We start from the raw sequence: 96,828 nt of genomic DNA on the forward strand, positions 1-96,828 counted from the left end.
TTTCGCAGCAGCAATGGAATCGCAGGTGGTAAATAACGCCTACGGACACACCAGCACCGGTGAGTTTGTCGATCAGTCCGATCGTACTGGTTACGGTTTAACCATGACGTGGAACGGTTTGAAAACCGACCCGGAAAATGGCGTGGTGTTCAACCTGAATACCGCTTATCTCGATGCGGATAATGAAAAAGACTTCACTGCTGCGGCCAACGCCCTGTGGAAAAACTTCGAACTTGGTTACATTTACGCGCATAACAAAATCGATGACTTTGAGGATGGTTTTGTATGCGATAACGACTGCGTCATCACTGATGAAGGGACTTACGATATCCATACCGTCCATGCTTCCTACCTGATCCCGAATGTGATGGATATGCAGAACTTTAATATCTACCTCGGTACTTATTATTCCAAAATCCAGAGCGATGAGAAAATTTCCAGTGACGACGACCGTTACGGCGCGCGTCTCCGTTTCAAATACTTCTTCTGATTTTCCGTTCTCAGGCGCCTGGATTCAGGCGCTTTTTTCTTAGAGTCTGGTCATCAGGCTTTTATTTCCCCACCCAGTTATTTTTGATTTTGAACTTGTCGGCGCGGTTGTAGCTACACGAGTAGTTAAATACCGTCCCATCTTCCAGTTTGGTGACGCCGGAGACTTTCAGCATTGGCAAGCCTGAGCAGGTGCCGGGTCGTGGGGAAATGGCGTGGATGACAAAACGAACGCAATGCTGCTGACGGGAGAAAAAAGTTTCCTCCCCCGTCAGGGGAGGAAACAGAGAGGTTAAGGCAGATAAAACACTTCTTTTAGCTCAGCGCTGACCGGGCTGTTGTCCGGATTTGCCGGCATTACATCACGCATATGCTTCCACCAACGCTGGCAAACATCGGTGCTGGCAACGGCGTTCCAGCGCTCTTCTGACTCAATCTCGACGGTGGCGAACAGCAGGTTGCGTTCCTGGTCGAGATAAATCGCGTAGTGATGGGCACCGTGCTCTTTCAGCACCGCTTCCAGTTCTGGCCAGATGGGATTGTGCCGACGTTGATACTCAACGTGCGCGTCGGCATTCACCTGCATCACAAAGGCCTTGCGGATCATAACGCCTCCAGATACAGCTCGCGGACCTCATCGCGGCTGGCGGTGCGTGGGTTACACGGCGCACATGGATCGGCGAGGGCTTTATCCAGCCAGCCTTCAATATCCTCTTTCGTCACGCCAAGGGAACTAAAACCAGCCGGAATACCTACACGCTTGCTCAGGGCACGAATCGCGGTGATGGCCTCCATGCTTGCCGCTTCGTCGCTCATCCCGCGGGTGTCCACTCCCATCGCCTGCGCCACTCGGGCAAAACGCGCCACGGCGTTCGGGCGGTTAAAGTTTTCGATGATCGGCAGCAGGATGGCATTGCAGACGCCGTGCGGCAGATTGTGGGTCGCGCCTGGCTGGTGAGCCAGCGCATGCACCAGACCCAGACCTGCGCTGTTGAATGCCATACCCGCCAGATACTGACCAAACGCCATTTGCTCACGGGCCTCGAGGTTATGACCATCGTCGACCGCTTTCGGTAGCCACAGGTTGATCAGGCGAATTGCTTCCAGGGCGTTGGCGTCGGTGAGCGGATGTGCGCCAACGGAAACATAGGCTTCCACCGCGTGAGTCAGGGCGTCCATGCCGGTTGCGGCGGTAACGGAGGCTGGGATTTCCAGCATCACGCTGGCGTCATCCACGGCGATATCCGGGATGATGTTCGGGTCGATGATCACCTCTTTGACCTTGCGGGCAGAGTCGATAATGACCGCGTTGCTGGTCATCTCTGCTGCTGTACCAGCAGTGGTATTGATGGCAACCAGCGGCACGCCCGCATTTTTCACTTTGCCCACGCCGGAGTATGCGGTAGAAGGGCCAGGGTTGGCGGTCAGGATCTTCACCGCTTTGGCGGTATCGATCGGGCTGCCGCCGCCGAAGGCGATAATGTAGTCACATTCTGCCCCCTGATATGCCGTAAAACCTTTCTGTACCAGCTCTTCTGTCGGATTCGGGAACACCTCATCAAACAGGTGGTAAGACATTTGATGTTCATCCAGTGCGGCAAACAGGCTATCCAGCAGGCCCAGCTTCACCAGTTGACCATCGGTGACGATCAGCGCTTTGCCCCATTGTTTATTCGCCACGAGATTCACCATATCGGCAATCGCGCCGGCGCCATGCAGGCTAATTTTTGGCAGTGCCAACATAAAGCTCATCACTATTCTCCTTAAAAAAAATCCCTGGTGCCCGATGGCATTACGCTTATCGGGCCGACGGTGAAACGTGCATCGTCATGTAGGCCGGATAAAGCGAAGCCGCATCCGGCGTTGAGTTGGCAGGTATCAGTACAGCTCTACGGCGCTTGCCAGCGGAGTCACGCCAAAGCGTTTAGCCAGTGCTACCAGCTCTTCACGCGTGATGGTCTGCTTCATACCGCCCATCGAATAGATTTTGACTAAAACTTCGGCGGATTTTTCTGCGGTATCTATCAAGCCAAATGCTTCGTCGAGGGAGGGGCCGCTGCCGAACACGCCGTGGAACGGCCACAGTACCAGCGAGTGTTTCTGCATTTCCTCGGCGGTTGCCTGGCCGATTTCATCCGTACCCGGCACCATCCACGGCAGAATGCCGACGCCATCCGGGAACACCACCAGACACTCGGTGCTGCCTTCCCACAGTTTGCGGGTAATCAGCGGGGTGTTGTTTTCCAGCACGTAGGTCAGGGCGATCAGGTTGGTAGCATGGCAGTGCATGATCACGCGGTCTTTGCCGTTCGTCGCTTTAATACGCTCGCAATGGGAGAGGAAGTGAGCCGGCAACTCAGAGGTTGGCACCGCTTCGTGGGTCAGGCCCCAGAGGATGTGGTAGCCCGCGCCGTCGCTGTCTACTTTCACCACGCCCAAATTTGCCGCGGGATCGAGCTGAACGTTACGGAAAAATTTACCGGAACCGGTGACGATAAACGGCGTGTTCGCCAGCAAAGGCATTGGCTGACTTAGCGCGATATAGCGCGGTTTTTCGTGGAAATCGGCGCTAAATGGCGCAATGTCAGCCTCATCCAGACGCAGCGTCAGATTGCCGCCGTTACGTTCGTCCCAGCCTTTCAGCCACGCGTCGGAAGTGGCTTTGATCATCCCCTGGACGAACCAGGAATTAGTCATGTTTTGCATATTCGGTGATCCTGTTGATTGCCCGATCGTTATCGGGTCTTACGTAGGCCGGATAAGTGAAGATCCATCCGGCAATCGTCTTTCATTCATTGCCGGATAGCGACGTGGGGCGTCTTATCCGGCCTGTAAGCCTTAGCTACGTTTGCTCAAAATCTCTTTCTCATAGGCGCGCACGCTGTCCAGCCACTGGCTTCCCGCTGGCGTGTCGTGACGCTGGCAGTACATCTCCCACACGGCCTGCCACGGCAGCGATTTTTGCTCTTCCAGCAGGGCCAGACGAGCGGTGTAGTCGCCGCTGGCTTCCAGCTGACGCAGTTGTTCGGTCGGTTCTAACAGCGCGCGCAGCAGGGCTTTTTTCATATTGCGAGTGCCGATAACCCACGCGGCGATGCGGTTAATAGAGGCGTCGAAGAAGTCGAGGCCGATGTGTACGCGGTCGAACAGGTTGTGGCGGACGATCTCGCTGGCAATCGCCTGCGTTTCGTCATCCAGCAGCACCACGTGATCGCTGTCCCAGCGCACCGGACGGCTGACGTGCAGCAGCAGACGCGGTACGTACAGCATGGCGGCGGAGATTTTGTCGGAAATCACTTCAGTCGGATGGAAGTGACCCGCATCCAGGCACAGCGCAGTCTGACGGCTGGTGGCGTAACCCATATAGAACTCGTTGGAGCCCACGGTGTAGCTTTCGGCGCCGATGCCAAACAGTTTGCTCTCGACGGCGTCGATATGGTGCGCCGGGTCGAGTTTTTCGCTGATCACTTCATCCAGTGCTTCAAGCAGACGTTGGCGCGGCGCTAACCGGTCAACGGTAATGTCTTTCATGCCATCCGGGATCCAGATATTCATCACCGACGGCGTACCCAACTGCTCGCCAAAATACGCTGAGACGCGACGGCTGGCTTTGCAGTGGTCAATCCAAAACTGGCGAATGGTGTCATCGGCGTGGGCCAGCGTGAAGCCGTCGGCGCTCAGCGGGTGAGAGAAGCAGGAGGGGTTGAAATCCAGCCCTAACTGGTTCGCTTTCGCCCACTCAACCCAGTTTTTAAAATGTTCAGGTTTGATTTGGTCGCGGGCAACCGGCGTATCGGACTCCAGATAGATCGCGTGCAAATTCAGACGTTTTGGACCCGGGATCAGGCTCAGCGCCTGCTCCAGATCGGCGCGCAGTTCGGTGGCGTTACGCGCTTTGCCCGGATAGTTGCCGGTAGCCTGAATACCGCCTGTGAGCGAGCCTTCCGGATTCTCGAAACCGGCGACATCATCGCCTTGCCAGCAGTGCATGGAGACCGGCAGACGATCGAGCTGGCGTAAGGCCGCCTCGACATCAATGCCTACCGCGGCGAAACGCAGTTTTGCCAGTTCCCAGGCTTGTTCAAGTTGAGTGGTCATGCGCAAAGCTCCTTTGTCTGTCGTAGTGATGGAAACTGCGCCTGGTAGCGGGCAATTTCACTTTCAGGATTTGGAATGAAGGTGGTCAGGTCGTAGTTGGCACGCACCACCTGACGGAAATCATCGACGTTGTTAAGCTCGTCCAGCGTCATCAACTGGATGCCAATATTGCCGAGCGTGGAGGCCTCAATCGGCCCGGACATCACGCGAATACCGCAGGCATCCGCGCACAGCTGGTTCAGTAGGGCGTTCTGGCAGCCGCCGCCAACGATGTGCAGTTGGCTAAATGCTGCACCACGCAGTTGTGCCAGCTCTTGCAGAATGTCAGCGTATAGCAATGCCAGGCTGTCGAAGATACAGCGCGCCAGTTCGGCGTTTTGCTGGGGAACGGGTTGACCCGATTCACGGCAGGCCGCCTGAATTTCCGCGCTCATATCGTCGGGGTTGATAAAGCGATCGTCGTTCGGGTTTATCAGGAATTGGCAGGCCGGCAGCGCTTGCGTTTGGGCAATAAGCGTTGGCAGGTCGGTAATCTGGCGCTCTTTTAAAACGCGCTGGAGCAGCCACAGTCCCATGATGTTTTTCAGTACGCGGTAGCGCCCTTCCGCGCCCCCTTCGTTGGTGATGTTCGCCGCCAGCGCCGCATCGTTGGTATACGGCGTTCTGCTCTCAAAGCCCATCAGCGACCAGGTACCGGAAGAGAGATACGCACTATTTTTATCGGCCAGTGGTGAAGCGATGACCGCGCTGGCGGTGTCGTGACTGGCGACGGCCACAACCGGAATTTGGTTTTTCTGCGGGCAAATCCAGTGACCAATGACGTTCCCCGGATGCGTCGGGCGACCAAACCAGGCTTTGTCTGCCCCGGTCCACGCCAGCAGCGTGTCATCCCAGTCGTCGGTGTTGATATTGACTAACTGGGTGGTGGTGGCGTTGGTGTATTCCCAGTTCAATTTGCCGGTCAGGCGAAAGCTGAAGTAGTCGGGGATCAGCAGAGCATGTGCCACCTGCGCAAGCAGTTCTGGCTGCTGTTCAACCAGCGCACGCAGCTGATACAGGGTGTTAAACGGCAGAAACTGAATGCCGCTACGGCGGTAGATTTCACCTTTACCTGGCTGCGCCATCGCCTGTGACATAATGCCGGTCGTGCGGCTGTCACGGTAAGAGACCGGCAGACCAACACGTTGGCCGGCGTTATCGATCAATACGTAATCCACGCCCCAGGTATCAATGCCAATGCTGTCTATCCGAATGCCTTCATCACAGACTTTTTTCAGGCCAAGGCGAATGTCGTTTTCCAGGCTGTCGATGTCCCAGGTGTCAAAACCGTCCGTTTTTTGCAGACAGTTAACGAAGCGGTGGATTTCACGCAGCGTCAGGGTGCGGTGTTTACTGTCGTAACGTGCGAGCATTACGCGCCCACTGGATGCGCCGAGATCGACAGCGACACAATGGCGAAAAGTCATGGCGAGGTCCTTCTGAGTTTTATTGCACTCAGTCTAAGAACCCCGAATAAAGCGTACCTTCTTGACAGTGACAGCCCCAATTAGCGGCTGGCAACATGGCAAAGGTGAACGTGATGTTGTTCACAGTTTCCACTAATAGCGCGGATTTTGGCGGATGTGACGCCTTCCGCATTTCCCGATCTTTCCCGCCATTTCTTGAAGAATTAACCGTGTTTACGCACTTTGGCGTCAAAAAATTAAGGTGAGGGTAGGAACCCTTAATTACTATTCAGCCATATTCGTTAATCAGGGGGAGCCGTCATGACCGTACTGCATTGCGTGGATTTTTTTCCGACAGGTAAAGCACCTGTGGCTATTGAACCGCGGCTTCCTCAGCCCGCGTTTCCTGAACATCATCATGATTTTCATGAAATTGTGGTGGTCGAACATGGAACGGGGATCCATGTGTTCAACGGACAGCCTTACACCATCAGCGGTGGTACGGTGTGTTTCGTTCGCGATCATGACAGGCATTTATATGAACATACTGACAATCTGTGTCTGACCAATGTGTTGTATCGCTCTCCGGATGCGTTTCAATTTCTGGCCGGGCTGAATCAGCTTTTGCCTCAGGAACAAAATGGGCAGTATCCCTCCCACTGGCGCGTAAACCAGGGCGTACTGCAGCAGGTTCGTCACCTGGTGGGGCAGATGGAGACGCTCGGCGAGGAGATGGATACGCCCACGGCGGCAAATCGCGAGATCTTATTTATGCAGTTGCTGGTACTGCTACGTAAAAGCAGCCTGATGGAAGCGGCGACCGATAACGATGCGCGGCTTAACCTTTTGATGGCATGGCTGGAGGATAACTTTGCCGAAGAGGTGTGTTGGGAGGCGCTGGCCGAGAAGTTTTCGCTCTCTTTACGCACTCTGCATCGCCAGCTTAAACAGCAAACAGGATTGACGCCGCAGCGCTACCTTAACCGTCTGCGACTGATTAAAGCCCGACATCTGCTCCGCCACAGTGATGACAGCGTGACTGATATCGCTTATCTCTGCGGTTTCGGTGACAGTAACCACTTTTCGACGCTTTTTCGCCGTGAGTTCGAGTGGTCGCCACGCGATATTCGTCAGGGGCGTGACCTTATAGCGGGAAGCAGCCTTCAGTAACGCGAAAGCTATCAACGTTTTTTACCGTCCGTTTGCTGATAATCATACCCTTTCATGCCGGATGCGCTGCGCTTATCCGGCAAGCGTACAGGTTGAGGTGATGTGATGGCGAATCATCTGGTTCTTTTGAAATCAGACTTTTTTGCGCATGAGCAGCAGGCTGTCGCCGTGGCCGATCGTTATCCGCAGGATGTCTTTGCTGAGCATACCCACGAGTTTTGCGAGCTGGTTTTGGTCTGGCGCGGCAATGGTCTGCATGTCCTTAACGATCGTCCGTACCGGATAACCCGTGGCGATCTGTTTTACATTCGCGCCGAAGATAAACACTCCTACACCTCCGTTAACGACCTTGTGTTGCAAAATATCATCTACTGCCCGGAGCGGTTAACGCTGAATGTTGATTGGCAAGGGGCGATCCCCGGATTTGACGGTACGCCAAGGCAGCCGCACTGGCGACTTGGCAGCGTTGGCATGACCCAGGCCAGACAGGTGATAAGCCAGCTTGAGCATGAAAGTAATCAGCGCGATGCGCAGGCCTTTACCATGGCTGAGCTGCTGTTTGGTCAACTGGTAACTCACCTTAAACGTCATCGTTATGCCACGGATACGCTCCCGGCGACGTCAAGTGAAACGCTGCTGGATAAACTGATCACCGCGTTAGCCGGTAGCCATGAGCATGCGTTCGAACTGGATACGTTTTGCGAGCGTGAACGGTGCAGCGAACGCGTTTTGCGCCAGCAGTTCCGCAGCCAGACCGGGATGACTATCAACCATTACCTGCGGCAACTGCGCATTTGCCATGCTCAGTATCTGTTATCGCATACTGAAAAGCTGATTGGTGAAGTTGCTATGCAGTGCGGTTTTGAAGACAGTAACTATTTTTCGGTGGTATTTAACCGCGAAGTCGGGATGACGCCAGGGCAATGGCGCCATCGTAGTCGGGTGACACCATAATATATAAATCTGGTTTATATATTGCAGTGGCGTTTTGATACATATTCAGACTAAATTAGACATAATGAGTGAATGCTCTGTGCAATAAATCACAGTTGCTCTTTTATTTTTGTTTTATTCTCAGCAAACTTATTTATCGGAGTAACGTTTGTGTTGACCAACTCTATAATCATCAAAAGTCTGCTTTTAATTTTGCTATCTTGCGATCGCAAAATTAAACGTATGCTTGATTATTTTTGCTGGTTTAATTCCGTTAACGATCTGGCTGAAAATGATATCGCCGAGCAGGAGTGTATGGATACGCAAATGGCGCGCGAATGGTCCAGCCTGTGGGACTGCGCCAGCGAAGCTATCGGCGCGAGCGTACGTCAACGCTGTCATCGTCCTGCCCGTTTTGGCCTGCATTTCCCGCAGGCGCTGCTGTGCCGTCGCAAACGTGACGAGCTGGCCTTCAGTTTCCGTAACTCCAGCCTGCACCAACTGTTAGTTTGCCGCCATGCCAGCGGCGCTGACGGTGAAAGCCAGGTTTATCAATTTGTTAGTCCTACACAAAGCACAATGCGCACTTTCGCCATTGTGCTTTTTTTATTGCCTGAATCTATGAGGAATCATTATGTACATTGTTTGTGTTGCAGCTTGTCCGACCGGCGTTGCTCATACCTACATGGCTGCGGAATCGCTTGAAATCACGGGGAAAAACCGTGGGCATGAAGTCAAAGTGGAAACGCAGGGGAGCATTGGCGCTGAGAATGAAATTACGCCAGAGGATCTGGCGCGCGCTGACGCGGTCATCATTGCTGCCGACGTTGCGATTAGCGGGAAAGAGCGTTTCGATGGCATGGTGAAGCTCGAATGCAGCGTCTCTGATCCCATCAAATTTGGCGATGCGGTGTTTGAAGCAGTAGAGCAGGAGGTTGCAAATGGCTAAGTTTCAGGGGGGAGACAAACCGTCTACCGGGATAGAGGTCAAGAACGCCATTATGACCGGCGTTTCATGGATGCTGCCGTTTGTCATTGCTGGAGCTGTGCTAATGGGGATCGCCCGTATCGGCGCTTCTCTCTACGGTATTGATAACATCTGGGATGCCAGCTACGAGCAGGCCGGCATGGTGGTGCAGTTGCTGCACAAATTTGATGGTTTCGGCGGGCTGGCGCTGTCCCTGATGTTGCCGGTGGTGGCCGGCTATATCAGCTTTGCGCTGGCGAACAAACCGGGTCTTGCGCCGGGGATGATTGGCGGACTGCTGGCGAGTAACCTGGGAACGGGTTTTCTCGGCGCGCTGGCGGCCGGTTTTGTCGCGGGCTATATCGTTCGCGCCCTGAACCGCTACATCAAATTGCCGAAGGCGCTCTCCTCTGCTGTGCCTATTTTCATTCTGCCAGTCGGCGGTACGCTGCTGACCTGCGTGGTGATGGCATTTATTATCGGTACGCCGCTGGCGGCGTTGAATCACGGCATGGAAAGCTGGCTGTTATCCATGTCCGGCACGAACAAAGTGCTGCTGGCGGCGGTCATTGGCGGCATGGTTGGGTTTGATCTCGGCGGCCCGATTAACAAGGCGGCGGTGACGACGGCAATGGCGTTACTGGCCTCCGGTATTTATGACCCAAACACCGCCGCGCAGGTGGCGATTATCGTGCCGCCAATTGGTCTGGGTGTCGCTACGCTGCTGTGGTCGTCACGCTTCCCGGAATCCCTGCGTGAGGCGGGTAAAGCCTCTACGTTGATGGGGCTGATTGGTGTTTCTGAAGGCGCCATTCCGTTTGCGCTGTCAAATCCAAGAATTATTGTCGTCAACGTGATTGGCTCGGCGGTGGGGGCGGCGATGGCGGTAGGATTAGGGGCGGTAAACCATGCGCCGATCTCCGGTTTTTACGGCTGGCTGGCGGTAGAAAAATGGCCGATTTATGTGCTCTCGATTGTCTGCGGCTCGGCGATTATCGCCTGCGGCTCACTGTTGATATTCCGTGGCCCGACAGCCACGCCTGAGGTGAGAAAAGAGACGGTGGCGCCGAAATTTAAAGCCAGCCGTTAGACGTACTACTGAATTAATATTTCCCTATGTTTAGCGCGGGTAAATATCCGTGCGGGTTACCTACGCCTTAAAACAGGAATAAACGAAATGAAAACGGTTCATTTAATTCAGCATACGCACTGGGATCGTGAATGGTATTTTACGGAGAATGATTCCCAGGCTCTGCTTTATTATTTTATGGCAGATCTTATCCAACATCTTGAAGCGGATGAATCATTAGGTCCATTTATGCTTGATGGCCAAACGGTGGTGCTGGAAGATTATTTCCAACTGGCACCAGAAAGCCGCGAACGCGTGCAGGCGCTGGTGAAAGCCGGACGTTTGTTAATCGGTCCCTGGTATACACAGACCGATTTTTTGGTGGTTGGCGCTGAGTCCATCACCCGCAATCTGCTGCTGGGGCAGGCAGACTGTGACGAGATAGGGCCGAGAATGGCGGTCGGTTATGTACCGGACTCCTTTGGCCAAAGCGCACAGTTGCCCATGTTCCTTAATCAGTTTGCCATCGACCACGCGGTTATCTGGCGCGGCTGGAGCGAGTACGACACGCCGTTTACCGAGTTCCGCTGGCGAAGCCAGGGGGGCAGCGTGGTGACGACGGCGGTATTACCGCAGGGTTATGGGTGCGCTAAGTGGTTGCCGACGGATGCCAGCCAGGCCTGGCCGCGCCTCTCTGCGGTTATGGAAAAGCAGGCGGCATTTAGCCGCAGTACGCAGCTACTACTGCCGAACGGTAACGATCAGTCACCGTTTGAGTACGGCGTTCCGGCAATGCTCGACACGCTGAATCAGGAACAAACGGCGTACCGCTTTATTCGCAGCGACTTTAGCCGTTACTTTGCCGCACTGGCGGATACGCCGCTGGCGATCTTTGAGGGCGAACTGCTAAGCCCGAAATATATGCGTATCCATCGCGGTATTTTTTCTACCCGCATGGATATTAAACAGGCCAACGTCCGGCTGGAGAACTTCGTCAGCCGTCAGCTAGAACCGTTGCTGAGTGTGGCCTGGACGCTGGGGTTGCCCTATCCGCAGCGAGCCGTTGAGACAATATGGCGCGAGGCGATGAAATCCCACGCTCACGATAGTATCGGTGGGTGTAACGCCGATCGCGTGAATGCAATGGTTAAGGCGCGTTTGCTCTCGGGTCAGGAAAAAGCCGAGCGCCTGTACGAGCTGAATATGCAGATGTTGGCAAACGGCATTACGGCGCAGCAACAGGGTAAAAAAATCATCGTCTTTAACGCGCTGCCGTCGGTGCGCGATGGCCTGGTGGCGCTGACGCTCTACCTACCCGGTGAGGCGTTCCGCATTGTTGACGATCAGGGACAACCCTGCCGCTGGCAGATTATGCGTGAGACATCGCAAGATATGTCCGTCATTGTTCAGGAACTGTCCAATAGCCCCGATCCGGTCTTCTATCGGCGGTGCGATATTTTACTGGAGGTCGCATCGCTCCCCGCCTGCGGCTATACCACCCTGTATCTGCAAGATGAGTGCGCCCCCGGATTTGCTGTGCCGTCCTCGACAGAAGAGGCGCTGGAGAACCCGTGGTTACGCCTGACGCTGGAAGGTGAACAGGTCGTTCTGGTCGATAAGCGCAGCGGTAAGCGCTGGGATAACCTTATTCAACTGGTGGACGGCGGCGATGCCGGTGACACCTATAACTATTCTCCACCAGAGGATGACTGGCGCGTTACCGGCGCAGGGGCGCTGCTTCACGCCGACTGGCAGCGCGGCGCGCTGGTGGACACGTTGTCGCTAAGCTGGTCTATCGCAGCACCGCACACGCTGGCCGACAGGCAGGAGCACCGTTGTAATGCACGACTGGATGTCAGCATGGTGGTCATGCTGGATCACCAGCGCCCGACGCTGGACCTCCAGGTTAGCGTCAACAACACCTTGCACGATCATCGTTTACAGGTGGAAATTCCTGCTGATGTCTTTACCGATGTCCATTTTGCCGATCAACCGTTTGGTCTCATTCGTCGCGCCAACCGACCGGCCACGCTGGATGTCTGGCAGCAGGAAAATTGGGGTGAAGCCCCGGCATCGCTGTGGCCAATGCAAAGTCTGGTAATGATGCATGATGGCAAGCAGGGCATCAGTGTGGTGACGGATGGGCTGCGAGAATATGAAATTCCCGCAGAACGCCCATCGGTTATCGCCATTACGCTACTGCGTAGCGTGGGTTGGCTGGGACGTGCCGGTATGCCGTGGCGTCCGGGACGCGCATCCGGTATGGCGTTGCCTTCCCCAGACTCACAGATCCCAGGCGAATTTAGCGCCCGCTTCGCGCTCATCCCGTTGTGCGATGGTGAAAGCCCGAACTTCTGGCGTGAAGTCGAAGCCTGGCGCACACCGCCAGTTGGCTGGCTGGATTCCGGCTGGGCGCGTTTTAAAACTAATCCACACGCGCTGACATTCCCGACAGCCTACAGCCTGCTGCACTGGGAGACACCACTCCATTTCAGCACCTTGAAAAAAGCGCAACGTGAAGATGCGCTGATTTTACGCGGCTGGAACCCCGGCTCGCAGCCGCAGATCAGCTCAACGCCGGTTGCTGATGCGACAGTGCGCGAAGTTACGCTGGCGGAAAAATCGCTGAACTCATCGCATGAAACGATACCGGCCTGCACGCCGATCTCATGGCGTATTACGCCTGCAGCCAGAGGATAATATTGTGTTAAACATTCGTTTTACCTGCCCGTTGCCAAATGGTCTACATGCCCGCCCCGCCAGTGCGTTAGAGCAGCGCGTCAGCGCATTTCAGGCTCGCGTTCAAATAGGCAATCTGCGTAACCAGCGTCAGGCCGATGCCCGTAGCGTGTTGGCGATGATTGGGACCGATATTTTGTATCAGGACCCGTGTGAACTGGTGATTGAGGGCGAGGATGAATCTGCCGCGCATCAGGCGCTGACTCAGTTTGTGAGGCAAGAGTTTGCCGCGTGTGACGAACCCGTTGCCCAGACGCCGGAACGGGTGGAGCAACCTCTGCCGGTTTTTCTGGCGCAGACCCGCGCGGAGTGGGTACGCGGTAACGGGGTGAGCGCTGGGCTGGCGCAAGGGGTGGCAATGCATCTGGGCGTGCCGGATCTGTATCAATTGGCAGAACAAGAGGCGGTGGCGGCGCCGGCTGTACAGCGAGTCGCGCTGACGGCGGCACTTGAGCATGTACGCCGCGAGCTGCACGACGCATTACCGCATACACAGGGAGAAGCCGCAGCGGTGCTACAGGCTCATGTCAAACTGCTGGACGATGCGCTCTTCGAAACCTCGCTACTTACCGACCGTACAGCGCGCAATGCGCTGGCAGCATTGGCGCTGGCGCTGGATGAACTGAGCGCGCCGCTGCGCGAAAGTCGCAGCGTCTACCTACAACAGCGGGTGCTGGATTTACAGGATTTGGGCCTGCGTCTGGCGGCGCATCTCACCGCGCAGCCGCTGATGCCGCAAACGGCATTGTCGCAAGACACCATCGTTATCAGTCCGGTTCCCATAACGCCAGGCCAGTTTCTGGCGCTGCGCGGCCCGCATCTGAAAGGTGTGGTGATGGGCGCGGGCGGGGAAACATCACATACCGTCATTCTGGCGCGATCGTTTGGGGTTCCGCTACTGAGCGTAGAGGCGGCGGAAGCGGGGCATATTCGCGGTGGTGAAGCGCTGCTGCTCGACGCTCGCCACGGGGTGGTGGTGGTGTCACCGGATGAGCAGGCTCTGCGGTGGTATCAACTGGAAGAGGACAAACGTCAGCGCCTTGAGGCGCGTTTACAGCCGCTTATTCAACGCCCTGGGGCGACGCAAGAGGGTGAACGGGTGACGGTGCTGGCGAATATCGCGCTGGCGGCGGAAGCGGAAGCGGCATTTGCCGCCGGGGCGGAGGGGATTGGTCTGTTCCGCACTGAAATGCTGTTCTGCGAACGAGCCGCGCCGCCTGACGAGGAGGAGCAATACCAGGCCTATCGTCATGTGCTGGAACAGGCGCGGGGGCGTAAAGTGGTGATCCGTACGCTGGATATTGGTGGTGATAAACCCTGTGACTATCTGGCGATGCCGCCGGAGGAAAACCCCTTTCTTGGCTGGCGCGGCATCCGCCTGTATCCCGAATTTATGTCGATTTTCCGTCCTCAGATACGTGCGCTACTGCGTGCCAGCGCCGCCGGACCGTTGCACATTATGGCGCCGATGGTGACTACGCTTGCTGAGGTGAAGTGGCTGCGTGAACAGTTCCAGCAAACGGCGGCGCAACTGCTGGCCGAGGGGGCGGCGGTTGGGCAGTGGTCGCTGGGTATTATGGCGGAAGTGCCATCAGTGCTTTATCTGCTGGAGAAAGCCGCTGCGTATATCGACTTTGTTTCGATTGGCAGCAACGACCTGACGCAATACTTCCTGGCCTGTGACCGGGGCAACGCGCAGGTTCGACATCTCTACAACTATTTTGATCCCACGTTTTTACAGCTACTGAAGGAGATGACGGCGCGCGCGCAGCGGGCCGGTATTGAGATCAGCCTGTGCGGCGAGATGGGCGGCGACCCGTCGGCGCTGGCGCTACTGTTGGGCGTTGGTTTACGACAGATCAGCATGTCCTCAAGCCGTATTGCGCCAGCCAAGGCGCGCTTAATGACCTTAACCCTCGCGCACAGCGAGCAGACGCTGGAACGGGCATTAGCTTGTGAAAGTGGTCAGGACGTGGCGGTACTACTTTCACAACAGGTGGCGGCGCAAGCAAAACCCGTGTTTGATCCCGCCCTGATCCTGCTCGATCGGGCGATTACCCGTAAAGCGGAGGCGATTAAGGTGCTCACCGATAATCTTGAGGTCGAACAGCGGGTCTTTTCCGGCTCAGCCGTTGAAGAGGCTATTTGGCAGCGTGAGGCGATTTTCTCTACCGCATTAGGATTTGCAATTGCGCTTCCTCACTGCAAATCGGCGGCGGTCGCGCACAGTAGCGTGTCGGTGATGCGTTTGAGTGAGCCGCTGGCGTGGAGCGACGAGGTGGATGTCTCGCTGGTTATCATGCTGACGGTGAGCGAGCAGGAGAAGGGCGATCATATGAAAATCTTCTCCCGTCTGGCGCGTAAGTTGATGCATGTGGATTTCCGTGAGCAGTTGCTTGGCAGCATGTCGCCGCAGGATGTCGCCGTGCATCTGGCACAGGAAATGGCGGGATAAATCATGGTTCAGAATCCTCGCCGGGCGTTCATTCTGCTGTCGGCTGTCTTTTTTTACTGGGGCGTCCTGACGGCAATTAATAGCGCCACGATTCCCTTTTTCCGGCAAGTTTTTTCGCTTTCATGGCGAGACTCGATGTTGGTAAATGTAGCGTTTTATCTCGCACCGTTTGTGATTTGTTTACCGTGTTCAGGCTGGATGGCGCGTTTAGGGTATCGCAGCGCACTCTTACTGGCGTTGATACTTGCCGCAAGTGGTTCGGTGGTGATTGCCGTATCGCTCTGGCTGGCGTCATTTGCCGGTTGCCTGGTGGGGATTTTCATTGTGGCGATGGGGGTTGCGGCGATGCAGGTGGTCGCAAACCCTTATGTTAATCGGCTCGGCGAGGCGCAAAGTGCGGCTGGACGCCTCAGTCTGGCGTCGTCCATCAACTCCCTCGGGGCGGCGCTGGCGCCTGTCGTCCTGGCGGTTGTTCTGGCTGGCTCTGTCATTTCAGTTCCGGGGATGTATCTCGGTTTGATGCTGGTGGGAGGCATACTGCTGGTTGCGTTTTACCGTTTTTCAATTGCTGATTTTCGTGACGCGCACGAGAATATTTTTTCTGCGATTCGTGCGCTCAGGCGCTATGCGCAGTTTCGTACTGGGGTGAGTGGCATTCTTGTTTATGTTGGCGTTGAAGTCAGCATTGGTACTACGGCTCTCAGCTATCTTCACGACCCGTCTTTGGGCGGGTTTTCGCTTGCACAAGCGACCTCCTTTATCGCGTTGTACTGGGGCGGTGCATTGGCGGGGCGGTTTTTGTATGGCTTGCTGGCTCACTGTTGCCGACCTCAGTTGTTGTTTTGCCTGTGTTCTTCGGGAGCGGTACTACTAACCGTTGCCGCGATAGTTTTCGCTAACCGTTTTGGCGGCTATTGTCTGCTGGCGACGGGACTCATGAACTCGGTGATGTATCCCATTATTTTCTCTCGCACGCTCTCCGGACTTGATCGCTATGCGGCATCTATTTCTGCTTGCTTGATTATGGCGGGCATTGGCGGCGGGGTGCTGCCCTTTATCCAGGGGATGGTTATTGATGCTATTGGCCTGCGTTTGAGCTTTTGGGTGCCGGTTATCGGGTATCTGTTTTTATTGCTGAACGGATTTAAGCTATACGCTCGAACGGAGGTATTTTGTGAGTAACGTCATCATTATTTGGTTAATTTAAGATAGTTCAACGGAAACTGATTCTCGGTGGTATTTAACCGTAAAATTGGGATGACGCCAGCGCAGTGGCGTCATCGTCGTCGGGGGTTGTGTCGTTAGCTGGCCATTCCCAGACCAACAATGTTTGCCGCGACAATGATCACTACGCAGCCAAGACTTAGCACGCTGACCGGACGTCTCCCTGCATTGCTCCACTCTTTCATGATCAGGCCCACGATACCGCCGCACAGGACGTAGAAGCTCATGTGCAGCATCCAGCTCATGTAGTCATACTGTGCTGGAATTTTGGCATGGCCCCAGGCGTAAAAGAAGAACTGGAGATACCACATCAGGCCAGCAAGCGCCGAAAACAGGATATTGCTGATAATCAGCGGTTTTGCTAAAGAGAAGTCGGCCTTTACTGACAGGTTTTTCATTTTTGCCAGACGAATGAAGCAGTATCCCAGATTGATCACCGCACCACCGCCCATGATGACTACGTAGCTTGGCAGGGCGACATACAGCGGATCGATACCGAGTGTTGCAGCGGCTTCGTGCATTGGTTTAGCCGCATCCATGGCAAAGGACATCCCCGCGGAGAAAAAGCCGCACATCACCGCCAGTATCAGACCTTTTTTCAGATTGAACTCTTCGGCTTTGATGCCCATCTTGCGCTCTTTTAACTGTCCGGCGCGGGTGACAATCGCCACTCCGATCAGGGCGACCAGCACGCCGAGCAGGGTCATACGTCCGCCTGGTGTGCCAATGAGCACGTCAAATTTACCGGCAATGATTGGCGTCATTAAGGTACCAACAATTAGCGTAATGCCGATAGCGATCCCGATCCCCATCGACATACCGAGATAGCGCATAGTCAGGCCATAGTTGATATTACCAATCCCCCACATGGCACCGAATAAAAATACCGGCAGCAGGGTGGACGCACTGAATGAACTGTAATAGGCCCAGAAGTCCGGCAGAAGGATCGCGCTGACGAGCCAGGGAAGGATCAGCCATGAAACAAAACCACCTATAGACCACATGGTTTCCCAGGACCAGTGTTGTACCTTTTTAAAAGGGGCATAGAAACAAGCGGCACTAGCGGCACCGATTAGATGCCATATTATCCCCATCGTAATTGCGTTACCCATTCTGTTTCCTTTTGAATTATCGATTTGGCAGGATGAAAATCACCCGTTTTGATGTTCAAAAGTCTAAAGAGTGAGCAATAGATTAACCTTCAGCATGCTGCCGTGGGATGAGTAATGCTGGCAAAATTCAGGGGATGGAAGGGATATTGATCACAAATGCGGCTCCGCCCCTCTTTTTTGAGAAGGGCGGAAATATAGAGGATTAGCAAATTCTTACTGCCTGAATACCCAGTAGCCAGGCGAGTTTTTCCAGTGCCTCGCCATGGTGCCCCAGGCCAATGCTGCAATGATGAGCTGGGCCGCCCATGCACCATTGTGTGGTGAACTCGCGAGCTGATAACGGGAAGCGATAGCGGCTATTGGTGTTGCCAATATCCAGGACTTCACCTGGCACAGCTTCACCTTCGGCATACTGTAAACGCACCCCGTTTTCGGCATCTTCAATTACCGAAAGAAAGGTCACCGGACCTGATTTCACGGTCATCTGGATAGATACACCTTTACCGGGTTTACCATGATAAACCGGCAGCGGCACCAGACTCACCGGACCATCCGCCATCAGCGGGTGTGCCGGACCGTCATGTCCCCACAAAACAGCATCATCATTAAATTCAATGCCATATGGTTCTGAGAATGAACCGCCAGCCCCCAGAAGTTGCTGAATTTTCATCGCCAGCACATTTTTGATTTCATATTCTCCCGCTACGGGAATACCACGGTGGGTAAGCAGCGTGTTGCCAAGAATGATTGAGGTGATGATGTTCTCGTAAGCGTTGCCGTTACGGCCTTCATAGTAATAGGCTAGTGCACCGAGTTTATTCTGGGCAATTAGTTTATCCATGGCGCAGGCAGTGGTGAGTGCGCGGTTGAGTTCTGCAGGTTCGCATGCCGCATCCAACTGAAGTACACGGTGCATTTCCTGTCGTTTGGCGTTGAGGTCTGCCTCGCTGACCTGCTCGCGATATTCAGCCAACTCACACATTTCCAGTGGCTTAAAGCGCACGCCCATTTTGGCGGACAAATTCGTCATATTGCTGTAAACGTCTACCATGCCGTCATAATAGTGCCCGAGGACGCCGACCTGACAATTTGCCAGCATTTGACGAGCGTTAAGTGCCTGTAGCCACTGCGCCGTTTGTTGCCAGACATACTCATCGCCCTGTAATGCGCCAACAATCAACTGAAAGCGGATATTCGCACGGTTAAACACGTTTGCCAGTTCGGGGGCGCTGCAGGCCTGACAGTGCGCCAGCCACTCTCCAGTACGACCTCCCCGATCGGGAATTTGACGGATTGTTGAATAAGGCAGCCCTGGCTCTGGCTGTAGGGCCAGAATAATGACCGGTTTATTGATACTCTGCACAAGCGGTAGCACCGTTGAGCTGAGCGCATAGGTGCTGATGTAAAGACAGACAGCATCGACCGGCTGTTGCTGCAACCGTCTGATAAGGGCATCGGCTTTATCGACGTTATCAATCAGGCCGCCATTAATCACGCTGGCTTGTTGCGCCGTCAGGCGCTCATCAATTGATTGCAGATAGCCCTGAAGACGTGACTCCAGGCCTGTAAACTGGGGCCAGTATGTGTCGAGGCCGATACCAAAAAGGGCGATGTTGACAGACATAGCAATATTTCCTTGTGAGATAATTTTCAGACTATGTCGTGCTTTATCTCCCATGTCCTTCATGTCGCTGCCTATTTTCTACTCAGATTGGCAAGATCAGCCTGATTTTCCCAGTGATGCTCACACTTTTACCTCATAATAGCCATGTAAAAAGTACGGCATTGATAATCATTTTCAATATCATTTAATTAACTATAATAACCCAACTGCTTACGCGGCGTTAACACTGGCCGCCCGACAATACTGGAGATGATTATGAGTTATACACTGCCATCCCTGCCGTACGCTTATGATGCCCTTGAACCGCACTTCGATAAGCAGACGATGGAAATCCACCATACCAAACACCACCAGGCTTACGTAAACAACGCTAACGCTGCGCTGGAAAGCTTGCCTGAATTCGCGAGCCTGCCTGTTGAAGAGCTGATCACCAAACTGGATCAACTGCCAGCAGACAAGAAAACCGTACTGCGTAACAACGCGGGCGGCCACGCTAACCACAGCCTGTTCTGGAAAGGTCTGAAAACCGGTACTACGCTGCAGGGCGACCTGAAAGCGGCTATCGAACGTGACTTCGGCTCCGTGGACAACTTCAAAGCTGAATTTGAAAAAGCTGCGGCAACCCGTTTTGGTTCCGGCTGGGCATGGCTGGTTCTGAAAGGTGACAAACTGGCTGTTGTTTCCACTGCTAACCAGGATTCCCCGCTGATGGGTGAAGCTATCTCTGGCGCTTCCGGCTTCCCGATCGTGGGCCTGGACGTTTGGGAACACGCTTACTACCTGAAATTCCAGAACCGTCGCCCGGACTACATCAAAGAGTTCTGGAACGTGGTGAACTGGGACGAAGCTGCCGCGCGTTTCGCAGCGAAAAAATAAGTTCTACGCTTTAACAAGCCCCTGCAAGCGATGCTTGTGGGGGTTTTTTTGTGATCAAAATCAATATAAAAACAATGATCCATTTAAATTGAAACAAGGTTTTATTATGCGAGTGAGATCACTTTTATAGTCTCTATGAATGTCTATCTTCGTTTCATCAAGACGGGCGCATCTCATAAGCAAGATGCAATCGCCCATAAAAATTGCCCCATTTTTATGTCTACAGGTGATGGAAATGCAGATCAAACGAACGATAGAGAAAATCCCAGGCGGCATGATGCTGGTGCCGCTTTTTTTGGGCGCGTTGTGTCACACCTTTTCCCCCGGCGCTGGGAAATACTTCGGCTCCTTTACCAACGGTATGATCACCGGTACGGTGCCTATTCTGGCGGTCTGGTTCTTTTGTATGGGGGCGTCGATCAAGCTAAGCGCCACCGGTACCGTGCTACGTAAATCAGGCACGCTGGTCATAACCAAGATTCTGGTAGCGTGGGTGGTCGCGGCGATTGCTTCACGTATTCTGCCGGAACATGGTGTAGAAGTTGGTTTCTTCGCCGGGTTGTCTACGCTGGCGCTGGTGGCCGCCATGGATATGACCAACGGCGGGCTGTATGCCTCGATTATGCAGCAGTACGGCACCAAAGAAGAGGCCGGGGCGTTTGTCCTGATGTCGCTGGAGTCTGGCCCGCTGATGACTATGGTGATTCTGGGAACCGCCGGGATCGCTTCGTTTGAACCACACGTGTTTGTGGGGGCCGTATTACCGTTCCTGATTGGCTTTGCGCTGGGGAATCTGGACCCTGAGCTGCGGGAGTTCTTCAGCAAAGCGGTGCAGACATTGATTCCTTTCTTTGCCTTCGCGCTTGGTAACACCATTGATTTGAGCGTGATTGCGCAGACCGGTGTACTGGGTATTTTGCTGGGCGTGGCGGTAATTATCATTACCGGTATTCCATTGATTATCGCCGATAAACTGATTGGTGGCGGCGATGGCACAGCGGGGATTGCGGCCTCCAGCTCAGCTGGTGCGGCGGTCGCTACGCCAGTGCTGATTGCTGAAATGGTTCCGGCATTTAAACCGATGGCGCCGGCAGCAACTTCCCTTGTCGCCACGTCGGTGATTGTGACCTCCATTCTGGTGCCGATTATCACTTCCATCTGGTCGAAAAGAGTTAAAGCCAGGGCGGCGGAAATTGATATTCGTAGCGCCGTGAAGTAAGCCTCTTTTGCCGGATGGTCTGTTCCATCCGGCTTAACGATTTACGCTTTGACGACAAATACCTCATCGATGGTCCGACACTCACCCTCGTTCAACTCTCCGCCGGCATTTCGTGACACGCCGGTGCAATAGCCAAACTTACGCGATACCACGGTTTTGATGGTGGTGACGAAATCTTCGCCGATGGCGTAGATGGACATGTAGGTGCCAATCTGGTCCTGAATGTCGCGAAGTGCTGTCAGGTCGCCCTGTTTAAATGCTTCCCGTGCGCTGACAAACAGTTCAGGCATGACGTTGTTTAATCCTGAAATCACCCCCGCGCCGCCTGCCAGCAGGTTAGGAATGTAGTATTCGTCATAGCCGGACAACACGGCAAAATCCTCCCGTACGGCGCGGGTGGTCTGGATCATACTGCGAGTATGGGACTGGCAGTCGACGGTATCTTTAATGCCTGCGAAGTTGGGGAACTCGGCGGCGAGGGTGGCAACCAGTTCGGGCGTTAAATCGCAACCAGTGCGCGCCGGAAAGTTATAGGCAAACCATTTACCGCTGAGCTTCTGCCCCAACTGACGGAAGTAGCTCAGCAGCTGTTTTGCCGTTTGCCCATAGTAGTAAGGCGGCAGGATCATCACGGCGTCGTAATCGGCGCGATACGCTTCCTGCGCCATCAACAGCACATCATTCTGGCAGGTGGATGAGACGTTGGCGACCATCTTCAGCGAGCTCATAGCGCGGGCCTCGCGGATCAGTAACAGCTTTTCTTCGAGCGTAAAGGAGGCAAATTCCCCGATGCTACCCATCAGCAAAATCACGTCGATTTTGGCCTCGGTAAGGCGTTTGAGATGCTGGCTCAGACCGTTAAGATCGATCTTGCCGTCATTATCCATTGGCGTAATGGAAGGACACCAGACGCCAGCAAATTGCGATTGACCAGTCACGTTGTTGACTCCTTATTTGAAATGACGTTTCAAAACCAGATTACATTGATAGCATGTGTCCCTAAGTTTCATGTGAACCGTGCTCTCATTTTGAGCGACTGGGGTAAAATAAATGTGGTGTAATGGGGGAAATTTATCGGGAGAGGGAACAGATGCGATATCCGGTCGATGTTTTTACAGGCAAGGTTCGGGACTACATGGGAAGCCGTCCCAGCGCGATTGCTAAGGTCCAGGTTGACGGCGAGCTGATGCTGACCGAACTGGGGCTGACGGGTGATGAACAGGCGGAAACGAAAATCCACGGTGGGCCAGATCGCGCGCTGTGCCACTATCCGCGTGAACACTACCAGCACTGGAGACAAGAGTTTCCGGAGCAGGCAGAGCGCTTTGTCGCGCCCGCGTTTGGCGAGAATCTCTCTACTGAGGGGCTAACGGAAGAGAATGTATTTATTGGCGACATTTTCCAGTGGGGAGATGCGCTGATTCAGGTCACGCAGCCGCGCTCGCCGTGCTTTAAGCTGAATTTCCATTTTGGCATCAGCGATATGGCCAGCCAGATGCAGGAGGCAGGCAAGACGGGCTGGTTGTGTAGCGTCATCGCTCCAGGCCAGGTGTCGGCGGACGCGCCTTTGATCCTGGCTTCACGCGTCAGCGACGTCAGCGTGCGGGAGGCGATTGCCATTGCCTGGCATATGCCGTTTGATGACTCACAATATCACCGTTTACTCTCGGCTGCCGGGTTATCGAAAAGCTGGACCCGAACGATGCAAAAGCGTCGTTTAAGCTGCAAGATCGAAGACAATTCCCGCCGTTTGTGGGGAAAATAAAGCCATTCTGGCCATGCAATTAAATCAGGTGGTAACACCTGATTTGCCTCTCTCGTGGTTCTTATCTCTGCATACTAAGGTGGGTTAAAAAACCTGCCTGTCACGCCATGTTTTCAGTCCATTCTTGATACCTGGCCCACAAAAAGAAACTCTGTGTTGAAAAAAAACTTGAGTATTTCCTGCACTCAAATATCTTAGCTTTAAATTGGTTTAAACCAGATGAGCAAGATGAAAAAGAAAAACAATGTTGATGTGCTTAGAGAGCGCTTTGAAAGCTGGTTAAACGAGAATAATTTGCCAGCGGGCTCTAAATTGCCTTCGGAGAGAGAGTTATGTGAGTTGCTGGATGCGAAGCGCATGACTTTACGTCAGGTTCTGATTGAGCTTGAGATCGATGCGCGTATCTTCCGAAAGAACCGCAGTGGTTGGTTTATTTCATCGAAGCGATTTATTTATAATCCCAAATCACTTTCCAGCTTTAATGCTGAAGCCTGTGCTCAGGGGCGCAAGCCTTTTTGGGGTTATTTAACCAAAGAAACGATTGCGACGGTTCCGCACCATGTTGATGATGTTTTTCTCTCCTCCGGTGATCGCTATTTAGTTACCGGTTGGTGTGGTCTTGATTCGCATAAAGTGTTTTACCATGAGTCCTATATTGATGCTGATGTTGCGCCAGGATTCATTAACAAATTGGGCAATCAGTCTTTTGCCAGCGTCTGGGAAGATGCGTTTGGTCATGCTTTAAATATCAAAGAAATGATTTTTAAACCGGTCAATATGCCAGAAGTGGCCTGCAAAGAGTTGGGCGTTGCGCCTAATACTTATGGAATTTTAGTAGAAAAACATCGGGCTACCCGAGATAAAAAAGTGGTTCAGGTTGATTTTGAATACTGGCGACTTGAATCTGTGGAACTTGTTATTCGTGATGAATGAGAAAAATAATGGGAAAATGCAACCAAGAACTTCTCGCTGAACGTGCGAGAAATATACCACTGTACCTACATGCTTATGCCTTTCATCTGAATATGCGCTATGAGAGAGTCCTTCCGGGCGATCTTCTGGATATTGCGCATCAGCAACAATTAAAGGGAGTGAAAATACATGTTGAGGATGGTGAGTCCCAATCACTGCAGAAACTAAACGATCGACAGTTGCACGATTTTAAAGAAAAGGCAAAAAAATATAACCTCGATGTACATATTGAAACGAGCGCATCGGACAAGGCGACATTGACGGATGCGATCCGTATTGCTGTGGCAACTGGCGCAACTTCAGTACGTTTCTACCCGCGCTATGAAGGACATCTCAACGATGTCATGGCAAAGATTGCCAATGATATTGCGTGGTTGTCTCAGTATGACGATTGCGGACTAAGCTTTACTATCGAACAGCATGAAGATCTGCAAGGCCATGAACTGGTGACGCTGGTTAATAATAGTGGAATGAAGAATCTCTCTATTCTGTTTGATTTTGGCAACATGATTAACGCCAATGAGCAGCCGCTTTCTGCGTTAGAGGTCATGTCCCCTCTAATCACTCAGGTGCATATCAAAGACGCAAAAATTATTAAAGAAGGTAAAGGCTGGGGGCATGAGGCTTGTCGTTCAGGATACGGTGACTTACCAATGGAAGAGATGCTTAAGGCATTATTACTTTTAGGTGAAGATAAACCGCAAGTAAATGCTTTTGGTCTGGAAGAGGAAGTTGAATATTATGCTCCGGCATTTCGTTTTGATGATGAAGGTGATAATCCCTGGATCCCATGGCGCGATGCAAGCTATACGCCGCTGCCCGACAGTAACATGATTGATGCGCGACTGGCGCAGGAAAAAGAACATGCTCTTGCTCAAATAAAGTATATCCGTGATTTATGCGACAAGTTTACAAGTAATAAATAAACTTCTTTAAATATTATTAAATGCGAAAAGGGTTATGAAAATAACTCTCTTAATTTATTAACTGCATGATTTAATTTAAATATTTCTCTCAACAAGCAATGAGGGTTTAATTATGTTCATGAATAAATGGGCAAGGCTCTGTTTTTTAATTTTAGGCGGCGGCACAATATTCAAACTTTCAAGTATGAAAGACGTTTTCTATGTGCCAATGCAAAGTGACTGGGGTTTAACCAATACGCAAATTGGTTTAAGTTTTACTGTTTATACGATTGTTCAGACAACCGGGCTTTTTCTGTCGCTCTATATCGCAGACCGTTATTCCAAGAAAATATTATTACCATTTGGTCTGATCGGCGTTGGGCTATGCGGTTTATATTTGGCGACGCTACCGTCATTTACCGGTTATCTTATTTGCTTTGCCGCAATGGCGTTCTTTGCCGATGTGGTTTATTGGCCGGTGTTACTGAAAGCTGTGCGTCTGCTAGGTACGCAAGAAGAACAAGGGCGCATGTTTGGCTTTTTAGAAGCCGGACGTGGCGTGGTGGATGTTATCGTCGCTTCTGGCGCTCTGTTTGTTTTCGTCCAGTTTGGTGAAGGTAAAGCGGGGATGCAGGCTGGACTGCTATTTTATACGCTAATTACGCTGGCTGCGGGCGTTCTCACTTACTTTATTGTCGATGATGACAAAGTGAAAGGCGGCGAGAAAACCAGTGCCAACATGGAAGTCTTAAAGGGTATCAAACATGTGTTGTCCTGCCCTAACGTCTGGCTGGCTTCTTTAGGGATTTTCTTTGTTTACGCCGCGTACTGTGGCCTGACTTACTTCATCCCATTCTTAAAAGATATCTACATGCTGCCGGTAGCGCTCGTCGGCGCGTACGGCATCATCAACCAGTATGCATTGAAAATGGTGGGAGGGCCGATTGGTGGGCTGCTGGCGGATAAGGTTGCTAAATCACCTACGGTTTACCTGAAGTGGACGTTTCTGATCTCTGCTGCTGCTATGGTTGTTTTTATGCTGTTGCCACATCAAACGATGAATGTGTATATCGGTATGGCGGCGACGCTAGGATTTGGGGCGATTATTTTCTCACAGCGCGCCATTTTCTTTGCACCAATGGATGAGATTGGTACCCCGCGTGAATATGCCGGTTCGGCGATGGCATTTGGCTGTATCATCGGTTATATGCCCGCCATGTTTGCGTATACGTTATACGGCTATTTACTGGATACCAATAGCGGCATTACGGGCTATAACTATGTCTTTAGCGTGATGATTGCATTCAGCTTAATGGGCTTTATCTGTTCGACCATTCTGGTGAAGCGGATTAAAAAGCAAAAGCTAACGGCTGCGACTGTGGCAGCATAATGTGAGAACTTCCCCGGTACGACGTTACCGGGGAAGCCTGTTAAGCGCGTTTATACAGCGGCAACCAAATTACCAGCCGTAAACCACCCAGCGGGCTGTCTTCGGCTTTCACCCAGCCACGATGCTGTTGGATTGCGGTTTCAACAATCGCCAGACCCAGACCTGTTCCGCCAGACTCGCGATCGCGCGCCTCATCGGTACGATAGAACGGACGGAAAATCTGTTCTCGGTCTTCAGGGCTAACGCCCGGGCCATCGTCGTCGACGGTGATGGTAATCCCATCGATATCCACCGCGAAGCCAACTTCAATCTGCGTGTGTGAATAACGCAGGGCATTGCGCACAATGTTTTCCAGCGCGCTTTCCAGCGCATTTGGGTTGCCATACAGCGGCCACGGGCCCGGCGGGAAATTCACCGTGAGTGATTTACCCATCTGCTCGGCTTCAAAGGCGGCGTTATCCAGCACTTCGCCCCACAGCTGATTGGCTTTCACCGTTTCACTGACCAGCGCGTTTTTCTGCTGATTGCGTGACATCACCAGCAGGTCGTTGATCATGCTGTCCAGTCGATGCGCTTCTGTTTCAATACGCTCCAGCTCTTTGCTTTCACCGCTACGACGGCGCAGCAGCGCGGTGCCCAACTGCAGACGCGTCAACGGCGTTCTCAACTCGTGGGAGATGTCCGACAGCAGGCGTTGCTGCGAGGTCATCATTCGCTCCAGCGCCGTCACCATCTGGTTAAAGCTGGCGCCTGCCGCCAGAAATTCCTGCGGACCGGCTTCCAGTTCCGGATGCTGACGCAGGTTGCCCTGGGCCACTTCATCTGCCGCGTTTTTCAACTTACGCGCCGGTTTCGCCAGGCTCCAGGCAAGCCAGAGCAGTAGTGGAGAGCTGACTAACATGGTGACAATCAGCAACAACAGCGGTCGGTCGAACAACAGATTGATAAAGTCAGATTGTGAGCTGCTGGCAGGTCGAATGAGATACAGCTGGTAGTTATCTTCGCCGTCTCTGACGGAGAAAGGCCCGACCATCTCAACGCGACCGTATTTTTTCTTTTGCGGATGGTCGGCGTTATCGGCCTGACCAATAAAGTTACGAATGATCTGCATTTCGTTGCGTTCTGCGCCGATCACACGTCCTTCCGTCGTAACAAGCAATAACCGCTGTCCTGGCGGCGCCCACTTGTCTATCGCCCGAAACAAGCGACGCCACCACATCAAATCGTTGGGTGGATCGTTCGCCAGTTCAGCTTCAACGTGTTGCTCAATCATCAACCCCTGGCGCTGCTCGCTATCCAGTAGCTCGGTCATCTGGCGTGAATCAAGCTTGGGTAACATCAGTACCAACATCAACACCAGTGCCAGCGTCAACCAGAAGATGGCAAAGATGCGTGCGGTTAAGCTCCCTATCATGAAGCGGAGACCATCAGGTAGCCGCGACCGCGCAGGGTTTTAAACCACGGGTGTCCGTCTTTACGTTCTGGCAGCTTACGACGCAGGTTCGAGATATGCATGTCGATCGCGCGATCAAAAGGCGTCAGGCGTTTGCCCAGCACTTCCTGGCTCAGGTGTTCACGCGAAACCACCTGACCGAGATGCTGTGCCAGCAAATAGAGCAGGGTGAATTCGGTGCCGGTTAATTCCAGGGTTTGCCCGTCAAAGCTGGCTTCCTGGCGACCCGGATTAAGGCTTAACGCATCCACTTCCAGAGTCGGCGAACCGTTGTCGCTGTTCTGCTGCTGTTCGCTCCAGTGTGAGCGACGCAAAATAGCGCGGATGCGCGCGACCAGTTCACGGTCGTTAAACGGTTTGGGTAAATAGTCGTCCGCGCCCAGCTCAAGGCCAAGTACGCGATCCAATTCGCTGCCGCGAGCGGTCAGCATGATTACGGGTGTCTGGTGTGTCTGACGAAGTGCTTTCAGCGTATCAATGCCATTTTTCTTCGGCATCATGACGTCGAGCAAAAGTAAATCGATGCTGTCATCCAGAAGCTCAAGCGCCTGTTCCCCATCATAGGCAACCAGCACATCGAAACCTTCCATTTCGAGCAACTCCTTTAACAGGGAAGTCAGCTCTCGGTCATCATCAACTAACAGGATTTTATTCATTGTTTACGTACCTCCGAGGCAGAAATTACGTCATCAGGCGTCGCTAATCTATGACTTTACGTTGTTTTACACCCCCTGACGCATGTTTGCAGCCCGAATCGTAAACTGTCTCTCGTTGAATCGCGACAGAAAAGATTTTGGGAGCAAGTGATGGGCAAAGTTACCGCTGCCGTCATGGCCTCAACGCTGGCACTGAGTACTTTAAGCCATGCAGCTGAAGTCGTCACAGGCGATCACTGGCACCTGGGTGAAGGCTCCGCGCAACGCAGCGTTCAGAGCCACATGTTCGACGGTATCAGTTTAACCGAACATCAACGTCAACAGATGCGAGATTTAATGCAGCAGGCAAGACACGAACAGCCTCCTGTTAATGTTAGCGAAATGGAGACAATGCATCGCCTTGTCACCGCAGAGAAATTTGATGAACGCGCTGTGCGCGCTCAGGCAGAAAGAATGGCGCAAGAACAGGTTGCCCGCCAGGTTGAAATAGCCAAGGTTCGCAACCAGATGTATCGCCTGTTAACGCCCGAGCAGCAAGCGGTTTTAAATGAGAGACATGAACAACGAATGGAGCAACTGCGCGACGTAGCGCACTGGAAAAAAAGCTCATCGTTGAATTTATTGAGTAGTAGCAACTCACGTTCCCAGTAGTAACCCTGTTTTCCTTGCCATAGACACCATCCCTGTCTTCCCCCACATGATGTGGGGGTTTTTTTTGCCCAAAATTTGTCACTCGGTTATTGCCTGACTGTTTTACTTCATCCGTTATACTAGCGGCATATCATGGCAGGAGTGTTTATGAATCAAACCTATGGGCGGCTGGTTAGCCGGGCGGCTATCGCGGCGACCGTGATGGCATCGCTGTTACTTTTGATCAAGATTTTTGCGTGGTGGTACACCGGATCGGTCAGTATTCTGGCAGCGCTGGTGGATTCTTTGGTGGACATCGCCGCGTCGTTAACCAACCTGTTGGTGGTGCGCTATTCTTTGCAACCGGCCGATGATGAACATACGTTCGGACACGGAAAAGCGGAATCGCTGGCGGCGCTGGCGCAAAGCATGTTTATTTCCGGTTCGGCGCTGTTTTTATTCCTGACCGGGATTCAGCATCTCATCCAACCCACGCCAATGAAAGATCCTGGCGTCGGGGTGGTTGTCACCATCATTGCGTTAGTGTGTACAATCATTCTGGTCTCGTTTCAGCGCTGGGTGGTGAAGCGCACGCAAAGTCAGGCCGTTAGGGCGGATATGCTTCATTATCAGTCTGATGTTATGATGAACGGTGCGATTCTCGTAGCGCTTGGGCTGGCATGGTACGGCTGGCATCGCGCAGATGCCTTGTTTGCGCTCGGGATTGGCATCTATATTTTATATAGTGCATTACGCATGGGTTATGAGGCGGTACAGTCTTTGCTGGATCGCGCTTTACCCGATGAAGAACGTCAGGAAATTATTGATATTGTGACGTCATGGCCTGGAGTCAGCGGCGCTCACGATCTTCGCACGCGGCAGTCAGGGCCGACCCGCTTTATTCAGATTCATTTGGAAATGGAAGATAATCTGCCGCTCGTTCAGGCGCATTTAGTGGCTGAACAGGTAGAGCAGGCAATTTTACGGCGTTTCCCGGGATCGGATGTCATCATTCATCAGGATCCCTGTTCGGTCGTACCCAAGGAAGGCAAGATGTTTGAGCTTTTATAATTCGTTGTAAAAAAAGTGAACCGGGCCAGCATTTTGTGTATAAATTACCACCATTTGGCCTGACCTGAATCAATTCAGCAGGAAGTGATTGTTATACTATCTGCATATTCGTTGGATCGTTTCGATATGCGGAATCGACTTCCGGCAGCAGATTTCATTTTGCATTCCAAAGTTCAGAGGTAGTCATGATTAAGAAAATCGGTGTGTTGACAAGCGGCGGTGATGCGCCGGGCATGAACGCAGCAATCCGTGGTGTTGTACGTGCAGCGTTGACGGAAGGGCTGGAAGTCATGGGGATCCATGATGGCTACCTGGGTTTGTATGAAGACCGTATGGTTCAACTTGACCGCTACAGCGTGTCCGACATGATCAACCGTGGCGGTACATTCCTCGGTTCTGCCCGCTTCCCGGAATTCCGCGACGAAAACGTGCGTGCCGTGGCTATCGAAAACCTGAAAAAGCGTGGCATTGACGCACTGGTTGTTATCGGTGGTGACGGTTCATACATGGGGGCAAAACGCCTGACTGAAATGGGCTTCCCATGCATCGGTCTGCCAGGCACTATCGACAACGATATCAAAGGCACCGACTACACCATCGGTTATTTCACCGCTCTGGGTACCGTAGTCGAAGCGATTGACCGTCTGCGTGATACCTCTTCTTCTCACCAGCGTATTTCCATCGTTGAAGTGATGGGCCGCTACTGTGGCGATCTGACTCTGGCGGCTGCCATTGCTGGCGGCTGTGAGTTCGTGGTGGTTCCGGAAGTGGAATTCAGCCGTGACGATCTGGTTGCTGAAATCAAAGCAGGCATCGCGAAAGGTAAAAAACACGCGATTGTGGCGATCACTGAGCACATGTGTGACGTTGACGAACTGGCGCATTACATCGAGAAAGAAACGGGTCGTGAAACGCGCTCAACCGTACTGGGTCACATCCAGCGTGGTGGTTCTCCGGTGCCTTACGACCGTATCCTGGCGTCCCGTATGGGCGCATATGCCATTGAACTGCTGTTGGCAGGTCACGGCGGTCGCTGTGTAGGTATTCAGAACGAGCAACTGGTTCACCACGACATCATCGACGCGATTGAAAACATGAAGCGTCCGTTCAAAGGTGACTGGCTGGACTGCGCGAAAAAACTGTACTGATTGTTTTTTCCGCGCCTGATGGCGCTAAGCGCATCAGGCCTACAGGTTGTAAAGACTTGTAGGCCTGATCAGCCGCTAACCACCATTCGGCACAATTCCCCGCATTTATTCCCCCAAGTTATAGCAAATCTTTTTTTATTCTTTAATGTTTGGATACCTTTCTGGCACGCTTTGCTCATCACAACACCACATAAGAGAGCTGGGCGATGAACAAATGGGGCGTAGGGTTAACATTATTGCTGGCATCGACCAGCGTTCTGGCAAAGGATATTCAGTTACTTAACGTATCGTACGATCCAACGCGTGAACTGTACGAGCAGTACAATAAGGCCTTCAGCGCGCACTGGAAGCAGGAAACGGGCGACAACGTCGTGATCCGCCAGTCGCACGGCGGTTCGGGTAAACAAGCGACCTCCGTCATTAACGGCATTGAAGCCGATGTCGTGACGCTGGCGCTGGCTTACGATGTGGATGCCATTGCTGAACGTGGTCGTATCGATAAAAACTGGATTAAGCGTCTGCCGGATAACTCCGCGCCATACACCTCCACCATCGTTTTCCTGGTCCGCAAAGGCAACCCCAAACAAATTCATGACTGGAACGATCTGATCAAACCAGGCGTGTCGGTCATTACGCCAAACCCGAAAAGCTCAGGCGGCGCACGCTGGAACTATCTGGCGGCATGGGGCTACGCCTTGCACCACAACAACAACGATCAGGCCAAGGCACAAGACTTCGTGAAGGCCCTGTATAAGAATGTTGAAGTGCTGGACTCCGGTGCGCGTGGCTCAACCAATACCTTCGTTGAGCGCGGTATCGGTGATGTGCTGATCGCCTGGGAAAACGAAGCCCTGCTGGCGACAAACGAGCTGGGCAAAGACAAATTCGAGATAGTGACGCCGAGTGAATCTATCCTCGCGGAACCGACCGTTTCCGTGGTCGACAAAGTAGTGGAAAAGAAAGACACCAAAACGGTGGCGGAAGCCTACCTGAAATATCTCTATTCTCCGGAAGGTCAGGAAATTGCAGCGAAAAACTACTATCGTCCGCGTGATGCAGACGTTGCGAAGAAATACGAAAATGCATTTCCGAAGCTGAAACTGTTCACCATCGACGAAGAGTTTGGCGGCTGGACGAAAGCGCAGAAAGAGCACTTCTCTAACGGTGGTACGTTTGACCAGATCAGCAAGCGCTAAATAAGTCTGTGATTTACCGACCCGGTGGCATAACGCGACCGGGTTTTTTATTTGTCATGGTTTTGCGTTACTCTTGCCCTTCAATGAGATACAGGGAACGCGTAATGAAAAAAGCAGGCTATCTTTTACTGGCGGTGATTGTAGTCGCCGCTGCTGCAGGTATCGGGTACTGGAAATTCACCGGTAACCCGGACGCATTACGCCAGATTGTTCTTCAGCAATGCCTGCCGCACCAGTTGCAGCAGCAGGATCCCACGCCGTGCGCCGAAGTGAAGCCGGATGCCGGATATGTGGTGTTCAAAGATCGTAACGGCCCACTGCAATACCTGTTGATGCCGACCTGGCGCATCAACGGAACGGAAAGCCCGCTGCTGCTGAAATCAGGGACGCCGAACTTTTTCTGGCTGGCCTGGCAGGCGCGCAGCTTTATGAGCCAAAAATACGGTCAGGAAATCCCTGACAAAGCGGTATCGCTGACCATTAACTCGCGTAGTGGGCGTACGCAAAATCATCTGCATATTCATATCTCCTGCCTGCGAACCGATGTCAGAAAACAGCTGGATGACAATCTGGCGAAAATCAGCACCCGTTGGCTGCCATTACCGGGTGGGCTGCGCGGTCATGAATATCTGGCGCGTCGCGTCACGGAAAATGAACTGGCGCAACGCAGCCCGTTTATGATGCTGGCAGAAGAGGTGCCGGATGCGCGTGAGCACATGGGCAGCTATGCGCTGGCGATGGTGCGTCAGAGCGATGAGTCCTTTGTCCTGCTGGCGACCCAGCGCAATCTGTTGTCGCTCAATCTCGCCTCCGCTGAGGAAATTCAGGATCATCAATGTGATATTCTGCGTTAACCCCACCTAATCTGGCATTTACTCCGCATGTCTGTCCCCGTATTCTTGTTGAAAAAAACAACAGGAGACAGGCATGTCGCTCTGGCTTACACACCCTTTGTTTATCCCCTCTCTGGTGGTTGGCATTACTATCCTGCTCTGGGCGACGTCGCTACTGCCGGAGTTTATAACGGCGCTGCTGTTCTTTGCCGTAGCAATGGTCGCCAAAATCGCACCTGCGGATGTGATCTTTGGCGGATTTGCGTCTTCGGCATTCTGGCTGGTCTTTAGTGGTTTTGTGCTGGGTATCGCGATTCGCAAAACGGGGCTGGCGGACAGGGCGGCGAGAGCGCTGTCATCGCGATTGACCGATTCCTGGCCGTTAATGGTGGCGAGCGTGGTGCTGCTCAGTTACGCGCTGGCGTTTGTGATGCCGTCCAATATGGGGCGTATTGCGCTGCTGATGCCGATTGTTGCCGCAATGGCGAAGCGTGCCGGAATTAACGAGGGTACGCGCGCCTGGTATGGTCTGGCGCTGGCCGTCGGGTTTGGGACGTTCCAGCTTTCCGCGACGATTTTACCCGCTAACGTGCCAAATCTGGTAATGAGCGGCGCGGCGGAAGGCTCTTACGGCATCCACCTCAATTATCTTCCCTATTTGCTGCTGCATACGCCGGTTCTGGGCTGGCTTAAAGGCGCGGTGCTCATCATGCTTATCTGCTGGCTGTTCCCTGGCAAGCCCCACGCACCGCGCGATCTCACGCCAGCGGAACCCATGAGCCGGGATGAAAAACGCTTGGCCTGGATGTTAGCAGTGGTGCTGCTGCTGTGGGTAAGTGAAAGCTGGCACGGTATAGGGCCTGCGTGGACCGGGCTGGCGGCGGCGGTTATCACGCTGCTACCACGGATTGGTTTTATCAATGGCGACGAGTTTTCCTCCGGGGTAAATATCAGGACCTGCATTTACGTGGCGGGGATTCTGGGGTTGGCAATCACCGTTACCCAGACCGGCATTGGCAGTGCAGTGGGCGAGGCGCTGTTACAGGTGATGCCGCTGGATGCGGAAAAACCATTTACCAGCTTTCTCGCGCTGACCGGCATTACCACCGCACTCAATTTTATTATGACGGCGAACGGCGTTCCGGCGCTGTATACCACTCTGGCGCAAAGTTTTGCCGATGCGACTGGGTTCCCGCTGCTGTCGGTAATTATGATTCAGGTATTGGGGTATTCCACACCGCTACTGCCGTATCAGGCTTCGCCGATTGTGGTGGCGATGGCGCTTGGGAAAGTGCCTGCGAGGGCGGGGATGCTGCTGTGTATCGCGCTGGCGACGGCAACATATCTGCTTCTTCTGCCGCTGGATTATCTGTGGTTTAGCGTGTTGGGTAAGTTGTAAAAAAAAGCCCGGTAGCGCTAACGCTTACCGGGCCTACAGTCTTGGAGGACGGGTCAGCGAAGCGCTACCCGCCTCAACAGCATTACGCCTGTTTAGCCGCTTCTGCTGCTTTAACGATGACCGCGAAGGCATCTGCTTTCAGAGAAGCACCGCCAACCAGCGCGCCATCGATGTCCGGCTGAGCGAACAGTTCTGCTGCGTTCGCTGCGTTTACGGAACCGCCGTACTGGATGATAACTTGTTCAGCGATTTTCGCGTCAGCTTTAGCAATGTGGTCACGAATGAATTTGTGAACAGCCTGAGCCTGAGCAGGAGTTGCAGATTTACCGGTACCGATTGCCCATACTGGTTCGTAAGCGATAACGACGCCTTCGAATGCTGCCGCGCCCTGAGTTTTCAGAACGGCGTCGATCTGACGTGCACAGACTTCTTCAGTTTTGCCCGCTTCGTTTTCTGCTTCGGTTTCACCGATGCACAGAACCGGAGTCAGACCTTGTTCTTTCAGCACGGCGAATTTTTTAGCGATCAGCTCGTCAGACTCTTTGTGGTAAGTACGACGCTCAGAGTGACCGATAATGATGTACTGCGCGCCGATATCTTTCAACATTTCAGCACTTGTTTCACCGGTAAATGCGCCAGACAGGTTCAGGTCAACGTTCTGCGCGCCCAGGATAATGTGGCTACCGGCAGCGGCGTGTTTCGCCAGGTCGATATACATTTCCGGCGGAGCGATTGCTACTGCACAGCCAGCAACGCCAGCCAGTTCTTTACGCAGATTAGCAACCAGTTCGTTTACCATGTGGCGGCTGCCGTTCAGTTTCCAGTTACCCATCACTAAAGGATGTCGCATTTCATTTCTCCACGCTTGTCAGCGAATTAAGGAATATGGCCGCCCGTCAGGGCAGCATGGTCTGTGAAACAGTATAGAGATTCGTCTGCGGAAAGGCTTTGCTTTTTGTCATCAATTCGCCTTCTCAAGACTATCTGATAGTGCCAGCTTAATCGGTTCAACAGCGAAGGTCAGCCCTTTTTCACCGTTATCTGCCACAACATAGCGAATTGCGCCTTCTGTTTCGGCGTAATAGTGTTTACCTTTCCCGGCAGCGAGCAGTTTTTGCAGCTTTTTCTGGCTCTGCTCTTTCGTCAGTAGCGGCGCGACGGTACGAATGACGGCGGTCATGTATTCCAGCGCTTTCGCTTTGGCCGCCTTTTGTTCTGGTCCCTGAATCGGCAACCAGGTTATCTGCATACTTTTGATTTTTAGCGTGCCGCGCTCAAGGGCGGAGGACGCATACAGGTTTTCATTGATTTTACTGGCCGCGCGGGTGAGGTTTGCCCGATCGCGGCTGCTGTCGATGGCGCGGAACTCATTCAGGATAAGCTTCGGATTCTGCGTATTAAAGTTTTCGCGAAACTGGCTAATCGACAGGTCAAAGGTCGGCGCACCCGCCAGTAAATAGGGGGCCGTGGTTGCCGTCGATGGCTCTTCCGCCCGTGCCGCAACGCTCGCGGTGAAGGCTGAAAACAATAATAAAAACAGTGTAAATCCTTGCTTCATCAATCGTACCTTTCGTTATGACTGCTCACGATTAAAACGGTAACTGTCGGGCTTGTCAAAAGGGTAAACTGTTCTGGAAGGTAATAATAAAGGAACTTACATGACCATACAGCAGTGGTTATTCTCATTTAAAGGGCGCATCGGGCGCCGTGATTTCTGGATTTGGATAGGTCTGTGGATCGTCGGAATGCTGGTTCTGTTCTCGCTGGCGAGCAAGCAATTACTCGATATTCAGACTGCGGCATTTTGTCTGGTTTGTCTGCTATGGCCGACGGCGGCAGTGACGGTAAAACGCCTGCACGATCGGGGACGTTCTGGAGCGTGGGCGCTGCTGATGATTTTGGCGTGGATGCTGCTGGCCGGAAATTGGACGATGTTACCCGGCGTCTGGCAATGGGCGGTTGGTCGCTTTGTTCCGACGCTCATTCTGGTCGGCATGCTCATCGATCTGGGCGCGTTCATTGGCACCCAGGACGAAAATAAATATGGTAAGGATACGCAGGACGTAAAGTACAAAGCCGAGCGCCAGTAGTTGTCGACCGGAGAAGCGCAAGCGCCGCCCGGCAACCCTCACCAGTAGTGCTCAGCAGTCATATGGCCCGGTCGACGGCGCAGGTGTTTGGTCATCTGCCGGGTCTCTTTCAGCAGTTGCTGCGTGTCGCGTACCATTTGTGGATTTCCGCACAACATCACATGGCTGGTTTCTTTATCCATTGGCAGCCCTACCGCCTTTTCCAGTTCACCGCTTTCAATCAGCGCCGGTACACGCCCGGTCAGCGAATCTACGGCTGTCTCACGGCTAACAACCGTCTGGATGCGTAATTTACCTTCGTAGCGCTTTTCCAGCGCCTGCATCAATGGCAGGTAGCTCAAATCGGCGGCATAGCGTGCGGCGTGGACCAGCACCAGATTTTTAAAGCGCCCCAGATCTTTGCCTAGTTGCAGAATCGACAAATACGGGCCGATAGCCGTGCCGGTTGCCAGCATCCATAGCGTTTCGCAATCAGGGACTTCATCCAGCACGAAGAATCCAGCGGCCTCACTCACCACCTGAACTTCATCGCCAGGCTTTAGCGCCGCCAGTTGAGGGCTGAGTTTGCCGTCGGGAACCGTCACCAGATAAAATTCTAAGTCGGGGTTATCGGGCGCATTCACGTAGGAATAGGCGCGCTGGACGCGCTCACCGTCGATCTCAAGGCCAAGCTTGGTGAACTGACCTGCAGTGAAAGGAAGAACCGGAGCTCGCACGGTCAAACTAAACAGGGCATCGGTCCAGTTCTGCACCTTTGTGACTTTGCCTGTTACCCAATCTGCCATGGTTTTCTCCTGTCTGCTTTGATTGCCTTATCTTCGTTCGTTGGACGAAAGATTTCCAGCCCGGATGGGCTGGAAGGCTCTATTGATCAAATCAATTACAGGATGTGCGCCTGCACATCGGGATCTTTGCGATCGAGGTAGTGAATCGACTGAATGCGGCGGATCGTGCGTGATTTGCCGCGGATCAACAGCGTTTCGGTGGTTGCGATATTGCCTTTACGGCTAATCCCTTCCAGCAGATCGCCTTTGGTGATGCCGGTAGCGGAGAAAATGACGTTGTCGCTGCGCGCCATTTCATCCAGACGCAGCGCTTTGCCCGCTTCAATGCCCATCGCGGTGCAGCGGGCCAGTTCCTGTTCGCCAATACGACGGTTCTCTTCGCTGTCGCCTTTGACGTCATGGCGCGCCAGCAGGCGGCCCTGCATGTCGCCGTCCAGCGCGCGGATGACGGCCGCGGAAACCACGCCTTCCGGTGCGCCACCAATACCGTACAGCACGTCCACTTCGCTGTCTGGCATACAGGTCAGAATCGAGGCCGCAACGTCGCCGTCAGGAATGGCGAAGACGCGCACGCCCAGTTTCGCCATCTCTGCAATAACCTCGTCATGGCGTGGTTTTGCCAGGATGGTGACGGTCAGGTCACTCAGTGGTTTGTTCAGCGCGGCTGCAATGTTTCGCAGGTTGGTTTCCAGCGACAGATTCAGGTCGATGGACCCTTTTGCGCCAGGACCGACAATCAGCTTTTCCATGTACATGTCTGGCGCGTTCAGGAAACAGCCTTTATCGCCTACAGCCAACACCGCCAGCGCGTTCGCCTGGCCCATTGCCGTCATACGCGTGCCTTCGATAGGATCGACGGCGATGTCGACCGCATCACCGTGGCCGGTTCCGACTTTCTCGCCGATAAACAGCATCGGCGCTTCATCAATCTCACCCTCGCCAATCACGATGGTGCCGTCGATGTTGACCTGGTTGAGCATAATACGCATGGCGTTCACCGCCGCGCCATCAGCGGTATTTTTATCGCCGCGGCCCAGCCATTTATAGCCAGCCAGCGCGGCCGCTTCGGTCACGCGTGAAAATTCAATGGCAAGTTCTCGTCTCATTGCAAACTCGTAGCTGAAAGGAATGGCGCGAAGTGTAGCACAGGGGAGGGGACTAGATTATTGATGTGTGTGCGGGGTTGCCCCCGCACGAAGATATTGCCGGACAAGGTAAAGTCGCCATCCGGCAATGACGAATTACTCGTCGTGATCTTCCCACGCCATGGCGCGTTTGACCGCTTTTTTCCAGCCGCTGTAACGGAAATTACGCTCGGTGGTTTCGATGCCCGGGCGGAATTCACGCTCGATGACCGCTTTCTCCTGCAGTTCATCCAGATTCTGCCAGAAACCTACTGCCAGACCGGCAAGGTAAGCCGCACCCAATGCGGTGACTTCGCGGACTTCCGGGCGCTCAACGCGCGTGCCGAGAATATCGGACTGGAACTGCATCAGGAAGTTGTTGGCGACCGCACCGCCATCGACGCGCAGGGCGTGCAGGCGAATACCGGAATCAGCCTGCATCGCTTCCAGTACGTCACGGGTCTGGTAAGCGATAGACTCAAGCGTTGCGCGGATGATGTGGTTGGAGTTTACGCCACGGGTCAGGCCGAAGATGGCTCCGCGTGCATACGGGTCCCAGTACGGTGCGCCAAGGCCTGTAAATGCCGGAACGACGTACACGCCGTTGGTATCTTTCACTTTGGTGGCGAAATATTCAGAGTCGAATGCATCGCTGATGAGTTTCATTTCATCGCGCAGCCACTGGATGGATGCGCCAGCCATAAATACCGCACCTTCCAGCGCGTAGTTCACTTCCCCGGTCGGTCCACAGGCGATGGTGGTCAGTAGTCCATTTTCGGACTTAACGGCTTTCTCGCCAGTGTTCATCAGCATGAAGCAGCCGGTACCGTAAGTGTTTTTCGCCATCCCTTCCTTCACGCACAGCTGGCCAAACAGAGCGGCCTGCTGGTCACCGGCAATACCGGAGATAGGAATACGAATGCCGCCTTTACCACCGATGTTGGTCTGGCCGTACACTTCAGAAGAACGACGCACTTCTGGCAGCATTGCACGCGGAATATCCAGCGCATCCAGCATCGTGTCATCCCAGTCCAGGGAGTGGATGTTGAACAGCATGGTACGAGAGGCGTTGGTGTAATCCGTTACGTGTACACGTCCCTGCGTCATTTTCCAGATAAGCCAGGTGTCTACCGTACCGAACAGCAGTTCGCCGCGACGAGCGCGCTCACGTGAGCCTTCCACGTGGTCGAGGATCCACTTCACTTTAGTGCCGGAAAAGTACGGGTCAATTACCAGACCCGTGTTATTACGGATGTACTCTTCCATACCGTCGCGCTTGAGCTTTTCGCAGATATCCGCGGTACGACGACACTGCCACACAATTGCGTTATAGATAGGTTTACCGGTCTCACGCTCCCAGACGATGGTGGTTTCACGCTGGTTGGTAATACCGATCGCTGCAATTTCATCGGAACTGATATCGGCTTTCGCCAGAACTTCTACCAGCGTGGAGCTTTGGGTCGCCCAAATTTCCATTGGGTCATGTTCTACCCAACCTGCTTTCGGGTAGATTTGCTCGAATTCGCGCTGTGAAACGCTAACGATATTCGCATCGTGGTCCATTACGACCGCGCGGGAGCTGGTGGTGCCCTGGTCGAGCGCAACGATATATTTTTTTTCAGTCATGATTATTTGTCCCGTAGTCACATTACTGCGAAGCTTTTTGTTGAGTGTTGGTCGCAACGTCTTTCTCTTCAATCGCGCAGACATCGCACGGTAAATGGCGACCAATCAGTTTGCGATATGCCCATGCGCCTAAAATCGCGCCGGTAATCGGGCCAAACACCGGGACCAGGAAGTAAGGGATATCACGACCACCCGTGAAGGCAATCTCACCCCATCCGGCCATCCAGGCGAAGAGTTTCGGTCCGAAGTCACGTGCCGGGTTCATCGCAAAACCTGTTAGCGGACCCATGGAAGCACCAATAACGGCGATCAACAAGCCGATCAGCAGTGGTGCCAGCGGACCACGAGGTACACCGTTACCATCGTCGGTCAGAGCCAGAATCAGCCCCATTAGAATAGCGGTAATGACCATTTCAACCGCGAAGGCCTGCACAAAATTGATATGCGGGTTCGGATAGGTCGAGAAAGTACCTGCCAGACCCAGGCTCTCGGTACTGCCGCGCACGATATGGTTAGTTTGTTCGAAATCGATGAAAAGATTGTAATAAAGCCCGTAAACCAGTGCCGCTGCGCAAAAGGCGCCGGCAATTTGCGAAATAATAAAAGGAGCAACTTTGCGTTTATCAAAACAGGCGAACAGCCAGAGTGCGATGGTTACCGCTGGATTCAGGTGTGCACCAGAAACGCCTGCGGTCAGATAAATAGCCATCGCTACCCCCAGACCCCAGATGATACTGATTTCCCACTGACCAAAAGTAGCCCCAGCAACTTTGAGTGCAGCGACACATCCCACACCGAAGAAAATCAACAACCCGGTACCGAGGAATTCAGCAATGCACTGGCCTTTTAAGGTTGATGTTTGACTCATAATCGGATCCTGAAGAGAGTTTAATGTTTATTGTATGCGAGAAGGTCACTGACATCCCCGGAGCCGGTAGGCACACTGTTAATTTATCGTTAACGCGCAAAAACGAGAAATATCGAAATTAAAATGTGTGTACTCCATCAACAAAATGAGCGTTATCGCGCCATTTCGCGGTATTTGTTATACAAAAATAGTGTGAGCTGAATCATTTCAATGATCAATTCGTTAACACTTAAGAGTTATGATAGTAATGTCACCAGGAGAAAGACGAAAAGTGTTGCAAACCGCAATCTGCGCGGGATGCCGCTGGACAGGGATGACGCGGCTTCATACAATCGGTGTTAAGTAGAGTGCGCTCGTTTTTATTAAGGCGTCGCCGGTTATCGGGACGAGGATTTTTATCCATCAACGCCTTGCAATTCAGGAGAGGTATGACGATGTCATTAGAAGTGTTTGAGAAACTGGAAGCAAAAGTACAGCAGGCGATTGATACCATCACGCTGTTGCAGATGGAAATCGAAGAGCTGAAAGAAAAGAACAACTCACTGTCGCAGGAAGTTCAGTCTGCACAGCAGCAGCGTGAAGAGCTGGAGCGTGAGAACAACAACCTGAAAGAACAGCAGAATGGCTGGCAGGATCGTCTGCATGCCCTGTTGGGGCGTATGGAAGAAGTCTAATTCTGATTTCTTTAAAAAGGCATCCATAATGGATGCCTTTTTACTATGTAGACTTTAGGATATCGTAATTCTCAAATTTCAAAGAATACGATATGACAAAAAGAAACGATATTATTGATAATTCGGATCGATTTATCACCAGAGATATTAGATATGGTCTTATCTATACAGATAATCTAGGGTGGATTGATTTAGGCCACGCTAATCCGGCAGGCGCTGAAAAATTATGGTTTGAAATGACAAGACCTCGTGGTGGTGATAGTGAATTTTATGAAGTAAATTACCATCAAAGTATGTCTAAAAGCATTCACGGTCTAAATATTAATACTGGTATATATCGTAGATTCATGGTGCGACGAGGATTGCAGGAGCGAATTCTGCAAGGTATTGCTTTGTCTATATTCTTGAGTACGTCACATCGTTTCGAATCCTTACAGGATTTTTGGCCTTACACTTATTTATGGATGTAATAAAACCTGTTGCGAATCCAAATTATGTTCGGGAACTCCGTATATGACGTTTCGACGATTAGGTGTTATTATTGCATTTATGCTTTTCTTTGCGCTGCTTTATTGTTATTTCATGGTGAGTGTCTTTACAAAAAAATGCTATACGCAGCATGATTTATTAATTTATCAGCTATTAACGCCGAAATTGATTAAACAGGTTCCAAGGGTATCCAACGACTGGTTTTTTGTAAGCCATACAGATGAGGGTAGCCATCTTCAACGCAGTGAAATAGTTTTTACGGGGATACCTAAGAATGATATTCACAGAGCAGAAGAAAAATTAAACGCATACGTTGAATCTTATCCTGCAAGTCGTGAGATGATGAGTGTCGTTGTTGAAGCAAGAGCTGGGAATTATGATGTTAAGGTCATTCACTACAAATCGGATGAATGAAGAAAATAAAAGGCCATCAAACTTGCTGATGGCCTTTTTCACTTACTCGATATCGAGCGGGTCTTCGGAGAGGATTATCCCGGTGTTGTCGGCGTACAGGTGGTCGCCGGAGAAGAATGTCACGCCGCCAAAGTTGACGCGCACATCGCTTTCCCCAATACCTTCTCCTGAAGCACCTACCGGAATTGCGGCAATCGCCTGAATGCCGATATCCAGTTCTTCCAGATCGTCTACCTGGCGGACTGAGCCGTAGATGACCAGACCTTCCCATTCATTCTGTACGGCCAGTCGCGCCAGTTCGGCATCGACTAGCGCACGACGGACAGAACCGCCGCCATCGACCAGCAGAATGCGACCACGGCCATTTTGTTCGAGCAGATCGTACAGCAACCCGTTGTCCTCGAAACATTTTACCGTGATGATTTGTCCGCCAAACGACGACCGTCCTCCAAAGTTAGAGAACAGCGGTTCCACGACGTTGACATCTTCCTGATAGATGTCACAAAGCTCGGATGTATCGTATTTCATAGGCTTAACGTTCAGTTGCTGCGAGAATTTTTAGTATATCGCGCTATGTGTACTGTTGGCAAAATCATCAATTGTTAATTAGTGTCCAGATCAATAACTATTCGTATTTTTCATTGAAAAACAGGTGATTACTGATTTTGAAAACAGCCGATAATGACCTGAAATTACCCGTATTTCCCTCTGAAAAGTATCCCCGAGGTATCTCCGGAAGATTGCTGGAGCATAAAAGAAAGCCCTATGAGAACGATCAGATTCACCAAAGCCGTGCATCAGGAACTCCCCGTTCCTGATGCCGGCAAACGCCTTGAATATGCTGATAGTGTCGTTAATGAGTTGCGGCTGCGCGTTACGTCTAGTGGCAGCAAAAGTTTTTGTGTGTCCCGAAAGCGCGACGTAAAATTTTACCGTGTGACGTTGGGCAAGTTCCCGGATATGACTATTGAGCAGGCCAGAGAGCGGGCATATAGCGCCTTAAGTGAAGTAGCTACCACACGGCGTAACCCGAACGAACGGCGGCGTGAAGAGAAAAAATGGGCGGTAACGCTGTCTGATGCTTTGGATGAGTACATCAAATCCCGGTTGGCTACCGGGCGTATAAAAAAACGACCAGCGAAAAATATGAAGACACCATCAATAATTATTCTGGTGACTGGATGGCTCTTCAACTTTCATCTATCACGTGTGAAATGGTGGAAACGAGACACTAGATCATTACCGGGCATGGCATATGGTTTGGTGGCCCGTTCAGGCGTGAAGAAAAAGGCAGTAAAGCCCAGGCTGATTTATGGGCACGTGTTCTGCGTGCTGTCTATCGCTATGCATATGATAGCTACCGTGATAAAGATGGCGGGAGATTGTTACCGGATCCGCCCACAACCATTTTAAGTACAAAAATGCTTTGGAATGGAAATACACGGAGAACAACTAAAATCAGAAATAATGATTTAGGCCGCTGGCTCAAGGCCCTTGATACCGTAAGACAATGGGCTATAGCAGGCTATAAAGTTGTTGCATTATTGGTTTGATTTACGTTGATTTGATGACCAAGTACGCTCGTATTGCAAGTAAGCGTGTTCGGGAATAGCGACGAGTATTGCAGGCAGTCTGCTAAGTGGTCTTTATTTTCAGCAGATCTGCCTGCCAATTCGATTTACCTTTGCTGCTGGTTGTAACCAACCGGGCGGCTCCAGTCATCGTCGTATTTGATATTCCCTTCGATATAAAACCACTCAATGCCTGAGTAGGTGATGGCTATATTTTCCATCATGCCCGGAGTGTGGGAACCCGGCATATAAGCATGAGCAGCATTGACGGACATGATTACGATGTTGTTAAGCGTAATTCGGTAAATCTCGTATTCGACACCCGCCTCGTTGATGTCGTAATAGTGGATTACTGCCTTTTGCAACCGCTTACTTTGGCAGACTGCAACCGCAAAATATGGCGAGGTCTTATCAATCTCTTTGTGCAGGGTAAAAGCGTTGTGTTCGCGCGAACCCATCAGCTTACCAGTGTTGCGGCATGTGTTTTGGTACACACCGTAACTGCTGTTCATGATTTCAATTGCACCCTCACGGCCCTGCGCCATGCAACTGCCTTTGATCAGCTGTCCATTTTCATCATAAATATACATATAAGCTGGTAATGACATTTATAGATTTCCTTATTTTGTGCTTAATATTTGCCCGTTTCTGTCGATGAAAAAGTTGTAACGGTAATTCTTTCCGTTCAACGTGTATGAAGCTGCATAGATATAGCCCGGCGTTATCGGTATTTTTAAGCACGTTTCAGGATAGGAGAGAGCTACATGCGAATTTTCCGCCAATGTCTTGTATTCATTCCCCTGCTCAGAATAAACGCCGTATCGGCTCAGAACGTCCGATTTATTAACAGAGAAGCAAAGCGAATTATTTATAATGGGGAAACTACGCCATGGGGGAACGCTATCGCCAGCGCCACACCCAGCCAGCGCAAAAAAGGCAGGAATGAGAAAGTAGTGTTTCAATGCGGGAACCTCCCTAACACTTTTTCATAGCGGGATATGAGGCTAAGGACAGGCTCAGATGGATCGTAATCCTTGAGGAGATACAAATCAGAGCGGTTGCCGAATCCATACGTTTTAAGCAGCCAATAATCAGCCACCATTGCAGCCTGCTGCTCTAAGCCGTAATCCAAGAGTATGGCCTTATCCAACGTGTAATAGTAATCAACTGCCCAAGAGAACAGGCCCCGCATCCTTACCATCATCCCGCGCTGATGCTGCCAGACGTGCATCATTTCATGTAAAAAAAGATGCTGCCCACTAACGCGATCGTTATTAACATGCGGCTGTGAAAAGTCAGGCTCATAAGTACCTTCCTGAAAGTACAACTCGCCGTTGGGCGTCATGGCGTAGTTGTTCTTTTGGAGGTTGAAAGGTAGATAGCTGCTGCGGTGGATCCAGACTTCGTTATAGCGGATGGTGAAAGCGTAGAGGGTACGGGCCAGGTTAATCTCACCAAGCGTTAACAGCCGTAACCCGCCCCGGTCTATATCGTTCATTTCCCTTATCATTGAAGACATCATCCATTGGTAAAAACACCTTAATACGCCTTAAAGTAAATTTTTTCCTGTTAAAAAATGCGGGGAATATCCGAAATTGTCAAAAACTGCGGCTACGCCGCTTCTAGCGTTAAGCCCCCTGGTTTGGGGGGCAACCGTACGAGATCGGACGCTAAAAACGTAACCTTATGAATTTAAATCTACAAATTCGTGGCGTTGTCGGTCAGGTTTACGTTGATTTGATTACTGGGTTTATTAAGACCGTTAATGCCGGAAACCGCACGGATACTGGCATTAATGGAAAAAGTAAATAAAACCCTCATTTTCTTTACTCGCCCAACCTGCATTAAAAAATGCACTTAGCGTACGCTCTCGTACGGTTGGGCTTCAGACCCCGAGATCGGTTAAGTAAGCTGGGAAACGCTGATTTTAGTACTTATAGATCACGGTGTTTACCGTTCGTTGGTATCCCCGAGGTATCCCCGGAAAATATAAAAAACATGGAAAAACCTCGCGACCCTCTATTTGTAAGGGTTGCGAGGCGTTATGCGATTCTAAAAATTGAAATTGTTAATTGATATTTGTCAGTTAAAGAGACCACTGACTTAAGAAAATTCCAACGACAAACAGCAAGTTAGTTAATAGCGCCGCTTTTACGGTGCGTTCCAGCATCGGACGCATTGCCGCAGGATCCATTTCGCGCATCACGTAACGCGCCTGTTTGAAAAGCAGCGGAGCGGCAAGGATAAACAGCCATCCCCACAGACTTTGTAGCGAAAACAGGTTAAACAGCGCCAGGCAGACCAGCGTACCCATCAGCAGGCAGGCATGGTAGCGGCGGGCATTGACGGCACCTAAACGTACTACCAGCGTGTTCTTGCCGTTCTCTCTGTCGCTGTTGATATCGCGCAGGTTGTTGACGTTGAGCACGGCAGTTGCCAGCAGGCCACAGGCGGTGGCAGGCAGAATCAGCGCCGGAATCAGCGTATGCGCCTGCAGATACCAGCTTCCCATCACGCTAAGCCAGCCAAAGAATACCAGCACGGAAATATCGCCCAGACCGATATATCCGTAAGGGCGATTACCCACGGTGTAGGTGATCGCCGCGATAATCGACAGGCCCCCAAGTACCAGGAAACCGACAAAATCCGCCAGCGTGTGACAGGCCACAGCAACCAGGGCCAGACCCGACAGACAGATCAACACCACGGTGACGATCAGCGCACGCTTCATCTGCTGTTGGGTGATAACCCCTTTTTGCATACCACGCAGCGGTCCAATGCGATCGGGCTTGTCGCTGCCTTTGACGGCATCGCCATAGTCGTTAGCGAGGTTGGACAGAATTTGCAGCAGTCCTGCTGTAATCAATGCCAACAGAGCAACCAGCGGATCGAAGTATCCTTGCCACCATGCTAATGCCGTACCGACGATGATCGCCGCGAAGGCGAGCGGTAAGGTCTTAGGTCGTAAACTTTCCAGCCAGGCTTGTGAGCGGCTAATTTTTTGTTGTTCAGTCATATTTAGCGCCAATAAAAATGGGGCTTTATCAGCCCCATCAACAGTGATGAAAATGCATTGAACGCGATTATAGGATAAAACGGCTCAGATCTTCATCTGCGACCAGCGCATCCAGATGTTTGCTCACATATTCGGCATCAATTGTGATGCTTTGGCCGTTTAAATCGCTCGCATCATAGGAAATATCTTCCATCAGACGCTCGAGAACGGTATGCAGACGACGTGCACCGATGTTTTCGGTGGTTTCATTGACCTGCCAGGCCGCTTCGGCAATGCGTTTAATGCCCGATTCGGTGAAGTTGATGTCCACACCTTCGGTCGCCATCAGCGCTTTGTACTGGACGGTGATGGAGGCATTCGGTTCGGTAAGGATACGCTCAAAATCGCTGGTGGTCAGCGCCTGCAGCTCGACACGAATCGGCAGACGACCCTGCAGTTCCGGGATCAGGTCAGACGGTTTCGCTACCTGGAATGCGCCAGAGGCGATAAACAGAATGTGGTCTGTTTTCACCATACCGTGTTTAGTGGAGACCGTGCAGCCTTCAACCAGCGGCAGCAGGTCGCGCTGTACGCCTTCACGGGACACGTCCGGGCCGGAGGATTCGCCGCGCTTACAGATTTTGTCGATTTCGTCGATAAACACGATTCCGTGTTGCTCAACGGCGTCGATAGCTTCCTGTTTCAGCTCTTCCGGATTCACCAGTTTGGCCGCTTCTTCTTCAATCAGCAGCTTCATCGCGTCTTTGATTTTCAGCTTACGCGGTTTTTGCTTCTGACCGCCCAGGTTCTGGAACATGGACTGTAGCTGGCTGGTCATCTCTTCCATTCCCGGAGGCGCCATGATTTCAACGCCCATCGGTGCGGCCGCGAGATCGATTTCGATCTCTTTATCATCCAGCTGGCCTTCACGCAGTTTTTTACGGAACGCCTGACGCGCTGCAGAAGGTTCCTGCGGCTGCTCTGACTGTCCCCAGTTATTTTTAGCCGGTGGGATCAGCACGTCGAGAATGCGCTCTTCCGCCATCTCTTCGGCACGGAAGCGGTTTTTCTCGATGGCCTGAACGCGGACCATTTTGATGGCAGCATCGGTCAGATCGCGGATGATAGAGTCAACTTCTTTACCAACATAGCCGACTTCGGTGAATTTTGTTGCTTCAACTTTGATGAACGGCGCGTTGGCCAGTTTTGCCAGACGACGGGCGATTTCGGTTTTACCAACGCCGGTTGGGCCAATCATCAGAATGTTTTTCGGCGTAACTTCATGGCGCAGCTCTTCGTTGAGCTGCATGCGGCGCCAGCGGTTACGCAGGGCAATCGCCACGGAACGCTTAGCGTTATCCTGGCCGATGATGTGTTTGTTCAGTTCGCTGACAATTTCGCGTGGGGTCATTTCAGACATGGGGGATCCTTACGCTTTGGAGTTCAATTCTTCGATGGTATGGAAGTGGTTGGTATAAATGCAGATATCCCCTGCAATATCCAACGCTTTCTCAGCAATCTCGCGTGCGCCAAGCTCAGTGTTTTCCAGCAGAGCGCGTGCAGCAGCCTGGGCGTAGGGACCGCCGGAGCCGATGGCAATCAGATCGTTTTCTGGCTGGATGACGTCGCCGTTACCGGTGATGATGAGTGATGCAGTTTCATCCGCAACGGCCAGCAGCGCTTCGAGTTTGCGCAGCATACGGTCAGTACGCCAGTCTTTTGCCAGTTCAACGGCAGCTTTCACCAGGTGACCCTGGTGCATTTCCAGCTTGCGTTCAAACAGTTCAAACAGCGTGAATGCATCCGCAGTACCGCCCGCAAAGCCCGCGATGACTTTGTCGTTGTACAGACGGCGGACTTTCTTCACGTTGCCTTTCATTACGGTGTTACCCAGTGTGGCCTGACCATCACCGGCGATTACCACATGGCCGTTACGGCGTACGCTTACTATTGTTGTCACGAGCAGACCCCTTGGTTACAAATGCAAAACACAGGCCCCGCGCAGTATGCGGGGCGTAATGCAAGTATAGATGGGGGGGATTTTGGGGGTTTCAACCCCCAGTGGCGAGTCGAATGCAGTTTGTGTGACCAGCAACTTTCAGGCGGCTGATGGTGTTGTCGGCATTCTCTTTGCCTTTGACCGGACCAATGACCACGCGATTCCAGCCGTTATTGGTGGTAATACGTGAGTTGAAGCCTTCAAAAGCCAACTGCGCGCGCACGGTTTCTGCCTGCTCAGCGCCTTTAAATGAGCCGCACTGTACCATCCAGCGGCGTTCATCTTTTTTCTCCGCCGTCTGTTTTGGCGGCTGCGTTTCATTCGTTATCGGCGCGGCCGGCTGCGTTTTCGGCTGAGCGGCGGTGGTATGCGCAGGTGTTTGCAGTAGATCCTGATACGGCTGTTGGGCCGCCGGTTTTGGCTGCGCCTTCGGCTGCTGTACCGGTGCGGCTTGCGCAGTACGCGTTTGCTGCTGCTGGTTCGGCTGTTCCGTTACCCGTTGGCGCGGCTGTTGAGCCTGCTGTTGGGTGTTATTCCACTGCTGCTGTTGCACCTGACGCTGACGCTGCAGCGTTTGCTGGCGTTGTTCAGCAGTTTGTTCGTTCCACGGTACTTCGTTGAGCTGCGTTGGCTGTTGGCGCATATCGGCCTGCATTTGCGCCAACAACTGGCGCTGCTCATTGGTAAGCTGATCGGCGTTCAGTACCTCGCCGCCTGCAGACGGTTCGGTAGGCGCACGTACGCCAGGCTGACGGCTTTCCAGCTCTTTGATGTATCGCCAGCGCTCTTCCGGTTTTGGCGGGATGCCATTACCGGTGACTTTCTGGTTTTGCAGCGTTTCGGACTCTTCTTTCTTGTGATGCGTAATGAAGTACAGACCACCGATAAAGGTCACGAGTACGGCTGCAGCAATAGCAACCATAGCGGGCGATACCGCAGGCGTATTGCGTTGTTTTTTCCGTGATGTGCTCTTCTTGCGCCGCGAAGGTGCCGGTTGGCCGCGACGTACATAATCTCGTTGTGCCACTATCGTTTCGCTGTATTTATTCGTTCGTCAGCCCGCCATGTTACTTAAGCGGCGGGCCTTTGACCAGACAGGGGAGTCCGAAAGCACTTTACTTTACGTCAGTGCCCGGGTAGTGCCCCGAATAATAAGCTCGCAGTCCAGTAAACGTGAGCCACTGCTGACGTTCTGACCTTGTAGTTGATCGAGCAGTAACAGCATAGCTTCACGTCCGATATCGAAACGCGGCTGTGCGACGGTTGTCAGGGGTGGATCACAAAATTCCGTGAGCGAAATATTATCAAAGCCAATGATGGATAAATCGTCAGGTACCTTCAGACCCTGACGTTTGGCGTAAGAGAGTGCCCCCAGCGCCATGACATCGCTGTGGCAAAAGACCGCAGTAGGTGGCTGTGGAAGCTCAAGGAGTTGCTTAAGCGCATTGGCTCCCGCTTCATAGGTAAAGTCACCACGCGCGATGAAATGCGGATCGACCGTAATTCCACTGCGACGCAATGCCTGAACGTAACCTTGCAGACGGTAATGGCACAGCGGCATATCCTCTGGTCCGGCGATACAGCCAATGCGTTTATGCCCCAGTTCCAGCAGATAGTTCATCGCGTTGAAGGCGGCGGTGAGGTTATCAATGTGCACGGTGGGGAGTTCCAGCTCTGGCGCGAACTCGTTGGACATGACCATCGGCGGCAAGTTGCGCTGCTCTTCCACGCTGGCATCAAACGGCAGGCGCGAACTGAGCAGCACCATGCCATCGATCTGCTTGGTGATAATGAGGTTGAGGAAGGTCTTTTCCTGCTGATTCTGGTGGGCGCAGTCGCCGATAAGCACCAGATATCCCTGCTCAGCGGCGGTCACTTCTATGCCGCGAATCACTTCGCTAAAAAACGGATCGCAGATATCCGGCACAATCACCAGAATGGTACGTGATTCATTACGCTTAACGTTGCGTCCCATTGATTGGGGTAAATATCCCACTTCCAGCGCAGCCTGTTCAACCTTGTTACGGGTTGACTGCGAGACTTTGTCCGGGTTCATTAACGCGCGGGATACGGTTGCCGTTGAGACTTTCGCCTTCAGAGCAACATCTTTCATCGTAGCGGCGGCAACCTGCTTATTCGGTTTCACTCTTTCTCCTCGCCAGAGAGCTGCTGGCACAGACTCGTCCTTGAATAGCCTTCATCTGAAACATTTTTATCAGATAGTTAATGGAAGCGGTTACAGAATTTTCATAAAAAGTGTGATGGTTCTTTAATTTTACGATCCGCCTCGCATCGTGAAGGATTATCCCTCGATGGGATCGACATCCAGCACCCATTTTACTTTACGTGCATCGGGTAGCGTATTGATCAGCGCCAGCGTACCGCTGACGATATGCTGCAAGCGAATTCGCGACGGATGTTGCAACAAAATTTGCCAGCGATAGCGACCGCCGCGCTTGGGGGCCAGGGCGGGAACCGGGCCGAGCACCCACAGTTTGTCATCGGCAAGCGGACTGGCCTGGATCAGATTTCGCAACTGTTGTAAGAACATTGGCGCATGCTGGTTGTTATGATCTTCTGCCCGCACAATCACATGGCTGGTCCACGGTGGAAGCTGGAGCGTTTGTCGCTCGGCTAGCGCCTGCTCGGCAAACGCGTCATAACCTTTGTACAGCAAAGTTTGCAGCAGCGGATGTTCAGGATGGTGCGTTTGTAGCACCACTTCGCCCTGTTTCCCGGCGCGTCCTGCTCGCCCGGAGACCTGCGTGTAAAGCTGGGCGAAGCGTTCTGCTGACCGGAAATCTGCAGAGAACAGCGCGCCGTCAACGTCCAGAAGCGCCACCAGGGTGACGTCCGGGAAGTGGTGGCCTTTGGCCAGCATTTGCGTGCCGATCAGAATTCGTGCGCCGCCGCGATGTACTTCCGCCAGATGCTGCTCCAGCGACCCTTTACGGCTGGTGGTGTCGCGATCGATGCGTGAGATTGGCACGCCGGGGAAAAAAGGGGCCAGAGCCTGCTCAAGCTGTTCGGTGCCGAGTCCAACCGGAACCATATGCGTTGAGCCGCAGGATGGGCACTGACGTGGTATTGGGCGCTGGCTGTCGCAGTGGTGGCAGCGTAAATGGTGCTGTGCCTGATGCAGCGTGTAGTAGTGATCGCAGCGCGGACATTCGGCAATCCAGCCGCAGTCATGGCACAGCAGCGCAGGAGCAAAGCCCCGGCGGTTCAAAAACAGGATCACCTGGTTATCCGCCTGCAGGTGCTGACGCATACGGGTGATAAGCGCAGGGGCAAGTCCGGCCTGCACCTGCTGACCTTTGAGATCCAGCACGTGCTGAGTGGCTGGACGCGCATTTCCGGCGCGTCGCGTCAGGCGCAGCATGCGATATTTTTTCTGTCGCACGTTGCACAGCGTTTCCAGAGCCGGAGTGGCTGAGCCGAGAATAATCGGGATCTGCTCGCTGTGGGCGCGATAAACCGCGAGATCGCGTGCATGATAGCGCCAGCCTTCCTGCTGTTTATAAGAGCTGTCGTGCTCTTCGTCGATGACAATCACGCCGAGATTTTTAAACGGTGTAAACAGCGACGAGCGCGTGCCGATAACAATCGCCGCTTCGCCATTTTTTGCTTTCAGCCAGGCCGAAAGACGTTCGCTGTCGTTCAAACCGGAGTGCAGGACTTCGACCGGCGCATTGAAGCGTTCGCGAAAACGGGCAATAGTTTGCGGCGTCAGGCCAATCTCCGGCACCATCACCAGCGCCTGCTTGCCCTGGGCCAGGACATTTTCCAGTACGCTTAGATAGACCTCTGTTTTGCCTGAGCCCGTCACGCCCGCTAATAGCCAGGCGCTAAAACTGTCCGCGGCGCTGTGAATCGCCCCGACGGCGGTGGCTTGCTCGGTGTTCAGTCGAAGACGCTCACCGGAAACCGCGTAGTGGGTACGCCAGTCGCTAAAGCCTGGCGTTTCACTCGCCAGATCGCACAGCCCTTTTTTCCGCAGCGCCTGTAATGCGGCGTCATTAAATTCGAGTTCAGCCACCTGATCGCGCCAGATTTTTCCCTGGCGTAGCGCAGCCAGCGCCTGCTGTTGCTTGGGAGAGCGCTTCAGGCTGTTGAGATCAATAACCTGACCTTCTTCAGTGGCAAACCAGTACCATATGGGCGCGTTTGTCGCCGGGCGTCCCTGGCGCAGCAGAATCGGCAGGGCATGAAACAGTACGTCGCCGATAGGATGGTGATAATAGTCAGCCGCCCACAACAGCAGACGCCAGACGGAGGTCGAATAAACCGGCTCGCTGTCCAGCACTTCGAGAACGGCTTTCAATTCGCTCAGCGGCAGTTCGCTGTGCTCGCTAACGGATAGAACGATGCCCACGCGCTCCTGTTGCTTGCCAAAGGGCACGCGTACACGACACCCGGCTTTGGCGCTCATGCCTTCCGGCAGCAGGTAGTCAAAGGTGCGAGGTAGCGGAACGGGTAAGGCAACGTGCGCAACGGGCATTGAATCATCCTGACTTGAAATCTGGCGGGTTAGTATACACATTAGTGAAGGGTAGAATGCGGATCAGTTTGCATGAGCAGGTTAATTTCTGTATGATTCGCCGCCTTTGATGCAAATTGATTGCGTCAAACAATGACCATTACCCGAGAGTTTCAGGCTGTTGATGCAGCGTGAAAGGTGACGGGGAATAATTAACATCGCGTGGTGTCTGGCGTTAGGGCTGGAAGAGCGACGCGGCCTTAAACCGAGGTTTTCCCATGAAAAAAGATATTCACCCGAAATACGAAGAAATTACTGCAAACTGCTCTTGCGGTAACGTCATGAAAATCCGCTCTACCGTCGGTCACGATCTGAACCTGGACGTGTGCGGTCAGTGCCACCCGTTCTATACTGGCAAGCAGCGTGATGTTGCTACCGGTGGCCGTGTTGATCGCTTCAACAAGCGTTTCAGCATCCCAGGCAGCAAGTAAGTTTCAGCTGTCAGAAAAAAGCGCCTTATGGCGCTTTTTTTGTATCTGTGCCTGCAGACTGAAATTCGTATTGATGTATTGAATGATGTCTTTTATTTAATAAATAAAACAGTGTTTTTATTTTTACGATAAAATGTTTCAACTGGTGATCTGCGTCCTTTTTATCTTCTTGTTTTTGCCACTTATGCCAATCTTTGGCAAAATACCAAAGGTTTCTTCCTTCTTTCTAAAATACACTTTCGTGGAAATATAAAATTATTCTTATTCCTTCATCGTTTCCTCATTTATGGACGGAGCGAGATGGGCAATTTCCTAGATTTAGTGTGAAGAGGGATGGTCATGAAATTTAAATCCGCGTTATTACTGATTTCATTATTCTCTGCGGCCGCGCAAGCGGGTTATGTTGATTATCGACATGAATATTATGATGATGGTCGTAATTACGACCGTGTTTATATGTCGCATCGTTTTGCTACGGGTTTTGGTGTCGCAGTCGAGGCCATTTCACGTTCCGAAAATACGCAATCTAATGATGCGTGGAATAATATGGAAAGTAATGGCAACGAGTATACGGCGAGCTACCAGTTCACCTGGAAGGACCTTGTCTGGCAGCCGGGTATTGCGATCGAAACGGGCGATAACATCGCGATTTATAAGCCTTATATTCGCGTGCAGTATAACATCAATGACCATTGGTGGACTGCGTTCCGCTATCGTCAGGAGTACATGCGCAGAAACACTGACGGCAAGGATGACCGCATGGTCTATCGTCCGGAAGCATGGCTCGGTTACAACATCAATGACTGGATGTTTGAGCTGAACGGTATTTATAAAATTGCCGATAGCGAAGATTTATATAACAACCGAAAAGACGATTACGAATATAACTTCCGTGTGGCGTATAAAATAGGCTCATGGGTTCCATTTGTTGAGGTAGGTAACGTTTCCTCGGGGTATAACACCACAACCACAGACGATCGTCAGACCCGCTATCGCGTTGGTCTCGGTTATAACTTCTGACCGTTAATACACTTCGTATCGATTTATTACGCTGAGCATCGGTATACGCATAGTTTGCGTGAATAATGTGTCTAAGGAGTTAACATCATGTCTAATGATGGAACAATGATCGGAAGCAATCAAAATATTGCCGTCAGGCCTTTCGGATTAAGAGATAAATTCGGTTATTTATGTGGTGACCTCGGAACCTGTTTTATTCTTGGACTGGTAAATAGTTTTTTAATGATTTATTACACCAACGTACTCGGTATTTCCGGTGTTATTGTTGGTTCACTCTATTTTGTGACCAAACTCTTTGATGCGTTTGTCGACGTTGGCGTAGGGCGCTTATGTGATACCTCTAAACTGACGGTACATGGGCGATTTAACCCCTGGGTGCGCCGCATGAAGTACCCGTTTTGCATCATTGCGGTCGTTCTGTTCCTGCCGTTTGTGCATGATTTTTCTTATACGGCGAAAATTATCTACATCTGCTGTTCCTATTTTATTTACGGTTCGCTGTTATCGACAGTGAGTATTCCGTATGGCGCCATGTCTGCGGCGATTAGCTCGAACCCGGAAGATCGCGTATCGCTGTCAACCTGGCGCAGCGTTGGGTCCGCCATCGGCGGCGGGACAACTGGCTTTTTTATTCCGATCCTGATGTACACCACTCTGGTGGACGGAAGCCAGGTGATCTCTGGGCAGCATTTCTTCTGGATTGCCATTGGTTGTTCTGTGCTGGGGTTTATCTTTTTAACGTTGACCTGTCAGTTAACGACAGAACGCGTGCGGGTTGAAAGAAAAGAGAGCATGCCGGTTTCTGTGCTGCTGAAGGGGTTGCTACGCAATAAAGCGCTGATTGTTTTAGTGGTTGTGGATCTGCTGATTGTGATTAATCAGGGGTTGTCTGGTACCAACATGACTTACCTGTTTAATGACTATTTCCATAACAAAGAGGCCATGTCCGTTGCATTGCTCTTCACCTTTGGCTCTCTGGTTTTGCTGGCACCCTCGGCATCCTGGCTCACGAAGCGCTTCGGTAAGAAAGAAGCCAGCGTAGGCGCGCTGCTCTTTGCGGTAGCCATGTATGTGATTATGTACTTCACCCACATTACCGACGCGAAGGTTTATTTGGTTTTCCTGTTCCTGGCGACGCTGGGGGCTGGGTTATTCAACCTGATGATTTGGGCGTTTATGACCGATGTGTGTGATTATCACCAGTATGTCACCGGCGATCGTGAAGATGGGACCGTCTATGGCGTGAACTTCTTCGCCCGCAAGGTTGGCCAGGCGTGCGCAGGGGCTATTGGCGGCTTTATGCTGGCCATCATTGGTTATCAATCTTCGTCAACGGGCGGCGCTGTGCAAACCAGCATTGTGCAGGAAAACATCTATACGATGGCAAATCTGTTACCGGCTTTATGCCTGTTTTTGGCCGCGGTCATTCTGATTTATTTCTATCCATTGAACCGTAAAGAGACGCTCAAAATGGAAGAAACATTGAATAAGCTTAATGGTATCAGTAAGTAACGTAGTGAGAAGCGGCGGGAGTAATCCCGCCTTTTCTCATCTGTCTTGAAAAATCAGTATTCCCACGTTTCCGGGTTGATACCCAGTTCACGCATGATTACCTTAGCTTCTTCCGGGATTTCATCGCTGCGCTCTTTACGCAGGTCGTCATCGTTGGGTAATGGTTGCCCGGTAAAAGCATGCAGAAACGCTTCACACAGCAGTTCGCTGTTGGTGGCGTGACGCAGGTTGTTAACCTGACGACGCGTGCGTTCATCGGTAAGGATTTTTAACACCTTCAGAGGAATGGAAACCGTAATTTTTTTGACTTGCTCACTCTTCTTACCGTGCTCAGCGTATGGGCTGATATATTCGCCGCTCCATTCAGCCATGAGATACCTAATCCTCTTTGTCATTAATATTGAGGCCAGAACCTGAGCCCGGACCATAATTGCGCGTAGTTTATCGTAGTGGCGTGGCCCTGACACGAAGTAAGCCGACGCAGATGTACGCTAATGCATATAATTTTAACGGCTATTTCCGGTTTGCTCAATCTATACGCAAAGAAGTTTAGATGTCCAGATGTATTGACGGCTATCGTAACTATGATTACTCTGGTGTCTGACTTTTCACCGACTCAGCCAGGATCTCCTCAATATGACGCGTAAACAGGCCACCATCGCAGTGCGTAGCGGGTTAAATGACGACGAACAGTACGGTTGCGTTGTCCCGCCGATCCACCTCTCCAGCACCTATAACTTTACCGGTTTTAATGAGCCTCGCGCCCATGACTATTCGCGCCGCGGTAACCCAACGCGTGATGTCGTTCAGCGTGCGCTGGCGGAACTGGAAGGTGGGGCGGGGGCAGTACTGACCAATACCGGCATGTCGGCGATTCATCTGGTGACTACGGTATTCCTCAAGCCTGGCGATCTGCTGGTCGCACCGCACGACTGCTACGGCGGAAGCTATCGTCTGTTTGACAGCCTGGCAAAGCGTGGCTGTTATCGCGTACTGTTTGTCGATCAAGGAGATGAGCAGGCGTTGCAGGCGGCACTGGCGGAAAAACCGAAGCTGGTGCTGGTAGAAAGCCCAAGCAACCCGCTGTTGCGCGTGGTGGATATCGCGAAAATCTGCCAGCTGGCGCGCGAGGCTGGTGCGGTCAGCGTGGTGGACAACACTTTTTTAAGCCCGGCACTGCAAAATCCACTGGCATTAGGCGCCGATCTGGTGTTGCATTCATGCACGAAATATTTAAACGGTCACTCCGACGTAGTGGCTGGTGTGGTGATAGCAAAAGATCCGGAAATGGTCACTGAACTGGCATGGTGGGCGAATAATATTGGTGTGACCGGCGGCGCGTTTGATAGTTATCTGCTGTTGCGCGGCCTGCGTACTCTGTCACCTCGTATGGAGGTGGCGCAACGTAATGCTCAGGCGATTGTGGATTATCTGCAAACTCAGCCGCTGGTGAAAAAATTGTATCACCCGTCATTGCCGGATAATCAGGGCCATGAGATTGCCGCGCGTCAGCAAAAAGGGTTTGGCGCGATGTTGAGTTTTGAGCTGGATGGCGATGAGCAAACGCTGCGTCGCTTCCTCGGCGGGTTGTCATTGTTTACGCTGGCGGAATCGTTAGGGGGCGTTGAAAGTCTGATCTCCCATGCCGCAACCATGACACACGCGGGAATGGCGCCAGAAGCGCGTGCTGCTGCCGGAATTTCGGAAACGCTGTTGCGTATCTCCACCGGTATTGAAGATGGCGAAGATTTAATTGCCGACCTGGAAAATGGCTTCCGGGCTGCAAACAAGGGGTAAACATGAGTGTGATTGCGCAGGCAGGGACGAAGGGTCGTCAACTGCACAAATTTGGTGGTAGTAGTCTGGCTGATGTGAAATGTTATCTGCGTGTCGCAGGCATTATGGCGGAGTACTCGCAGCCTGATGACATGATGGTTGTTTCAGCCGCAGGCAGTACCACTAACCAGTTGATTAGCTGGCTAAAATTAAGCCAGACCGATCGTCTGTCTGCGCATCAGGTTCAACAGGCGCTACGTCGTTATCAGAGTGAGCTTATCAGCGGTTTGTTACCTCCTGAGGTGGCGGATGGGCTGATCGGCGCGTTTATTCACGATCTGGAGCGCCTGGCCGGGTTACTCGACAGCGGCGTGAATGATGCCGTCTATGCTGAAGTCGTCGGGCATGGCGAGGTGTGGTCGGCGCGTTTGATGTCTGCCGTCCTTAACCAACAGGGGCTGGAGTCAGCCTGGCTGGATGCGCGCGATTTTTTACGTGCCGAGCGCGGCGCTCAGCCGCAGGTGGATGAAGGTCTTTCTTACCCATTGCTGCAACAACTGCTGGCGCAGCATCCGGGCAAACGCCTGGTCGTTACCGGTTTCATTAGCCGCAGCAACGCTGGTGAGACGGTACTGCTGGGGCGTAACGGCTCCGACTACTCGGCGACGCAGGTTGGCGCGTTGGCGGGGGTTTCCCGCGTAACCATCTGGAGCGATGTGGCCGGGGTTTACAGCGCGGATCCGCGTAAAGTAAAAGATGCCTGTCTGCTGCCGCTGCTGCGTCTGGATGAAGCCAGCGAGCTGGCGCGTCTGGCGGCTCCGGTTCTCCATGCCCGCACCCTCCAGCCGGTTTCCGGCAGCGATATCGATCTCCAGTTGCGTTGTAGCTATACGCCGGAGCAGGGATCGACGCGTATTGAACGCGTGCTGGCTTCCGGTACCGGGGCACGTATTGTGACCAGCCATGACGACGTTTGCCTGATTGAGTTTCAGGTTCCCACTGGCCAGGACTTTAAACTGGCCTATAAAGAAATCGATCAGATTTTAAAACGCACCCAGGTGCGTCCGCTGGCAGTGGGTGTGCATCCTGACCGCCAGTTGCTGCAATTTTGCTATACCTCCGAAGTCGCTGATGGCGCATTGAAAATTCTGGATGAAGCAGGCCTGCCGGGCGAACTGCGTCTGCGCCAGGGGCTGGCGCTGGTGGCGATGGTTGGGGCGGGCGTCACCCGTAACCCGCTGCACTGCCATCGCTTTTGGCAACAGCTGAAAGGTCAACCGGTCGAATTCACCTGGCAGTCGGAAGAGGGCATTAGCCTGGTCGCCGTCTTGCGTACCGGGCCAACGGAGAGCCTGATTCAGGGTCTGCACCAGTCAATCTTCCGCGCGGAAAAACGCATTGGTCTGGTGCTGTTCGGCAAAGGTAACATTGGGTCGCGCTGGCTGGAGCTGTTTGCCCGCGAGCAGAGCACGCTCTCGGCGCGTACCGGATTAGAGTTCGTGCTGGCAGGAGTGGTTGATAGCCGCCGTAGCCTGCTGAATTACGAAGGGCTGGATGCCAGCCGCGCGTTGGCCTTCTTCGATGACGAGGCGGTAGAACAGGATGAAGAGTCATTGTTCCTGTGGATGCGCGCCCACCCGTATGATGATTTAGTGGTGCTGGACGTTACTGCCAGCGAGCAGTTGGCGGAGCAGTATCTGGATTTCGCCAGTCATGGCTTCCATGTTATCAGCGCCAACAAGCTGGCGGGGGCGAGCAGCAGTAATAATTACCGCCAGATTCATGACGCCTTTGAAAAAACCGGTCGCCACTGGCTGTATAACGCCACCGTAGGCGCAGGCTTGCCGATCAACCATACCGTGCGCGATCTGATTGATAGCGGAGATACTATTCTGTCGATCAGCGGGATCTTCTCCGGCACGTTGTCGTGGTTGTTCCTGCAATTTGATGGCACGGTCCCGTTCACCGATCTGGTGGATCAGGCGTGGCAGCAGGGTCTGACTGAACCTGATCCGCGCGTGGATCTTTCCGGCAAAGATGTGATGCGCAAGCTGGTGATTCTGGCGCGTGAAGCGGGTTACGACATCGAACCGGACCAGGTGCGCGTAGAGTCGCTGGTGCCTGCGCACTGTGAAGCAGGTTCTATTGACCATTTCTTTGAAAATGGCGATGAGCTGAACGAGCAGATGGTGCAACGCCTGGAAGCGGCACGTGAAATGGGACTGGTGCTACGCTATGTGGCGCGTTTTGACGCTAACGGTAAGGCACGCGTTGGCGTTGAAGCGGTACGCCCTGAGCACCCGCTGGCGGCACTGCTGCCGTGCGATAACGTCTTCGCCATTGAAAGCCGTTGGTATCGTGATAACCCGCTGGTCATTCGCGGACCGGGGGCGGGCCGCGATGTGACCGCCGGGGCGATTCAGTCTGATATCAACCGCCTGGCGCAACTGCTGTAGTTAGCGCTTACTGTTCGCCGCAAACACCTCTTTTGCGGCGAACAGGCCGTTTAGTGCTGCCGGGAATCCCGCATAAACAGCCATCTGCATCATCACTTCAATAATCTCTTCCTGCGTTAAGCCAACGTGCAGCGCGGCGGCGATGTGTACCTTAAGCTGCGGTGCGGCGTTACCCATGGCGGTGAGCGCGGCGACGGTGGCAATTTCTCTACTGCGTAAATCCAGCCCCGGCCTTGAATAGATGTCGCCAAAAGGAAATTCAATCAGGTATTGGGCGAAGTCCGGCGCGATATCCTTCAGGCTATCGACGACCGCATCTCCCCCTTTTCCATCAACCTGTTGCAGCATTCTCTGACCGGTTAAATAGCGTTCTGAATCCATGATAATCACCTCGTGAGTTCGTGTATGGCATGAGGATAGAGCGCGCAGAATGATTGGGGTAATACCGTTTCCGTGATACCTTTTCGGTATGACAACATCGCCTTTGCACTCTCTGGATATCCGCCTTCTACGCTATTTTTCCGTGGTGGCGGAAGAGAACAACATGAGTCGAGCGGCGCTGCGTTTATTTATGTCGCAGCCGCCGCTGAGTCGCCACATTCGCCAGCTTGAAGAGCGCCCGGGGGTGACGCTTTTTGTCCGTCATACCCGTGGACTTACGCTGACGGAGGACGGCCAGCGCGTCCTTGAAATCGTGCGCCCGCTATTGGCGTTACAGGATAAAACCTGGACGGCGTTGAGTCAGATAGCGAAGACGGGAGAGCAATCTCTGCGCTTAGGGCTAAGTACGGCGTTTGAGCAGGGCGTTTTTGCGGCGCTTGAGTCACAGCTTGCTACGCGTGTACAGAAGCTACATATTGTCCGCCATGGTTCGCCTGAACTGGCGCGTCAGGTGCGTCGGGGAAAACTGGATGCAGCGCTGGTGGCGCTACCGCTTGAGAATTCGGGTCTTAGCGTCACGCCGCTCGGCTGGCAAGAATCGATGATCGCCGCCTTACCCACACTCTGGCCCGAGGCGGCTCTGCCTTCGCTCTCGTTAACGTCGCTGAACCACCGACCGCTGTTCTGGTTCAAACGTGAACGTAACCCTGCTTTTTTTGATTACACTCGACACATTTTTCGTCGTGCCGGTTACTCTCCTGCCCTTATTGAGGAGCCGATGGAACATGACGTGCTGCTGGCACGGATCGCACAGGGTGACGGTCTGAGCCTGGTTCCGGCCTCCTTTTCCGCTATCCAGCGTCAGGGCGTGATCTTCCTTCCGCTTACTGATACAGAATTGCGTCTTAGCATGGGGTTAGCGACGCTGCCTGAGAACGTAACAAAAGTAGAGTGGCTACAGACGGTCGTGACGCAATCCCTCACCATTTCAATCTGATGTGAATTTTTTTCACGTTGGCTGAGTATTCCTCACCTTTAACGATGATTTTTGTGTTGACGCCAGCATGCTTTTCCGTCATTTTTACATCTAGACGTCTAAACGTATAGCAGTTCACAACACAACATATAACGACAAAAGATTGATGAGGTAAGGTATGAGCTTTTTTCACGCCAACCAGCGGGAAGCCCTGAATCAGAGCCTGGCAGAAGTGCAGGGTCAGATTAACGTTTCGTTTGAGTTTTTCCCGTCGCGCACCAGTGAAATGGAGCAAACCCTGTGGAACTCCATCGATCGCCTGAGCAGCCTGAAGCCGAAGTTTGTTTCAGTTACTTACGGTGCAAACTCTGGTGAGCGCGACCGTACGCATAGCATTATTAAAGGCATTAAGGATCGCACAGGTCTTGAAGCGGTCCCGCACCTGACATGCATTGATGCGACCCGTGATGAGCTGCGTACCATTGCTCAGGACTATTGGCATAACGGTATTCGTCATATTGTTGCCCTGCGCGGCGACCTGCCGCCGGGAAGCGGTAAACCGGATATGTATGCTTCCGACCTGGTGACTCTGCTGAAAGACGTTGCAGACTTCGATATCTCCGTTGCGGCTTACCCGGAAGTGCACCCGGAAGCGAAAAGCGCTCAGGCCGATTTGCTGAACCTGAAGCGTAAGGTTGATGCCGGTGCAAACCGCGCGATCACCCAGTTTTTCTTCGATGTAGAAAGCTATCTGCGCTTTCGCGATCGCTGCGTGTCTGCGGGAATCGATGTGGAAATTATTCCGGGCATCCTGCCGGTATCTAACTTTAAGCAGGCGAAAAAATTTGCTGACATGACCAACGTCCGCATTCCTGCGTGGATGTCGACCATGTTTGATGGTCTTGATGATGACGCGGAAACCCGCAAGCTGGTAGGCGCGAATATCGCCATGGATATGGTGAAAATTCTCAGTCGCGAAGGGGTGAAGGATTTTCACTTCTATACCCTCAATCGTGCCGAGATGAGCTACGCTATTTGTCACACACTGGGTGTAAGACCTAACTAAACAGATGCCCCAGCCCTCTACGGAGGGCTTTTTGTTGATCATTTTGATCTACATCTCTGCAACTTAAAATATAAAAGGAATTAGCTATCGAATCTGTGGGTTATTTCGACTATATCTTATCTCTGGTGGTGTATATCGTAGTCAGAACACTGTAAAGGGAGCATATAGATGAGCATGTCCGACGATAGCCAAAACGCATCAACTGCCGGTAAGTGTCCTTTTCATCAAGGCGGTCACGATCAGAGCGCGGGAGCAGGAACGAACAACCGCGACTGGTGGCCAAATCAACTCCGCGTTGATCTTTTAAACCAACATTCCAACCGTTCGAACCCGCTGGGTGAGGACTTCGACTACCGCAAAGAGTTTAGTAAACTCGACTATTCTGCCCTGAAAGGGGATCTCAGAGCCCTTCTGTCCGAATCTCAACCGTGGTGGCCCGCTGACTGGGGAACCTATGCCGGATTGTTTATCCGCATGGCATGGCACGGCGCGGGAACCTATCGCTCTATCGATGGACGCGGTGGCGCGGGTCGCGGACAGCAGCGTTTTGCACCACTGAACTCCTGGCCGGACAACGTCAGCCTTGATAAAGCACGTCGTCTGCTGTGGCCAATCAAGCAGAAATATGGTCAGAAAATTTCCTGGGCCGACCTGTTTATCCTCGCGGGTAACGTGGCGCTGGAAAACTCAGGTTTCCGTACCTTTGGCTTTGGTGCCGGTCGTGAAGATGTCTGGGAACCGGATCTCGACGTAAACTGGGGTGATGAAAAAGCCTGGCTGACTCACCGTCATCCGGAAGAGCTGGCAAAAGCGCCGCTGGGCGCCACCGAAATGGGCCTTATTTATGTGAACCCGGAAGGGCCGGACCATAGCGGTGAACCGCTTTCTGCGGCAGCGGCTATTCGCGCGACCTTCGGTAACATGGGGATGAACGACGAAGAAACCGTGGCGCTGATTGGCGGCGGTCATACGTTGGGCAAAACCCACGGCGCAGCAGCGGCATCGCACGTTGGCGCCGATCCAGAATCCGCACCGATTGAAGCGCAGGGCCTGGGCTGGGCCAGCAGCTACGGTAGTGGCGCGGGCGCGGATGCAATTACTTCCGGTCTGGAAGTGGTGTGGACGCAGACGCCTACCCAATGGAGCAACTATTTCTTCGAGAACCTGTTCAAATATGAGTGGGTGCAGACTCGCAGTCCGGCAGGCGCGATTCAGTTTGAAGCGGTTGACGCGCCAGAAATTATTCCCGATCCGTTTGATCCGTCGAAAAAACGCAAGCCGACGATGCTGGTTACCGACCTGACGCTGCGTTTCGATCCTGAGTTCGAGAAGATCTCTCGCCGTTTCCTGAACGATCCGCAAGCGTTCAACGAAGCGTTTGCCCGTGCGTGGTTTAAACTGACGCACCGCGATATGGGGCCAAAATCGCGTTACATTGGACCGGAAGTGCCAAAAGAAGATCTGATTTGGCAAGACCCGCTACCGCATGCGTTCTTCAACCCAAGCGAAGAAGATATCCTGAAGCTGAAGGCGACCATCGCTGCTTCCGGACTGTCCGTGGGCGAACTGGTATCGGTAGCGTGGGCTTCGGCATCGACTTTCCGTGGCGGGGATAAACGTGGCGGCGCTAACGGTGCGCGTCTGGCGCTGGACCCACAACGTGGCTGGGATGTGAATGCCACTGCGGCACGCGTTCTGCCTGTGCTGGAAGGTATTTATAAGTCTGCCCATACTGCCTCGTTGGCCGATATTATCGTGCTGGCCGGTGTTGTCGGTATCGAGCAGGCGGCTAGCGCTGCGGGCGTCAGCATCAAGGTACCTTTTGCGCCGGGTCGTGTGGATGCGCGTCAGGATCAAACGGATATTGAGATGTTTGAACTGCTTGAGCCGATTGCCGATGGTTTCCGTAACTACCGCGCTCGTCCTGACGTGTCGACCACCGAGTCGCTGCTGATCGACAAAGCGCAGCAGTTGACGCTAACCGCACCGGAAATGACCGTGCTGGTGGGCGGTATGCGCGTACTGGGCACCAACTTTGATGGTAGCCAGCACGGCGTCTTTACCGATCGCCCTGGCGTACTCAGCACTGACTTCTTCGTCAATCTGCTGGATATGCGTCATGAGTGGAAGGCGGTTGATGAGTCACAAGAGCTGTTTGAAGGTCGTGACCGTTCGAGCGGCGAAGTAAAATACACCGCAACTCGCGCCGATCTGGTGTTTGGTTCTAACTCTGTACTACGCGCAGTGGCTGAAGTTTATGCCTGCAGCGATGCTCACGAGAAGTTCGTGAGAGATTTCGTTGCCGCATGGGTGAAAGTGATGAACCTGGATCGTTTCGATCTGCTGTAACAGACCATGCCGGATGTCGCTTGCGCGGGTACGGCATAGTATGAACAAAAAAATCCCCGCAATTGCGGGGATTTTTATTGGTCGGTTATTCCCACTCTTGCAGGTAACGTTGACCGTACTGGTCAGCCACCAGCAGGGCGGCATACACCTGGTCCGGCGTTGCGCCGCCAGGCATGTTGTGGATGGTTTCGCCTTTGGCACAGGCAGCTTCAGCCACAATGCGCATTTTCGCCGGAATATCCTGTTTGATGTCCAGTTGCGCCAGGGTAATCGGCAGGCCAACGGAATGACACAGCGCCGCAACAGTTTCAATTTCATCGACCGGCGCGTTTTCCAGGACCAGTTGCGTCAGCGTGCCGAAAGCCACTTTCTCGCCGTGGTAATAGTGATGCGCATCCGGGATTGCCGTCAGGCCGTTATGGATGGCGTGCGCCGCCGCCAGACCGCCGCTTTCAAAACCGACGCCGCTCAGATAGGTGTTGGCTTCAATAACGCGCTCCAGCGCAGGCGTTACCACGTGCTGCTCGGCAGCCAGCATCGCTTTTTCACCTTCTTCTATCAGCGTATTAAAGCACAGCTCAGCCAGCGCCAGCGCCGCCTGAGTGCACTGACCGCCCGCCATGGTGGTTGCGCCGCTGCGTGAACAGGCGCGCGCTTCGAACCAGGTCGCCAACGCATCGCCGATGCCCGCGGCTAACAGACGCGCCGGTGCGCCCGCGACAATTTTGGTATCAACAATGACCCTGTCCGGGTTATTGGGCAGCAGCAAATAGCGATCGAATTCACCGGCATCGGTGTAAATAACGGACAGCGCGCTGCACGGTGCATCGGTAGAGGCGATGGTTGGCGCAATGGCGACAGGCACGCCCATAAAGTGCGCCAGCGCTTTGGCGGTATCCAGCGTTTTACCGCCGCCAATACCAAGTACTGCGCCACATTGCGCTTTTTCTGCCACGCCGCGCAGACGGTCGATTTCGTTTTGTGAACACTCGCCGCCAAACGGTGCAATCTCCAGCGCCAGTCCGGCATCCTGGACGCTTTTTTCCAGTGCGCCCTGGGCAAAGCCTAAGACAAACTTGTCCCCAACGACCAGCCAGCGCTCTGCCAGTGGTTTGAGGTAGTTGCCAAGACGGGTAATAACATCGGCACCCTGGATGTACTTACCAGGTGATTGAATAATGCGATCCATACTTTATTTCCCTCACAGGTTGATGTGACCAAATGTATTGTTCCAGTCATGTTCAAACTTCTCTATTGCTGACTCTACCGCAGGGGTATTGAGCATTTGTTGCGCTACGTCTAATGGCAGGGTGATTGCTTCGCATCCTGCCAGTAAGCAATCCAGCGCCTGACGAGGGGTTTTAAAGCTGGCTGCCAGTACCATGCTTTTTGGCGCATGCAGTTCCAGTAACGTTTGCAGTTCTTGTACCGTGCGAATTCCGTCGCCGCCCTGCGCGTCAATACGGTTAACGTAAGGCGCGATATATTTCGCCCCCGCCAGCGCTGCCAGCAGCCCCTGAGAGGCACTGTACACGGCGGTTCCCAGCGTGGTGATACCCTCTTTTTTCAGCATCTTGATCGCGGCCAGACCTTCGGATGTCACCGGGATTTTTACCACCAGACCGGGGACCGCGTTGCTCAGACGTTTGGCTTCCTCCACCATGCCTTGTGCGTCGCGGCTCATGGTTTGGGCAAACAGAATGCCCTCTTCGCCAATGGCGTTTTGCAGGCGCGGCAGCACATCCCAGATGGATTCTTTGTTTGCTGCCACAATGCTTGGGTTGGTGGTGACACCCGCGATAGGGAAGATGCGTGCCAGACGTTCGACTTCCGCAACGTTGGCGGTATCAAGGTAAAGTTCCATACAAAAACACCCTCTTTAAAGTTCAAGTTCATGTTGCAGCAGGCTGGCGATAGCGTCGGCAGAGGCGGCGTTAACCAGCGCGTTACGGAATTCTTCATGCATAATGCGCCGTGCCAGACGCGAGAAAATACGCATATGCTGGTCGCCCGCGGCGTGTTTGTTGAGCGTCAGCATAATAATGAATTGCGCATCATCATCACCCCAACGTACCGGCGCTTGCAGGCGCGCTACGCTAATAGTGGACTGCTCAATATGTTCTGATTTGCTGTGTGGAATGGCGAAGCTAAAACCTAATCCGGTAGAGAAGACCGCTTCGCGCGCCCACAGATCGGCTTCCAGTTTACGCGGATAGCGGCAACGACCTGCCAGCAGGAGGTTGTCGGTCATCCCTTTGATGACCTCCTCTTTACTACGCCAGTCGCTATCCAGCGTGATGCACTCGGCGGTAACCAGAGGGGTATCCTGTTGGGTCATGCGGAACTGAGCCAGCAGATGTTCGACCTCCAGCGACGTTCGACACGCCATTGCTTGATTCAGCAACTGACGGCAGGCGCGGCTGTCAAGTTGCGCCATCCGCGCTTTGGCGGCGGGAATGGAGGGAGCGCTCATGCTGATCTCGTCCAGACCCAGTCCCACAAGCAGCGGTAGCACTGAACCTTTAGCGCCAAGTTCGCCGCACAGGCCAATCCATTTCCCCTGCCGATGTACCGCCTGTACGGCGTAATCCAGTGCGCGCAAGAAGGCTGGATTCAGGCTGTTGTAATGGCGGGTAACTTTGGCGTTGTCGCGGTCGACCGCCAGCAGATATTGCGTCAGGTCATTACTGCCAATACTAAAGAAATCAATTTCTTCGCAGCATTGATCGATGATGAACATCACTGACGGAACCTCCAGCATGATACCGAGCGGGATCTTCTCATCAAACGGGATGTGTTCAGTACGCAGTTGCTGTTTGGCTTCGGCCAGCTTCTCTTTGACCCACAGGATCTCTTCCATAGAGGAGATCATTGGGATCATGATTTTCAGGCTACCGTGCGCTGATGCGCGCAGGATCGATCGCAGTTGTGTGGTAAACAAAGCGGCGTATTCTTCATAGATACGCACCGCGCGATAACCGAGGAACGGGTTGGCTTCGGCAGGAATATTCAGGTAATCAACGGGTTTATCACCGCCGATATCCATGGTGCGCACAATGATGCTGCGTCCCTGTGCGGGCTCCAGCGCCTGGCAGAAAATGTTGTATAGCTCGTTCTCATCCGGGGCGCAGGTACGGTCCATATACAGCATTTCCGTGCGGAACAGGCCAACCGCTTCCGCACCGTTGCCAAAGGCTGCTTGCGCTTCCACGGAATGGGCGATGTTGGCGGCGACTTCCATGCGGATGCCATCACCCGTGCGCGCCTCCTGGGTCAGCCAGATACGTTGTTGTTCTCGAATGGCATCCTGGATACGGGCTTCCTGCTGGTAGTAACGTACGACGGATTCATCAGGGGCAACAATGACCGCTCCTGCGTTACCATCGATATAAACCGTTTGCTGCAGCCATGGCATTAAGGGTTCAATATCCACGCCAACCAGCGTAGGAATGTTGAATGACCGGGCGAGAATCACCGTGTGTGAAGTGGTACCGCCGCTTTTTAACAGCAAGCCTTTCAGCAATGTTTTGTCCAGTTCGAGGAACTGGCTCGGTGTGAGCTCGTCCGCCATACAGACCGTAGGCTGGCTTAGTTTTCCCGGCGCAGGAAAACGCTGCTCTCCATAAATTTGCTGCAGAAGCTGGAAGCAGACATCGCGCACATCCAGCGCACGTTCCTGTAAATAACTGCTGCTGGAGCGGGCGAATTCATCACAAAAATGTCCGGCACTTTCGACAATCGCCTGGGCGCAGCTTAACCCGCGAGATACTCCAGCGAGCAGGTGCTGACGCAGTGAGAGGTCGCTTGCCAGCGAGCGGTGTGCTTCCAGAATCGCACTGGTTGCGCCGTCGCTGTCGAGTAACCGAAACGCAATATTCTTCATCAGCAGCGTTAAGCCGTTATCCAGCGCCGCCTGCTCGGTTTCAATATCTTTAGCGGATGGGAGATTGTTAAGGGCGTTGAGATCCAGCGAAGAGAGCAGACTCAGAATGCCTCCCGCACTGCCGCTGCAGACGGTGCGAGCGCGAAAAAACTGTGGGTTTAGATTAGTGAGGGATGCAGGAAGTGGCTCCAGCTCGTTGCTTTTGGCTTCCGCTAGCGGTGCATCGCAGTGTGGAAATTCATTACGTAACCATTGGGTTAAATGCTGGTGGGCTGCCTGTTCATCTGCACCGGAAATCAGCAACTGGCAGCTATCACCTGCCAGAGTATCGGTGCCAATCAGCGCCAATGCGCTCTTGGCGTTACCCTTACGTTCGGTACGCAGGTTGTGCCACTCAATGTGCGAAGTAAAGGTGTTGCACTGCGTTTCTATGTGACTTGCCGGGCGCGCATGTACGCCATTGGGCAGCTCACAGGTAAATTCCACAATCAGGGCCATAGCCTCATCTCCCATAACGATTTCTCGCTACAGGATAAAAGGGCAACGCCTGAGCCTGCCATCTGACAAATCTGCCAAAAACTGGATAAATGTAATGTAACCATCAAAGTGAGATATCCCTCACAAGTCAGTTTGTCCTCTATAAATTCCGAGAAACTACAAGTTATGAGGCGGATCGCATTTTTGCGCTGACATTACAAAAGTCCAGCAAATGGCCTTTTTATCCACTGTTTGCGCCGCGTCGGATTGCCTATTGTTTTCCGCAACAAGTTTATGGATATGGGCTTTAGGCAGCCTGGGAGCGACTTATGAAAGAGTTGGTACAAATCCTGAAAAACACCCGTCAGCACCTGATGACGGGTGTTTCGCATATGATCCCCTTCGTAGTCGCGGGTGGAATTTTGCTGGCGGTCTCCGTCATGTTGTATGGCAAGGGCGCGGTACCGGATGCGGCGACCGATCCTAATCTCAAGAAACTGTTTGATATTGGCGTCGCAGGGCTGACGTTGATGGTGCCATTCCTTGCCGCTTACATTGGTTATTCCATTGCTGAACGTTCTGCTCTCGCCCCTTGTGCGATTGGCGCATGGGTGGGAAACAGCTTCGGCGCAGGTTTTTTCGGCGCGCTAATTGCCGGGATTATTGGCGGTATCGTCGTCCATTATCTGAAGAAGATCCCCGTACATAAGGTATTGCGATCGGTAATGCCTATCTTCGTTATTCCTATTGTCGGCACCTTTATCACCGCAGGCATCATGATGTGGGGCCTGGGAGAACCCGTTGGCGCGTTAACCACTAGCCTGACCGAGTGGCTGCAGGGTATGCAGCAGGGCAGCATCGTGCTGCTGGCGGTAATTATGGGACTGATGTTGGCCTTCGATATGGGGGGGCCGATTAACAAAGTTGCCTACGCTTTCATGCTGATTTGCGTGGCGCAGGGTGTTTATACCGTGGTCGCAATCGCCGCGGTAGGGATCTGCGTGCCGCCGCTGGGCTTAGGTTTGGCGACGCTGATTGGTCGTAAGAATTTCTCTTCTGAAGAACGTGAAGCCGGTAAAGCCGCGCTGGTGATGGGCTGCGTTGGCGTAACGGAAGGCGCAATTCCTTTTGCTGCCGCCGATCCGCTGCGCGTTATCCCATCCATTATGGTGGGTTCCGCCTGCGGCACGGTAACCGCCGCGCTGTTTGGTGCGCAGTGTTATGCCGGCTGGGGCGGGCTGATTGTTCTGCCGGTCGTGGAAGGAAAATTGGGTTATATCGCGGCGGTTGCCGTGGGGGCTGTAGTGACCGCTGTGTGCGTTAACGTACTGAAAAGTCTGGCGCGGAAAAAAGTGTCTCAGGTCGATCAGAAAGAAGACGACCTGGATTTAGATTTTGAAATGAATTAAGCGAGGAATGAGTCATGACCAAGATTATCGCAGTAACTGCATGTCCTTCTGGCGTTGCCCACACCTATATGGCCGCTGAAGCGCTGGAAAGCGCCGCTAAAGCCAAGGGGTGGGAAGTAAAGGTTGAGACTCAGGGGTCGATCGGTCTGGAAAACGAACTGACCGCGGCGGATGTGGCAGAAGCCGACATGGTGATTCTGACCAAAGACATTGGTATTAAGTTTGAAGAGCGTTTTGCGGGCAAAACTATCGTTCGTGTCAACATCAGCGATGCAGTGAAACGTGCCGACGCCATCATGAACAAGATTGGCGCACACCTTGCGCAAACCGCATAACGGTTTGTTTGCCGGAGGGTGGTTTCGACTTATCCGGCCTACTGATACGTAGGCCAGATAAGCACAGCGCCATCTGGCATCAGTTTTTCTACAGGAGTTCCTCATGACTAACCGTATCCAACGTTTAAAAAACGCTCTGTTTCAGAATAACCGCGAAATTTCGCTTGAGCGTGCGCTGCTATATACCGCCAGCCACCAGCAGACGGAGGGAGAGCCGGTTATTCTGCGGCGGGCGAAAGCCACCGCATATATTCTTGAGCAAGTTGAAATATCGATTCGTGATGAGGAACTGATAGCCGGGAACCGTACCGTTAAACCGCGGGCGGGCATAATGTCGCCGGAAATGGATCCTTACTGGCTGCTCAACGAGCTGGAGCAGTTTCCAACCCGTCCGCAGGACCGTTTTGACATCAGCGAAGAGGATAAACATCTCTATCGCGATGTGCTGTATCCGTACTGGGAAAAGCGGTCGATGAAAGATTTCATCAACGGTCAGATGACCGATGAGGTAAAAGCCGCTGTCCGTACGCAGATTTTTAGCGTTAACCAGACGGATAAAGGTCAGGGGCATATCATTATTGATTATCCACGCCTGTTGAATCTCGGGCTTGGCGAACTGGTAGCGCAGATGCGGGCGCATTGTCTGCAGCAGCCGGATAACCACTTTTATCAGGCTGTGCTGCTGCTGCTTGAGGCTTCGCAAAGCCACATTCTGCGTTACGCCCTGCTGGCAGAACAAATGGCGGAAAACTGCCCGGATGCGCAGCGACGTCAGGAATTGCTGACGATTGCGGAAAACTCCCGGCATAACGCCCAGCATAAGCCGCAAACCTTCTGGCAAGCATGTCAGCTGTTCTGGTACATGAACATTATTTTGCAATATGAGTCCAACGCCAGTTCGCTCTCACTCGGACGCTTCGACCAGTATATGCTGCCGTTTTATCAGACCTCGCTGACGCAGGGGGAAGATCCTGCATTCTTAAAAGAAATCCTCGAATCGCTATGGGTGAAATGCAATGACATTGTACTGCTGCGATCCACCAGCAGCGCGCGCTATTTCGCTGGCTTCCCAACGGGTTACACCGCACTGCTTGGGGGATTAACGGAGAATGGTCGTAGTGCGGTAAACGTACTGTCGTTTCTCTGCCTTGATGCTTATCAGAGCGTACAACTGCCGCAACCAAATCTCGGTGTGCGCACGAACGCGTTGATCGATACGCCGTTCCTGATGAAAACGGCACAGACCATTCGCCTCGGGACCGGCATCCCGCAAATCTTTAATGATGAAGTGGTGGTGCCCGCATTTCTTAACCGTGGCGTCTCGCTGGAAGATGCGCGAGATTACGCGGTAGTCGGCTGTGTCGAGCTGTCTATTCCAGGCAGAACATACGGTTTGCACGACATCGCCATGTTTAATCTGCTGAAAGTAATGGAAATCTGCCTGCATGAGAACGAAGGCAATCGCGCGCTGACGTACGAAGACCTGTTGAAGCATATTCGTGCCAAAATCAGCCACTACATTACGTTGATGGTCGAAGGCAGTAATATCTGCGATATCGGTCATCGCGACTGGGCGCCGGTGCCGCTGCTCTCCTCGTTTATTAGCGATTGCCTGGATAAAGGGTGTGATATTACCGACGGCGGCGCGCGTTATAACTTCTCCGGCGTACAGGGAATCGGCATTGCGAACCTGAGCGATTCGCTGCATGCGCTCAATGGACTGGTATTTGAACAACAGCGCTTAACTTTTGACGAACTTTTGTCGGTGCTAAAAGACAACTTTGCTACCGCGGAAGGCGAGAAAATTCGCGCCAGGCTGATTAACCGCTTCGAAAAATACGGCAACGATATTGATGATGTAGATAACATCAGCGCCGAACTGCTGCGTCATTACTGCAAAGAGGTAGAGAAATACCAGAATCCACGCGGCGGGCAATTTACGCCGGGTTCATATACTGTCTCTGCGCACGTGCCGCTGGGTTCGGTCGTCGGAGCGACACCAGATGGTCGCTTCGCCGGGGAACAGTTGGCGGACGGAGGGCTGTCGCCGATGCTGGGGCAGGATATGCAAGGGCCGACGGCGGTATTGAAATCGGTCAGCAAGCTGGATAACACATTGCTTTCCAATGGGACTTTGCTGAACGTGAAGTTTACGCCAGCCACACTGGAAGGTGAGGCTGGATTACGCAAGCTGGCGGATTTTCTGCGGGCATTTACCCAGCTCAAGCTCCAGCACATCCAGTTTAACGTGGTGAATGCCGACACATTGCGAGAAGCGCAGCAGCGCCCACAAGATTTCGCCGGGCTGGTGGTGCGCGTGGCGGGTTACAGCGCCTTCTTTGTCGAGCTGTCGAAGGAGATCCAGGATGACATCATTCGCCGCACCGCGCATCAGCTGTGAGGTTATTGACCCACGTGGCGAGGACGTCGCGCGTATATTTAATATTCAGCGTTACTCACTGAATGATGGACAAGGTATTCGTACGGTAGTCTTCTTTAAAGGTTGTCCGCATAACTGCCCGTGGTGCGCCAACCCTGAATCTCTCTCCCCACGTATTGAAACAGTACGGCGGGAGAGTAAATGCCTGCACTGTACACCCTGTCTACGTGATGCTGATGAGTGTCCCTCCGGTGCGTTTGAACGTATCGGTCGTGATATCTCGCTGGACGAGCTGGAACGTGAAGTGATGAAAGATGATATTTTCTTTCGCACCTCTGGCGGGGGGGTGACGCTTTCCGGTGGTGAAGTGCTGATGCAAGCGCCCTTTGCCGTACGATTCCTGCAACGTCTGCGGCGCTGGGATGTTCGCTGCGCGATTGAAACGGCTGGCGATGCGCCAGCCAGTCGTTTGTTATCGCTGGCAAGAGAGTGCGATGAGGTGCTGTTTGACCTCAAAATTATGGATGTCCATTTGGCGCGTGAGACCATTAATATGAACCTGCCGCGCGTGCTGGCGAATTTACGACTAATGGTCGCTGAAGGAATTAATGTCATACCTCGCCTGCCGCTGATTCCGGGCTTCACGATGAATGTAGAGAACACGCAGCAGGCGTTGACGCTGTTGTCATCATTGGGCATAAAGCAGGTGCACCTGCTACCGTTTCATCAATATGGCGAACCGAAATACAAGCTGCTCGGATTACCCTGGTCGATGAAAGAAGTGCCCGTCCCGTCGGCGCAAGAGATAGATTTTATACGTAAGATGGCAGAATGCGCCGGATTTCAGGTAACAGTAGGAGGATAGTATGGCCATCGCACCTGTACGATATCTGGTTGCAGTCACCGCGTGCGTAAGCGGCGTGGCCCATACTTATATGGCTGCTGAACGGCTGGAGAAACTCTGCCAGCAGGAGAAATGGAGCATCAAGATTGAAACTCAGGGCGCGTTGGGTACCGAAAATCGCCTGACGGAAGAGGATATTAACCGCGCTGATGCGGTGTTGCTCATTACCGATATTGAACTGGCAGGAGCAGAGCGATTTACGCAGAGCCGATACGTCCAGTCGGGCATTAGCGCATTTCTGCGTGAGCCGCAGCGGGTGATGAGCGCTGTGCGAAAGCTGCTTTCTGCACCACAGCACACACATCTTACTTTGGATTAGCTTTTATCTCCGTCAGCTGGCTGTGGTATTGCCGACGATATTCTGACGGCGAACGTTCGGTATTTTTGCGAAACAGGCGGCAGAAATAGTTGCTGTCAACAAACCCACAGGTGTGCGCCACTTCTTTGATCTTCAGCTCATAACCCTTCAGCAGCGTTTTCGCGTGTTCCAGTCGCGTGTGATTCAGGTATTCGTTAAACCCGATAGCGCCCGTTTTTTGAAACAGGTGGGAGAGGTAATTGGGTGAGATGTAAAACGCCTGCGCGACGGATTCTCGGGTGAGCGGCGAAGCGTAGCGTTCATCAATATAGTCGCGAATGGCTTCGAAAAGCGCCTGACTGCGTGATGCGGTCTGGATCTGGCTGCCCAGCAGATCGCGGCAGTGGCTCAGTAAGCTCGCAACGATTAGCCTGGCGGTTTGTTGCTCCTGCGGTTGCATCTGCATTTCATTGAGCGTTTGCAGCAGGAAAGAGCCAATTCGTGGCCCACGCCGCGCGACGTGCTGGCGGGTAAGATTTTGATACTGCTTGCCGTCCCACTGGACGATGCTGAAACCCAGTTGCTGTTTGCCGAACAGAATGCTGAGCGTGGTGACCGGTGTGAGCCACTGCGGAAAGTTCCAGCCGCCAGCCGGAACGAATAGCACATCGCAAGGCAGTAACGTCGCGGATGCGCCAGCAACTCCGTTATCGGTGAACTCACCTTCCAGCACAATTTCCAGCCGGGGAAAATCGACCTGATACGCCAGCTCCGGCGTTGAGCTACTGGTGCTGGCAAAATAAACCTGGCGCAGCGGCGTGGGGCCGTTAATCAGGCGGGAGAGAAGATGGCTGACGTCGTGATACATGTTAATCCCTTGCAGGCAGCAGACAGGGGAAACAGTAACCGCCATCATAAAAAAAGGCCACTCTTTAAGAGTGGCCGATACGAGTATTACTGATTACCGATTTGATCGCCGTACGGCAGGCTATCGTAATCAATCAGGGCATTCTTTTTGTACGGATTGCCAATCCAGCGGGTCGTCTCTTTGAACTGCGGGCTGGTAATGGATCGGGTCGGATCGAAACCGTCGTAGGTGAATCCCGCTAAATCAGACCAGGTGTGGATAAGCTCTGAGCTGCTGTATTTACGATTCACATCCTGTGAGAAGTCACGCGGGTGTGCAGCCTGCCATTTTTCAGAGGTCCACAGCAGGAACGGTACCGTATACATATGGCGCGTCGGGTTGTCTTCATTACGACCCTGCGTTTTATGCGGTGGCGTATCGTATACCTCCTCCCCGTGATCGGAGAAGTAGAGCAGGAAGCCGTTCGGATCGGTCGCTTTATAGTCTTTGATCAGACTGGCAATGATATGGTCATTGTAGACATTCGCGCTGTCGTAATCGTTGTATGCTTCCAGCTCATCATCATCCAGGCCGGGGGGAACATGGTCGACATTGTTATCGAATTTACCCTGACCATCCGGATAGCGGAATTTGTACTTAATATGCGTACCCAGCAGGTGCACGATGATGAACTTTTTCGGTGCCGGGTCGGCCAGTACTTCTTTAAATGGCGCCAGCACATTGCTGTCATATTCGCGCGCACTTTGCGTACGCTGCTGATTCATATAGAACTGCTTATCCGTCTGCTTAGAGAACACGGTCAGCATGGTGTTGCGAGCCGTCATCGTCTGCTGATTGGTGATCCAGAAGGTTTTATAACCTGCCTGTTTCATCATATTCATCAGAGACGGTTGAGTCAGGTACAGGTCCGGATTCTTCTCGTTGGCGAAGGTCAGCGCCTGCTGCAGGATTTCAATGGTGTACGGACGTGAGGTCACGACATTATTGAATACGGTGAAGTTAGGATCGGATTTATGCAATGCATCCAGTTCTGGCGTCGTTTCGCGCGGGTAACCATACAGGCTCATGCGACCACGCTGCGTTGACTCGCCAATGACCAGCACCAGCGTACGTGGGGCATCGCCGGAGTTATCTTTGAAGTTAGCCAGCGGCGGCAGGGCATTGTTCTCATTCAGCAGGCTATTGAGTGAGGTCAACTGCTGACGGTACTGATAATACCCGGAGATGAATTGCCACGGTGCGGCGGGCTCCATACGTGAGGCGAGACCATTTACCGTTTTTTCAAACGGCTTGTGTTTGATGAAAGTGTTAACGGCTATCGGATGCAGAATCAAACCGTATAACAACGCAAACGACACCAGATAGCGCCAGGGCGATGGAATATGAACAGGGCGCAGACGCGTCCACAGCAGAATAGCGATAGCCGTATAGGCCAGGGCGATAAGGACAATTTTTAGGCTGAAATACTGGCTGAGATATTCGCTGGCTTCGTTCGCATTGGTTTCAAACATCACATACAGAACGCTTTGCGAGAACTCTTGTCCGTAGATGACGTAATAGCTCAGAGCAGCCAGCGAGGCCGCCCATAGCACCATGCCAATGACGGCAGCAATAATACGGATACGGTTTGGAAATAAAAATACCGGGATTAACCACAGCGAACTGAATAGCAAGGAGTCGCGTAATCCATTAGTTCCGCTATATCCGGTTAAACAAATAACGACCTGGAGTAAAGTGGAAAAAAACCAAAAATAGAGGAGCGCCCAACCCAGGGCTTTCCAGCTAAATTTAGGTTTAGACTGGAGTTGTAAGGATTGCATAATGTGAGCCTGTCTTTAATCGTAGCGCCAAGAGTAGCGACTTAATATTAAGAGGAACTTAAGCATCACGATCTTAGGATCGTGTTTTGCTGTTGATATATTCACAATGTGAATATATTCAGGCGGGAATATATTGAAAAAGAAGCGGTTATGACAGCAGTTTTTGTTGTCGCCTTCGTACAATAGCACGAAGGCGACGAGGGGGGACGTTAGCCTGTATTACGCATGCCGGCTGCGACACCAGCGATTGTCACCATCAGCGCTTGTTCAACGCGCGGATCCGGTGCATTGCCTTGCTCTTCCGCCAGGCGTGAGCGGTGTAACAGCTCAGCCTGTAAGACATTCAGCGGGTCAGTATAAATATTTCTTAACTGAATGGACTCGGCAATCCACGGCAGGTCGGCCATCAAATGTGAGTCGTTGGCAATCGCCAGCACGACATCGATATCGGCTTCCAGGCGCTGACGCAGCTCTTCACCCAGCGGCCACAGCTCTTTTTTGACCAGGCGCTGATCGTAGTATTCTGCCAGCCACAGGTCTGCTTTGGCGAAAACCATTTCCAGCATGCCAAGACGTGTGGAGAAGAATGGCCAGTCGCGGCACATTGCTTCGAGTTCGCTTTGCTTACCGTCTTCAACCACTTTTTGCAGTGCGGTGCCTGCACCCAGCCACGCCGGGAGCATCAGGCGGTTCTGCGTCCAGGCAAAAATCCACGGAATGGCGCGCAGAGACTCTACCCCGCCGGTTGGGCGACGTTTTGCCGGACGTGAACCGAGCGGTAATTTACCCAGTTCCTGCTCTGGCGTTGCGGAGCGGAAGTAAGGGACGAAGTCTTTGTTTTCACGTACATATCCACGATATAGCTCACAGGAAATATCGGAAAGCTCATCCATGATATGACGCCAGTTATCTTTCGGCTCTGGCGGCGGTAACAGGTTGGCCTCCAGAATTGCTGCGGTATACAGCGACAGGCTGCTGATGGTCACTTCCGGCAGGCCGTACTTAAAGCGGATCATCTCCCCTTGTTCTGTCACGCGCAGACCGCCTTTCAGGCTGCCGGGTGGTTGAGAAAGCAGCGCCGCATGCGCAGGCGCGCCACCGCGACCAATGGAGCCACCGCGACCGTGGAACAGCGTCAGTTCGATACCGGCTTTTTCGCAGGTTTTGATCAACGCGTCCTGCGCCTGATATTGCGCCCAGGAGGCCGCCATCACGCCTGCATCTTTTGCGGAGTCAGAGTAGCCAATCATGACCATCTGTTTGCCCTGAATAAAGCCACGGTACCAGTCAATGTTCAGGAGCTGGGACATGACGTCATCGGCGTTGTTGAGGTCGTCCAGCGTTTCAAACAGCGGGGCAACCGGCATAGCAAAACCGATACCGGCTTCTTTCAGTAGCAGATGTACGGCCAGTACATCCGATGGCGTTTTCGCCATTGAGATAACATAGGCGGCAATGGAGCCATACGGGGCTTCGGCAATGACCCGGCAGGTGTCGAGCACTTCGCGGGTGTCGTTGCTCGGCTCCCAGTTACGTGGGAGCAGCGGACGCTTGGAATTCAGCTCGCGGATCAGGAAAGCCTGTTTATCCGCTTCCGACCAGTTTTCGTAGTCGCCAATGCCCAGATAACGGGTCAGTTCGCCAAGGGCTTCAGTGTGACGGGTACTTTCCTGACGAATATCAATACGTACCAGCGGTACGCCGAAACATTTCACGCGGCGTAGGGTGTCGAGCAATTCGCCATTGGCGATAATGCCCATGCCACAGGCCTGCAGAGACTGATAGCACGCATATAGCGGGTCCCAGAGCTGTTCGTTTTGGGTGAGAAGTCCCGCAGGTTTCGGTAATTTCTCGCCTTTCAGACGGGCTTCCAGCCAGGCCTGGGTTGCCATCAGACGTGAACGCAGGGTTTTCATCAGATAACGGTAAGGTTCTGCTGCGCCTTCTTCGCCCACCAGCGCCAACAGTTCCGGTGTGGCATCCACCATCGACAGCTCAGAAATCAGAAACTGAATGTCTTTCAGGAACAGATCGGTCGCTTTCCAGCGGCTGAGTAGCAGCACGTGACGGGTGATATCCGCCGTTACGTTCGGGTTGCCATCGCGGTCGCCGCCCATCCAGGAGGTAAAGCGAACCGGGACAAAATCAACGGGCAGCTTATAGCCCAGATGCTCTTCCAGTTGTTCGTTCAGCTCGCGCAGATAATTCGGTACGCCTTCCCACAGGCTATTTTCAACCACCGCGAAGCCCCATTTGGCTTCATCAACCGGGCTTGGGCGCAGCTTGCGGATTTCATCCGTATGCCAGGACTGGGCAATCAACTGGCGCAGACGGCGCATCAGCTGATGGCGCTCGTAATCGACGAGGTCTTTGTTATCAAGTTGCTTGAGACAGGCGTTCACTTCACCCATTTTATGGATCAGCGTACGGCGGGTGATCTCGGTCGGGTGGGCAGTGAGAACCAGCTCCAGGGAGAGAGATTCGACGGCTTTTTTGATGGTGGCTTCATCGAGGTTGGGCTGCTCTTTCAGTTTACGCAGAGTGCGAGCAATCACTTCCGGGTTGCTGGCTGCTTCGCCTTTTGGCGAAATGCTGTGGTACTGCTCGGCGGTGTTGGCCAGGTTCAGAAACTGGCTAAACGCGCGGGCAACCGGCAGCAGCTCGTCGTTAGACAGGTTTTGCAGCGTAGTGAGCAGCTCCTGGCGATTGACTTCATTGCCGGCGCGGGATGATTTGGACAACTTACGGATTGTTTCTACGCGGTCAAGAATGTTCTCTCCCAGCGCATCCTTGATGGTCTCCCCCAGCACTTTGCCGAGCATACTGACATTACTACGCAACGCGGAATATTGTTCGTTCATATTAACCCAGACACCCCATCTTTAATTTATGCGTCCTGTATCTTTCGCGCGACATCGGCGTTGGCTGCGCTTGCCCATCTGGTCACTTACTTATGTAAGCTCCTTGTATGAGCTCGCTTGCCGCCTTGCTGTGACGCGAAATCTCTCGGACTTTGTATGTTAGCCGTCTTTTATAAAGCCACGTAAAAGTCGTGACGTCAATTGCTGCGAAATCGGTTCAGCAAACGAAAAAATGACGGGAATTTACGTTATTTAATTCACATCGAATCAAATAAGCTTTGCTTATGGAAATGTTAATAAATTACCTCGCTTACCACAAAAGGGTTAGCGAGGCGATAAGCGGTTAATGCCAGCAGAAATGATGCACAACCTGGGTGATCAATTCGCGGGTTGGCTTAATAAAACGAGTTTCCAGATACTCATCCGGCTGATGCGCCTGATTAATGGAGCCAGGCCCTAACACCAGCGTCGGGCAAAGCGTCTGGATAAACGGCGCTTCGGTGCAGTAGTTCACCACTTCTGTCTGTGCGCCCAGCAGTTTCTCAACCACTTGTACCAGTTGATGATCTGGTGGGCACTCATAGCCTGGAATTGGCGGATGCAGCTCCGACACCGTCAGGCGACCCGGCCAGCGTTCGCTGACCGGGGCCAGCGCGTCGTTAAGTAAGCCATTGAGATCGTTAAGCGTCATGCCGGGCAGTGGGCGAATATCCATATGTAGCTCGCAGCAGGCGCAGATTCGGTTAGCGGCGTCGCCGCCGTGGATGTGACCCAAATTTAACGTCGGATACGGGACGGTAAAAGCATCATGGTGATAGCGCTCTTTCAGGTCATCGCGCAGATTCATGATATGACCGATGGCATCATGCATCAGTTCAATGGCATTCACGCCACGAGCCGGATCGCTCGAGTGACCCGATTGTCCCAAAATGCGAATCGCATTAGAGATATGACCTTTGTGTGCGCGGACCGGTTGCAGGGAGGTGGGTTCGCCAATGATCGCGCAGTCCGGGCGTAAAGCGGTGGTTTCAGAGAAATAACGCGCTCCCGCCATGCTGGTCTCTTCATCGGCAGTGGCCAGAATGTACAGGGGCTTTTTCAGTTGAGTGACGTCGACGTCACGCAGCGCGTCGAGGATAAAGGCGAAGAAGCCTTTCATATCTGCCGTACCCAAGCCGTAGAGCTTATTGTCATGCTCGGTCAGGGTGAACGGATCGCGCGTCCAGCGTCCGTCGTCAAAGGGGACGGTATCGGTATGGCCCGCCAACAACAAACCACCGGCTCCCTGTCCAATGCTTGCCAGCATATTGAATTTATTGCGCGTGTCGGGAACCGGCTGGACCTCCACATTAAAGCCTAAATCTTTGAACCAGCCCGCCAGCAGAGTGATTAAACCTGCATTACTTTGGTCGAGCGCTTCTTCGGTGGCGCTAATCGACGGCATGGCAATCAGAGCGCGGTATATCTCGATAAATGGCGGTAAATTGTTTTTCATTGTTGACACACCTCGGGTCATGATAGTATCAATATTCATGCAGTATTTGTGAATAAAAATACATTAACGTTGAGCGTAATAAAACCCACCAAGTGTAAGGTGAGGTGATAAAGGCTTATATCTGGCAACAGAATCTAAGAAGGTGAGCAGCCCCGATGTTGAATACGCTGATTGTGGGCGCCAGTGGCTATGCCGGCGCAGAGCTTGTGACCTATGTAAATCGCCATCCTGATATGACCATAACCGCTTTGACCGTCTCAGCGCAAAGCAATGATGCAGGAAAATTAATCTCCGATTTGCATCCGCAGTTGAAAGGCATTGTCGATTTACCGTTACAGCCAATGTCAGATATCAGCGAGTTTAGCGCAGGGGTGGACGTTGTGTTCCTCGCAACGGCACATGAGGTGAGCCATGACCTGGCCCCGCAGTTTTTGCAGGCCGGATGCGTGGTGTTTGACCTCTCGGGCGCGTTTCGCGTAAACGACGGCGCGTTCTATGAAAAATATTACGGCTTTACCCATCAGCATCCCGACCTGCTGGAGCAGGCGGTTTATGGACTGGCGGAGTGGAGCGCAGACCAACTGAAAGACGCGAATCTGATTGCCGTGCCGGGTTGCTACCCGACGGCGGCGCAGCTGTCGCTGAAACCACTGATTGATGCCGGGCTGCTGGATCTCAGCCAGTGGCCGGTAATTAACGCCACCAGCGGCGTGAGCGGCGCGGGACGTAAGGCGGCTATTTCCAACAGCTTTTGTGAGGTGAGCCTGCAGCCGTATGGCGTGTTTACCCATCGCCATCAGCCGGAAATCGCTACTCACCTTGGTGCGGAGGTGATCTTCACCCCGCATCTGGGCAACTTCCCGCGCGGAATTCTGGAAACCATCACCTGCCGTTTGCAAGCGGGCGTAACCCATGCGCAAGTGGCTCAAACGTTGCAACAGGCGTATGGCGATAAGCCACTGGTGCGTCTGTATGACAAAGGCGTTCCGGCGCTGAAGAACGTGGTTGGCTTACCGTTCTGTGATATCGGGTTTGCCGTACAGGGTGAGCACCTGATCGTGGTGGCAACTGAAGACAACTTATTGAAAGGCGCGGCGGCACAGGCGATGCAGTGCGCAAATATTCGTTTTGGCTTTGCTGAAACGCAGTCTCTTATTTAAGGGTGCAACGATGAATCCATTAATTATCAAGCTGGGCGGCGTTTTACTGGATAGCGAAGAGGCGCTGGAGCGTCTGTTTACCGCACTGGTGAATTATCGTGAGTCGCATCAGCGACCGCTGGTCATTGTGCACGGTGGCGGCTGCGTGGTTGACGATCTGATGAAGCAGCTGAACCTGCCGGTGAAAAAGAAAAATGGTCTGCGCGTCACGCCAGCCGATCAAATTGACATTATTACCGGCGCCCTGGCGGGAACAGCGAATAAAACCTTACTGGCCTGGGCGAAAAAGCACCACATCGCATCTGTGGGTCTGTATCTTGGTGATGGCGACAGCGTAAAAGTGACGCCGCTCGATAAAGCGCTGGGTCATGTTGGACTGGCGCAGCCGGGTTCGCCTAAGCTGATTAACACACTGCTGGAAGGCGGTTTTCTGCCGGTAGTTAGCTCCATTGGCGTTACTGAAGACGGACTGCTGATGAACGTTAATGCCGATCAGGCGGCAACGGCGCTGGCGGCAACGCTGGGTGCGGATCTGATCCTGCTCTCTGACGTAAGCGGTATTCTGGATGGTAAAGGCCAGCGTATTGCCGAAATGACCGCCGCGAAAGCGGAACAACTGATTGAACAAGGTATTATTACTGACGGCATGATCGTGAAGGTCAATGCGGCGCTGGATGCCGCGCGCACGCTGGGTCGCCCTGTGGATATTGCCTCCTGGCGTCATGCCGAGCAACTGCCGGCGCTGTTTAACGGCATGCCAATTGGCACGCGGATTTTAGCGTAAACTATTTTGTACCCGATGGCGGTTATGCCTTATCGGGCCTACGTGAACCGAACCTGTACGCCGGATAAGCTAAGCGCCATCCGGCGTTGAAATTCAAGATATTAAGGAAGCAAGTTATGGCACTTTGGGGTGGGCGTTTTACACAGGCAGCAGATCAGCGGTTCAAACAGTTCAACGACTCGTTGCGTTTTGACTACCGCCTGGCAGAACAGGATATTGTCGGCTCTGTGGCCTGGTCTAAAGCGCTGGTAACGGTCGGCGTACTGACTGCCGATGAACAACTGCAATTGGAAGAGGCGCTGAACACTCTGTTGGAAGAGGTTCGCGTTAATCCGCAGCAGATCCTGCAAAGCGATGCTGAAGATATTCATAGCTGGGTGGAAGGTAAGCTGATTGATAAAGTCGGCCAGCTTGGTAAAAAACTGCATACCGGACGTAGCCGTAATGACCAGGTCGCGACCGATCTTAAACTGTGGTGTAAAGACACGGTTATTGAATTACTGTCGGCCAACCGTCAGCTGCAAAGTGCGCTGGTGGTGACGGCAGAGAATAACCAGGACGCCGTCATGCCGGGTTACACCCACCTGCAACGTGCGCAGCCGGTGACGTTTGCTCATTGGTGTCTGGCCTATGTCGAAATGTTGGCGCGTGACGAGAGCCGTCTGCAGGATTCGCTCAAGCGCCTGGACGTCAGTCCACTGGGCTGCGGCGCGCTGGCGGGTACGGCGTATGAAATCGATCGCGAGCAGCTGGCCGGTTGGCTGGGCTTTTCCTCGGCGACGCGTAACAGTCTGGACAGTGTTTCTGACCGTGACCACGTGCTGGAGTTACTCTCCAACGCTTCTATCGGCATGGTGCACCTGTCGCGTTTTGCTGAAGACCTGATTTTCTTTAATACCGGCGAAGCGGGCTTTGTCGAGCTGTCCGATCGTGTAACTTCGGGTTCATCTCTGATGCCGCAGAAGAAAAACCCGGATGCGCTGGAGCTGATCCGTGGCAAATGCGGTCGCGTGCAGGGTGCGTTGACCGGCATGATGATGACCTTAAAAGGTCTCCCGTTGGCATACAACAAAGATATGCAAGAAGACAAAGAAGGGCTGTTCGATGCGCTCGACACCTGGCTGGACTGTCTGCATATGGCTGCGCTGGTGCTGGATGGCATTCAGGTGAAACGTCCGCGTTGTCAGGAAGCGGCGCAGCAGGGTTATGCTAACGCCACCGAGTTGGCGGATTATCTGGTAGCAAAAGGCGTCCCGTTCCGCGAAGCACACCATATTGTGGGTGAGACGGTGGTCGAGGCGATTCGTCAGGGCAAACCGCTGGAAGCGCTGTCGCTTGCTGACTTACAAAAGTTCAGTCAGGTGATTGGCGAGGACGTTTATCCGATCCTCTCGTTGCAATCGTGCCTGGATAAACGTGCGGCGAAAGGCGGCGTGTCGCCTCAGCAGGTGGCGCAGGCGATCGACTACGCGAAGGCGCGGCTGATTTAACGTCGGTAATAAAAGAGGCCATCCCGAGGGATGGCCTTGTCATGTTTCTATCCTGGATAGCAGTTTACGGACGATAAATCTCAAATTCCTGCGCGACGTTATTGTCGGTGCAGGTACTTAAGGTGACATAACCGTCGTTACCCACCGTCATACAACGTTGCGTGCCTTCCTTCTGTGAGACGAACTTGTTGTTTTGCCAGGTCCATGTCTGATTTTTGTTGGTATCAGTCGGGGTGTGGCAGGTGTAAGAAATAATATTTCTGCCTTCAACATTATAACCGTTTTGAATATCCAGGCAGCTCTGGCTATTGCCAATTACCAGACGTTCACGGGCATCAAATTTAAAGGTCTGGTTGTTGGAGCCGGAGCAGGCATAGGTGAACAAACGATCGCCATTCCGGATTTGACCGTTTTTGACATCCAGGCAGAGGTTGTTTTTCCGTGATTTATAAACACCGGTGACGACCTCTTTTTCATCTGCGTGCGTAAACGGCGCAAATACCTGGCTGTATGCGTACATCGGTGCCTGCTGTGCGGTCATGCCGCTGTGCTCCGGGCTGACCTGCTTCGCCACGCCCGGCTGATCGCGTGCCATTGACCACGCGCCAATCATGCCGAGGTTGCGTTTTTTCGCATCTTCCATTACCAGTTTCGCATCGGACAGATAGAACACTTCGCCCTGTACATCGTTGTAACCGATCATCGGGGTGGTGCCCATCATGGCGTTGATCTCTTTGTCAGATTTCTCAGGCCAGATTTTCTTCAACTGGGTGAACATGTTGTCGATAGCGGATGTGGCGCATTTACCGTGAATGTTCTGCCCTTCGGTGCCGTCTGACTGGCAGACGGCGTTACCGTAGTCCATGGTCATCACGTTAATACCAGCCAGCTCAACGCCGGCATGGCGCGCATTTTCCAGTACATACAGACCTTCAGCCGTCAGACCGGTCGGCAGAATTGGCAGGGTGTACCAGATACCGACTTTGCGACCTTCCTCTTTCCACTGAGCCTGAACCTCTTTTACTGCCTGGTTGCGACGATCGATGGAATCCTGATCGGCCACCCATGTGCCTTCGATATCAAAATCCAGCACGTTCAGGTTCATGTTATCAACAATGTCGTAGTAGAGTTTTTGCAGGTCTTTAACATTCTTACAGGCAGCTGCCAGCGGGGAGTTATTCGCTCCGCCAATGGAAACCATCACATCGCCACCAGCTTCACGCAGCGCTTTTATTTTGCTGTACTGTGAGTAATCCTGCAGATTATAGGCCGTGCCCCAGGTTGGGATGCACTGCTCGCCGCTTTTCGCGACGACAAACGCCATGGTGAAGTGGGTAATATTTTGCTCTTTCGCCAGTTTTGCCAGATCCGGAATGCTGTTCAGGCTAAAGTCGACGTATGGTGCATAAACGTGGGCAGGCCACGGATTTTTCGGCGTCCCTACGCGCTCTTTGGTGCCTGCCCAGTTGGTATAAATCGCCCACGGGTTGTTATCATCCGGCATAACGCCTTTGACTTTCGTCTGAGCGACATAAGGTATCCCTTTGTACACCGCCAGTTTGCCAGCTTCGTAAAGCGCAATGGAGTTGATCTGTGGGGCATTATTAAATTGTTCCTGGGTGAATTCGACCGTTGGGCCTAACGGTTTCCACGGACGGCCATTGGTGCCGGTCGGGTTCTGGTTACCTGCAATAGAAGGGTTTTCGCCAACGGTATAGTACAGTGCTTCATAAGACTGGCCGTCAACTTTGACCTCATCCCCTTTGTTATAAACCTGGCTGGAACTCCAGTCGGGTACTGGCGTATAGAGTTTCCACGGGTTATCGGCACCTGGGGTGAAGGAATAAGCCGGAATGGGCCTGGACGCTTCATATGTCACATCCTGATAAGCGACAATATCATCTTTGGCATAATCTTTTTCTGCGCTGAATGCGTCGTGGGCGACCGGCGTGGCGCTGCCCGCGTCACAGGTCGTTGGGTTGCCGTATTGGTCTATTTCCGCTTTTGTGGCATCGCGCACATAACTCCACGGATTATCCCAGTTTTCAGCGGACGCGCCCTGTGGGCAATTATCGGCATTTACATACCAGCGGTTACTATAAACTTTACTGTCAAAAATAACTTCAATGGTGTTTCCACCTGACTGACCGCTCCAGGCTTCCAGGGCGAATGCGTTTGCGGCGCACGACATCAGACCTGCCGCGAGAAAATATCGCGAAATAGTATTGAGTTTCATAAAAGATTCCATTCGATAAATATTAGAAAAATATGGGTGAATGTACTCTAAATAATTAGAGTGGCGAAGAAACGAGTGTTCTTGCGATTTGCCATATATTGAATATCGCGCGGTTATTATTTATGAACCTGATAGGGCGTCAAATATATAAATGATACAAAATGTTTTTGATTATTTTAATTTAATATGATTTTCATTTAAATAATCGAATGGAAATATGTAATTTATATTTTGTATATATTTTTTTGAATGTATTCGCGCCGGGCGCAAAAAAAATGCGGACTCAAGGTCCGCAAAAGTTCACGTTGGCTTTAGTTATTTCGAGTATGAGAGAAACTCTCAAAACGGACAGTAGCTTCAAGGGTTAAAGGGGTACCGTTCCGTTTCTGTGGTGCATTATTAAACAGAAAGCTTGATAGGGATAATCGTTCGTTGCTATTCTACCTATCGCTACGAACTATCGTGGCGATGGAGGATGAATAATGAATATTCGTGATCTTGAATACCTGGTGGCGCTAGCCGAACATCGTCACTTCCGACGAGCGGCAGACTCCTGTCACGTTAGTCAGCCAACGCTGAGCGGACAGATCCGCAAGCTGGAAGATGAGCTTGGTGTCATGCTGCTGGAGCGTACGAGTCGCAAAGTGCTGTTCACTCAGGCAGGTTTACTGCTGGTGGATCAGGCGCGCACCGTGCTGCGCGAGGTCAAAGTGCTCAAGGAGATGGCAAGCCAACAAGGCGAGACAATGTCTGGACCGCTGCATATTGGTTTGATCCCAACGGTGGGGCCATACCTGCTGCCGCATATTATTCCTATGTTGCACCAGACCTTCCCAAAACTGGAAATGTATCTCCATGAGGCGCAGACGCATCAGCTGTTGGCGCAACTGGATAGCGGTAAGCTCGACTGCGTCATTCTGGCGCTGGTGAAAGAGAGTGAGGCGTTCATCGAAGTACCATTATTTGATGAGCCTATGCTGCTGGCGATCTATGAAGATCACCCATGGGCAAACCGCGACTGTGTACCGATGTCCGATCTGGCGGGTGAGAAACTGCTGATGCTAGAGGATGGCCACTGCCTGCGCGATCAGGCGATGGGCTTCTGCTTTGAAGCGGGTGCTGATGAGGATACCCATTTCCGGGCGACCAGTCTGGAAACGCTGCGTAACATGGTGGCGGCAGGTAGCGGTATTACCTTACTGCCCGCGCTGGCCGTGCCGCCGGAGCGTAAGCGTGATGGCGTTGTCTATTTGCCCTGCATCAAGCCAGAACCGCGCCGTACGATTGGCCTGGTGTATCGTCCAGGTTCGCCGCTGCGCAGCCGTTATGAACAGCTGGCAGAGGCCATCCGTGGGTCAATGGATGGCCATTTCGACAGTGCGTTAAAACAGGCGGTTTAAGCCATTTAGCGCTGCTACCCGATAGGCTTCCGCCATGGTTGGGTAGTTAAAGGTGGTGTTAACGAAGTATTCGATGGTGTTACCACCACCTTTTTGCTCCATTATCGCCTGACCGATGTGAATAATTTCGGCCGCGCGTTCCCCAAAGCAGTGGATCCCCAGAATCTCTTTTGTTTCGCGATGGAACAGGATCTTCAGCGTTCCGACACTCATACCCACGATTTGCGCACGTGCCAGATGTTTAAACTGGGCGCGGCCAACCTCGTATGGAACTTTCATGGCCGTGAGCTGCTGCTCGGTTTTCCCGACGGAGCTGATTTCCGGAATGGTATAAATTCCGGTCGGGATATCTTCAATCAGATGCGCGGTAGCTTCGCCTTTTACCAATGCCTGGGCGGCAATGCGTCCCTGATCGTAGGCCGCCGATGCCAGACTCGGATAGCCGATCACATCTCCTACGGCATACACGTGCGGCAGCGCCGTCTGGTACATGCTGTTGACCTTCAACTGTCCGCGGCTGTCGGTTTTCAACCCAATATTTTCCAGCGCCAGCGAATCGGTATTACCGGTACGGCCATTGGCGTACAACAGGCAGTCGGCTTTCAGTTTCTTACCGGATTTCAGATGCATGATGACGCCGTCATCGCAACCTTCAATCTTCTCGTACTCTTCGTTGTGGCGAATGACCACTCCGCTGTTCCAGAAGTGGTAAGAGAGCGAGTCGGACATCTCTTGATCGAGGAACGCAAGCAGACGATCGCGGGTGTTGATTAAATCAACTTTGACGTCCATTCCACGGAAGATCGACGCATATTCGCAACCAATTACTCCCGCGCCATAAATCAAAACATGGCGGGGTTCATGGTGCAGGCTCAGGATAGAGTCGCTGTCATAAACCCGGGGATGGGAAAAGTCGACATCCACCGGATGATAGGGGCGTGAACCACAGGCGATGATGAACTTATCCGCAGTCAGCGTTTCCACCGTGCCGTCGTGGCATTCAAGGGCGAGTGTGTGTTCATCAACAAAACGGGCATTTCCCTGCAAAATTTCACAGTGGTTGCGCTCGTAAAATCCTTGCCGCATACGCGTTTGCTGATTAATAACGTTATCAGCGTGGTTGAGAATATCGGCGAAAGAAGAACGAAGGAGTCGGGAGTGGTCGCTGTAAAGTGGGTTCTGATTGAATTCAATAATACGGCTGACGGCGTGGCGGAGGGCTTTCGACGGGATGGTCCCCCAGTGGGTACAGCCTCCGCCGACGTTATGATAGCGCTCAATCACCGCGACGCGCGCTCCTTGCTTAACCAGACCCATTGCAGCGCCTTCGCCGCCGGGACCGGAACCTATTACTATTGCATCGTAATCGTAGGAATGTGACATGGTCAGGCTTACCTGTTCTTATACATAAAAGCAACAGAATAGTAACATCGTTGTCGGGATAACCCAATTATCGTTGTGCTTTTTTGCGAACTCGAAGCACAAACTGCGCGTAAACAATCATTCACAAAGCCATGCCAACCGCCTAATCTCTGGTATAGTGCCAGCAAGGTATGTGGAAGGATTCAGACATCGTGATGGGCGTTAGAGCGCAACAAAAAGAAAAAACCCGGCGTTCGCTGGTAGAAGCCGCATTTAGTCAACTCAGCGCTGAGCGTAGTTTTGCCAGCCTCAGTTTACGCGAAGTCGCTCGTGAAGCGGGCATTGCGCCAACCTCGTTTTATCGCCATTTCCGCGATGTGGATGAACTCGGCCTGACGATGGTGGATGAGAGTGGTTTGATGCTGCGTCAGTTGATGCGTCAGGCGCGTCAGCGTATCGCGAAGGGCGGGAGTGTGATCCGCACCTCGGTCTCAACATTTATGGAGTTCATCGGCAACAATCCCAACGCCTTCCGTTTATTATTGCGCGAGCGTTCGGGAACCTCCGCAGCGTTTCGCGCAGCGGTTGCTCGTGAAATTCAGCACTTCATTGCGGAACTTGCGGACTATCTCGAACTCGAAAACCATATGCCTCGTGCGTTTACTGAAGCGCAGGCCGAAGCCATGGTCACCATTGTGTTCAGCGCTGGGGCAGAAGCACTGGATGTTGGCGCCGAGCAGCGTCGACAGCTGGAAGAACGGCTGGTATTGCAACTGCGCATGATCGCGAAGGGCGCATTTTATTGGTACCGCCGTGAACAAGAGAAGATGACGCATCACTCCGAGTAACGAGAAGGACGAGCAATGAAACAGTCAGGTCAAGATAAAGGTACGCTGCTGCTGGCGCTGGTTGCTGGCTTATCGATCAATGGCACATTTGCGGCGCTGTTTAGCTCCATTGTGCCATTCTCAGTATTCCCAATTATTTCGCTGGTGCTGACGGTTTATTGTCTGCATCAACGCTATCAAAACCGCACCATGCCTGTGGGGTTACCGGGCCTGGCCGCCGCCTGTTTTATTCTCGGCGTTCTGTTGTACAGCACTGTGGTACGCGCTGAATATCCGGATATTGGCTCTAACTTCTTCCCGGCGGTTCTGTCGGTGATTCTGGTGTTCTGGATCGGTTTTAAAGTGCGTAACCGTAGACAGGAAATCGTGGAGTAATATTTGTAGGCCGGGCAAGCGAAGCGCGCCCGGCCAGGACATCATTTACTTGGCGGTCAGTAATACTCCGCACTCCATATGGTGCGTATACGGGAACTGATCGAACAGAGCCAGGCGTGAAACATTGTGCGTCTGGCTTAACGTTTCCAGGTTCTTACACAATGTCGCCGGGTTACAGGAGATGTACAGAATTCGCGGGTACGCCTGCACCATTTTCTCTGTTTCGCTGTCCAGACCGCTGCGCGGTGGGTCAACGAAAATGGTTTCACACTGGTAACTCTTCAGATCGATTCCCTGCAAACGGTTGAACTCACGAACCCCGTTCATCGCCTGAGTAAACTCTTCGGCCGCCATGCGGATAATTTGTACGTTATCAATATGGTTAGCCGCAATGTTGTATTGTGCAGCAGCCACGGACGGTTTAGCGATTTCAGTGGCCAGCACGCGGTTGAAGTTTTGTGCGAGGGCTAACGAGAAATTGCCATTGCCGCAGTACAGCTCAAGCAGGTCGCCTTTTGATCCCCTGGTGACATCAATCGCCCATTCCAGCATCTGAATATTCATGGCGGCATTCGGCTGGGTGAAGCTGTTCTCAACCTGGCGGTAGATAATCTCTTTACCCGCAACCGGCAAGCGTTCGTCAATGTAATCCTGGTCCAGCTCGATTTTGGTTTTGGTTGCCCGGCCAATCAGATGCACGTTCAGGTTTTGCGCCCGTAACGCATCCCGCAGCGCTTCAGCTTCCTGACGCCATTCATCATCCAGCTTTTTATGGTACAGCATCGATACCACCGCCTGATCGCTCAGGGTAGTGAGGTAATCAATCTGGAACAGTTTGTGGCGCAGGACGTGGTTGTTGCGAACGCCGTCGATCATTGCCGTCATCAGCGTGTTGATAAGCTCGCTGGCCGCCGGGAAACTGTCGACGCGGATACGGCTTTTGGTCTGGCTGTCGAACATGATGTGGTACAGATCATCCCCGTCATGCCACAGACGAAATTCCGCGCGCATACGGTAGTGGCTGACCGGCGAGCGAAACACTTCCGGAGCCTGTGCATAAAATGGCGTCATTAAGCTCTGCAGACGCACTACTTTTTCAGCTAACTGGGCGTCGTACTGTTCTGTCGGAAGGTGTTCGGGGGTCATGATGCGTCCTGAAAAATAAAAGTACGCGGGGATTGTAGGGATTGCTCAACAGATGTCCAGTCATTGATGATTTCCGATATTGTGATGCGCGGTCTGGACACCAGGTTGTAACAAACTGTAGCATCCGTTTTCCGGTCCTGTGAGTTAAAAGGGAATCCAGTGTGAATCTGGAGCTGACGCGCAGCGGTAAGGAAGGTAGGAGATGAGCGCACCTGGTGCAGACACTGCGGCATGCCGTGGGAAGTCATCATCTCTTTAAGTTGCCTCCAAGCCCGAAGACCTGCCGGCTAACGTCGCATCTGGTTTTCATCATCGCGTACTATCGGTGGGACCTGCGGCATCCTTCTTATATTGTGGATGCTTTACAATGATTAAAAAATCGTTGCTGTGCACGGCACTGTCCGTCACAGCATTTTCGGGTTGGGCGCAGGACACTAGCCCAGATACTCTCGTCGTCACTGCCAACCGTTTTCAACAACCGGTAAATACCGTGCTTGCGCCAACGGATATTGTTACCCGCGAAGATATTCAGCGCTGGCAGTCAAAAGATCTTAATGACGTGATGCGCCGTCTTCCTGGGGTAGATATCTCACAGAGCGGCGGAATGGGAAAAAGTTCCTCTCTGTATGTTCGCGGCACCGAAGCGCGGCATGTCCTGGTACTGATTGATGGTGTGCCGATGGCGCGGGCGGGCATTAGTAACGCGATTGATATTGGCCAGCTCCCGGTATCGTTGGTGCAGCGCATTGAATACATTCGCGGACCGCGTTCAGCGGTGTACGGCTCCGGCGCGATTGGCGGCGTCGTCAATATCATTACGATGAGCAATGACGATAAATCGCAGATCACTGCCGGTATGGGAACGGATGGTTACCAGACCTATGATGGCATCATAAATAAACGGTTTGGCGATACGATCGTAACGGCTGCCGGGGCATATGAGACGACCAGGGGCTTTAACATTCAGCCTGACTCTCCCTATCGCGGTGACAGTGACCGAGACGGCTACCGCAACAAGCTGTTCTGGGGAGGCGTACAGCATAAGTTTAACGATAACGTCTCTGGGTTCTTTCGCGGCTATGGCTATACGGCGAATAGCGATTACGATCAGGGCTCATCTGGCTATGTTGGCGGCAATGATGAAGCTCAGAATTACACTCAATCTTGGGATACTGGCCTGCAATACAGTTCTGGCATCTATTCTTCTCAGCTGATCGCCAATTATCAGCACCTGAAAGATTACAACTACAGCAACGAGCTCGGTCGGTATGCGGGGGATGCCTCGCTGGATAACATGGAGCAACGTTATATTCAGTGGGGTAATAGTGTTGAAGTTGGGCACGGGGCGGTTAACGGCGGGGTTGACTGGAAACAGGAAAAGCTGACCTCCAGCAGTACAACGAAGGCCGATACTTACAAACGTGATACCACCGGACTCTACCTGACCGGGCAGCAGCAAATCGATAGCGTCACGCTGGAAGCTTCTGGCCGTGAAGATCATGATGAGCAGTTCGGCTGGCATGGGACATGGCAGACCGCTGCGGGCTGGGAGTTTGTTGATGGCTATCGGGCGACTCTCTCCTATGGCACGGGGTTCCTGGCGCCGTCCCTTGGGCAGCAATATGGCGCGACGCGTTTTGCATCGTCTTATGGGCCTGGCATTGCCGCCAACCCAAATCTGAAGCCGGAAGAATCCAGGCAGTGGGAGGCCGGTATTGATGGACTGACCGGGCCGCTGGATTGGCGTCTTTCTGCATATCATTATAAAGTTCAAAACCTGATCGATTATAAAGATAACCAGTACGTCAATCTGAAGTCAGCCACCATTAAAGGTCTGGAGTGGACTGGAAATATCACCACTGGTCCGGTAGATCACCACCTGACGCTGCAATATGTCGATCCGCGTGATGATGAAACTAATAAGGTTCTCTATCGCCGTGCTAAGCAGCAGGTAAAGTATGAGCTGACCGGGCAAATCTTTGAACTCGGCTGGAATGTAATGTATCAGTACCTCGGCGAGCGTTACGATAACGACTACGACAACAAGAGAGATGTAAAAATGGGTGGGGTTAGCCTGTGGGATCTTGGCGTGTCATATCCAATCACCTCACAGCTGACAGTTCGTGGTAAAATCGCCAACCTGTTCGATAAAGATTACGAGACAGTTTATGGCTACGCAACTGCAGGACGGGAATACACCTTGTCTGGCAGCTACACTTTCTGATCCGCGCCCCACTGTGCTGGTGTTTGATTCCGGCGTCGGTGGGTTGTCGGTCTATGACGAGATCCGGCGTCTTCTGCCGGATCTCCACTATATATACGCTTTCGACAACGTCGCCTTTCCTTATGGAGAGAAGAGCGAGGAGTTTATCGTCGAACGTGTTGTTGAGATTGTGACTGCGGTCCAGCAGCGCTATCCCCTCTCTCTTGCGGTTATCGCGTGTAATACAGCAAGCACGGTATCACTCCCTGCATTACGTGAGAAATTTGCCTTTCCGGTTGTGGGCGTGGTGCCTGCTATTAAACCGGCGGCGCGACTCACGGCGAATGGTGTGGTGGGACTGCTGGCTACGCGTGCAACGGTGAAGCGTTCATATACCCATGAGTTGATTGCACGGTTTGCTAACGAATGTCAGATAGCGATGCTGGGTTCCGCTGAGCTGGTGGAACTGGCTGAAGCGAAGCTGCATGGTGAAACCGTTTCTCTGGAAGAACTGCGTCGTGTCCTGCGCCCTTGGCTGCGGATGTCGGAACCACCTGACACGGTGGTGCTCGGATGCACCCATTTCCCTCTATTACGGGAAGAACTTTTACAGGTCCTGCCTGAGGGGACGCGGCTGGTGGATTCTGGTGCCGCGATTGCGCGTCGTACGGCCTGGTTATTAGAACATGAAGCGCCAGACGCGAAATCAACTGATGAGAATGTCGCATTCTGCATGGCAATGACGGCAGAAGCCGAACAATTATTGCCCGTGCTGCAGCGTTATGGCTTTAAGACGCTCGAAAAACTGGCTGTTTAGGCTGTTTTGGTGGAAAAGTAGGCACTCGGAAGATTATTTTAAATTTCCCCTTGTCAGCCTGAAATAACTCCCTATAATGCGCCTCCACTGACACGGAACAACGGATTACAAACCGCCGGGTCAGCGGGGTTCCACTGAGAATCTCGCAGAGAAAAGCAAAAATAAATGCTTGACTCTGAATGAGGAAAACGTAATATACGGGACCTCGCGACAGAGCGCTAAAGCGCGTCGCAACTGCTCTTTAACAATTTATCAGACAATCTGTGTGGGCACTCGAAGATACGGATTCTTAACGTC

General features: G+C 52.7%; 85 protein-coding genes and 1 riboswitch (1 of these 86 only partly in view). Of the genes, 47 read left to right on the forward strand and 38 right to left on the reverse strand.

The genetic code is table 11. The features are described 5' to 3' along the window. A protein-coding gene (locus ABIE10_RS21450; RefSeq protein ID WP_429157001.1) for a carbohydrate porin crosses the window boundary here: on the forward strand, positions 1-490 show its 3' portion. It extends 908 nt beyond the left edge of the window; 490 of the gene's 1,398 nt are visible here — the last part of the coding sequence; its start codon lies off the left edge, out of view; its stop codon occupies positions 488-490. Positions 491-781: 291 nt separating this feature from the next. Here ABIE10_RS21450 and rhaM read toward each other — a convergent pair whose 3' ends face one another. The 5 genes from rhaM to rhaB all read right to left on the reverse strand — a co-directional run bounded on the left by rhaM (position 782) and on the right by rhaB (position 6,053). Continuing rightward, the gene (rhaM, locus tag ABIE10_RS21455; protein WP_016155195.1) at positions 782-1,096 is read right to left on the reverse strand and encodes an L-rhamnose mutarotase; all 315 of its coding nucleotides are present in this window, start codon (positions 1,094-1,096) and stop codon (positions 782-784) included. After that, the gene (gene fucO, locus ABIE10_RS21460) at positions 1,093-2,241 is read right to left on the reverse strand and encodes a lactaldehyde reductase (RefSeq protein ID WP_016155196.1); all 1,149 of its coding nucleotides are present in this window, start codon (positions 2,239-2,241) and stop codon (positions 1,093-1,095) included. The genes rhaM and fucO overlap by 4 nt, the downstream gene beginning before the upstream one ends. Positions 2,242-2,367: 126 nt before the next feature. Then, the gene (gene rhaD / locus ABIE10_RS21465) at positions 2,368-3,195 is read right to left on the reverse strand and encodes a rhamnulose-1-phosphate aldolase (RefSeq protein ID WP_016155197.1); all 828 of its coding nucleotides are present in this window, start codon (positions 3,193-3,195) and stop codon (positions 2,368-2,370) included. A gap of 132 nt (positions 3,196-3,327) precedes the next feature. After that, positions 3,328-4,587 (reverse strand): L-rhamnose isomerase, encoded by a 1,260-nt coding sequence (gene rhaA, locus ABIE10_RS21470; protein ID WP_019077926.1) that lies wholly within the window; start codon positions 4,585-4,587, stop codon positions 3,328-3,330. Continuing rightward, positions 4,584-6,053 carry a rhamnulokinase gene (rhaB, locus tag ABIE10_RS21475; RefSeq protein WP_016155199.1) on the reverse strand — a complete coding sequence of 490 codons (1,470 nt, stop codon included), beginning with the start codon at positions 6,051-6,053 and terminating at the stop codon, positions 4,584-4,586. Before rhaB ends, rhaA begins: the two co-directional genes overlap by 4 nt. A 300-nt stretch (positions 6,054-6,353) precedes the next feature. Here rhaB and rhaS point away from each other — a divergent pair, with 300 nt between their 5' ends. The 8 genes from rhaS (at position 6,354) to ABIE10_RS21515 (ending at position 16,547) form a co-directional block, all read left to right on the forward strand. Next, a complete protein-coding gene (rhaS, locus tag ABIE10_RS21480) occupies positions 6,354-7,202 on the forward strand; it encodes an HTH-type transcriptional activator RhaS (protein WP_016157890.1) in 849 nt (282 codons plus the stop codon). 105 nt (positions 7,203-7,307) lie between these two features. Next, entirely contained in the window at positions 7,308-8,156 is an 849-nt protein-coding gene (gene rhaR, locus ABIE10_RS21485; protein ID WP_049040553.1) for an HTH-type transcriptional activator RhaR, read from the forward strand. 222 nt (positions 8,157-8,378) lie between these two features. Further along, entirely contained in the window at positions 8,379-8,840 is a 462-nt protein-coding gene (locus ABIE10_RS21490) for a hypothetical protein (RefSeq protein WP_152607070.1), read from the forward strand. Next, complete coding sequence (locus tag ABIE10_RS21495; protein WP_016157892.1) at positions 8,770-9,084, forward strand: PTS fructose transporter subunit IIB; 315 nt, start codon at positions 8,770-8,772, stop codon at positions 9,082-9,084. The genes ABIE10_RS21490 and ABIE10_RS21495 overlap by 71 nt, the downstream gene beginning before the upstream one ends. After that, on the forward strand, positions 9,077-10,192 hold the full coding sequence (locus ABIE10_RS21500; protein WP_047415600.1) for a PTS fructose transporter subunit IIC: 1,116 nt from the start codon (positions 9,077-9,079) through the stop codon (positions 10,190-10,192). The genes ABIE10_RS21495 and ABIE10_RS21500 overlap by 8 nt, the downstream gene beginning before the upstream one ends. An 87-nt stretch (positions 10,193-10,279) precedes the next feature. Continuing rightward, a complete protein-coding gene (locus tag ABIE10_RS21505; RefSeq protein WP_286454619.1) occupies positions 10,280-12,871 on the forward strand; it encodes a glycoside hydrolase family 38 C-terminal domain-containing protein in 2,592 nt (863 codons plus the stop codon). A gap of 4 nt (positions 12,872-12,875) precedes the next feature. After that, positions 12,876-15,365: a phosphoenolpyruvate--protein phosphotransferase gene (gene ptsP / locus ABIE10_RS21510; RefSeq protein ID WP_429157006.1), complete on the forward strand. Its 2,490-nt coding sequence runs from the start codon at positions 12,876-12,878 to the stop codon at positions 15,363-15,365. Between the two features lie 3 nt (positions 15,366-15,368). Further along, positions 15,369-16,547 carry an MFS transporter gene (locus ABIE10_RS21515; RefSeq protein ID WP_429157008.1) on the forward strand — a complete coding sequence of 393 codons (1,179 nt, stop codon included), beginning with the start codon at positions 15,369-15,371 and terminating at the stop codon, positions 16,545-16,547. A 119-nt stretch (positions 16,548-16,666) separates the two neighbouring features. Here the strand turns inward: ABIE10_RS21515 and rhaT are convergent, their stop codons facing one another. Both rhaT and ABIE10_RS21525 read right to left on the reverse strand, forming a co-directional pair. After that, positions 16,667-17,701, reverse strand: a complete 1,035-nt coding sequence (gene rhaT, locus ABIE10_RS21520; RefSeq protein ID WP_016157897.1) for an L-rhamnose/proton symporter RhaT — start codon at positions 17,699-17,701, stop codon at positions 16,667-16,669. A 202-nt stretch (positions 17,702-17,903) separates the two neighbouring features. Further along, positions 17,904-19,325: an L-fucose/L-arabinose isomerase family protein gene (locus ABIE10_RS21525; RefSeq protein ID WP_019077921.1), complete on the reverse strand. Its 1,422-nt coding sequence runs from the start codon at positions 19,323-19,325 to the stop codon at positions 17,904-17,906. Between the two features lie 255 nt (positions 19,326-19,580). On the opposite strand from ABIE10_RS21525, the gene sodA reads away from it, so the two are divergent. Continuing rightward, the gene (gene sodA, locus ABIE10_RS21530; RefSeq protein WP_016155203.1) at positions 19,581-20,201 is read left to right on the forward strand and encodes a superoxide dismutase [Mn]; all 621 of its coding nucleotides are present in this window, start codon (positions 19,581-19,583) and stop codon (positions 20,199-20,201) included. 235 nt (positions 20,202-20,436) lie between these two features. After that, a complete protein-coding gene (gene kdgT / locus ABIE10_RS21535) occupies positions 20,437-21,420 on the forward strand; it encodes a 2-keto-3-deoxygluconate transporter (RefSeq protein ID WP_016155204.1) in 984 nt (327 codons plus the stop codon). 41 nt (positions 21,421-21,461) lie between these two features. Here the strand turns inward: kdgT and ABIE10_RS21540 are convergent, their stop codons facing one another. Beyond that, entirely contained in the window at positions 21,462-22,358 is an 897-nt protein-coding gene (locus ABIE10_RS21540) for a dihydrodipicolinate synthase family protein (protein WP_016155205.1), read from the reverse strand. 152 nt (positions 22,359-22,510) lie between these two features. Between ABIE10_RS21540 and yiiM the strand changes: the two genes are divergently transcribed. From yiiM to ABIE10_RS21560, 4 genes are all read left to right on the forward strand, one after another. After that, positions 22,511-23,185, forward strand: a complete 675-nt coding sequence (gene yiiM, locus ABIE10_RS21545; RefSeq protein ID WP_429157011.1) for a 6-hydroxyaminopurine reductase — start codon at positions 22,511-22,513, stop codon at positions 23,183-23,185. A 228-nt stretch (positions 23,186-23,413) separates the two neighbouring features. After that, entirely contained in the window at positions 23,414-24,118 is a 705-nt protein-coding gene (locus ABIE10_RS21550) for a GntR family transcriptional regulator (protein WP_019077919.1), read from the forward strand. Positions 24,119-24,126: 8 nt separating this feature from the next. Then, positions 24,127-25,083, forward strand: a complete 957-nt coding sequence (locus tag ABIE10_RS21555) for a sugar phosphate isomerase/epimerase family protein (RefSeq protein ID WP_016155208.1) — start codon at positions 24,127-24,129, stop codon at positions 25,081-25,083. 118 nt (positions 25,084-25,201) lie between these two features. After that, on the forward strand, positions 25,202-26,452 hold the full coding sequence (locus tag ABIE10_RS21560) for an MFS transporter (RefSeq protein WP_200052271.1): 1,251 nt from the start codon (positions 25,202-25,204) through the stop codon (positions 26,450-26,452). Positions 26,453-26,492: 40 nt separating this feature from the next. Here ABIE10_RS21560 and cpxA read toward each other — a convergent pair whose 3' ends face one another. Then, positions 26,493-27,866, reverse strand: a complete 1,374-nt coding sequence (cpxA, locus tag ABIE10_RS21565; protein WP_016155210.1) for an envelope stress sensor histidine kinase CpxA — start codon at positions 27,864-27,866, stop codon at positions 26,493-26,495. Then, on the reverse strand, positions 27,863-28,561 hold the full coding sequence (gene cpxR / locus ABIE10_RS21570; protein WP_006686193.1) for an envelope stress response regulator transcription factor CpxR: 699 nt from the start codon (positions 28,559-28,561) through the stop codon (positions 27,863-27,865). Before cpxR ends, cpxA begins: the two co-directional genes overlap by 4 nt. A 150-nt stretch (positions 28,562-28,711) precedes the next feature. Here cpxR and cpxP point away from each other — a divergent pair, with 150 nt between their 5' ends. The 6 genes from cpxP (at position 28,712) to ABIE10_RS21600 (ending at position 34,838) form a co-directional block, all read left to right on the forward strand. Continuing rightward, on the forward strand, positions 28,712-29,212 hold the full coding sequence (gene cpxP, locus ABIE10_RS21575) for a cell-envelope stress modulator CpxP (RefSeq protein WP_016155211.1): 501 nt from the start codon (positions 28,712-28,714) through the stop codon (positions 29,210-29,212). A gap of 147 nt (positions 29,213-29,359) precedes the next feature. Beyond that, entirely contained in the window at positions 29,360-30,262 is a 903-nt protein-coding gene (fieF, locus tag ABIE10_RS21580) for a CDF family cation-efflux transporter FieF (RefSeq protein WP_016155246.1), read from the forward strand. A gap of 185 nt (positions 30,263-30,447) precedes the next feature. Then, positions 30,448-31,410, forward strand: a complete 963-nt coding sequence (gene pfkA, locus ABIE10_RS21585; protein ID WP_003028778.1) for a 6-phosphofructokinase — start codon at positions 30,448-30,450, stop codon at positions 31,408-31,410. A 206-nt stretch (positions 31,411-31,616) separates the two neighbouring features. After that, a complete protein-coding gene (sbp, locus tag ABIE10_RS21590) occupies positions 31,617-32,606 on the forward strand; it encodes a sulfate/thiosulfate ABC transporter substrate-binding protein Sbp (protein WP_016155247.1) in 990 nt (329 codons plus the stop codon). Positions 32,607-32,710: 104 nt separating this feature from the next. Next, positions 32,711-33,460 (forward strand): CDP-diacylglycerol diphosphatase, encoded by a 750-nt coding sequence (locus ABIE10_RS21595; protein ID WP_019077918.1) that lies wholly within the window; start codon positions 32,711-32,713, stop codon positions 33,458-33,460. A 73-nt stretch (positions 33,461-33,533) separates the two neighbouring features. Further along, entirely contained in the window at positions 33,534-34,838 is a 1,305-nt protein-coding gene (locus tag ABIE10_RS21600) for an SLC13 family permease (protein WP_047497568.1), read from the forward strand. 82 nt (positions 34,839-34,920) lie between these two features. Here ABIE10_RS21600 and tpiA read toward each other — a convergent pair whose 3' ends face one another. Beyond that, positions 34,921-35,688 (reverse strand): triose-phosphate isomerase, encoded by a 768-nt coding sequence (gene tpiA / locus ABIE10_RS21605; RefSeq protein WP_003028783.1) that lies wholly within the window; start codon positions 35,686-35,688, stop codon positions 34,921-34,923. A gap of 111 nt (positions 35,689-35,799) precedes the next feature. Then, on the reverse strand, positions 35,800-36,396 hold the full coding sequence (locus ABIE10_RS21610; protein WP_049282363.1) for a YiiQ family protein: 597 nt from the start codon (positions 36,394-36,396) through the stop codon (positions 35,800-35,802). Positions 36,397-36,496: 100 nt separating this feature from the next. Between ABIE10_RS21610 and ABIE10_RS21615 the strand changes: the two genes are divergently transcribed. Next, on the forward strand, positions 36,497-36,928 hold the full coding sequence (locus ABIE10_RS21615) for a DUF805 domain-containing protein (protein ID WP_047497573.1): 432 nt from the start codon (positions 36,497-36,499) through the stop codon (positions 36,926-36,928). Positions 36,929-36,966: 38 nt separating this feature from the next. Here the strand turns inward: ABIE10_RS21615 and fpr are convergent, their stop codons facing one another. The 4 genes from fpr to ABIE10_RS21635 form a co-directional block, all read right to left on the reverse strand. Continuing rightward, entirely contained in the window at positions 36,967-37,713 is a 747-nt protein-coding gene (fpr, locus tag ABIE10_RS21620; protein ID WP_016157907.1) for a ferredoxin--NADP(+) reductase, read from the reverse strand. A 95-nt stretch (positions 37,714-37,808) separates the two neighbouring features. Beyond that, positions 37,809-38,819: a class II fructose-bisphosphatase gene (gene glpX, locus ABIE10_RS21625; RefSeq protein ID WP_016155253.1), complete on the reverse strand. Its 1,011-nt coding sequence runs from the start codon at positions 38,817-38,819 to the stop codon at positions 37,809-37,811. A gap of 135 nt (positions 38,820-38,954) precedes the next feature. Beyond that, positions 38,955-40,463: a glycerol kinase GlpK gene (gene glpK, locus ABIE10_RS21630; protein ID WP_016155254.1), complete on the reverse strand. Its 1,509-nt coding sequence runs from the start codon at positions 40,461-40,463 to the stop codon at positions 38,955-38,957. A gap of 22 nt (positions 40,464-40,485) precedes the next feature. Continuing rightward, positions 40,486-41,331 (reverse strand): MIP/aquaporin family protein, encoded by an 846-nt coding sequence (locus tag ABIE10_RS21635; protein WP_016155255.1) that lies wholly within the window; start codon positions 41,329-41,331, stop codon positions 40,486-40,488. A gap of 428 nt (positions 41,332-41,759) precedes the next feature. On the opposite strand from ABIE10_RS21635, the gene zapB reads away from it, so the two are divergent. From zapB to ABIE10_RS21650, 3 genes are all read left to right on the forward strand, one after another. Beyond that, a complete protein-coding gene (zapB, locus tag ABIE10_RS21640; RefSeq protein ID WP_019077914.1) occupies positions 41,760-42,005 on the forward strand; it encodes a septal ring assembly protein ZapB in 246 nt (81 codons plus the stop codon). A 92-nt stretch (positions 42,006-42,097) separates the two neighbouring features. After that, on the forward strand, positions 42,098-42,475 hold the full coding sequence (locus ABIE10_RS21645; protein WP_223307973.1) for a hypothetical protein: 378 nt from the start codon (positions 42,098-42,100) through the stop codon (positions 42,473-42,475). A gap of 43 nt (positions 42,476-42,518) precedes the next feature. Next, the gene (locus tag ABIE10_RS21650) at positions 42,519-42,908 is read left to right on the forward strand and encodes a hypothetical protein (RefSeq protein ID WP_316147142.1); all 390 of its coding nucleotides are present in this window, start codon (positions 42,519-42,521) and stop codon (positions 42,906-42,908) included. Between the two features lie 42 nt (positions 42,909-42,950). Here the strand turns inward: ABIE10_RS21650 and rraA are convergent, their stop codons facing one another. After that, positions 42,951-43,436 carry a ribonuclease E activity regulator RraA gene (gene rraA / locus ABIE10_RS21655; RefSeq protein WP_008787034.1) on the reverse strand — a complete coding sequence of 162 codons (486 nt, stop codon included), beginning with the start codon at positions 43,434-43,436 and terminating at the stop codon, positions 42,951-42,953. Positions 43,437-43,673: 237 nt separating this feature from the next. Here rraA and ABIE10_RS21660 point away from each other — a divergent pair, with 237 nt between their 5' ends. Continuing rightward, positions 43,674-44,321 (forward strand): Arm DNA-binding domain-containing protein, encoded by a 648-nt coding sequence (locus ABIE10_RS21660; protein ID WP_429157021.1) that lies wholly within the window; start codon positions 43,674-43,676, stop codon positions 44,319-44,321. A gap of 265 nt (positions 44,322-44,586) precedes the next feature. Here ABIE10_RS21660 and ABIE10_RS21665 read toward each other — a convergent pair whose 3' ends face one another. The 9 genes from ABIE10_RS21665 to priA form a co-directional block, all read right to left on the reverse strand. Further along, positions 44,587-45,087, reverse strand: a complete 501-nt coding sequence (locus tag ABIE10_RS21665) for an Hcp family type VI secretion system effector (RefSeq protein ID WP_075848790.1) — start codon at positions 45,085-45,087, stop codon at positions 44,587-44,589. Positions 45,088-45,099: 12 nt separating this feature from the next. After that, positions 45,100-45,441, reverse strand: coding sequence for a putative T6SS immunity periplasmic lipoprotein (locus ABIE10_RS21670; protein WP_220137863.1), 342 nt, complete (start codon positions 45,439-45,441; stop codon positions 45,100-45,102). Continuing rightward, positions 45,438-45,989: a hypothetical protein gene (locus ABIE10_RS21675; protein ID WP_016157913.1), complete on the reverse strand. Its 552-nt coding sequence runs from the start codon at positions 45,987-45,989 to the stop codon at positions 45,438-45,440. The genes ABIE10_RS21670 and ABIE10_RS21675 overlap by 4 nt, the downstream gene beginning before the upstream one ends. A gap of 576 nt (positions 45,990-46,565) precedes the next feature. Beyond that, positions 46,566-47,495, reverse strand: a complete 930-nt coding sequence (gene menA / locus ABIE10_RS21680) for a 1,4-dihydroxy-2-naphthoate polyprenyltransferase (RefSeq protein WP_016157915.1) — start codon at positions 47,493-47,495, stop codon at positions 46,566-46,568. Positions 47,496-47,562: 67 nt separating this feature from the next. Continuing rightward, complete coding sequence (gene hslU / locus ABIE10_RS21685; RefSeq protein WP_003028803.1) at positions 47,563-48,894, reverse strand: HslU--HslV peptidase ATPase subunit; 1,332 nt, start codon at positions 48,892-48,894, stop codon at positions 47,563-47,565. Between the two features lie 9 nt (positions 48,895-48,903). Beyond that, on the reverse strand, positions 48,904-49,434 hold the full coding sequence (gene hslV / locus ABIE10_RS21690) for an ATP-dependent protease subunit HslV (protein ID WP_003028805.1): 531 nt from the start codon (positions 49,432-49,434) through the stop codon (positions 48,904-48,906). Between the two features lie 91 nt (positions 49,435-49,525). After that, entirely contained in the window at positions 49,526-50,500 is a 975-nt protein-coding gene (gene ftsN, locus ABIE10_RS21695; protein WP_072034024.1) for a cell division protein FtsN, read from the reverse strand. A gap of 93 nt (positions 50,501-50,593) precedes the next feature. After that, the gene (cytR, locus tag ABIE10_RS21700; protein ID WP_016157916.1) at positions 50,594-51,619 is read right to left on the reverse strand and encodes a DNA-binding transcriptional regulator CytR; all 1,026 of its coding nucleotides are present in this window, start codon (positions 51,617-51,619) and stop codon (positions 50,594-50,596) included. Between the two features lie 156 nt (positions 51,620-51,775). Then, on the reverse strand, positions 51,776-53,974 hold the full coding sequence (priA, locus tag ABIE10_RS21705) for a primosomal protein N' (protein WP_016155264.1): 2,199 nt from the start codon (positions 53,972-53,974) through the stop codon (positions 51,776-51,778). 257 nt (positions 53,975-54,231) lie between these two features. On the opposite strand from priA, the gene rpmE reads away from it, so the two are divergent. The 3 genes from rpmE (at position 54,232) to ABIE10_RS21720 (ending at position 56,976) form a co-directional block, all read left to right on the forward strand. Next, complete coding sequence (gene rpmE, locus ABIE10_RS21710) at positions 54,232-54,444, forward strand: 50S ribosomal protein L31 (protein WP_008787040.1); 213 nt, start codon at positions 54,232-54,234, stop codon at positions 54,442-54,444. A gap of 339 nt (positions 54,445-54,783) precedes the next feature. Continuing rightward, on the forward strand, positions 54,784-55,464 hold the full coding sequence (locus ABIE10_RS21715; protein ID WP_016157918.1) for an oligogalacturonate-specific porin KdgM family protein: 681 nt from the start codon (positions 54,784-54,786) through the stop codon (positions 55,462-55,464). Positions 55,465-55,551: 87 nt separating this feature from the next. Then, entirely contained in the window at positions 55,552-56,976 is a 1,425-nt protein-coding gene (locus ABIE10_RS21720) for an MFS transporter (RefSeq protein ID WP_047497587.1), read from the forward strand. 53 nt (positions 56,977-57,029) lie between these two features. Here ABIE10_RS21720 and metJ read toward each other — a convergent pair whose 3' ends face one another. Next, on the reverse strand, positions 57,030-57,347 hold the full coding sequence (metJ, locus tag ABIE10_RS21725) for a met regulon transcriptional regulator MetJ (RefSeq protein ID WP_003825168.1): 318 nt from the start codon (positions 57,345-57,347) through the stop codon (positions 57,030-57,032). Positions 57,348-57,612: 265 nt separating this feature from the next. Here metJ and metB point away from each other — a divergent pair, with 265 nt between their 5' ends. Beyond that, positions 57,613-58,773, forward strand: coding sequence for a cystathionine gamma-synthase (gene metB, locus ABIE10_RS21730; RefSeq protein ID WP_016155267.1), 1,161 nt, complete (start codon positions 57,613-57,615; stop codon positions 58,771-58,773). Positions 58,774-58,775: 2 nt separating this feature from the next. Next, entirely contained in the window at positions 58,776-61,208 is a 2,433-nt protein-coding gene (gene metL, locus ABIE10_RS21735; protein WP_016155268.1) for a bifunctional aspartate kinase/homoserine dehydrogenase II, read from the forward strand. Here metL and ABIE10_RS21740 read toward each other — a convergent pair whose 3' ends face one another. After that, positions 61,209-61,589, reverse strand: coding sequence for a carboxymuconolactone decarboxylase family protein (locus ABIE10_RS21740; protein ID WP_181221065.1), 381 nt, complete (start codon positions 61,587-61,589; stop codon positions 61,209-61,211). Between the two features lie 88 nt (positions 61,590-61,677). Here ABIE10_RS21740 and ABIE10_RS21745 point away from each other — a divergent pair, with 88 nt between their 5' ends. From ABIE10_RS21745 to katG, 3 genes are all read left to right on the forward strand, one after another. Further along, positions 61,678-62,586 (forward strand): LysR family transcriptional regulator, encoded by a 909-nt coding sequence (locus ABIE10_RS21745; RefSeq protein ID WP_429157027.1) that lies wholly within the window; start codon positions 61,678-61,680, stop codon positions 62,584-62,586. A 157-nt stretch (positions 62,587-62,743) separates the two neighbouring features. Beyond that, positions 62,744-63,631, forward strand: coding sequence for a methylenetetrahydrofolate reductase (gene metF, locus ABIE10_RS21750; RefSeq protein ID WP_429157029.1), 888 nt, complete (start codon positions 62,744-62,746; stop codon positions 63,629-63,631). A 168-nt stretch (positions 63,632-63,799) separates the two neighbouring features. Continuing rightward, on the forward strand, positions 63,800-65,980 hold the full coding sequence (katG, locus tag ABIE10_RS21755) for a catalase/peroxidase HPI (protein WP_016155274.1): 2,181 nt from the start codon (positions 63,800-63,802) through the stop codon (positions 65,978-65,980). 85 nt (positions 65,981-66,065) lie between these two features. Here katG and gldA read toward each other — a convergent pair whose 3' ends face one another. The 3 genes from gldA to ptsP (ABIE10_RS21770) are packed head-to-tail and all read right to left on the reverse strand — an operon-like array spanning position 66,066 to position 70,361. Continuing rightward, positions 66,066-67,169: a bifunctional L-1,2-propanediol dehydrogenase/glycerol dehydrogenase gene (gene gldA, locus ABIE10_RS21760; protein ID WP_429157031.1), complete on the reverse strand. Its 1,104-nt coding sequence runs from the start codon at positions 67,167-67,169 to the stop codon at positions 66,066-66,068. Positions 67,170-67,181: 12 nt separating this feature from the next. Beyond that, positions 67,182-67,844, reverse strand: a complete 663-nt coding sequence (fsa, locus tag ABIE10_RS21765) for a fructose-6-phosphate aldolase (protein WP_141876155.1) — start codon at positions 67,842-67,844, stop codon at positions 67,182-67,184. Between the two features lie 15 nt (positions 67,845-67,859). Next, entirely contained in the window at positions 67,860-70,361 is a 2,502-nt protein-coding gene (gene ptsP, locus ABIE10_RS21770; RefSeq protein ID WP_429157049.1) for a phosphoenolpyruvate--protein phosphotransferase, read from the reverse strand. Positions 70,362-70,669: 308 nt separating this feature from the next. Between ptsP (ABIE10_RS21770) and ABIE10_RS21775 the strand changes: the two genes are divergently transcribed. The 5 genes from ABIE10_RS21775 to ABIE10_RS21795 all read left to right on the forward strand — a co-directional run bounded on the left by ABIE10_RS21775 (position 70,670) and on the right by ABIE10_RS21795 (position 75,687). Continuing rightward, positions 70,670-71,749 (forward strand): PTS fructose transporter subunit EIIC, encoded by a 1,080-nt coding sequence (locus tag ABIE10_RS21775; RefSeq protein ID WP_003825153.1) that lies wholly within the window; start codon positions 70,670-70,672, stop codon positions 71,747-71,749. Positions 71,750-71,763: 14 nt separating this feature from the next. Then, positions 71,764-72,084, forward strand: coding sequence for a PTS fructose-like transporter subunit IIB (locus ABIE10_RS21780; RefSeq protein ID WP_016155279.1), 321 nt, complete (start codon positions 71,764-71,766; stop codon positions 72,082-72,084). Between the two features lie 103 nt (positions 72,085-72,187). Beyond that, positions 72,188-74,485, forward strand: coding sequence for a formate C-acetyltransferase (locus tag ABIE10_RS21785; protein WP_429157034.1), 2,298 nt, complete (start codon positions 72,188-72,190; stop codon positions 74,483-74,485). After that, the gene (locus ABIE10_RS21790) at positions 74,451-75,329 is read left to right on the forward strand and encodes a [formate-C-acetyltransferase]-activating enzyme (RefSeq protein ID WP_429157036.1); all 879 of its coding nucleotides are present in this window, start codon (positions 74,451-74,453) and stop codon (positions 75,327-75,329) included. The genes ABIE10_RS21785 and ABIE10_RS21790 overlap by 35 nt, the downstream gene beginning before the upstream one ends. Position 75,330: 1 nt before the next feature. Next, on the forward strand, positions 75,331-75,687 hold the full coding sequence (locus tag ABIE10_RS21795; protein WP_016155282.1) for a PTS fructose-like transporter subunit IIB: 357 nt from the start codon (positions 75,331-75,333) through the stop codon (positions 75,685-75,687). Here ABIE10_RS21795 and ABIE10_RS21800 read toward each other — a convergent pair. From ABIE10_RS21800 to argE, 4 genes are all read right to left on the reverse strand, one after another. Continuing rightward, entirely contained in the window at positions 75,674-76,534 is an 861-nt protein-coding gene (locus ABIE10_RS21800) for a helix-turn-helix transcriptional regulator (protein WP_032947284.1), read from the reverse strand. The two genes, ABIE10_RS21795 and ABIE10_RS21800, sit on opposite strands and share 14 nt — an antisense overlap. An 86-nt stretch (positions 76,535-76,620) precedes the next feature. Continuing rightward, a complete protein-coding gene (locus tag ABIE10_RS21805; RefSeq protein WP_047497602.1) occupies positions 76,621-78,354 on the reverse strand; it encodes a phosphoethanolamine transferase CptA in 1,734 nt (577 codons plus the stop codon). Positions 78,355-78,563: 209 nt separating this feature from the next. After that, on the reverse strand, positions 78,564-81,215 hold the full coding sequence (gene ppc / locus ABIE10_RS21810; protein WP_016157932.1) for a phosphoenolpyruvate carboxylase: 2,652 nt from the start codon (positions 81,213-81,215) through the stop codon (positions 78,564-78,566). Positions 81,216-81,558: 343 nt separating this feature from the next. Continuing rightward, complete coding sequence (argE, locus tag ABIE10_RS21815) at positions 81,559-82,710, reverse strand: acetylornithine deacetylase (RefSeq protein ID WP_016155286.1); 1,152 nt, start codon at positions 82,708-82,710, stop codon at positions 81,559-81,561. A gap of 155 nt (positions 82,711-82,865) precedes the next feature. Here argE and argC point away from each other — a divergent pair, with 155 nt between their 5' ends. From argC to argH, 3 genes are all read left to right on the forward strand, one after another. After that, positions 82,866-83,870 (forward strand): N-acetyl-gamma-glutamyl-phosphate reductase, encoded by a 1,005-nt coding sequence (gene argC, locus ABIE10_RS21820; protein WP_016155287.1) that lies wholly within the window; start codon positions 82,866-82,868, stop codon positions 83,868-83,870. A gap of 10 nt (positions 83,871-83,880) precedes the next feature. Continuing rightward, a complete protein-coding gene (gene argB / locus ABIE10_RS21825; protein ID WP_016155288.1) occupies positions 83,881-84,654 on the forward strand; it encodes an acetylglutamate kinase in 774 nt (257 codons plus the stop codon). A 116-nt stretch (positions 84,655-84,770) separates the two neighbouring features. Further along, positions 84,771-86,144: an argininosuccinate lyase gene (gene argH, locus ABIE10_RS21830; protein ID WP_047497608.1), complete on the forward strand. Its 1,374-nt coding sequence runs from the start codon at positions 84,771-84,773 to the stop codon at positions 86,142-86,144. 64 nt (positions 86,145-86,208) lie between these two features. Here argH and ABIE10_RS21835 read toward each other — a convergent pair whose 3' ends face one another. Then, positions 86,209-88,380: a ricin-type beta-trefoil lectin domain protein gene (locus ABIE10_RS21835; RefSeq protein WP_429157040.1), complete on the reverse strand. Its 2,172-nt coding sequence runs from the start codon at positions 88,378-88,380 to the stop codon at positions 86,209-86,211. 482 nt (positions 88,381-88,862) lie between these two features. Here ABIE10_RS21835 and oxyR point away from each other — a divergent pair, with 482 nt between their 5' ends. Beyond that, positions 88,863-89,780, forward strand: coding sequence for a DNA-binding transcriptional regulator OxyR (gene oxyR / locus ABIE10_RS21840; protein ID WP_003028858.1), 918 nt, complete (start codon positions 88,863-88,865; stop codon positions 89,778-89,780). Here oxyR and sthA read toward each other — a convergent pair. Next, positions 89,763-91,163 carry a Si-specific NAD(P)(+) transhydrogenase gene (sthA, locus tag ABIE10_RS21845; RefSeq protein ID WP_016155291.1) on the reverse strand — a complete coding sequence of 467 codons (1,401 nt, stop codon included), beginning with the start codon at positions 91,161-91,163 and terminating at the stop codon, positions 89,763-89,765. The genes oxyR and sthA overlap by 18 nt on opposite strands. Before the next feature lie 191 nt (positions 91,164-91,354). Between sthA and fabR the strand changes: the two genes are divergently transcribed. Then, positions 91,355-91,990, forward strand: coding sequence for an HTH-type transcriptional repressor FabR (gene fabR, locus ABIE10_RS21850; RefSeq protein ID WP_003028862.1), 636 nt, complete (start codon positions 91,355-91,357; stop codon positions 91,988-91,990). 15 nt (positions 91,991-92,005) lie between these two features. Beyond that, entirely contained in the window at positions 92,006-92,365 is a 360-nt protein-coding gene (locus ABIE10_RS21855; RefSeq protein WP_016155292.1) for a YijD family membrane protein, read from the forward strand. A gap of 45 nt (positions 92,366-92,410) precedes the next feature. Here ABIE10_RS21855 and trmA read toward each other — a convergent pair whose 3' ends face one another. Beyond that, positions 92,411-93,511, reverse strand: a complete 1,101-nt coding sequence (gene trmA, locus ABIE10_RS21860) for a tRNA (uridine(54)-C5)-methyltransferase TrmA (RefSeq protein ID WP_429157043.1) — start codon at positions 93,509-93,511, stop codon at positions 92,411-92,413. 115 nt (positions 93,512-93,626) lie between these two features. Then, positions 93,627-93,813: riboswitch (cobalamin riboswitch) on the forward strand. A 65-nt stretch (positions 93,814-93,878) separates the two neighbouring features. Here trmA and btuB point away from each other — a divergent pair. Together btuB and murI are read left to right on the forward strand one after the other, a co-directional pair. Beyond that, a complete protein-coding gene (gene btuB / locus ABIE10_RS21865; protein ID WP_235117440.1) occupies positions 93,879-95,735 on the forward strand; it encodes a TonB-dependent vitamin B12 receptor BtuB in 1,857 nt (618 codons plus the stop codon). Next, positions 95,680-96,531, forward strand: a complete 852-nt coding sequence (murI, locus tag ABIE10_RS21870; protein ID WP_016157938.1) for a glutamate racemase — start codon at positions 95,680-95,682, stop codon at positions 96,529-96,531. The genes btuB and murI overlap by 56 nt, the downstream gene beginning before the upstream one ends. The last annotated feature ends 297 nt before the right edge of the window (positions 96,532-96,828 follow it).

This window comes from Citrobacter sp. 506 (assembly GCF_050434985.1).
In the GTDB taxonomy this organism is placed as follows: Bacteria; Pseudomonadota; Gammaproteobacteria; order Enterobacterales; family Enterobacteriaceae; genus Citrobacter; species Citrobacter braakii.

Coding starts and splice junctions, on each gene's coding strand:
- ABIE10_RS21715 (WP_016157918.1), top strand. CDS start 54,784: ATGAAATTTAAATCCGCGTTATTACTGATTTCATTATTCTCTGCGGCC.
- fpr (WP_016157907.1), bottom strand. CDS start 37,713: ATGGCAGATTGGGTAACAGGCAAAGTCACAAAGGTGCAGAACTGGACC.
- fieF (WP_016155246.1), top strand. CDS start 29,360: ATGAATCAAACCTATGGGCGGCTGGTTAGCCGGGCGGCTATCGCGGCG.
- sodA (WP_016155203.1), top strand. CDS start 19,581: ATGAGTTATACACTGCCATCCCTGCCGTACGCTTATGATGCCCTTGAA.
- sthA (WP_016155291.1), bottom strand. CDS start 91,163: ATGTCACATTCCTACGATTACGATGCAATAGTAATAGGTTCCGGTCCC.
- argH (WP_047497608.1), top strand. CDS start 84,771: ATGGCACTTTGGGGTGGGCGTTTTACACAGGCAGCAGATCAGCGGTTC.
- glpK (WP_016155254.1), bottom strand. CDS start 40,463: ATGACTGAAAAAAAATATATCGTTGCGCTCGACCAGGGCACCACCAGC.
- fucO (WP_016155196.1), bottom strand. CDS start 2,241: ATGAGCTTTATGTTGGCACTGCCAAAAATTAGCCTGCATGGCGCCGGC.
- argB (WP_016155288.1), top strand. CDS start 83,881: ATGAATCCATTAATTATCAAGCTGGGCGGCGTTTTACTGGATAGCGAA.
- ABIE10_RS21720 (WP_047497587.1), top strand. CDS start 55,552: ATGTCTAATGATGGAACAATGATCGGAAGCAATCAAAATATTGCCGTC.
- rhaM (WP_016155195.1), bottom strand. CDS start 1,096: ATGATCCGCAAGGCCTTTGTGATGCAGGTGAATGCCGACGCGCACGTT.
- glpX (WP_016155253.1), bottom strand. CDS start 38,819: ATGAGACGAGAACTTGCCATTGAATTTTCACGCGTGACCGAAGCGGCC.
- oxyR (WP_003028858.1), top strand. CDS start 88,863: ATGAATATTCGTGATCTTGAATACCTGGTGGCGCTAGCCGAACATCGT.
- pfkA (WP_003028778.1), top strand. CDS start 30,448: ATGATTAAGAAAATCGGTGTGTTGACAAGCGGCGGTGATGCGCCGGGC.
- ABIE10_RS21550 (WP_019077919.1), top strand. CDS start 23,414: ATGAAAAAGAAAAACAATGTTGATGTGCTTAGAGAGCGCTTTGAAAGC.
- rpmE (WP_008787040.1), top strand. CDS start 54,232: ATGAAAAAAGATATTCACCCGAAATACGAAGAAATTACTGCAAACTGC.
- ABIE10_RS21615 (WP_047497573.1), top strand. CDS start 36,497: ATGACCATACAGCAGTGGTTATTCTCATTTAAAGGGCGCATCGGGCGC.
- ABIE10_RS21635 (WP_016155255.1), bottom strand. CDS start 41,331: ATGAGTCAAACATCAACCTTAAAAGGCCAGTGCATTGCTGAATTCCTC.
- yiiM (WP_429157011.1), top strand. CDS start 22,511: ATGCGATATCCGGTCGATGTTTTTACAGGCAAGGTTCGGGACTACATG.
- rhaB (WP_016155199.1), bottom strand. CDS start 6,053: ATGACTTTTCGCCATTGTGTCGCTGTCGATCTCGGCGCATCCAGTGGG.
- ABIE10_RS21675 (WP_016157913.1), bottom strand. CDS start 45,989: ATGATAAGGGAAATGAACGATATAGACCGGGGCGGGTTACGGCTGTTA.
- ABIE10_RS21805 (WP_047497602.1), bottom strand. CDS start 78,354: ATGCAATCCTTACAACTCCAGTCTAAACCTAAATTTAGCTGGAAAGCC.
- trmA (WP_429157043.1), bottom strand. CDS start 93,511: ATGACCCCCGAACACCTTCCGACAGAACAGTACGACGCCCAGTTAGCT.
- kdgT (WP_016155204.1), top strand. CDS start 20,437: ATGCAGATCAAACGAACGATAGAGAAAATCCCAGGCGGCATGATGCTG.
- cpxP (WP_016155211.1), top strand. CDS start 28,712: ATGGGCAAAGTTACCGCTGCCGTCATGGCCTCAACGCTGGCACTGAGT.
- cpxA (WP_016155210.1), bottom strand. CDS start 27,866: ATGATAGGGAGCTTAACCGCACGCATCTTTGCCATCTTCTGGTTGACG.
- ABIE10_RS21775 (WP_003825153.1), top strand. CDS start 70,670: ATGAAAGAGTTGGTACAAATCCTGAAAAACACCCGTCAGCACCTGATG.
- ABIE10_RS21600 (WP_047497568.1), top strand. CDS start 33,534: ATGTCGCTCTGGCTTACACACCCTTTGTTTATCCCCTCTCTGGTGGTT.
- ABIE10_RS21645 (WP_223307973.1), top strand. CDS start 42,098: ATGACAAAAAGAAACGATATTATTGATAATTCGGATCGATTTATCACC.
- btuB (WP_235117440.1), top strand. CDS start 93,879: ATGATTAAAAAATCGTTGCTGTGCACGGCACTGTCCGTCACAGCATTT.
- hslU (WP_003028803.1), bottom strand. CDS start 48,894: ATGTCTGAAATGACCCCACGCGAAATTGTCAGCGAACTGAACAAACAC.
- gldA (WP_429157031.1), bottom strand. CDS start 67,169: ATGGATCGCATTATTCAATCACCTGGTAAGTACATCCAGGGTGCCGAT.
- ABIE10_RS21495 (WP_016157892.1), top strand. CDS start 8,770: ATGTACATTGTTTGTGTTGCAGCTTGTCCGACCGGCGTTGCTCATACC.
- rhaA (WP_019077926.1), bottom strand. CDS start 4,587: ATGACCACTCAACTTGAACAAGCCTGGGAACTGGCAAAACTGCGTTTC.
- ABIE10_RS21650 (WP_316147142.1), top strand. CDS start 42,519: ATGACGTTTCGACGATTAGGTGTTATTATTGCATTTATGCTTTTCTTT.
- ABIE10_RS21515 (WP_429157008.1), top strand. CDS start 15,369: ATGGTTCAGAATCCTCGCCGGGCGTTCATTCTGCTGTCGGCTGTCTTT.
- menA (WP_016157915.1), bottom strand. CDS start 47,495: ATGACTGAACAACAAAAAATTAGCCGCTCACAAGCCTGGCTGGAAAGT.
- metF (WP_429157029.1), top strand. CDS start 62,744: ATGAGCTTTTTTCACGCCAACCAGCGGGAAGCCCTGAATCAGAGCCTG.
- katG (WP_016155274.1), top strand. CDS start 63,800: ATGAGCATGTCCGACGATAGCCAAAACGCATCAACTGCCGGTAAGTGT.
- ABIE10_RS21795 (WP_016155282.1), top strand. CDS start 75,331: ATGGCCATCGCACCTGTACGATATCTGGTTGCAGTCACCGCGTGCGTA.
- ABIE10_RS21745 (WP_429157027.1), top strand. CDS start 61,678: ATGACAACATCGCCTTTGCACTCTCTGGATATCCGCCTTCTACGCTAT.
- ABIE10_RS21800 (WP_032947284.1), bottom strand. CDS start 76,534: ATGTATCACGACGTCAGCCATCTTCTCTCCCGCCTGATTAACGGCCCC.
- ABIE10_RS21785 (WP_429157034.1), top strand. CDS start 72,188: ATGACTAACCGTATCCAACGTTTAAAAAACGCTCTGTTTCAGAATAAC.
- ABIE10_RS21780 (WP_016155279.1), top strand. CDS start 71,764: ATGACCAAGATTATCGCAGTAACTGCATGTCCTTCTGGCGTTGCCCAC.
- ABIE10_RS21665 (WP_075848790.1), bottom strand. CDS start 45,087: ATGTCATTACCAGCTTATATGTATATTTATGATGAAAATGGACAGCTG.
- ppc (WP_016157932.1), bottom strand. CDS start 81,215: ATGAACGAACAATATTCCGCGTTGCGTAGTAATGTCAGTATGCTCGGC.
- ABIE10_RS21595 (WP_019077918.1), top strand. CDS start 32,711: ATGAAAAAAGCAGGCTATCTTTTACTGGCGGTGATTGTAGTCGCCGCT.
- ABIE10_RS21525 (WP_019077921.1), bottom strand. CDS start 19,325: ATGTCTGTCAACATCGCCCTTTTTGGTATCGGCCTCGACACATACTGG.
- ABIE10_RS21560 (WP_200052271.1), top strand. CDS start 25,202: ATGAATAAATGGGCAAGGCTCTGTTTTTTAATTTTAGGCGGCGGCACA.
- argE (WP_016155286.1), bottom strand. CDS start 82,710: ATGAAAAACAATTTACCGCCATTTATCGAGATATACCGCGCTCTGATT.
- ABIE10_RS21490 (WP_152607070.1), top strand. CDS start 8,379: ATGCTTGATTATTTTTGCTGGTTTAATTCCGTTAACGATCTGGCTGAA.
- rhaS (WP_016157890.1), top strand. CDS start 6,354: ATGACCGTACTGCATTGCGTGGATTTTTTTCCGACAGGTAAAGCACCT.
- rhaR (WP_049040553.1), top strand. CDS start 7,308: ATGGCGAATCATCTGGTTCTTTTGAAATCAGACTTTTTTGCGCATGAG.
- ABIE10_RS21505 (WP_286454619.1), top strand. CDS start 10,280: ATGAAAACGGTTCATTTAATTCAGCATACGCACTGGGATCGTGAATGG.
- ABIE10_RS21500 (WP_047415600.1), top strand. CDS start 9,077: ATGGCTAAGTTTCAGGGGGGAGACAAACCGTCTACCGGGATAGAGGTC.
- ABIE10_RS21555 (WP_016155208.1), top strand. CDS start 24,127: ATGGGAAAATGCAACCAAGAACTTCTCGCTGAACGTGCGAGAAATATA.
- ptsP (WP_429157049.1), bottom strand. CDS start 70,361: ATGGCCCTGATTGTGGAATTTACCTGTGAGCTGCCCAATGGCGTACAT.
- priA (WP_016155264.1), bottom strand. CDS start 53,974: ATGCCCGTTGCGCACGTTGCCTTACCCGTTCCGCTACCTCGCACCTTT.
- ABIE10_RS21790 (WP_429157036.1), top strand. CDS start 74,451: ATGACATCATTCGCCGCACCGCGCATCAGCTGTGAGGTTATTGACCCA.
- metL (WP_016155268.1), top strand. CDS start 58,776: ATGAGTGTGATTGCGCAGGCAGGGACGAAGGGTCGTCAACTGCACAAA.
- sbp (WP_016155247.1), top strand. CDS start 31,617: ATGAACAAATGGGGCGTAGGGTTAACATTATTGCTGGCATCGACCAGC.
- ABIE10_RS21835 (WP_429157040.1), bottom strand. CDS start 88,380: ATGAAACTCAATACTATTTCGCGATATTTTCTCGCGGCAGGTCTGATG.
- rhaD (WP_016155197.1), bottom strand. CDS start 3,195: ATGCAAAACATGACTAATTCCTGGTTCGTCCAGGGGATGATCAAAGCC.
- argC (WP_016155287.1), top strand. CDS start 82,866: ATGTTGAATACGCTGATTGTGGGCGCCAGTGGCTATGCCGGCGCAGAG.
- metB (WP_016155267.1), top strand. CDS start 57,613: ATGACGCGTAAACAGGCCACCATCGCAGTGCGTAGCGGGTTAAATGAC.
- tpiA (WP_003028783.1), bottom strand. CDS start 35,688: ATGCGACATCCTTTAGTGATGGGTAACTGGAAACTGAACGGCAGCCGC.
- ABIE10_RS21855 (WP_016155292.1), top strand. CDS start 92,006: ATGAAACAGTCAGGTCAAGATAAAGGTACGCTGCTGCTGGCGCTGGTT.
- ABIE10_RS21610 (WP_049282363.1), bottom strand. CDS start 36,396: ATGAAGCAAGGATTTACACTGTTTTTATTATTGTTTTCAGCCTTCACC.
- rraA (WP_008787034.1), bottom strand. CDS start 43,436: ATGAAATACGATACATCCGAGCTTTGTGACATCTATCAGGAAGATGTC.
- ABIE10_RS21740 (WP_181221065.1), bottom strand. CDS start 61,589: ATGGATTCAGAACGCTATTTAACCGGTCAGAGAATGCTGCAACAGGTT.
- ABIE10_RS21660 (WP_429157021.1), top strand. CDS start 43,674: ATGAGAACGATCAGATTCACCAAAGCCGTGCATCAGGAACTCCCCGTT.
- zapB (WP_019077914.1), top strand. CDS start 41,760: ATGACGATGTCATTAGAAGTGTTTGAGAAACTGGAAGCAAAAGTACAG.
- fsa (WP_141876155.1), bottom strand. CDS start 67,844: ATGGAACTTTACCTTGATACCGCCAACGTTGCGGAAGTCGAACGTCTG.
- murI (WP_016157938.1), top strand. CDS start 95,680: ATGGCTACGCAACTGCAGGACGGGAATACACCTTGTCTGGCAGCTACA.
- metJ (WP_003825168.1), bottom strand. CDS start 57,347: ATGGCTGAATGGAGCGGCGAATATATCAGCCCATACGCTGAGCACGGT.
- cpxR (WP_006686193.1), bottom strand. CDS start 28,561: ATGAATAAAATCCTGTTAGTTGATGATGACCGAGAGCTGACTTCCCTG.
- rhaT (WP_016157897.1), bottom strand. CDS start 17,701: ATGGGTAACGCAATTACGATGGGGATAATATGGCATCTAATCGGTGCC.